Raw genomic sequence first — 114,205 nt, 5'->3', positions numbered from 1 at the left:
CTCGATCAAACTGCCGGGCAGCCACTACCGCACCGACATCGGCCTCGCGGCAGTAGAAGATCGCATCGCGGTGCTTACCCGCCTCTCCGCGAATTCAGGCCAGACTCAGGAGCCGTGACAGTGGCGTCGGCGGCCGACGGCGATGTTGTGGGTTGAATCAGCCCGTGCCCGGCGAGTTACCCATGTGCTCGCGAAATCAGTCGCTGCGCCGAGCTAGCCTTAGCCGATGGTCAGGCCGTGTAACGCCAACCACGGTTGTGGGTCGACGTGCTGCCCGCCGATGATGACCTCGAAGTGCAGGTGTGGGCCGGTGGAGTCGCCGCGGTTGCCGACGCGGGCGATCTGCATCCCGGCCGGGACGCGTTCGCCGCGGGAGACGAAGAAGTCGTACATGTGGCCGTACACGGTGATGGTGCCGTCGTCGTGCCGGATGCGCACCCACAGTCCGAAGCCCTCGGCCGGGCCCGCGTCGATGACGGTGCCATTGGCGACCGCGTAGATCAGGGTGCCGATCGGGGCCGCGATGTCGATGCCCGCGTGGAAAGTGCCCCAGCGGGAACCGAATCCGGAGGTGAAGGTGCCGTGCGCGGGCAGGAAGAAGCCGCCGATACCGGGCAGCGTCACGCCGGGCAGCGTCGTCGCACCGCCGCCGCCCATCCACGGCTGCCATTCGCCCGCCGCCGCGGCGGCGGCCTCGGCCTTGGCGCGTTCCAGGGTGGCTCGCGCGGCCGCCGCGACGACGGCTTGTTCGCGTAGGCGTTCACCGTTGTCGATGGCGTTCAGGTACCGGCGCACCGACGGCGGGGTGGACTGCACCTGCAGGGGATAGGCCACCGCGACGCGCTGCACGTGGTCCTGGTCCGGGGTGCGGTCGCTGATCGCCCCGGCGAAGGAGGCATCGCCCGCGGCGAAGACAGCGGTCACGGCGAGCCCGGCCAGCAGCACACGATGCTTGCGCAGTAGTGCGAGGATCTGGTCGCGATCGGGTCGTTTGTCCCACTTGTCGCGCAGCTCGGAGCGCCGCCGCCACAGTTCCCGCGGATCGGGCCGCCGTCGCAGGATCTCCTGAACGTTGCGCCGATCGAGCAGGGCCCGCAGGCCGCGTGCCGGTCGTTCCCGCAGCCGAGCCCGCCAGTCCGGCGGAATGATCCCGATGCCACCCACTCCGCGCACCCGGTCGAGCCCAGCTCGTCGAGCATTCTCGAACATCAAGCCGACCATAACCCTGGTAAGAGGGGAGCGCACGACCGGCGCTGGGTCGGGCGTGCCGAGCCGGAGGCTGCCGGGCACGACGAAAGACGACCGTCAGCGAGGTGTCGTCGCGCGACACCGTCTACCGTCACACGGGTGTCCAGAGAATCTCGCCGGTCGACCATTCCACCTTTCTACGTGATGGATGTCTGGAAAGCTGCGGCGCAACGGGCCAGGACGCACGCAGATGTGCTCGTGCTCGCCGCCGGACAACCGTCGACGCCCGCACCCGCGCCGGTGCTGCGCGCGACCAAGGCCGCGATCGAATCCGAATTGCTCGGCTACACCGAAACTTTCGGCATCCTGCCGTTGCGCGAGGCGATCGCCCAGCATCACACCGAGACCTACGGCTACGCCGTAGACCCGGACGACGTGGTGGTGACGACCGGATCGTCGGGCGCGTTCTCGCTGATCTTCCTGGCCGCCTTCGATCCCGGCGACACCGTGGTGGTGGCCCGTCCCGGCTATCCCGCCTACCGCAACACACTCACCGCGCTCGGCTGCCGGGTGGTGGAACTGGATTGTGGCGCCGAAACCAGGTTCCAGCCGACGGTCGCCATGCTGGACGCGCTGCCCGAACCACCGGCCGGACTGGTGGTCGCGAGCCCGGCCAACCCGACCGGCACCATGATCGCTCCAGCCGAACTCGCCGCGCTGGCCCGCTGGTGCGATGCGCACGGCACCCTGCTCATCTCCGACGAGATCTACCACGGCATCACCTACGACAGCTCCGACACCGGAACCTCCTCGTCCTGGGAGACCTCCCGCGAATCGGTGGTGATCGGCTCGGTGTCCAAGTACTTCTCGATGACCGGCTGGCGACTCGGTTGGATGTTGGCGCCCAGTGGGTTACGCCCCGCCCTGCAGCGGCTGGCCTCCAATCTGACCGTGTGCCCGCCCGCGATCTCGCAGTACGCGGCGCTGCACGCATTCGGTGCCGAGGCCAAGGCCGAACTCGACGGGCATGTGCGCCGCTATGCGATCAACCGCCAACTGCTGCTGGACGGACTGCCGAAAATCGGCATCACCGACCTGGCGCCGGCCGACGGCGCCTTCTACGCCTACGCGGATATCGGCCATCTCACCCACGATGCGCGCGCGTGGTGTGCGGACGTGCTGGACAACACCGGGGTCGCGCTCGCACCCGGCATCGACTTCGACACCGTGCACGGAAATCGGACAGTTCGCTTCTCCTTCGCGGGCGCCACCGCGGACATCGAGGCGGCGCTGGTTCGTCTAGGGCACTATCTGGGTGTTTGATCGTCGTGTCCGGCAACAACTTTCCGCAGTTCGGCACCGTGGCCGCGCGGATACGGTAGAACATCGATGGTTGCTTTTCCTCGCTGATTTCCCCTGGAAGAACTGATGACGACTGGCACGATGGCACGGTGATCACCGCGACGACCCCGAAAGGCGAACGGCGTCGCCAGGCTTTGGTAGCCGCCGCCGCCGAGTTGTTGCTCGAAGGCGGGTTCGAGGCGGTGCGGCATCGGTCGGTGGCGACCCGTGCTGATCTGCCGCTGGCGTCGACCACCTACTACTTCGAATCGCTGGAAGACTTGATCGCGCGCGCGGTCGAATTCAGCGGCAATGTGGAGCTCGACGCGATGCGCCGCCGAGTCGGCGAGGTGAGCCACCGCCGCCGCGGCGCCGAGGCGACCGTCGATCTGGTGCTCGATCTGCTGGTCGGCGTCGACGGGCACTGGCACGACGAGGGTGCGCGCGGGCAATTGATCGCGCGCTATGAGCGGTCGGTGGCCTCCGCGCGGCACCCCGAGTTACGCGAGGTGCAGCTACGCCTGCGGGCTCAGCTCGACGAGTTGCTCGCCGATGTGCTGCGCCGCTCCGACCGACTGGTGCGGCCCGAGCAACTGCGCAGGTTGGTTGCGGTGGTGGACGGTGCGGTGGTCGCGGCACTGACCGAAATGGAGCCGGAACCGCGCAGAATGGCCCGCGGTGCGCTGCTCGAGGTGATCGACATCGTCGCACCGGCGACGCCCCAGCAGGTGGACCGTTTCCGCGCACTAGACTGACCAGTCGTGAGCGAGCGCAGCGAGGGAACCCTAGACACAGTGCCCAGGGGCACGACGGAGCCGAGTGTCAGCGAGGCGCAGTCGTGAGCGAGCGCAGCGAGGGAACCCTAGACACAGTGCCCAGGGGCACGACGGAGCCGAGCGTCAGCGAGGCGCAGTCGTGAGCCTCGTTCCGAACGTCCTTGCCACCCGTTACGCCAGTCCTGAACTGGTGCGGCTGTGGTCGCCCGAGAACAAAATCGTGCTCGAGCGGCGACTCTGGCTGGAGGTGCTGCGAGCCCAGTCGGAACTCGGAATCGAGCTGCCCGCAGGCGTTCTCGACGACTACGAGCGGGTGATCGATCAGGTCGATCTCGCCTCCATCGCCGAGCGGGAGCGGGTCACCCGGCACGACGTGAAGGCGCGCATCGAGGAGTTCAACGCACTCGCCGGGCACGAGCACGTGCACAAGGGCATGACCAGCCGCGACCTCACCGAGAACGTGGAGCAGCTGCAGATCCGGCTCTCGCTCGAGCACGTGCACGCACACGGCATCGCGATCGCGGCCCGGCTCACCGAGCGGGCCGCCGAGTATCAGACGCTGGTGATGGCGGGCCGCTCGCACAATGTCGCGGCGCAGGCCACCACCCTCGGCAAGCGGTTCGCCTCGGCCGCCGACGAGCTGCTCATCGCACTGACCAGGGTGCGTGAACTGATCGACCGGTACCCGTTGCGCGGCATCAAGGGCCCGATGGGCACCGCCCAGGACATGCTCGACCTGCTCGGCGGCGATCCGGCCAAGCTGTCCACGCTGGAGCAGCAGGTGGCCAGGCATCTCGGCTTCGCGACCGTGCTCACCAGCGTCGGGCAGGTGTATCCGCGCTCGCTCGACCACGACGTGCTCTCCGCGCTGGTCCAGGTGGGTGCCGGCCCGTCGTCGTTCGCGCACACCATCCGGCTGATGGCCGGAAACGAGCTGGTCACCGAGGGCTTCCAGCCCGGCCAGGTGGGCAGCTCGGCGATGCCGCACAAGATGAACACCCGCTCGTGCGAGCGCGTCAACGGCCTGCAGGTGGTATTGCGCGGCTACGCCTCGATGGCCGCCGAACTCGCTGGCGCGCAATGGAATGAAGGCGACGTCTTCTGCTCGGTGGTGCGCCGGGTCGCGCTGCCGGACGCCTTCTTCGCCATCGACGGCATGATGGAAACCTTCCTCACCGTGCTCGCCGAATTCGGCGCCTACCCCGCCGTCATCGCCCGCGAACTGGACCGCTACCTCCCGTTCCTCGCCACCACCCGCATTCTGATGGCCGCCGTGCGCGCCGGCGTCGGCCGCGAAACCGCGCACGAGGTCATCAAGGAACACGCGGTCGCGGCAGCCCTCGCGATGCGCGAACAGGGCCGCGAACCCGACCTGCTCGACCGCCTCGCGGCCGACCCCCGCCTCCCGCTGGACCGCGCCGCCCTCGACGCCGCCCTGGCCGACAAGTCCGCCTTCATCGGCGCCGCCGAAGCCCAGGTAGCCGACGTCATCGCCGCCGTCCAAAAACTGGTCGACCAAAACCCCACCGCCGCCAACTACACCCCCTCCCCAATCCTGTAGCGCCAGCGGACGTTTCGCTGCGAATTCGCTAGCCGGTGTCATAGCGAGTCGGTATTGTCCGACGGTGCCCTTTCATGCGTTCGTGGACGAGTCATTCGACGAGATCGCTACATCTTGTGCGCCGTGCTGATTCCGGTGGCGGAACTTGCCGCTGCTCGGGCGTTAGCCCGGAGTTTCTGCCTTCCTGGGCATCGTCGATGGCACTTCTGGCATGAGTCCGTGCAGCGGCAGCGAAAGATTCTCGCCGCGCTGCGTCGTCTGCAAGGCATGCAGCTCGGAGTCTTCGAGGGACGCGGGCGTGAGGTGGTGGTACGGCATGAGTGCTTGACGGCGCTGGTTACCGATTTGCTCGAGCTCAGGGCCGGTCGCCTCGTCATCGAATCGCGCGAAAGCCAGGACGGCAGGGATCGCAGCACGATCGCGGGCGTTCTGACAAAGATGTCGGGAGACTTGCCCTATGTCCACCTACCGCCACACAACGAGCCCGCTCTGTGGTGGCCTGACGCGGTTGCCTGGTCATTTGGTGCCGGAGGGACATGGCGGCTGTCGGTGACGCCGTTCGTTCACGCAATCACCGACGTGGGAGCCTGCTAAAAGCGCGAAACCCGACTGCTGGACGTCCATCCAGGAGCCGGGTTCACTCCTTCCAGCTAGTGCCGGGAGCTGCTGTCAGTATGAGGCTGGCGAGTTGGTGGGGGTAGCGAATTTATCGCTGGCGGGGGACGTCGTGCGCGTTAGGGTTTCGGCGTGAATCCGTACACGGTTTTTGAGGAGATCATTGCTGGGCGGGCGGCGGCCAGTCGGGTGTATGAGGACGCGGATGTGTTGGCGTTCATGGATATTCGGCCGATGACGCCGGGGCATGTGCTGGTGGTGCCGAAGGTGGTTGCGCGCAGTCTTGCCGAGTTGGATCCGGTGGTCGGGGGGAAGTTGTTTCAGGTGGGACAGCGGGTGGCGGCGGCGTTGCGGGCGAGTGAGGTGGGGTGTGATGGGGTGAATTTCTTTCTCGCCGATGGGGTAACGGCGGGGCAGGAGGTGTTCCATGTGCATCTGCATGTGATTCCGCGGACGCCGGGGGATGGGTTCGGGTTGCGCGGGCGGCCGACGAGTCCGCCGCGGGCCGACCTGGATTATCTGGCCGGGTCTATTCGAGGGGCGCTCGGTCGTTCGATCTCGTGAGTTCGGCGGGAAGTGTATGCCGTATCGGCTGATTTGCTGACTGAACGCCGAGAGCTAGATCACTTCCGCAACAACCCGCGGTGAGTTACCTTTAAAAGCCGTTGTGATGCGGCGATGGAGGTGTGACCGTGCGTCGAACACCAGTTGCTGTAGCAGTGCTGACCGTCGCGCTCGGCTTGCTCGGGCCCGCGGTCATCGGACCTGCGCCGGCCTCGGCCGCGCAGGTCGAGCGGATCGACAACCTGAGCCCGACGCGCACCGCGATGTTCATCGATTCACCCGCGATGGGGGGCACGATCCAGGTTCAGGTGCTGCATCCGGCGGGCGGCGGCCCGCGACCCGTGTACTACCTGCTGGACGGCCTCGATCCCGGCACCAGCCAGAGCACCTGGACCAACGCCACCGATGCGGAACGGTTCTTCGCGGGCTCGAACGTCAACGTCGTGCTCCCGGTCGGCGGCGAGGCCAGCTACTACACCGACTGGCAGCAGGACGATCCGCAACTCGGCCACTACCAGTGGGAGACATTCCTGACCGAGGAACTGCCACCGCTGATCAACGCTCGATTCAACGGCAACGGCGTCAACGCGATCGGCGGACTCTCGATGGGCGGCAACGCGGCCTTCATCCTGGCCGCCCGCAACCCGTGGCTGTACCGCGCCGTCGCGGGCTACAGCGCCTGCCCCGACACCGGCTTGGCGATGGGCGCGGTGATGTTCTCCATCGCCAACCGCGGTGGCAACCCGCTCAATATGTGGGGCCCTCCAGGCAGTCCGGCCTGGGCCGAGCACGATCCGGCGCAGCTGGCAGAACGCCTGCGCGGCAAGACAATCTATCTGTCCAGCGGCACCGGCATCCCCGGCCCGCACGAGACGGAGATCAAACCCCAACTTGCCGAGAACATTTTCCTCGGCGGCCCGGTCGAGGTCGGCGTCAACGCGTGCGTGGTCGCGTTCGAACAGCGGCTGCGCGGGCTCGGTATTCCCGCCCGAGTCGACTACAGCGCCACTGGAACTCACTCCTGGTCCTACTGGCAGGACATGCTGCACGCATCGTGGTCGACCATCGCGCCGTCCATCGGAGCCTGAATTCCGCACGGGCACAGCGGAGTCCCTAGTCGCGTCCCGCGTTGAGCACGACAATCGCGATCTGGACCCGGTTTTCGGCATCGAGTTTGCTGAGCAGCCTGCTGGTATACGACTTCACCGTCGCGATACTCAGGTGCATTTCCTTGGCGATATCGGAATTGGACAGACCACGGCCGATCGCCTCGGCGACATCGCGTTCGCGCTTGGTCAGCGTGGTGAGGGCGGTGCGGGCGCGCTCGCGTGCCGCGAGGTCGGCGCTCGGCCCGGCCGTGGCGACCGAGATCAGTTGCGCGGTAACGCTGGGCGAGAGCATCGGCCGACCCGCCGCCACCTGCTTGACCGCGGCGACGATATCGGCGGGCGGTGTGTCCTTGAGCAGGAAGCCGTGTGCGCCGATCCGCAGTGCCTGCAACACCATGTCGTCGGCGTCGAACGTGGTCAGCACCAGCACCCGGGGCGGATCGGCCCGGCTCAGCAGGTCGCGGGTGGCGTCGAGCCCGTCCCGTACCGGCATCCGGATATCCATCAGCACGATGTCGGGAGATTGCGCGCGGACCACCGCGAGCGCCTGTTCGCCGTCGGCTGCCTCGCCGACCAGTTCCAGCTCCGGATCGCCGCCGAGGATCATCGTCAGTGCCGAGCGAGCCAATGGCTCGTCGTCGACGACGACCACGCGGATGCGTACGTTCATCTGTCGCTCGTCGCGACAACGGCGGGCCACGGCAGCACGGCCCGCAGCCGGAAGCCGCCGGTCGGTTCGGGGCCGTAATCCAGTGTGCCGCCGACCAGTTCGGCACGCTCGGTGAGACCGAGCAGGCCGTAGCCGGAGGACGGCAGTGCAAAGCCGGGCCGGCGCGGCGCGGAGTTGCCGACGTCGACGATCAGATCCTGGCCCGGCCCGCCGTCGATGCGCACCCGGACCGCGGCGCCGGGAGAATGCTTGCGCGCGTTGGTCAGTCCCTCCTGGGCGATGCGATACGCCGTGCGCGCGCTGGTCGCCGGGAGGTCGGCCGTCGTGGCGTCGGTGATCGACACGTCCATGCCCGCCGAGCGCGCCTCGTCGACCAGGCGCGCGAGGTCGGCGAGGGTCGGTTGCGGCGGTTCCGGGGTGTCGGTGAGCGCGTCGTCGCCGGTGCGTAAGACACCGAGCACCTCACGCAATTCCTGCAACGCGAGATGCGCGTTCTCAGCAATGGTTTTCGCGGTCGCGGCGGTCTGCTCCCTGGTCAGATCGGTGCGGAAACCGAGCGCACCGGCATGCATCGCCACCACCGAAATCCGATGCGCCAGCACGTCATGCATCTCCCGGGCGATGCGATTGCGTTCCAGCAGCCGCGCCTCGGCCGCCCGCGCGTGCTGCTCCCGCTCGGCCGTCTCGGCGCGAGAGCGCAACGACCACACCAGATCTCGCCGCGCCCCGACCGCGAAGCCGATCGCGACAATGGTGGCGATAGCCGCCGTGATCACCGCCGGTCCGACCCAATACGGCTCCAGGTCGGCTTCGGTCGGGTAGATCACGCTGTCGGTGAGTAGGCCGGTCCCGATGCTGACGACCGCCAGCGCGATGGTCTCGGGATAGCGCCGCCGGGTGGCCAGCGAACACAGCACCAGGGCCGCCGCGCCGTTGGCGGTGACCGACGCGGTGGACATCACCGTCACGATCGCCGCGATGGCCACCGGATACCGGCGCCGCAGCAGCGTCAGCAGCATGCATGCCACACCGAGCAGTGGATCGCCGATCTGGAACCAGGTGAGCAGCGCCCCGTCGATCGGCGCCATCTGGTCCTTGGTGGTCGACCAGGCCAGGAGGCCGATGCCCGCGACCGCTGCGAGTCGCCAGGCGTGTGACCACGGCCCAAGCGGTGGCGCCGACGACAGGGGAGCGGGGGACATGACGCGACTGTAGGTGGCGCGCGTTCGCTCGCGCATCGGTCTCCAGGGCGAATTCGGGTCGACCAAAGGATGAACCCGCCGTCGACCGATGGCCGATGTGCGATGACCTGCCTCGGGGCAATTATGAGTGACGGCGCGGCCAGTCAACGCAGGAAACGGAGTATGTGATGGGGAAGAACGTGTGGGTCGGATTGCAGATCGTCGGCATGGTCTTGCTGGTCGCGTCGGCCCAGGCCGTCATCCGCCTGGTCATCGATCACCGCAAATCCCAGGTGTGGGGCCTGCTCGACTGGGTGCCCGGCGGCTGGGGCGGGCAACTCGTTGTGCTCGTCGTGCTCGCCACGGGCGGCGGGATCCTCGCCGAACGCGCGAACAACAGGGTGAAGTTGCTCGAAGCCTGAGGTTCTGCTGCCCAGCTCCGGGAAAACCCTGACACCGCTGCCGAACCTTCCTGCCGTGCACACAGCTGCGGGCAATTTCTTTGCACAGCAGGATGATTCGCCCGCGTCGGAATCAGTGGGCCGATACTTCGGCGGGTTGCCAGTGCGGGTAGTCGCTGTAGCCCGCGGCGGTGCGGCCGTAGAGCAGGTGCTCGCGGATCGGGGCGAGCGGCAGGTCGTGGGTGATGCGATGGACGAGGTCGGGGTTCGAGATGAAGTGGCGACCGAACGACACCAGGTCGGCCAGGCCCGCGCGCAGCACCTCCTCGGCGGCCTCGGCCGTTGTCGGCGCGCGGTTTTCGCCGACATTGGCGATGAGGGTGCCGCGCCAGCGTGGCCGCAGGTCGGCCAGCGCCCGGTAGTTGTCGTTGTCGGTGAGGTGCAGGTATGCCAGGTCTCGGCGGTCGAGTTCGGTGACCAGCGTGCGGTAGAGCGGGGCCGGATCGGCTTCGACCATGTTGAACTGCGGGTTGCCGGGGGACAGGCGGATTCCGGTGCGGTGCGCGCCGATCTCGGCGGCCACGGAATCGACGACGGCCAGTGGCAGGCGCATCCGATTCTCGATCGACCCGCCGAATTCGTCGGTGCGCAGGTTGGTGTTGTCCGCCAGGAACTGATGCACGAAATAGCTGTTGGCGCCGTGGATTTCGACACCGTCGAAGCCGGCGGCGATGGCGTTGCGGGCCGCGATGGCATGCTGCTCGACCGCTGCCTCGATATCGGTGCGGCTGAGCACGGCCGGTGTGATCGGCTCACCCTTGCCGCCGTCGATCAGGTGCACCCGATCCTCGTCCAGCACTGCGGACGGACCGGCGGGCCAGGAGCCGTCGATCCGGGCGAGCGGGTGGCCTTTGCGTCCGCCGTGCATGAGCTGCGCGAAGATTCGGCCGCCGTTCGCATGGACGGCCGCGGTGACCCGTCGCCACGCCTCGACGTGGCGTTCGGTTTGCAGCCCGGGCACCCAGGCCTCGCTCTGCCCGGTCGAATGCGGCCAGATGCCCTCGGTCACGATGAGCCCGGCCGCCGCGCGCTGGGCGTAGTAGTCGGCGACATCGCTGGTCGGCGAGCCGTCGGGCAGCGAACGCAGCCGGGTCATCGGCGACATGACGATCCGATTGGGCAGTGCCCGTGCGGGATTGCGGTATTCGGTCAGTAGCAGCATTCCTGTACCGTAAAACCTGACATCAATGTCAGGTCAAGGAGCGATTGTGCGCATCGGTGAACTGGCCGAGCGGACCGGCGTCAGCGTCCGGTCGCTGCGGTATTACGAGACCAAGGGACTGCTCGCGTCGGAGCGAACCTCCGGCGGGCAGCGCGAGTACCCGGCGGCGGCCGTCGACCGGGTCCGGCGCATCCAGGAGATGTTCGCCGCCGGCCTGCACAGCGACACCGTCGGGGAACTACTGCCCTGCATCCACGACGTGGACGGCAGCCCGACCGCGGCCGCCACTCCGTTCCTGGTGCAGAAGCTCACCGGGGAGCGGGAGCGGATCGAACAGGCCATGCGCGACCTGGACCGCACCCGCGAGGTACTCGACAGTGTCATCGAGGCCGCCTCGGGCTCCAAGCCGCGTGCCGAGGGACAGGGATAGATCAGCAATTCCGCAGTGCGACAGCTCGAGCAGCGCGGTTGCCGGGTCCTGGCGGGACGGGCGGGGTCCGCGCCGCTACGGTGGAACCCATGGCTCTCGACAGCGGTACCGGAACGATCTCAGACCTCGACGGGGTGACGGCACCGATCGCCAAGACGGTGCCCACCGAACGCGTGCATCACGGCGACGTGTTCGTCGACGAGTACGAGTGGCTGCGGGACAAGGAGAACCCCGAGGTCATCTCGCACCTCGAGGCGGAGAACGCGTACACCGAGGCACAGACCGCGCATCTGGCCGAGCTGCGCGACTCGATCTTCGACGAGATCAAGGGCCGCACCCAGGAGACGGACCTGTCCGTGCCCACCAGGATGGGCGAGTACTGGTATTACTCGCGCAGCTTCGAGGGCAAGCAGTACGGCGTGCACTGCCGGTGTCCGATCGCGGCCGACGCCGAGGGCATCGATGCCTGGACCCCGCCGCAACTGGAGGCGGGCACCGAGGTGCCCGGCGAACAGATCCTGCTGGACAGCAACGTGGTCGCCGAGGGACACGACTTCTTCGCGCTGGGCGCGTTCTCGCTCAGCCATGACGGCAACCTGCTCGCCTACTCCGTGGACACCGTCGGTGACGAGCGGTACGTGCTGCGCTTCAAGGATCTGCGCACCGGGGAGATGCTGTCCGACGCGATCGCCGAGACGGCGCCGGGCGCGACCTGGTCGCTGGACGGCACGCACGTCTTCTATCAAACGGTCGACGAGTCCTGGCGGCCCGACACCGTGTGGCGGCACCGCCTCGGCGCCCCGACCGCCACCGATGTGAAGGTGTTCCACGAGCCCGACGAGCGCTACTGGGTGAGCATCACCTCGACCCGCTCGGAGAAGTACCTGATGATCTGGGTCGGCTCCAAGATCACCACCGAGGGCTGGGTGCTCGAATCCGACGATCCCGAGGGCGAATTCCGGGTCATCCTGCCGCGCCGCGAGGGCGTCGAGTACTCCGCCGAGCACGCGGTGGTCGGCGGCGAGGACCGATTCCTGATCCTGCACAACGACGTGGTCGACGGCGTGAAGGCGGAGAACTTCGTGCTCGCCGACGCACCGGTCGCCGATCCGTCGGACCTGACGCTGCTGATCGAGCACCGCGACGACGTGCGGCTCGAGGACGTCGACGCCTATGCCGATCACCTGGTGCTGAGCTACCGGCGCGAGGCGCTGACCCGGGTCGCGGTCTGGCCGCTGACCGACAGCGGGTACGGCGAGCGGCGCGAGCTCGACTTCGATCTGGAACTCTTCGCCGTCGGCGCGGGCGCGAACCCGGAGTGGGCGCAGCCGACCCTGCGCATCGGGCTGACCTCGTTCATCACGCCGGTGCAGGTGTTCGACTACGTGCCAGCCACCGGCGATCTGCTGCTGCGCAAGGAACAGCCGGTGCTCGGCGGCTACGACGCGAACGATTATGAGCAGCACCGGGATTGGGCGATCGCCGAGGACGGCACCCGGATCCCGATCTCGCTGGTGTGGAAGAAGGGGCTCGCGGTGGATTCGCCGAAGCCCCTACTGCTCTACGGATACGGCTCCTACGAGGCGAGCATGGATCCGTCCTTCTCGGTTTCGCGGCTGTCGCTGCTGGATCGCGGCATGGTGTTCGCGGTCGCGCACGTGCGTGGCGGCGGCGAGATGGGCCGGCTCTGGTACGAGAACGGCAAGACGCTCACCAAGAAGAACACCTTCACCGACTTCGTTTCGTGCGCAAGGCATTTGATCGATACCGGCAAGACCGCGGCGGACCGGATGATCGCCGACGGTGGCAGCGCGGGTGGCCTGCTGATGGGTGCGGTGGCGAACCTGGCGCCGGAGCTGTTCGCGGGCATCCTGGCGAATGTTCCGTTCGTCGATCCGCTCACCTCGATCCTGGATCCGTCGCTGCCGCTGACCGTCATCGAATGGGACGAGTGGGGTAACCCATTGGCGGACAAGGACGTCTACGACTACATGAAGTCCTACGCCCCGTACGAGAACATCGAGGCCAAGGACTACCCGGCCATTCTGGCCATCACCAGCCTCAACGACACCCGGGTGCTCTACGTCGAACCCGCCAAGTGGGTCGCGAAACTCCGCGCCACCAAGACCGGCGACGCGCAACTGCTGCTGAAGACCGAGATGAGCGCGGGCCACGGCGGTGTCAGCGGCCGATACGAGAAGTGGAAGGAAGTCGCCTTCGAGTACGCCTGGGTGCTGGACCGGGTCGGTCTGGCCGACGCGTAGTCCCTGGCGTGCGACCGGCCCGCAGGTCGGTCGCACGCCAGGAACTGTCTCGAAGGTAGAGCGGATCCAGAATTCGTGCGTCAGTCGATCCCCGGCATCGCGATCGGCAAGCCATGTTGCCGTGCGACCGTTGCCATCGTTTTGTCGTAAGTAACCAGCGCGACCAACTCGGATCCCAACTGCGTAGCACTGGCCACATGAATGGCGTCCAACGACTTCAGCCCGCCAGGAAGATAGGCAGCAAGGTCGCGGATGCGGTCGTTCACCGGGATGCTCGCATACTCATTTATCATCTCGCGCATCAGCATCGGATAGCTGCCGAGTCGATCGCATTCGCGCACCGACTCGACGAATCCGATAGTGCTGGTTGCCGGTGTAGCCGTCGGGTACTGGTTCAGGAAACGATCGAGATCAGCAGCGTGTTTACGACCGACAACCTTGGTGATGATTGCGGACGTGTCCAGATAGAGGATCACTTCTAGACATCCTCCTCGTCGGCCAGATCGGGAAAGGCGTCTTCGAGGGTGGATAGATCTTCACCTGCGACTATCCGGCGGAAAAGTTCTTCTTTCCGCTCGTCGAGCCTGGCGCTGCGCCGCTCCCATGCATCGACTTTGGCCTGATCGACCTCGACGTTCTTGTACTTGTCGAAGGTCTCGAGCATCTGCCCGACAGTCCGGGCACCGCCCGGCGGTTCGATGATCACTCCTTGCGCCACCAGCCGGTCATACGTGCTCATCTCATCGAACGGTGGCGAGAGAACAGCAATGGTCTTACCGTGTTTGGTCACTTGGATTTTTTCCCCCTGCTCGACTGCCGCGAGTATCGCGCTTGGGTTGTAAGAGAATTCCCTGACAGAAACTGTCCGCATCCGAGCGTCTCCCCTCGATCGAGGGTCCCACGGGCTGAATCGGCGAGCGCCGAGCCCGACAAAGTGCTTACCTGAGGGTACAACGTGTAGGCACAACAGGAAAAGGGATTTCGGCGAGAACGTGTGTCACGGTGTTCTTCGCCCGGTCATCCCGCCTGCACGCCCAGTACATCTGCCCCTGGCACCGTAAATTCATGAACGCTGAGCTGGTCGTATCCATTTCCGGGATCAGGGACACCACTCGGGACGCGGCGATCGAGTTCGCCGCCGAGATGGACCAGCGCGGTGTGCCACTGTCGCTGCTCGTGGCGCCCCGGTTGAAGGGCAAATACAAGCTGGTCGATGATCCGGCGACGCAGGCGTGGCTGCGCGGCCGCCGGGCCCGCGGCGACGCGATCGTGCTGCACGGCTACGACCAGGCCGCGACCAAGCGTCGCCGGGCCGAATTCGCCACGCTGCCAAGGCATGAGGCGCGGCTGCGGCTCACCGCGGCGGATCGGGTGATGGAGCGAGTGGAGTTGCGCACCCGCCTGTTCGCCGCACCACGCTGGGACGCCTCCGCGGGCGCCATCGAGGCGCTGCCCGAGGTCGGCTTCCGGGTCGCGCTCGGCCTGACGTCCATCCTCGACCTGGAACACAATGTGGCACAGAAGGTTCGGGTGTACGGCATCGGCGAGGGCTTCCGTGCCGAACCGTGGTGGTGTCGCGCGCTGGTGATGGGCGCGGCGCGCACCGCGCGCCGCGGCGGCATGCTGCGCCTCGCGGTGTCGGCCGCGCAACTGGAACGTTCCGGCCCGCGTCAGGCCATGCTCGACGCCGTCGACCTGGCGCTGTTCCACGGCGCGACCGGCGCCGTCTACCGCTGGGAACCGCCCGCCATCGCGCGCGCGGCCTGAAAGACGCCGCGGCGTGGTGTGGTCGGGCACCGCGGCTCGTGGTTATCGGCACCGCCGGGCGTGTGGCCGATCGGCGCCGCCGCTCGTGAAATGGCGTAAATCGAGCGGCGGCGCTCCAGCGTCGAACCGGTCAGGCAGGCTCGATCTTCTTGTCCGGCACCGCCGCTCGCGCACTGTGGGTGAACCCGCCGGCTTCCTGCCGGGTGAGCGAGGTCGAAAACGGATGCTGCACCAGCTGTTTCATGCACCGCTCGAAGTCGGCCAGCAGCAGATCGGCCATGTCGACGGTGAAGCCGTGCCGGATCACCGCGCGCATGATCGTCTCGTCTTCCCGGTCGGCCGGTAGCGGATACGCGGCGATCAGCCAGCCCCTGCTGCGCAGCCGGTCCGACAGGTCGTACAGGTTGAACCCGGGATCGCCGATCAGTCGCCACGCCACCGCGGTGATGCCCCGGTGCGGATCGCCGTCGTGGATCATCTCGAACACCCCGAGCTCGCGCAGCCCCGTCGCCAGATGCTGCGCCGCGCGGTAGATGGCGGACTGCACGCGGGTATATCCGGTGCGGCCGAGCCGGATGAACTCGTAGTACTGGGTGATCGCCTGTCCGCCGGGCCGCGAGAAATTCAGGTTGAAGGTGCCGATGCTCCCGCCGAGGTAGTCCACGTCGAAGATCAGCTCGGCGGGCAGGTCGGCTGTCTCGCGCCAGATCGCCCAGCCGACGCCGAGCGGCGCGAGCCCGGTCTTGTGGCCGGAGGCGTTGATCGACTTCACCCGCGGCAGCCGGAAATCCCACTCCAGGTCCGACGCGGTGAACGGGGCGAGGAAGCCGCCGCTGGCCGCGTCGACGTGGATCGGGATATCCAACCCGGTCGACTCTTGCAGCTGATCGAGGGCGCGGCTGATCCCGGCGACATCCTCGAACAACCCGGTGAATGTCTGCCCGAAGGTGGGCACCACCATGATGGTTCGCTCGTCGCAGTAGTCGGCCAGGTCGTCCGGGTGCATGGTCAGGCGGTCGCCGCGCAGTGGGATCTGGCGGATCTCGACGTCGAAGTACCTCGCGAATTTTTCCCAGCAGACCTGCACCGGCCCGCACACGAAATTGGGTGTGCCGGTGCCGCCGCGTTGCCGCCAGCGGAACTTGGCGGCCAGCCCGCCGAGCATCGCGGCCTCGCTGGACCCGGTGGTCGAGGTGCCGTGCGTGCCCGCCGGATCGGGGGAGTGCCACAGGTCGGCGATCATCCGGACGCAGCGTCGCTCGAGCTCGGCGGTCTGCGGGTATTCGTCCTTGTCGACGATGTTCTTGTCCAGCGCTTCGACCATTACCCGGCGGGCCTGTTCGTCCACCCAGGTGGTGCAGAAGGTGGCCAGATTCATCCGGGAGACGCCGTCGAGCATGAGTTCGTCGTGCACGATCTCGTAGGCGACCTCGGCGAAGAGTTCGTGGTCCGGGAAACCCGCCTTGGGCGCGACCCGGCTCATGCCGGGCAGGGCGAACAGGTCGTCGGAGTCTGCGCTGTGGGACATCGGGTGGCCTCCGGAGTATCGGCTCGCGTAGTGGTACCGAACTGCAGTCACCCAACACAATCACACCGAGGCCGATCGAGCAGCCGATGCCGTCGCCGGAAGTCGGGCGACACGGACTGCTCGGTCGACTAGATTTCCAGCTTTGTATCGGTTGGTTTGTGCGAGAGTGAGACAGCGGCGCTGTCGGCCGCTCTCGCCCGGACCGTCCCGGCATTCTGGTGCGCGACATGGAGCGCGACGACACGAAGAAGTGAGGCGCTGGCAATGACCGACGATTCCCGCACTGCTGAGTTACGCGCGAAGGTAGCCGCGCTCATGCCGCAGGCGAAAACCGATCTGACGCAGCTTGTTTCGTTCAAGTCGGTGGCCGACGCCCGCCAGTTCCCGCCGGAGGAATGCGAGCGGGCCGCGCAGTGGGTCGCGGACGCGTTCGTCGCGGCGGGCCTGACCAGGGCCGGGCTGCACGAGACGCCGGACGGCAGCAAGGCCGTCATCGCCGCCCGCCCCGCGCCGCCCGGCGCGCCGACGGTGCTGCTGTACTGCCACTACGACGTGCAGCCGCCGCTGGACAGCGCGGCCTGGCGCACGCCGGTCTGGGAGCTGACCGAGAAGAACGGCCGCTGGTACGGTCGCGGCGCCGCCGACTGCAAGGGCAACATCGTCATGCACCTGACCGCGCTGCGCGCGCTGGGGCCCGACCTGCCGCTGGGTGTGATGGTGGTCGCCGAGGGGTCCGAGGAGCAGGGCACCGGCGGGCTGGAGCGTTTCGTCGAGGCCAACCCGGATCTGTTGCGGGCCAATGCGATCCTGATCGGCGACTGCGGCAACTTCGCCGCCGGCGTGCCGACGCTGACCGAAACGTTGCGTGGCAGCGTAGGTCTCGTTGTCACCATTCAAACCCTCACGGGGCCTTTGCATTCCGGTATGTTCGGCGGACCGTCGCCGGACGCGCTCGCCGCGCTGATCCACCTGCTCGCCACGCTGCGCGACGAGCACGGCAACACCACGGTGGCCGGGCTGCCGAACGATCAGCGTTGGTCCGGCGTGCAGTATCCGGAGGACCAATACCGTACCGACGCAGGCGTATTGCGCGGCGTCGAGCTGGTCGGTGACGGCACCGTCGCCGACATGCTCTGGGCGCGACCGGCTTTGACGGTGCTCGGGATCGATGTCCCGCCGGTGATCGGCTCGGCCGCCGCCATCCAGCCGTCGGCCCGCGCCCGGCTCAGCCTGCGTATCCCGCCGGGCACCGATCCGGAGCAGGCGCACAAGGCGCTCGTCGCGCACCTCGAGGCGAACACCCCGTGGAATGCCCAGCTCACCATCGAACTGGAGGGCATCGGCGCGCCGTTCCGTTCCGGCGCGGGCGGTCCCGCGCGCGAGGCGATGGAGACCGCGCTGGCCGCCTCGTACGGCCGCGCGGCCACCACACAGGGGCAGGGCGGATCGATTCCGCTGTGCAACGTCTTCGCCGATATCTACCCGGACGCCGAGATCATGTTGCTCGGCGTCGAGGAACCGACGTGCTTGATCCACGCCCCCAACGAGAGCGTGGACCCGGCCGAAATCGAGCGCATGGCACTGGCCGAGGCGCTGTTCCTGCTGAACTACGCCGAGCAGCCCGGATAGCTCCGTGCCGAGCCGGCAGCGCTAGAACTCGCGCTGGTCTTCCGGCTCGACCACGGTGAATTCCGTGCCGGCCGGCCCCATTTCGGACAACCGGCCGAAGTAGATGCCCTGCGCCGCCTGCTCGATGATGCCGTAGTGAATGGGCAGCGCGGTGCGCGGCGCGACCGCACGCAGGTAGTCCACCGCCTCGCTGAGCTTCATCCACGGCGCGGCCGCCGGGATGGCGAGCACGCCGACCTGGACCGGCGGCACCCACAGTGAGTCGCCGGGATGCACGAGCTGCGCCGGATCGTCCGGGGTGCCGAGCTGGAACACGGTGTTGTCGACCACCGGGATTTCCGGGTGGATCACCGCGTGCCTGCCGCCGCCTCCGGTGATCTGCAGATCGCCCAGCGTGAGCACGTTGCCCGCGTGCACCGCCTCCCACTTTTCGCCGCGCTGCTGCGCGGTCTGCGGATCGGCGAGCAGCCGGGCGCCGGGGTTGGCGTCGACCAGTGCCTCGATTCGGTTCGGATCGATGTGGTCCGGATGCTGATGGGTGATCGCGATGGCGTCCAGATCGGTGAGCCCCTCGAAGCCGTGCGAGAAGGTGCCCGGGTCGAACAGCACCTTCTTGCCGTGTAGCTCGACGAGGAGGCAGGAGTGGCCGAAGTGAGCTATGCGCATTCCGCCATGTTATTGCGCGACCAGAATTCGGGCACGCGGTGCGGATTTTGGCCGACCCCGAGGACGGCGCGGGCAACAAGCACAACTACGCTGCTCAGGTAACCCCCCACCACCACATGAGGAGCAACGCGTGGCACGAGTCGTGGTCGAGGTGATGCCGAAGGCCGAGATCCTGGACCCCCAGGGACAGGCCATCGTCGGTGCGCTCCCGCGCCTGGGATTCGAGGGCATCTCGGATGTACGGCAGGGCAAGCGATTCGAACTCGACGTCGACGACAGTGTCGGTGACGCCGAGCTCGAGCAGATCGCGGAGGCACTGCTGTGCAACACCGTGATCGAGGAGTGGAAAGTCACCCGGCTGTCATGACTGCCCGCATCGGAGTCATTACTTTTCCGGGCACGCTCGACGATGTCGACGCGGCCCGGGCGGTGCGCCTGGCCGGTGCCGAGGCGGTCAGCCTGTGGCATGCCGACGCCGACCTGAAGAATGTCGACGCGGTGATCGTGCCCGGCGGCTTCTCCTACGGTGACTACCTGCGCGCAGGCGCTATCGCCCGGTTCGCGCCGGTGATGGGTGAGGTCGTGCGTGCCGCGAAGACCGGTCTGCCGGTGCTCGGCATCTGCAACGGTTTCCAGGTGCTGTGTGAGGCCGGTCTGCTGCCCGGCGCGTTGACCCGCAACGAGGGACTGCACTTCATCTGCCGCGACGAGTGGCTGCGGGTGGAATCGGCGTCGACCGTGTGGACTTCGCGCTATGAGGCCGGTGCCCAGATCCTGATCCCGTTGAAGTCCGGCGAGGGTCGCTTCCAGGCTTCTGCCGCTGTGCTCGACGAGCTCGAGGGCGAGGGCCGGGTGGTGTTCCGCTACGCGGGCGACAACCCGAACGGTTCGCAGCGCGGCATCGCGGGCATCGCCTCGGCCGACGGCCGCATCGTCGGCTTGATGCCGCACCCCGAACACGCCACCGAGGCACTGACCGGCCCGAGCGACGACGGCCTCGGCCTGTTCCTCTCGGTGCTGGACACCCTGGTCTCGGCCTGATCGATCGGGCGATTCGCAACCACGACAGCGCGAGTTCTGCGAGCGCTGTTCGCGGCCCGTCTCGCGTTTGAGCTGTCGAAGCGCATGGGCCGCAGGCGCGAGTCTCGACAGCTCAAACGCGAGACACCCAGGGGCCGCGAACACGCGGCGCCGCAGGGGCCGCAAATAGACAGAGCTCAGGTGATTCGGGCGACGATATCGAAGCGGACGCCGTTGGCACGGGCGATGTAGCCGTGCTGGATGGCCTGGTTGCCTTGGAAGGCGCGCTGCCCGCCCGGCGTCTCCAGCAGCACGCCGTGGTCGATCGCGCCGAGCACATCGGGCACCCGCAGCGAGCCCACCGCGTGCGCGAGCCCGGCCAGCGTGTGAATGGCCTCGTAGGTCATGTTGCTGAAGCTGGTCAGCGCAGGCGCGAATTCGCCGTGCAGTTTGCGATAGCGGTTGACCCGGTCCCGACCGTCCGAGGTGTGTTCGTCGATGAAGAAGCTCGACGCGACATAGAAGTTGTGGTTGGCGCTCGCACCGCCCGCCAGTAACACGTTCTCGTCGGCGGCGGGGCTGATCCGCAGCTGCTCGGCGGCCCGTCCGGTCGCGGCGAACTGCCGGTTGAACCGGGACACATCCGCGCCGACCATCAGGATCACCACGCCGTCGGCCTGGTCGAGCGCCGGATGGTTCAGGAAGTCGCCGAAATCGGGTGCACCGAGCGGGACGAATCGCTCCAGCACGACGTCGGCGGGGTTGCTGAGGCTGTTGCGGATGGCTTTGGCCGACTCCCGAGGCCAGATGTAATCGTTGCCGATGATGGCCCAGCGGCGCACGCCGTGCTCGCGTGCGAGCCAGCGCAGGGCGGGCAGTGTCTGCCCCGCCGGGTGCTCGCCGAGCATCAGCACACCGGGTAGTTCGTCCGGTAGCCCCTCGTGCCCGGTGGCGAATAAATAGGGCACCCGGCTGTCGGTCGCCCGGGCCACCACCCGCCGCACCGCGGAGGTGTGCCAGCCGGTGATCGCATCGACCATGCCGGTGGCCAGCAGCGCGGAAACCTCGCTGGCCACCTCGTGCGGCGGGCGGCCGCCATCAATATTCGTAGTACGAATTTCGCGCCCGAGAATTCCTGTGCCCCGGTTGATTTCGTCGACTGCAAGGGAAATCGCCGCGTCGCAGGAGGGGGCCACGATACCGCCTGGTCCCTGCATCGGGACTATGTTCAGGATCTCGATTGTGCCCTCTGGGCTCTCGCCGAACGCCGGCATTCGGTACTCTTCTTCTCGTTAGAGCGAAATTCATGGCAGGCAGGAATAACAATGACGACCATTGTAAGCGGATATTCGACGCTGCATGGTGCGCTGCGTGCCGCGGAACGCGGTTGGCTGCGTCACTTGGACGCCGCACTGTGTGCCAGGCAGCTCACACCCGACCAGTGGTCGATGTTGTCGAATCTCTCCAGTGAGACCGGCATCACCATGAGCGAGCTGGCGGCCAGGTCGCAGCTTGCCCCGTCCTCGGCGACCAGGCACGCGGACTACCTGGCCGAGCGCGGTCTGATCTTCCGGCTGGCGGCGCAGGACGACCGCCGGCGGATCCTGATCGGGCTGAGCCGGCTCGGCGCGGAGTTGGTCGCGTCGGTGCGGGCCGAGGAGGCGCGGGCGGAGCAGGAACTGCGGTCCCGGATCGGTGCGCGCCGCTACACCGAACTGATGCGTTTGCTAGAACTCGTTTCAGCGAACCCCGAGTAGCGCTAATTCAGCGGACGAATGTCCCGAAAGTCCGATCCGTGGTGATTTGCGGCTATCGGCCGCCCACTCGTCAATTCTGTGTGGAATTGATTGACCGCGAACGATTCGGTAGATCCGAAGCGTAAACCTTTCTGATTCGCGTCGTTGACGCGACGGCAACCGTGTGATTGCGATCTGCGCATCGCGATCGTGCTGGCGGTTCCGTCCTCTTGTTGCGTCCTGTGGCGACCTTTGTCGGCCTGTGGGCCGAGTTTCCAATCCTGCGCTTTTGCATAAATCGCGGGACGGATGGTATGGGGATTGTCCGATGGGCCGCGTTCGATGGATTTGCTTGCGCCGGTTGAGCATTCGGCTGGTCGGTCGATCGTCCAATTCGATTAACGAGCATTGGTGTCCAATTAAATTCGCCGCCCAGAACGGGGGTGTGTCGTTGAATTTGCCGACACGCCGAGTCGGTTCGAGGTTTGTTCCTCGACAGTTGGCATGATCACCAACGCTAAGTCATCCATGGATCGACCTACTATCAGGAGGAACAATGCTGCTGCCCGTGGTTGGAAGTATGGCCGGAGCCGCTGTTGCCGCACTGACCGTCATTCTCGGCATCATCATCGCGGTCGTCTAACTTTCCAACCGACCGAGTTCGTCAAACGCCTCCGATGTGAGGCAACGTCGGCTACTTTCTGATATGTCGAGGAAGTCGACAGTCTGAAATCGGCGGTGGCGTCCGCCACCGATCGATCAAATGGTTCGACCTACTATCAGGAGGAACAATGCTGCTCCCCGTCGTTGGAAGTATGGCCGGTGCCGCTGTTGCCGCTCTGACCGTGATTCTCGGCATCATCATCGCGGTCGTCTAGCTCGCTGAGCTGATCGAGATCACGAAGCCGCCTCCGCGTGAGGCGGCCTCGGCCGATTTTATTATCGGCCGCCAATGTTCTACAGTCTCCAATCGGCAGTCGGCGTCATCGCTACTGCTCGATCATTGATCCACCGACAAACAGGAGAAAAAATGCTGCTCCCCGGTGTTGGTAGTTTCCTCGGTGCTGCTGTCGCGGCCCTCGGCGTGATTCTGGCGATCATCATCGCCGTCGTCTAGTCAGCAGCCTTTCAGCTAGCTGAGTTCGTGAAATGCCTCCTCGGTGAGGCGAACCTCGGCTGATTCGCTGTGGTCGAGGCAGCTCGACATCTGATCAGGCTCGACCGACAAACAGGAGGAACTGTGCTTCTGCCCGGTGTTGGTAGTTTTCTGGGTGCTGCCGTTGCGGCCCTCGGCGTGATTCTCGCAATCATCATCGCCGTCGTCTAGCTAGAAACCGTCCGGCCGGCTGAGGTCGAGATCGTGCCGGATGCTCCGCATCATCGAGCGTCCGACTGGAAGTCTCCGAGCAGGCCGAATTCATGAACGCCTCCCGAGTGAGGCTGTTCGACATTCACAAGCCACAAACTGGCAATGATGACCACTGCGCATCGCAGTGGATCAATCCATAAACAGGAGGAAGAATGCTGCTCCCCGGTGTTGGTAGTTTTCTCGGTGCTGCCGTTGCGGCCCTCGGTGTGATTCTGGCGATCATCATCGCGGTCGTCTAGTTTGCACCCGCCCGGCTGGGCCCCTGCCTAGCCGGACAGATATCGAGATCGTGCCGGACGCACTGCAGGCGTCCGGCACGATCTCGTTTCCGGATATAGGTATGTACGAGAAAACCGCACTGCATTCCTGACGCGCCTGCGTGGGTAACTCTCGATGTCGAAGCTCAGAGCACCCCGGCGGCGCTTTTCCCCGAGACTGGCCGCTGATCTGTCGCGCCGCTCGATTCCCAATGCGTATCGCTGGCCTTCATGGCCCCACGCTGTCGGACAACTTCCATACGGCCGCACCCTGTGCGTCCCCACGATCTACCTTGTCCCGCGGGGTGACTCGCGCCCGCCAACGCAAGGAGGACCGGGCGGCCGATGCAACAGGCCGTACCCGGTCCTCCAGGACCCGTCTAGCAGCTGGTCGGTAGCGGTTTAGGCAGGCAAGCCCATGCCGTGCGCGAGCACCGGCCAGGACGCCTTCAGCTCGTCCTGCCAGTAGCCCCACGAATGCGTACCCGAGTCGCGCAGCGCGTAGGTCGCCGGGATGCCGAGTTCGTTCAGCCTGGTCCGCAGGTTCTGCGCGCAGTTGTTGGTGGCCGCCTCGATCATGCCGCCGATCAGGATCTGATTGGCAAGGCCGCTCACGCCCGGCTGGGTGTGCGGGCCGTCCAGGGTGTCATAACGGCCGGGCAGGCCGTTGCCCGACGAAATGTACAGTTCCGTGCCGCGCAGCCCCTCGGCGTTGACGTACGGATCGTTGGCGACCCAATCGGGTGATCCTGTCGGCCCCCACATGTTCTCGTGGTTGGCATTGCCGTATCCGTCGACCACGAATTTCACGAACCGGGATCCGAGCGGGTCGCTGGTCTGGGCGCAACCGCTATAGGCGGCAGCCGCTTTGAAGAGACCCGGCTTGGCGATGGGCAGGGCCAGCACCGTGGTGGCCGAGGTGGAGATGCCCGCGATGGAATTCACGCCATTGGTGCCGAGGGCCGCGTCGATGATCGGCGGCAGTTCCTCGGTCAGGTAGGTCTTCCACTTGTTGCGCCCGAGTACCGGGTCATCCTTGATCCAGTCGGTGTAATAACTGAACATGCCGCCGATCGGCAGCACCAGGTTGACGTTTTTGTCCGCCATGAACTCGCGCGCGTCGCTTTGCGCCTGCCAGGAGGCGATGTCGATCCCGCCGCCCGCGCCGCTCAGCAGATACAGGGCCGGCCGTGGCGCCGAAGTATCCGCGGGGCGCTGGATCTCGACCGGAAAAGTCTTGTCCATTGCCGCGGAATAAACCTGAAGTCGGATATTGCGATTGTCGATGGACTCGGTGTCGGTTATCCGCGAGCCATCCGGTGAAGTAACCGAGGTGGTTACCAGTTTCGCGTCGGCGGCCGGATCGGCCGTGGCCGCCGATACCCCCAATGTTGTCATAGCGCAGGCGATCAGTCCGGACGCCGCGATGGTGGCTACGGAACGTGATCTGCGGGAGTTGTGCGCTTCTGCGTTTACGCTCCAATTCATAGGACAAGCTTTTAGCACGTCGCTCGTACTGTTCGTGCGGCGACACGATGTAATGTCCGAATTACGTAGAACGGCTTACGAACTGGTCAGTTGACATGCGGCGCTATCCGTTGCCGCCATGCGGCGCAACGATGTTCGACGCGCCAACACCTCCGGAAGGGTCCGTTCGGAAATATTCACGGCGATTCGCCCATGTCCGGCAGGCAAAGCACGCTCGGCAAATGCGGCATAAACGTGCACTGACCGGACTCGGTAGGTGGTCTGCATAATTCCTTGGGTACGATCACCGCCGGGGTATTCAGCCCCGAACATCCGATCGAGCTCTCCGAAGGGTGAATTCATGAAGATGCTCAACCCGCGTTACGCCTTCGCCACTCTCGCCATCAGCGGGATCGCCGCAGGTGCATCGTTGTTCGGAACGGGAATTGCGTCCGCGGACATGATCGGCGATCTGTCGCCGCTGCTCACCTCGCAGTGCTCCTTCACGCAAATTGACGGCGCGATCCACACGGAACTGCCGGAGATGGCCGCGCGCCTGGATGCCTCGCCGATGCAGAAGGGCATGCTGAAGATGGCCTACGAGGTCGCGCCGGAAATGCGGGCGAACACGCTGCAGCAGCTGGTCGGCCAGAAGGTGACCAACGGCCTGGACCAGGCGCTGGGCGAGAGCCCGGACCTCGGCGCCAAGATGAGCCGCGTCGGCGCGACCTGCGACACGTACGCCAAGTAGTTCAGCTCCCCCCAGCAGTACCGAGCAGCAGCGCGATGACTTAGCGGATGACTTAGCAGATAGTAGGTGGGCAGGTCGGCGTTCGCGCCCGGCGGGAACGCCACCGGCCCTGCCCTGATCAGCACTTCCGGTGTACAAGATCACCGGCCCCTAGGATCGCAGGCATGCCCGTATCCACCACCGCAGCCACGGCCACCGGGTTGTGCGCGTTCATCGATGAGTCGCCCTCGCCCTTCCACGTCTGCCGGACGCTGGCAGCCGAACTGGACGCGAACGGTTTCACCCGGCTCGACGAATCGGCACCGTGGCCATCGGACGGCCCGAGCAAGCACTACGTGGTGCGCGGCGCCTCACTGATCGCCTGGGCCACGGCGGACGCCGCGGGGGTGACACCGTTCCGAGTGGTCGGAGCGCACACCGACAGCCCGAACCTGCGCGTCAAACAGCATCCCGATCTGGCGTCGGCGGGCTGGCAGCTGGTCGCCCTGGAGCCTTACGGCGGCGCGTGGCTCAATTCCTGGCTCGACCGCGAGCTCGGCATCTCGGGGCGGCTCACCGCCCGTGACGGAGATGCGGTGCGCGAGCGGCTGGTTCGCATCGACGAGCCGATCCTGCGGGTGCCGCAGCTGGCCATTCACCTGTCCGACGACCGCAAGGGCGTCACGCTGGATCCGCAGCGGCACGTCAACGCGGTGTGGGGCGTCGGCGGTGAGCCGCGTTCGTTCCTGGCCTTCGTCGCCGAGCACGCGGACCTCGACCCGGCCTCGGTGCTCGGCTGGGAACTGATGACGCACGACCTGGCGCCGAGCCGCATCGTCGGGCGCGACCAGGATCTGGTCAGCGCGCCCAGACTGGACAACCAGGTCACCTGCTACGCGGGCCTGCAGGCCTTCCTCGCCGCGGCCGAAGAGCCGGGCGCGGCCATTCCCGTGTTCGCCACGTTCGACCACGAGGAGGTCGGCAGCCAGTCCGATCGCGGCGCCCAGTCCGATCTGCTGCCGACGGTGCTGGAACGGATCGTGTTGTCGCGCGGCGGCGATCGCTCCGAATTCTTTGCCGCCCTGGCCGCTTCGGTCTGCGCCTCCGGCGACATGGCGCACGCGACGCACCCCAACTATCCCGAGCGGCACGAGCCCGCACACCGGATCCAGGTGAACGGCGGCCCGGTGCTCAAGGTCAACCAGAACCTGCGTTACGCCACCGACGCCGTCGGGGCCGGCGCGTTCGCGCTGGCGTGCGCGCAGGCCGGAGTTCCGTTGCAGCGCTACGTGCATCGCGCCGATCTGCCGTGCGGCTCCACCATCGGTCCGATGACGGCCGCGGGCACCGGCATGACGACGGTCGACGTGGGCGCGGCCCAGCTGGCCATGCATTCGGCGCGCGAAATCATGGGCGCGGCCGACATTCCGGCCTACGCCGCGGCGCTGGCCGCCTTCCTGACGCCTGCCGTTACCGGGTGATAGGTCGCCACCGCGACAACGAACACCGCGAGGGTGGCGAGCACATAACTGCTGCCGATGAGCTGCTGCCACCAGGCCCAGCCGAGCTCCTTGTCCTCGGAGTGCGGCAGCAGCCACTGCGGTCCGATGATGAACATGACGGTCAGCACGCCGACGGAGCCCAGGAACAGCGGGCTGCGTCGGCCGCGCACGATCGCGTCCGCCGTCACCACCAGCGCGGGCGCGATCCACACCCAGTGGTGTGACCAGGAGATCGGCGAAACCAGCAGCACCACCGCGGCATTCACCAGCAGCGCGGCCACGTTCGCACCCGCGTCGATCAGCCGGTGCATCCAGACGGCGGCCAAGGCGACCGCCACCAGCGACAACGCGATCCAGAGCAGAGTGGCCACCGAGTCCGCGACGCCGAGCCGGAACACCATGCCCTTGATCGACTGATTGCCCGCGAAGTACGGCGGCCCGATCCGGCCGGTGTCGGCGAGCGTGTGGAACCAGTACTCGGCCGAATCACTCGGGAACAGCAGGAAACCCAGGCCGATCGCCCCGATCGCGGAGACGACCAGCGTGCCCGCCGCCTTCCAATCCTTGCGCAGCAGGAAGTACAGCAGGTACCCGCCGGGAATCAGCTTCACTGACACCGCGATGCCGATCAGCATGCCGCGCGGCCAGAATGGCTTGCGCACCAGGCAGTCCAGCGTGATCGCGGCCATCAGGACCAGGTTGATCTGGCCGAAGCCGAAGGTCTGGCGCAACGGTTCGAAGGTCTGCAGCAGCGCGACCGCGCCGATGACGATCGTCGCCGTGGTGACCCGGGGCAGCTCGGGCCGGATCCGCGCGAGCACCACCCACAGGGTGGCGCCGAGGCTGGCCAGCGAGGTGACCACGACCAGCACCTCGGCCACCGGCAACGGGATCAGCGCGAGCGGCGCGAAGAACAGCGCGGCGAGCGGGGGATAGGTGAACGGCAACCCGATTCCGGCGACCGGCGGCATCGGCCCGTAGAGCTCGCCGTCGTCGAGCCAGACCCGGGCGCCGTTGCGGTACACCTGCAGATCGATGTAGCCGGACCACCAGTGGACCAGTAGCGACAGCGCCGCGGACGCGGCGAACAGGCCGATCGCGGCCAGCAGCCAGCGCCGCTGCTCGCGCGACAATGGCACGCGCGCAGAGCTGGTCGGCTCGGCGGGCGCACTGCCATTCAGGTTCTTCGAGGCAACCGGCTCAGCGGAATCCGCAACCCCCGATCGTTCGTTCACGGGCTCAGAGTATCTGTGACCGGTGGTGTGACCCCCGTCGGCGCGCGCGGTCCCGGTTGCGGCCTGTGACCTGGCGCACGCTGAATGCGGCGAACCGGGCGGACGGGAGATGCGGCCCGCTGCCCACCAAAGGTCACGGCTAAACTTCCAGGCGAATCCCCAGCTTCGCGCTCCCGGCCCGAAAGGACCCCTGACATGGTCGGGTCAAGCGCGGAGGCGGTAGCGCAGCGTAACCACGCAGCGCGCCCGATCATGTCGAAAGGACGCTGTATCCCGTGACTTCGCAGGTCGACACCGTCAGCGCAGCCGCAGCAACTCCCGACGTGCCGCAACCCTATAAAGAGCTGGGTCTGAAGGACGACGAGTACGCCCGCATCAAGGAAATTCTCGGCCGTCGGCCGACCGACGCCGAACTGGCGATGTACTCGGTGATGTGGAGCGAGCACTGCTCCTACAAGTCGTCGAAGGTGCACCTGCGCTACTTCGGCCAGACGACCACCGATGAGATGCGGGCCTCGATGCTCGCGGGCATCGGTGAGAACGCGGGCGTCGTCGATATCGGCGACGGCTGGGCGGTCACCTTCAAGGTGGAAAGCCACAACCACCCGTCCTACGTCGAGCCGTATCAGGGCGCGGCGACCGGCGTCGGCGGCATCGTGCGCGACATCATGGCGATGGGCGCCCGGCCGATCGCGGTGATGGACCAGCTGCGCTTCGGCGCGGCGGACGCGGCCGACACCCGGCGCGTGGTCGACGGTGTGGTGCGCGGCGTCGGCGGTTACGGCAACTCGCTCGGCCTGCCGAATATCGGCGGCGAGACCGTGTTCGACCCGTCCTACCAGGGCAATCCGCTGGTGAACGCGCTGTGCGCGGGCGTGATGCGGGTCGAGGACCTGCACCTGGCCTTTGCCTCCGGCACCGGCAACAAGATCATTCTGTTCGGCGCGCGCACCGGCCTCGACGGCATCGGCGGCGTCTCCGTGCTGGCCTCGGACACCTTCTCCGGTGACGAGTCGGGCACCGGCCGTAAGAAGCTGCCCAGCGTGCAGGTCGGCGACCCGTTCACCGAGAAAGTGCTCATCGAGTGCTGTCTCGAGCTGTACGCGGCCAAGCTGGTGGTCGGCATCCAGGACCTCGGCGGCGCCGGGTTGTCCTGTGCCACTTCCGAACTCGCGGCGGCCGGCGACGGTGGCATGCACATCGACCTGGACCAGGTGCCGATGCGCGCGACCGGCATGTCCCCGGCCGAGGTGCTTTCCAGCGAATCGCAGGAACGCATGTGCGCGGTGGTCACCCCGGAGAACGTGGACGCGTTCATGGCGGTGTGCCGCAAGTGGGACACTCTCGCCACGGTGATCGGCGAGGTCACCGACGGTGACCGGCTGGTCATCACCTGGCACGGCGAGACCGTGGTCGACGTGCCGCCGCGCACCGTCGCGCACGAGGGCCCGGTGTACGAGCGCCCGGTGCAGCGTCCCGACGAGCAGGACGCGCTGATCGCCGACAGCACCGACAAGCTGACCCGCCCGAAGACCGGCGACGAACTCCGGGCGACGCTGCTGCGGATGCTGGCCAGCCCACAACTGTGCAGCCGCAAGTGGATCACCGAGCAGTACGACCGCTACGTGCGCGGCAACACCGTGCTCGCCGAACACGCCGACGCGGGCGTCATCCGGATCGACGAGGAGACCGGCCTCGGCATCGCGCTGGCCACCGACGCGTCCGGCCGCTACACCAAGCTCGATCCGTACACCGGCGCGCAGCTCGCGCTGGCCGAGGCCTACCGCAATGTCGCCACCACCGGCGCCACCCCGAAGGCCGTCACCAACTGCCTCAACTTCGGCTCGCCCGAAGATCCCGGCGTGATGTGGCAGTTCCAGCAGGCGGTCCGCGGTCTCGCCGACGGCTGTGTGGCCCTTGGCATTCCGGTCACCGGCGGCAACGTCAGCTTCTACAACCAGACCGGGCAGACCGCGATCCTGCCGACCCCGGTGGTCGGCGTGCTCGGCGTGATCGACGACGTGCACCGGCGCATCCCGACCGGGCTCGGCCTGGAGCCGGGCGAGACGCTGATCCTGCTCGGCGACACCCGCGACGAGTTCGGCGGCTCCATCTGGTCCCAGGTCGTGCACGACCATCTCGGTGGCGTGCCGCCCGTGGTCGACTTCGCGCGTGAGCAGCTGCTCGCCGAGGTGCTCACCGCGGGTTCGCGCGACGGCATGATCAGTGCCGCGCACGATCTTTCGGAGGGCGGGCTGATCCAGACCGTCGTCGAGGCCGCGCTGGCCGGCGAAACCGGTTGCCGCGTGCTGCTGCCCGAGGATGCCGACCCGTTCGTCACGTTGTTCTCCGAGTCCGCCGGTCGCGTGCTCGTCGCCGTGCCGCGCTCGGAGGAGACCCGGTTCACCAAGATGTGCACCGCCCGTGGCCTGCCGTGGACACGCATCGGCGTGGTCGATCAGGGCACGGATTCCATTGAGGTGCAAGGACAGTTCTCCGTCCCCATGGACGAGTTGCGTGCCGCGCACGAGGGCACGCTGCCGAAGTTGTTCGGGGCAAGCGCAGTCTGATGACGCCTGAGGCTGAAGCGGTCTCACTGCTCCCCCGCCTCTCCGCGTATTTAGGCCAGACCTAGGTGCGGGGAGACGGACAGGGGCGTCCGGCGGCTGGGGGTCGGCTGAGTCAGCTGGTTCCCGGCGAGTTACCCATGTTCGTGCGAAATCAGTTGTCCTTTTCGCCGTTCGGGGTGGCTGTCGCCACGCTGTTCTTCGCCCTCTCGCTGACACCCTCACTGCTGCCGCGGGATTGGCTGTTCGAAGGGCTCATCGGCGGGGTCAACGCGGCCATCGGCTACGGCGTCGGCTGCCTGCTGGAGTGGGCGTTCCGCAGTTGGGTCCGGCCGCGGCTACCCGCCTCCGTGACAAAGGTTTTCGCCGATCTGCCCGGCTGGGTTCCCGGCGTGCTCAGGGCGATCGTGGTGGTCGCCTGCGTGGTCGTCGCGATCGTGATGCTGGTGCAGTCGGCGCGATGGCAGCGCGAGATCACCGAGCTGATGGGCATGACCGACACCACGACGACCGGCTTCCTGCGCACCGGCGCGCTGAGCGCCGCCGTGATCGCGCTGGTGATCGGGGTGTTCCGGGCCGTCCGGTGGCTGGTCCGGTGGGTGGCCGGCGAGCTGACCGAGCGGGTGCATATCCCGCGTAAGTTCGCGCTGCCCATCGGCTTTCTGATCGTCACCATCATCGCCGTCACACTGTTCAACGGGGTGCTCGCCAAAGGCTTTTTCGCGGTGGCGAATTCGGCGTTCAGCGTGCGCAACAGCCACACCTCGGCCAATGCCACCCAGCCGCAGCTGGCGGAGCGCTCCGGCAGCCCGAACTCGCTGGCGAAGTGGGAGACGCTCGGCTCGGAGGGCCGCTGGTTCGTCTCCTACGTGCCGACCGCCGACGACATCGCCAGGGTCACCGGCAAACCCGCGCGCGAGCCCATCCGGGTCTACACCGGTCTGGAATCGGCGGACGGTCCGGAGGCGCAGGCCGAGCTGGCCGCCGCCGAGCTCGAGCGCACCGGCGCCTTCGAACGCAAGGCCCTGGTGGTGGTGACCACGACGGGCACCGGCTGGGTCGACTCGACCAGTGCCGAATCCGTCGAGATGATGTACGGCGGCGACACCGCGATCGTCGCCACCCAGTACTCGTATCTGCCCAGCGTGCTGTCGTTCCTCTCGGACAAGGCGAAGGCGACGCGGATGGGAAAGCTGGTGTTCGACAAGGTGTATGAGCACTGGTCGGCACGTCCGGCACAGTCGCGTCCGAAGCTGCTCGTCTATGGTGAGAGCCTCGGCTCGCAAGGCTCGGAGGGCGCGTTCAACGGCCTGACCGACCTGCGCACCAAGGCCGACGGGGTGCTGTGGGTCGGGCCGCCCAACTCGAACCGGCTGTGGGGCGAATTCGTCGCCCGCCGCGATCCCGGCTCGCCCGAGGTGCTGCCGACCTACGCGGACGGACTGGTGGTGCGGTTTGCCGACGGCCGCGGCGACCTGTGGCAGCCGTCGGGCGCCTGGCTCACCCCGCGCATCGCCTATCTGCAGCACGCGTCCGATCCGGTGGTCTGGTGGTCGCCGGATCTGCTGTTCAACGAACCGGATTGGCTGCGCGAGCCGCGCGGATCGGACGTGTCGCCGACCATGGCGTGGTATCCGATCGTCACGTTCTGGCAGGTCGCGGCGGATCTGCCCAATGCGCAGGGGGTCACCGACGGGCACGGCCACCGCTACGGCACGCTGGTGCTCGATGCCTGGGCCGCGCTCGCCGAGCCACCGGACTGGTCGGCGGACCTGTCGGATCGGATCCGAAATTACTTGGAAGCGTCCGCGGTTCGGGAACGCTCGCTCAAGTGAATGAGTAGGACGCGGACCTGGGCGGGCCAGGACCCCTCGTGTACCAGGCCCGCCCAGGTGCGTCAGGACACGGAATTGAACGGATCGTGCTCGGCGAGCAGCTTTTCCAACCGTGCCTGATCGATGCGACCGTGTACGGTCGCGGCCTCGTGCTGGTCACGCACCACCTTCGCCAGGGTGAAGGTGCTGGTCACCAGGAACAGCAGGGACATCGCGAGGAACCCGCGCTGCCACATGTCCAGTGGGAGATAGCAGATGCCGACGCCGACTCCGCAGAAGCTGATGCCGAACGCGATCGCGGCTTGCGCGATGAAGGCCGAAGTGGTTTTCGACTGGGCGTTGGGTGTGCTCATGGGTAAGAATTTTGCCGACATGTGCACGCGCGCAACCGTGTACAACTACTCGAGCAATCTGCGTAGTTGCCGGTCAAGTCGATGACGCCCCAACTGCGGCACGCGTTTGCAGACTACGGGACAGGCCGCTCCTGCCGGGGACGCCTCTTTCAGAGGACGAAGGAACGAAGGCGACAAGCACCGAGTCGGTCTGCAGTTCGTGCCAGTATTTTCCGGGGGCCATGTGGGGGATAGCGGCGCGGGCTGCGGCCCGCAGGCCCTACCGGCCCGCCATACTGTTCGGGTGCTCGAGTCCGCCTCTACCCTGACGAAGCTGCGTGCGCGCGGTGTCGTCGTCGTGCGGCGCGCGGAGGACATCATCGATCTGAACTATGTCGGGCTGGTCTTCGCGACGGTGTTCTTCGCGTTGTCGGTGACGCCGTCACTGCTACCGCGCGACTGGCTATTCCAGGGCCTGATCAGCGGTATCAACGCCGCGCTCGGTTACGGCGTCGGCTGTGTGCTGGAGTGGTTGTTCCGACTATGGGTGCGGCCGCGGCTGACGAAGATTCCGCCGCCGCCCACCTGGGTGCGCTACGCGGTGAAGTCCGCGATCTTGATCACCGCGGCGCTCGGTGCGGCGCTGATGCTGGTCCAGTCGGCGCGCTGGCAGCGGGAGATCACCGCGTTGATGGGTATGGCGGGCACCACGACGCCCGCGTACTTGCGCACCGGGTTGCTGAGTTTGTCCGTCGGTATGGCGGTCGTCGCGGTGTATCGGACGGCGCGCGAGATCATCCGGTTCTTTGCCCGTCTGCTCAACAAGTGGGTGCGGGTGCCGCGCGAATTGGCGCCCGCCGCTGGGTTCCTCGTGCTGGTCGTGCTGGCCGTGACCATTTTCAACGGCGTCGCCTCGCGCGCCTTCTTCGCCGTCGCGAACTCGGCGTTCAGCGTGCGCAACGACCACACCTCGGCGAACGCGATCCAGCCGGTGCAGCCCGAGCGTTCCGGCAGCCCGGCCTCGCTGGCGAAGTGGGAGACCCTCGGCTACGAGGGGCGCTGGTTCGTTTCGCACGGGCCGACCGCGAGCAAGATCGGCGAGGTGACCGGCAAGCAGGCGCGCGAGCCGATCCGCGCCTACGTGGGGTTGGAATCGGCTGCGGCAGACCAGGATCCGGCGGAACTGGCCGCCGCGGAGCTGGAGCGCACCGGCGCCTTCGACCGGAAGGTGCTGGTGGTGGTGACCACCACCGGGACCGGCTGGGTGAACGGCATGGCGGCCGCGGCGCTCGAGTACATGTATGGCGGCGACAGCGCGATCGTCGCCTCACAGTATTCGTATCTGCCCAGCGTGCTGTCGTTCCTCGCGGACCGTGGCAAGGCGACGACCGCGGGCCGGGCCATGTTCGACGCGGTCTATCGGCACTGGAGCGCGCGGCCGTCCGAGCAGCGGCCGAAGCTGTTGGTGTACGGAGAGAGCCTGGGCTCGCAGGGTTCCGAGGCCGCCTTCGATGGACTGGCCGACCTGCGGACGAAGGTGGACGGCGCGCTGTGGGTCGGGCCGCCGAACTCGAATCGACTATGGGAACAGTTCGTTTCGCGGCGTGATCCCGGCTCGCGGGAGATCGAGCCGGTGTACGCCGACGGTCTGGTCGTGCGATTCGCCTCGGACAGTGCCGATCTCGCGCGCCCGTCCACCGAGTGGCGACCGCCGCGGATCGCCTACCTGCAGCACGCGTCCGACCCGATCGTCTGGTGGTCGACGGATCTCATTTTCTCGCAACCGGATTGGCTGTCCGAGCCGCGCGGCGCGGACGTGTCCTCGCAGATGCGCTGGTGGCCGTTCGTCACCTTCTGGCAGGTCGCCGCGGACCTCACCAATGCCCAGGGCGTCACCGATGGACATGGGCATCGCTACGGGAGTCTCGTGCTCGACGGGTGGGCGGCCATTGCCGCGCCGCCGGAGTGGAGCGCCGGGATGTCGGACCGGATCAGGGCCGAGGTCGAGGCCGCCGAGGATTTCGAGCGGAAGACGAAATGAGTAGAGTCCCGGAAACCGTTGCTGCCATTGGCATTCCATTGGTTTGGGGCAACTCGGTGTTGCCGGGACTCGGGCTCGGTGTGCGCGGCAGGACCGCCGCGAATGCCGCATTCGCAACGGCCTACGCCCTCGCTTTCCATGGCGTGCCGAATTGGCGCTCTGCGAAGGGGTTCTGGTACGGCGCTGTCTCGGCCTCCCTCGTTGCCGCCGGTTATGGTGTGGCCCTGGCGATTCCGTCGGTGCGGAAGAGGTTGCGCGAGTTCGACGATCGCGGGCCGGGGGTATCCACCGCCGAATGGATCGCGGTGCATATCCCGATCGGCACCGTGTACAGCGAAGAGATGATCTTTCGCGCCACCCTGGACCCGTTGCTGGACAACAAGTTCGGCTCTCGCGTCGGGTCGGTGTGCGGCGTACTGACCTTCGGCCTCTGGCACATCCACCCGGCTCGCGCCGCGGGCGACAGCGTCCCGGTCGCGATTGCCGCCACGGCCGCGGGCGGCGTCGCGCTCGGCTGGCTGCGCCGTCGTACCGGAAGCGTCACCGCCCCGGCCCTGCTCCACTCGGCCATCAATGTGGGTGGCGCTCTCGCGCCTCGTCTCGCCAGGCTCATCGGGGCTGCCCGAATCTAGACCGGCTCGGTCCGGCATGGGTGTCCGTGCCGTCCGCACAGACCTGCGGTAGTCCACTTTTCTCGTAGCAACGCATCCAGCGTCGTCGATATCTCGCGCCGAGAACCCCTCCCATCAGGCAAAACAGGTAGGTACGTCATGCGCACTTGCGCACAACGTTCCGTTATGCGTACAGTGTTCGCAACAGGAGAACGGCGTACGCGCCGGAGATCGAGATCAGGAGAAGACCATGTCGAACAACGTGAGCTGGAGCGCCAAGGGTGACTGGAAGGTGCAGGGCGAGTGGGGCAGCGCCGACTCGGCCGGCCGGAAATTCTCGCCCGCGCACTGGCAGCAGCGGCTCGACGAACTTCGCGCCGCCCACCACGTGCCGGGCGCGTCGCTGGCGATCCTGGTCGACGGCAAGGTCTACGAGATCGCCAGCGGCGTACTGCATCGCGGCACCGGCGTTCCGGTCACCACCGACTCGGTGTTCCTGTGCGGCTCGATCGCCAAGACCTACACCGCCACGATGATCATGCGGCTGGTCGACCAGGGCAAGCTCGATCTCGACGCGCCCGTTGTCGACGTGCTGCCCGAGTTCGCGACGCCGGATGCGGAGGCCACCGAGGCGATCACCGTCCGTCAGCTGCTCAGCCACACCGGCGGCGTGACCAACGACTTCAACTTCGACGGCGGCCGCGGCGACAACTGCCTGGCCGAATACGTCCGGGCCGCACGGGAAGTCGCGCTGGACTGCAAGCCGGGGACGGCGATGTCCTACGGCGGCCTCGGCTACATGGTGCTCGGTCGCATCATCGAGGTGCTGACCGGCCAGACCTGGGACCAGGCCGTGCAAGACCTGCTCGCCACCCCGCTCGGCCTGGACCGGCTGGTGACGCTGCCCGAGCAGGCGCTGCGGTTCCGCACCGCGATGAGCCACCTCGGTGCGCCGGGGCAGGACCCGGATCCGGCGCCGGAGTGGGATCTCATGCCGCGCTCGGTCGCGCCCGCGGGGCGGGTCATCACCTCGGCGGGTGACATGGTTCGGTTCGCCAAGATGCATCTCGACGGTGGTCGCGCCGCCGACGGAACCGCCGTGCTCTCGACCGAAGCTGTTGCGGCGATGCAGAATTGGGAGGTCGACGTGCCCGACCGGTGGAGCGTCAGCGCGGACGGGTGGGGCCTGGGCTGGACCCTCTACGACTGGAACGGCATCAGGGGCTTCGGTCATGACGGCGCCGCGATCGGCCAGTACGCCTACCTGCGGGCCATCCCCGAAGCCGGGGTCGCGGTCGCCCTGCTCACCAATGGTGGTGGCGCGCGCCAGCTTTACGCGGCGCTGTTCCGCGAACTGCTCGCCGAGCTGGCCGGAGTGCAGATGCCCGATCCGTTCGGGCCTACCGATCCGCCGGTTCAGGTCGCCATCGATCCGTTCGTCGGCACCTACCGCCGCGCGGGCGTCGTCATCACGGTAAGCAAGCGTGAGGACGGTTCCGCCCACATGCTGTACGAATTCGTCGACGAGATGAAGGACATGTCGCCGCCGCTGAGCATGGACCTCACCCCGGTCTCGGCAACGGTGTTCGCCGCCTCCGGCGCGGGTCCCTCCTTCAGCGAGGACTACATGCCGGTCGTGTTCGCCACCCTCACCGATGGCACCGAGGCATGCTACGTCGGCATGCGCGCCACTCCGAAGGATGCGGCGACCGCCAACTGATCCACGAACGCCACTGGGCCGGGCCACCACCCGGCCCTTTCGGCATGCGCGCAGCCGCCGTGTCCGCGATCAGGGCAGCGTCGCGTGCCGCCCCACTGTCCGCCGCGTCCGAACTGATCGACCGACAACTCGTCGCCGGCCCGATCGGCATTGTCGGCCGAACGCGCGGCGGCGCGAATCACTGTCGGCCGAGGTCGGTAATCTCGGCGAGGTGGCGCGACAATCGGTGAGTCCGGCCGAGCTCCGGTCTGCGGTGGATGCGGTGCGTGAATGGCTGCGCGACGACTCGGTGGACGCGCCTGCGCGCACCGAGCTCGCGGCGGCCGTTCGCACGACCGCACGCACCCTCGCGGCCTCGGCCCCCGGTCATTCGGTGGAGGTCCGCGTGCCTCCGTTCGTCGCGGTGCAGTGCATCGAGGGCCCGCGACATACGCGAGGCACCCCGCCGAACGTCGTCGAGACCGACCCGCGCACCTGGCTCCTACTGGCCACCGGCCTACTGGATTTCGCCACTGCCCTCGACTCCGGCGCCCTCACCGCGTCCGGTAGCCGCGCATCCGAAGTCGCCTACTGGCTCCCCATCACCCGCTGACCCCAGCGCCGCCTCGGCCGGAAGTTGGGGCGCTGGTTCGGATGTGGATCAGGCGGCGACGGGTTGTTTGTTGCTGGTGCGGTGTAGCCCCTTGCGGTCGTAGAAGCGGGTGATGACGGCGCCGAAGATCAGGCCGATGGCAAGGCCGAGGATGGCCATCCAGACGCCGCGGGACAGGCCCGCTTCGAAGCTGGCGTCGAAGTAGAGGATGGCGCGGATGCCGAGGAAGACCTGGTGCATCGGTTCGAACGAGGCCAGCCAGCCGAAGTACTGCGGAGTCGCCTCGATCGGGACGGTGCCGCCGGAGGACGGCAGGCCGAGAATGATGAACAGGATCAGGTTCACCAGCAGGCCCGCCGACCCGATAGCGGCCAGCGAGGACAGGCCGGTGACGCCGACGGCGATGATCGCCAGCGCGCTGTAGAGGAACAGCGCCAGCGGATGATCGATCGGCATATCCAGGATCTTGCCGACGATGAGGAAGACCGCCGAGACGATGTTCGCGGTCACCACCATCACGCCCCACTTGATCAGCAGGGTGCGGAAGCGGGAGATCGGCGTCGGCGGGTAGTGCACGAACCACGGCCCGTATTCGGTGGGGATGAAACCGAGCTGGGCGTCGATCATCGTGTGGATGACCATGGCGCCGACCACTCCGGCCAGCAGCAACAGCAGTGCGTAGAAGAATGCGCTGAGCCCTTGGCCGGTACCGTCGGGCAACGGGTGATACTGCTGGACAACAACTTTCACCGGATCGGCGAGCGCGACCCGCGCCGCGCCGGACAGTTCGGGCGCGGGCGGCGCGCCGGGTTGCGGTTTCAGCTGCTCGGTCACCTGGTCGGTGAGCTGCTTGCCGACCTGCTTGTTCACCTCGGTCAGCGCCTGATTGCCGACCCGCAGCACGATCTGGGTGCCGAACGCGCCGGTGCGCGGATTGGTCTGCATGGTGATGATCGGGCGTTCCATCTCACCGGGAATCACGCTGCCGACGCCGAGGATGCCGAGGCGCTTGCTGAAGTCGCCAGGGATGACGAGCGCGCCGTAGACCTCGCCGGACTGCATCTGCCGCTCGGCCTCGCTGATGCTGATCACCCGCAGGTCGACCTTGTCCGACGGCACACCCTTGGCCAGTGCGTCGGTGATCTGGTTACCGAAGTTCACCTGCTGCTGGCGGTCCGCCGTTTTGATGACATCGCCCACATCTTGGTTCACCAGCGCGATCGGGAAATCGTGCAGATTCTTCTCCGGATCGACGACGTAATCCAGATACATGATGCCGAGCAGCGCGGTCAGCAGCGTGAGCACCGCGATGGGAAACAGCACCATGCGTGCCCACGGCCTGCGCTGCGGCGGCGTGGCCCCGGTGGTCGATCCCGCCCCGCTGCCTGAATCCGCGCTGTCGGTAGTCGTCACGGCTCGCACCGTAACAGCTGCCGAGTCCGAACTCCCCGGCCCGCGCGCCACGCCGATTGCTGCTCGTACGCGGTGGGGGTGATCGTTATCGAACATTCACCCGTAGACTGGACCGTGCCCCCAGCCCGCCCGAACAGGGAGCAAACGGTGACCAAGGCCGAACTGCCGGTTGACGCTCTTTCCGCCACCCCCGATCAGGTCGAGAACGAGCCACGCGAAGAGTGTGGCGTGTTCGGAGTCTGGGCGCCGAGCGAGGACGTGGCGAAGCTCACGTACTACGGCTTGTACGCGCTGCAACACCGTGGGCAGGAGGCGGCGGGCATCGCGGTATCCGACGGTTCACAGATCCTGGTCTTCAAGGATCTCGGCCTGGTCAGTCAGGTATTCGACGAACAGACCCTCGCGGCCATGCCGGGCCATATCGCCGTCGGCCACTGCCGCTACTCCACCACCGGCGGCGTGACCTGGGAAAACGCCCAGCCCATCTTCCGGACCACCTCGGTCGGCTCCGGACTTGCCTTGGGTCACAACGGCAATCTGGTCAACACCGCCGAATTGGCGGGCCGGGCAAGGGAGTTCGGGCTCATCGGCGCGACGGTGGCCAACGGCCGCCCGCAGCCGATCGCCGCGACCTCCGACTCCGACGTGATCACCGCGCTGCTGGCGCACGCCTCCGCCGACTCCAGCATCGAGCAGGCCGCGATGGAGCTGCTGCCCACCTTGCGTGGCGCGTTCTGCCTGACCTTCATGGACGAGCACACCCTCTACGCCGCGCGCGATCCGCACGGTGTCCGCCCGCTGTGCCTCGGCAGGCTGGACCGCGGCTGGGTTGTTGCCAGCGAAACCGCTGCACTGGACATCGTCGGCGCCGCGTTCGTCCGCGAGATCGAGCCCGGCGAACTGCTGGCGATCGATGCCGACGGCGTGCGCTCGATGCGCTTCGCCAACCCCGAGCCCAAGGGCTGCGTCTTCGAATTCGTCTATCTGGCCAGGCCGGACAGCACCATCTCCGGCCGCTCGGTGCATGCCACCCGGGTGGAAATCGGTCGCCTGCTGGCCAACGAACATCCGGTCGACGCGGATCTGGTGATCCCGGTCCCGGAATCCGGCACCCCGGCCGCCGTTGGCTACGCGCAAGGCTCGGGCGTGCCCTACGGCCAGGGCTTGATGAAGAACGCCTACGTCGGGCGCACCTTCATCCAGCCGAGCCAGACCATTCGTCAGCTCGGCATCCGGCTCAAGCTCAACCCGCTGCGCGAGGTCATCCGCGGCAAGCGGCTCATCGTGGTGGACGACTCGATCGTGCGCGGCAACACCCAGCGCGCGCTCATCCGGATGCTGCGCGAGGCGGGTGCGCTGGAGATCCATGTCCGGATCGCCTCGCCGCCGGTGAAGTGGCCTTGCTTCTACGGCATCGACTTCGCCTCGCCCGCCGAACTGATCGCCAACGGATCCGGAGCGGAAGGCAGCTTCGAGGAGATGGTGGAGGGCGTGCGCCGCTCGATCGGCGCCGACACCCTCGGCTACATCTCCACCGAGGGCATGATCGCCGCCACCGAACAGCCGCGCTCGCGGCTGTGCTGTGCCTGCTTCGACGGCACCTATCCGATCGAGCTGCCCTCCGAGGCGGCCATCGGCAAGAACCTGCTCGAGGGCATGCTCACCGGGCAGTCGGAGGCCTTGCTGTTGGGCGACAACGCGAATGCGAGCGCGCTGAGTCGTCCGTGATCCAGGGGCGGCCGTGCTGCCGCCCGTCTTATGTCGGTAATCCCGACACATAGCTGTCTCGTTTCCCAGCACATCGCCGTCGCGTTTTCGAGCACATCGCTGTCTCGATTTCGACCGCCTTTTCTCTCCTCGGTGACCACCGGTCAGCGCCCTGAGCCATGCCCAAAACATGGCGTGCGCACGGCGGGTCGATCACGCGCGTCGCGGGCAGCCGAGGTGTTTTGTCCATGGACATGCCGTGGCGTATTCGAGACACCAGAATCGCAGATGAAGCACGTTCCTGGACATTCGTCCGGTGATCTGGCCCCTGCGGTGCGCTATGCGCAACGCGCGCTAACACCCTGGCAATTTTTTCTGTGAAAACGCAACGTGCCGGAAATGGTTCGTGGGTACGGTGCCCGTCAGATCGGAAGTTCATTGCGTCCGTACCTGTCCTGCGATCCAGGACAACGCGGTGCGACGCTCGAGAAGTGGGGCCCTGATGTTGGTTTCTAGAACACCTGGGGGCCGGACCCGGACGCGAACAATCGCGGCCGTCGGCCTGGCGACGCTGGTTGCGTCTGCCTTGGCCGGCTGCGGTTCCGGCCGGACCGGTGATGCTGGTGGCGGTGGTGGCTTGGTAGCCGGCACCACAGACAAAATCTTCTCGCTCGACCCGGCGGCCGCCTACGACAACGGCTCCCTGGTCGCGGAAACGCAGTTTTACCAGTACGTGCTGAACACCGCGCCCGGCGACACCACGCCGAAGCCGGACGCCGCGGAGAAGTGCGACTTCACCTCCCCCACGGTGTACAGCTGCACCATGAAGGCGGGCCTGAAGTTCGCCAACGGCAACCCGTTGACCGCCAAGAGCGTCAAGTTCTCGTTCGACCGGATGCTCAAGATCAACGACCCGAACGGTCCCGCGTCGCTGCTCGGCAACCTGGAGAAGACCGACGCGCCGGACGACCGCACGGTCAATTTCACCCTGAAGGTCGCCAACGACCAGACCTTCCCGGCGATCCTGCCGACCCAGGCCGGTCCGATCGTCGACGAGAAGGTTTACTCGCCGGACAAGGTGATGGCCGACGAGGACGTGGTGAAGAACAAGGGCTACTCCGGCCCGTACACCATCGCCAGCTACGACAAGAACAAGCTGGTCGAGTACACCGCGTTCCCGGACTACAACGGGGTCCTCGGCACGCCGAAGACCAAGACGGTGTCGACCAAGTACTACGCGACCACCGACAACATGAAGCTCGACCTGCAGAACGGGTCGCTCGACGTCGGCTACCGGTCCTTCACGCCGACCGACATCGGCTCGCTGCGCGGCGACAGCAAGGTCGCGGTGCACGAGGGCCCCGGTGGTGAACTGCGCTACATCGTGTTCAACATGAACACCATGCCGGGCGGCACGCCGGAGCAGAAGCTGGCCGTGCGCAAGGCGCTGGCGTCCACCGTCGACCGCGCCGCACTGGCCGAGGGCGTCTACAAGGGCACCTACACGCCCGCGTATTCGTCGATCCCGCAAGGCGTGCTGAGCGCGACGGAACCGTACAAGGACATCTACGGCGCGGGCCCGAGCAAGGAAAAGGCGACGAAGTTCCTCGCCGACGCCGGCGTCGCGACCCCGGTCGAGCTGAACCTGCAGTACAACCCCGACCACTACGGTTCGAGCAGCTCCGAGGAATACGCGGCGATCAAGTCGCAGCTCGAGGCCAGCGGCCTGTTCCGGGTGAACCTGCAGTCCACCGAATGGGTGAGCTACCAGCGTGAGCGCGCCCGCGACTCGTACCCGCTCTACCAATTCGGCTGGTTCCCGGACTTTCCGGACCCGGACAACTACCTGACCCCGTTCTTCGCGCCGAACAACTTCCTGCAGTCGCACTTCGAGAACCCGGGCGTCACCGCCCAGCTGCTCGCGGAGACCACGACGACCGACAAGGACAAGCGGCTCCAGATCCTCAAGGGACTGCAGACGGACCTGGCGCAGAACTTCGTGCCGATCCTTCCGCTGTTGTCCGGCAAGCAGATCGCCGTCTCCGGTAAGAACGTGCAGGGCGTTGAGCAGACTCTCGACGCGTCCTTCAAGTTCCGTTACACGGTGCTGAGCAAGTGACATCCGGCGAAGCCGGGCCCGGGACGATAGCTGCTCCAGAAACGAAGCCAGCGCCGGCCCGGGCCCGGCGCTTCGGCGTGCCAGGACTACGGAAGGGCGGCGGCGATTCGCGCCAGCTCGCACTGCTGCGCTATCTGGGCGTGCGGCTGCTGCTGATCCCGGTGACCGCCTGGATCCTGGCCACCGTCGTGTTCTTCCTGATGCGCGTGGCGGGCGACCCGATCAGTGCGGCCATGGGTGGGCGAATGACCCAGGAGCAGATCGAGATTCGTAAAACGGCGGCGGGACTGAACCGGCCGATCCTGTCCCAGTACTGGGACTACATCTCCGGTCTGTTGCAAGGCGATTTCGGTAAATCACAGGACAATCGGCAGATCAGCGACGTGATCACCACCTACGGTGCCGCGTCGGCGGAGCTGATGTTCTGGGCGCTCATCGTGGCCTTCGCGATCGGCATCCCGTTGGGCAGATATGCGGCGACACACCGTGATTCACTGTCCGATACCGGTCTGCGGCTGTTCGCCATCCTGGCCTACGCGGCGCCGGTGTTCTTCGTGGGTCTGCTGCTCAAGCTGGTCTTCGCGGTGAAGCTGGGCTGGCTGCCGGTGGCGGGCCGGGCCAGCACCAATGTCGAGCTGCAGCTGCAGCACGTCTCGCCGAAGACCAACGTCATGTTGATCGACGGCTTCCTCTATGGCGACACCGGTTATATCATCGATGTGCTGAAACACGCTGTGCTGCCCGCGATCGCGCTCGGGCTGCTCACCGCGGGCATCTTCCTGCGGCTGGTGCGGATCAACCTGATCCAGACGCTGCGTTCGGATTACGTGGACGCCGCGCGGGCGCGTGGTCTGTCCCAGCGGGTGGTTACCGGACGACACGCGTTCCGCAACGCGATGATTCCGATCGTCACCGTGATGGGCATGCAGATCGCGATGATGCTCGGCGGCGCGGTGCTCACCGAGACCACTTTCGAGTGGAAGGGCCTCGGTTATCAACTCGCGCAGTACCTCTCGGCCCGTGACTTCGTCGCGGTGCAGGGCATCGTCGCGTTCATCGCGATCTTCGTCGCGCTGATGAGCTTCCTGGTGGATGCCCTGGTGGCACTGATTGATCCGAGGGTGAGGTTCTGATGACCGCACCGGAATTGTTGAACGATCCCGTGATCACGCCTGCGGTGCCGCCGTCGGCAAAGCGCGGCATACCCGGCCTTCGGCTGTTCTCGATGACCGCCGGATTGCAGCGTGCGACGCTGATCCTGGGTTTGAGCCTGGTCGCGCTCTTCGCCCTCGCGGCGATCTTCGCGCCACTGCTCGCGCCCTACGGTTTCGCGCAAAGCGCCGCCGACGGCGTCGATTTCGTGCGCCAGCAGGCACCGTCGGCCGACCACTGGTTCGGTACCTCGGTGCGCGGCGAGGACGTGTTCTCCCGGGTGATCTGGGGCGCGCGCACCGCGCTGTTCGTCATCGTGATCTCGCTGGTGCTCTCGCTGTTCGTCGGCGTGCCGCTCGGCCTGCTGTCCGGCTACCTCGGTCGCTGGTTCGACCGGGTGCTGGTGCTGTTCATGGACGCGATGTATGCCTTCCCGACGCTGCTGCTGGCGATCGTGGTGTCCATCGTGGTCGCGGGCGGCCGGTCGACCAGTCTGGGCGGCGTGCTCTCCGCGGCGGTGGCCATCACGGCCGTCTTTGTGCCGCAATATTTTCGGGTGGTGCGCAACGCGACCGTCTCGGTGAAGAACGAGCCGTACGTGGATGCCGCCCGGGTCACCGGCGCGTCCACCGCGCGAATCCTGTTCCGGCACATCTTCGCCAACGTCACCCAGTCGCTGCCGGTGATCGTGACCCTCAACGGGTCCGAAGCCATCCTTACCCTCGCCGGGCTGGGCTTCCTCGGGTTCGGTATCGAGCCGACCCAGGCCGCCGAGTGGGGCTACGACCTGAACAAGGCGTTGTCCGATGTCTCCAACGGCATTTGGTGGACCGGCATCTTCCCGGGTGTCGCCATCGTGCTGGTGGTGCTCGGCATGACGCTGGTGGGTGAGAGCCTCAACGAGGTGCTCAACCCGGTGCTGCGTACCCGCCGTGCGGTCGCCTCGGCGCCGGGCGATGCGATCACCGTCGCGGGCGTCGAGGTCGCCGACCCGAACGAGCTCGAAAGTGCGAGCGACACAGGGGAAGTCGAGCCCGACGGCGCGAAAGCCGTTGGCGACGACGTCGATCTGGTCAAGGACCGCACCGCCGGGAAGGAGACACCATGAGTAACGCACCAGTGGTCACCGACCGCAGCAAACCGGCGCTGTCCATCGAATCGCTGTCGGTCACCTTCGCCACCGACGCCGGACCTGTCTACGCGGTCACCGACGTCTCCTACGAGGTGTTCCCCGGCGAGGTGCTCGCCATCGTCGGCGAGTCCGGCTCGGGCAAGTCGGTGAGTTCGCGCACCGCGATGGGCCTGTTGCCGCTGACCGCGCGGGTGCGCGGGCTGGTCACCCTCGGCACCGAGGCCATCACCTCGATGAACGAGCGACAGCTCACCGCACTGCGTGGCGGCGCGATCTCGATGGTGTTCCAGGAGCCGGGCCTCGCGCTCGACCCGCTGTTCACCGTCGGCTTCCAGATCGGCGAGGCGCTGCGCGCGCATTCGAAGATGAGCAAGAAGGACGCGAAAGCGCGCGCGATAGAACTCCTGCGCATGGTGGGCCTGCCCGACCCCGAGCATCGGGTGGACTACTACCCGCACCAGCTCTCCGGCGGGCAGAAGCAGCGCGTGGTGATCGCCATCGCCATCGCCTGCGAGCCGAAGGTGATCATCGCCGACGAGCCGACCACGGCGCTCGACGTAACGGTGCAGGCGGAAATCCTGGAGCTGCTGCGTGATCTGCGCGACCGGATCGGCAGTGCCATCGTGTTGATCACGCACAACATGGGCGTGGTGGCCGACCTGGCCGACCGCGTCGTGGTGATGCGCAACGGCAAGGTGGTCGAGCAGGCTCCGGTGGACGAACTGTTCGCCAGTCCCAAGGAGGACTACACCAGGGCGCTGCTCGCGGCCGTGCCACACCTCGGCACCGAGCAGTTGGCACACGGTCCGGCCGAAGAGATCGCGCCGACCGCCGAGCCGGTGCTCGAGGTGTGCGATCTTGTCGTCGAGTTCCCCGGCTCGTTCGGACGGCCCGCGTTCCGCGCGGTCGACGATGTGAATCTCTGCATCGGGCCCGGTGAAACCCTCGGCCTGGTCGGCGAGTCCGGCTCGGGCAAGTCGACCATCGGTCGCTGCGTCGCCGCGCTGCAACGCCCGACCTCAGGCGTGGTGAAGATCCGCGGGCAGGACATCGCGGGCATGTCCGGGCGCAAGATGAAGCCGATCCGGCGGCGCTTCGGGTTCGTGTTCCAGGACCCGGCCAGTTCGCTGAATCCGCGGCTCACCGTCGGCGAGTGCGTGGCCGAGCCGCTGCTCGTGCACAAGATGGGCAGCGGCGCGGAGATCAAGGCGCGGGTGCGCAAACTGCTCGACGATGTGCAACTGCCCGCAGGCACCGAGCGGCGGTATCCGCACGAGCTGTCCGGTGGTCAGCGTCAGCGCGCGAGCCTGGCCAGGGCCCTGGTCCTGGACCCGGATCTGCTGGTCGCCGACGAGCCGACCAGCGCGCTCGATGTCTCCGTGCAGGCGGCGGTGCTCGAGCTGTTCGGGCAGCTGCAACGCGAATGTGGTTGGGCCTGCCTGTTCATCAGCCACGATCTCGCGGTGGTCGACCAGCTGGCCGACCGGATCGTGGTGCTGCGCAACGGCGCGGTGGTCGAGCAGGGCGATCGTGATCGCATCTTGCGGGCGCCGACCGAGGAGTACACGCAGCGCTTGGTGGCCGCCGTACCGGTGCCCGATCCGGTGGAGCAGCGCAGACGCCGCGCGGAGACCGCGGCGTTGTTCGCAACGCAGGTCGGATGACGCGACAACTGATTTCGTGAGTACATGGGTAACTCGTCAGGTGCGCCCAGAACCTGGCGGGTTACCTAACCGGTAGCCCGGTTGACAAGTCTCGCGGCTCTGACGTTCGGCAAAAGGCGCGGAGTGGCGGGACAGCTGCAACAGCGTTATCGGGTTCCGGTAGCGTGAGCAGGCATCTATCCGCCGATTCGGTTTGGAGCTCTCCCCGAAAATGACTGAACAGACCCCCAGTGGTGGTGCCTCTTACGCCGCGGCAGGCGTGGATATCGAGGCAGGTGACCGCGCAGTCGAGTTGTTCGGGCCATTGGCGAAGAAGGCGAGCCGACCCGAGGTTCAGGGCGGCCTCGGCGGGTTCGCCGGGTTGTTCGCGCTGAAGGGCGGCTACCGCGAACCACTACTCGCCGCGTCCACCGACGGGGTCGGCACCAAGATCGCGGTCGCACAGGCGATGGACAAGCACGACACCGTCGGCCTCGACCTGGTCGCCATGGTCGTCGACGATCTCGTCGTGTGCGGCGCTGAGCCGCTGTTCCTGCAGGACTACATCGCCATCGGCAAGGTCGTCCCGGAGAAGGTCGCCGAACTGGTCTCCGGCATCGCCGAGGGCTGTGTGCGGGCCGGCTGCGCGCTGCTCGGCGGCGAGACCGCCGAACATCCCGGCCTGATGGACCCCGACGATTACGACCTGTCCGCGACCGGTGTCGGCGTGGTCGAGGCCGACGCGGTGCTCGGCCCGGACCGGGTGCGCCCCGGTGACGTGGTCATCGCGATGGGCTCGTCCGGGCTGCACTCCAACGGCTACAGCCTGGCCCGCAAGGTGCTGCTCGACATCGACCGCATGTCGCTCACCGGGCACATCGAGGAGTTCGGCCGCACGCTCGGCGAGGAACTGCTCGAGCCGACCCGGATCTACGCCAAGGACTGCCTCGCGCTGATCGCCGAGACCGATGTGCGCACCTTCGCGCACGTCACCGGCGGCGGACTGGCCGCCAACCTGGCTCGGGTGCTGCCCGCGGGCATGGTGGCCGAGCTGGATCGCGGCACCTGGAACCCGGCGCCGGTGTTCAAGATGATCGCCCAGCGCGGCCGGGTCGAGCGGGTCGAGATGGAGAAAACGTTCAACATGGGCGTCGGCATGGTCGCCATCGTCGCCCCCGAGGACGTCGACCGGGCACTGGCCGTGCTGACCGCGCGGCACATCGAGTGCTGGACCCTGGGCACCGTGAAGAAGGCCAAGGATTCCGACGCCCTGCGTGCCGTTCTAGTGGGCGAACACCCGCGGTTCTGAGACCACTACACAAACGCAAACCAGCGTCCCGCATCGCTTAGATGCGGGACGCTGGTGTGTTGTAAGACTTTTCGGCGTTATCCGTCAACGCGCGGCAACGCGAGAAAGAGGAGGCACGCTGACCTCCCCTTTCGAACGTTGCTTCGAGTCAGCGGCGCCAGTCGTCGTAGTCGTCCTCTTCAAATTGGGTAGAGGACTTGTCCGCGTCGTGCTCATCGGACAGCACACCACTCCGTTGGGAGTGGGGGCTACCCGAAAGCTCGCGCTGAAGGCTCGCGAAATCGCTCGGCGGGCTGCTGTACTTCAGCTCGCGTGCGACTTTGGTCTGCTTTGCCTTAGCCCGGCCACGGCCCATGGCTGACCCCCTCGCGTCACTGCGGGGCGGCCTGGGGTTTGGTTGGCGGCCCCGTTCGAATTAATACTCTTCCTGACAGACACTTTAGCGTGTGTCCGGCCGTCCCGCTTCCAGGAGTGGGTGAAGAACCTCCGAAGTGGTTCCGTTTGCCCGTTTGTCGCCCTCGGTCCGCGCGGTCAGAGCACCCCGGGGATCGCCCGAATCACGCCGACCCTGGCCCCGCCGCCGAGCACCGCGGGGGCCGCGAGCGCGGTGTGCGCGTCGGTCCAGTCGACGCCGATCCGGCGCAAAATAGCCAGCGTCAGGGGGATTCGAGCACGGTCGCTGCCGTCTTCGATCTTGTATGCGAATGCCGTTCCGTCGGGCAGCGCGCCCGCGTGCACCCCGTCCGCGCCGATCTTGCAGACCAGTCCGGGGGTGGCCTGCATGGTCAGCAGATCGGGTGCGTTGGTGCCGGAAATCACTCGCGGATGGGCGCGGATGGCGTCGGCGACCCGGCGCTCCGGCGCGTCGGAATCCGCGGTCGCCATGGTGGCGAACACTCGGGCCAGGTTCACCAGCGACACCGGAATGATCGGCAGGCCGCAGCCATCGATGCCGAGATCGGTCTCGGGTTCACCGGTCAGGTCGGCGACGGTGGCGATGACCGCCTGCTGCAGCGGATGCGCCTCGTCGAGATAGCCCTCGGTCGGCCAGCCGTTGATCGCACAGGTCGCCAGCATCGCGGCGTGCTTGCCCGAGCAGTTCATGTAGATGCGGCGCGGTTCGTGCGAACCCGAAAGCACGGCCGCGCGCGCCTTGTCGTCGACCGGCAGATCCGGCGGGCACTCGAGCGACTTCTCGTCGAAGCCGAAGCGGTCGAGCAGCCTGCGCACCAGCGCGACATGGTCCGGCTCGCCGTAGTGCGAGGCGGTCGCGATGGCCAGTTCGGCGTCGTCTACCGGCTCGAACCCGTGGCGCAGCAAGGTGATCGCCTGCATCGGCTTGTTGGTCGAGCGAGGGAAGATCGGCAGATGCACCTCGCCGAGGGCGAGCGTCGGCTCGCCGGTCGGGTCGAGGACGACGGCCGAGCCGCGGTGCACGCACTCGCGGAAGCCGGAGCGGACTACTTCGACCAGTTCCACACTCACAGTTGCGCTCCCGTGTCGAGTTCGGCGCCACGTCGCGTGGCCTGATTTGCTGGTTCGTCGGCGCGGCGCGCGGCGGCGCGGTCGGCGTTGGCGTGCCTGCGGGCATGGCGTTCGATCTGCCTGCGCGCGTCGTCGGACAGGGTCGGCTCGGCGGCGAGCAGGATCGCGAGCAGGTCCGGGTCGTCGCCGGTGAACAGGTCGCGGACGGTGATGCCGTGGTCGGGGACGTGCACCACCGACACCGTGTCACCCGCGCCGATCGTGCCCTCGGTGAGCACGCGCAGGTAGGCGCCGGTGTCGCCCTGCCTGGTGAATCGCTTGACCCACTGGGCTTCTCCGCTCCAGTGCTGGAAGGTGGCGCACGGTACCCGCGGTGCGCTCACCTCGAGCAGCGTGTCGCCGATGGCCCAGCGGGCGCCGAGCACCGCGTCGCTGACCGGTAAGCCCGCGATGCGCAGGTTCTCGCCGAACCAGCCGACGGGCAACTCCCGATCGAGCTCGCTGCCCCAGCGCCGGGCGTCCTCGTCGGCGAAGGCGTAGACGGCCTGGTGCACGCCGCCGTGATGCTCGGTGTCGCACACGTGATCGCCGTCGAGGCCGAGCGCGCGCACCGGTACCCGGCCCGGCATCGGGCGCTTGTCGATGGCGGTCTTGCCGACCCGGCCCGGTACATCGAGCTCGGCGTGCACCACACACACGGCCAGCACCTGGCCGGAATCATCAATTCGCATCGGAGTCCCTCCTCTCGTCACGTAGTCGGGCCACGCCGGCCGGGAATTCGGGGAGGGCGGGTGCGTCGCTGAACGCGAGGCCGGTGCCCCTTCGGTATTCGGTGCTCATGGCCGCGGGTCAGCGTCCGCGGAGCCGATCGACGGCGAGCCTGCCCGCCTGGGGTGCGTCGTCCGAGGGCACCGAGTCCGGGTCGATGGCGGCGGCGACCGGCCCGGCGGTCAGCGCGGTATCGGCGGGGACGGTGCGTTTGATCAGCGCGAGTGCGATCGGGCCGAGTTCGTAGTGGTCGATGACGGTGCCGAGGCGGCCGATCGTGCGGCCGCCCGCGGTGATGTCCGCACCGATCTCGGGGCGCTCGTCGGCCGAACCGTCCAGGTGCAGCAGCACCAGGTGCCGCGGTGGCTTGCCGAGGTTGTGCACCCGCGCCACGGTCTCCTGGCCGCGGTAGCAGCCCTTGTCCAGATGCACGGCGCCGAATTCGGCGACCCCGCCGATCCAACGGGCCTCGTGCGGGATGGTGCGGTCGTCGGTGTCCAGACCGATTCGCGGCCGCACGGCGGCGACCCGCAGCGCTTCGAATGTCCACATGCCCGCCGGTTCGGCACCGGCCTCGGTCAGGCGGGTCCACCACTCGGCGAGTTGGGCGCGGGGGATGAGCAGATCGAAGGCGTCGGCGGTCGGCCACGGCATCCGGCGCAGGAATCCGCCGCCGGGCAGTGCGACCGCCTCGTAGGTACCGGGCAGGGTCGCGACGCCGATGGCCGCGATGACCTCGGCGGCCTTCGCGCCGAGCAGGCTCACTACCGCGTACTCGGCCTCGGTCGGTTGGGCGTCGGCCCAGAAGACCATCTTCTTCAGGAAGTCCAGCAGTGCGGGGCCGCGATCGCCCTCGGTGTCGATCCACACCGTGCTGTCCAACTCGGTGAGCACGAAGTGGTTCAGCACCCGGCCGTTGAGGTCGAGGTCGAGGTTCTCCGCCGACTGCCCGTCGCCCAGGGCGGCGATGTGCTGGCTGCTGATGGTGTGCAGCCAGGTCAGCCGCTCGGCGCCGGTGATCTGGATGACGAAACGATGCGAGCGATCGATGATTGCCGCGCGATCTACCGCGGCGCGTTGTTCACCGAGTGGATCGCCGTAGTGCCACGCGACGGCGGCATCGGGGGAACCCGGCGCTCCCGCGACGGCTCCCGAAACAGCGAGGATAGGGCTGGGCGCAACGACCACGGACACGTTTCCACTGTAGGCGGGGTCGGCGCGGGGTGCCGGAACCGGGGCTGTTGGGCGCACTTGCGAACGCGCGGACCCGGGGCCGCTGGGAGCGGTTCGTGAAGCCGTGCTCGAGTCGTGTTAGTGAACCTGAAGCGGCAGGTTGTAAAAGATGCCGCGAAGTCTGCCGTGACCTAGGCGAGACATTGCAACACCGCCTAGTCTCGACGCATGGTAGATCGGGTTCTTGTCTCTCTCGACGGCGCGGTCCGGGATGCGGACGCGCCGTTGTTGTATGCGGACGATATCGGCGTATTGCGTGGCGACGGTATTTTCGAAACGGTGCTGGTGCGCGCGGGCAGCGCGTGCGCGATCGAATTTCATCTAGGCAGGCTGCGCCGCTCCGCGCAGGCGCTCGATCTGCCCGAGCCCGAGATCGGGCGGTGGCGCGAGGCCGTCGAGCGGGCCGCGAAGGAGTGGGGAACCGACCGCGAAGGCGTGATGCGGCTGGTACTCACCCGCGGACGCGACAGCGAGCTATCCGGCGTGGCCGAGAAGGTGACGAGCGGCGATCTGGCCGCCGCCGTGCCGGTGCCCACCGCGTATGTGCTCGTGCTGCCGGTGCCGGATCGGGTGCAGAAGGCGCGCACCGAGGGTGTCTCGGTGGTGACCCTGTCCCGCGGTATCTCGATCGACCTGGCGCAGGCCGCGCCGTGGCAGTTGCTCGGCGCGAAGACGCTGTCCTATGCGTCGAACATGGCGGCGCTGCGGTTCGCGGCGCGGATGGGCGCCGACGATGCGATCTTCACCAGCACCGAGAACCGGGTGCTGGAAGGTCCGCGCTCGTCGGTGGTGATCGCGCGGGACAAGCAGCTGATCACCCCGCCCGCGAAGAACGGTGTGCTGCCGGGCGTCACTCAGCGCGCGTTGTTCGCCGAGGCGGAGAAGGCCGGGTGGGAGTGCGTCTACAAGTCGCTGTTCACCGCCGACCTGCTCACCTGTGACAGCGTGTGGATGATGTCCAGCATCTCGTTGGCGGCGCGGGTGAATTCGTTGGACGGGCTGCGGATGTCGGCGCCGGACAACGCGCAGGAAATCATCGATCTGGTTGATCGCGGTATCGAGCGGGCGGGCGCTATCGGCGATTGGTGACTGTCCCTCAGGCGACCGGTGACTGCCCGCACCGGCGCTGGCGGGGAGTACGCCCGGCGTGATGTGCGTCCTACTCGCATGACCTTTTGTAGGGGGACGAGCTCGGAAAACCGCCGTTTTGAGGCCGAAAGTCCCGGTGTGTCGTGGCCAAGGACTCATTGTTCCTGATCTCCTCCGACGTACTATTACTACGTCATGTCGTAGACGGCGAGGAGGTCGTGTTGGACGCCCTGGACATCTCTCGATGGCAGTTCGGCATCACGACGGTCTACCACTTTTTGTTGGTGCCGCTGACTATTGGACTTGCTCCTTTGGTCGCCGCCATGCAGACCGCCTGGGTGATCACCGGCAAGGATCATTGGCTTCGACTGACCAAGTTCTTCGGCAAGCTTTTTCTCATCAACTTCGCGCTCGGTGTGGCCACCGGCATCGTGCAGGAGTTCCAGTTCGGGATGAACTGGAGCGAGTACTCGCGCTTCGTCGGTGATGTGTTCGGCGCGCCACTCGCGCTGGAAGGTCTGGTCGCCTTCTTCATGGAGTCGACCTTCCTCGGGTTGTGGATCTTCGGCTGGTCCCGATTGCCGAAACTCGCGCACCTGGCGACGATTTGGATGGTCGCGATCGGCGTGAACGCGTCGGCGTACTTCATCGTCGCCGCGAACTCGTTCATGCAGCATCCGGTCGGGGCACGGTTCAACCCGGCGACCGGACGGGCCGAGCTCGACAGCATTGTCGCGGTGCTCACGAACAACACACTGCTGGCGGCCTTTCCGCACGTGGTCGCCGGATCCTTTGTCACGGCAGGCACTTTCGTGGCCGGCATCGCGGGCTGGTGGATGGTGCGCAAGGCACGCAGCGGCGATGCCGCTCAGTTGACGGAGGCGCGCACCATGTGGCGGCCGGTGGCGCTGGTCGGCACCTGGGTGATGCTGGTGTCGCTGGTCGGCTTGTTCTTCACCGGTGACACGCAGGGCAAGCTGATGTTCGAGCAGCAGCCGATGAAGATGGCCTCGGCGGAATCGTTGTGCCACACCGAAACCGATCCCGACTTCTCCATTCTGACCGTTGGCACGCACAACAACTGCGACAGCGTCACGCACGTGCTCGAGGTGCCGGTGGTGCTGCCGTTCCTGGCCAAGGGCCAGTTCAGCAACGTCACCCTGCCCGGCGTGGTCGACCTGCAGAAGGAATACAACGACAAGTACGGCGTCGGCGACTACCGGCCGAACCTGTTCGTCACCTACTGGTCGTTCCGCGCCATGATCGGCCTGGCGGCGGGCTCGGCCCTGCTTGCCCTGGCCGGGCTGTGGCTGACCCGCCGCGGCCGGGTGCCGAACCAGCGCTGGTTCTCCTGGCTCAGCGTGCTGATGATTCCGACGCCGTTCCTGGCCAACAGCGCGGGCTGGGTGTTCACCGAAATGGGCCGCCAACCTTGGGTTGTCGCGCCCAACCCGACGGGCGATCTGAACCTGCGGCTGATGGTGCAGCAGGGCGTCTCGAACCATTCGGCCGGCGTGGTGCTGTTCTCGCTGATCGTCTTCACACTGCTGTACGGCTCACTGGCGGTCGTCTGGTTCTACCTGATGCGGCGCTACGTGATCCACGGCCCTGATCCGGCGGCGGTGGTCGCCGATGGGCCCGGCGACACCGGTGGCCCCGGTAGGCCTCGCACTGAAGAGCCTGCCGTCGAACAACTTTCGTTCGCGTACTAGGGAGCCGACGATGAGTCTGCAAGAGTTCTGGTTCGTGCTGATCGGGGTGCTGTTCACCGGGTACTTCGTGCTGGAGGGCTTCGACTTCGGGGTCGGGATGCTGATGCCGATCCTCGGGCGGGGTTCCGATACCCGAAGGCGGGTGGTGCTCAACACGATCGGTCCGGTGTGGGACGGCAACGAGGTGTGGGTGATCACCGCCGGTGGCGCCATGTTCGCGGCGTTCCCCGAGTGGTACGCGAGCATGTTCTCCGGCTTCTACCTGGCACTGCTGTTGCTGCTCGTCGCGCTGATCTTGCGCATCTGCGCCATCGAATACCGCGGCAAGATCAACGATCCGCGCTGGCGGGCCCGCTGCGACCTCGGCATCGGAATCGGTTCCTGGATACCGGCACTCGCGTGGGGCTGGGTCTTCGCCAATATCGTGCGCGGGGTGCCGTTGAACGAGAAGAAACAGTTCGCCGGTTCGGTGTGGGACCTGCTCGGGCCGTACGCCCTGCTCGGCGGGCTCACCACCGCGCTGCTGTTCGCCCTGCACGGAGCGGTCTTCCTCGGCCTGAAGACCGGTGGCGAGGTGCGCGACGACGCGCAGCGCACGGCGAAGCTGCTGCTGGTGCCGACGGTCGTGGTCGTCGGTGTGTTCGGGTTCTGGACGCAGCTGGCCTACGGCACCGGATGGACGTGGATTCCGTTGGCGCTCGCGGTGATCGGGCTCGTCGCCGCCGCGGTCTCGGTGTTCGCCGACCGAGACGGGTGGGCCTTCCTCGGCACCACCGTCACGGTGGCGGCGGCGACCACGCTGCTGTTCGGGTCGTTGTTCCCGAATGTGTTGCCTTCCACCATCGATGCGGCGTTCAACCTGACCATCCACAACGCGTCGTCCACCCCGTACACGCTGAGGGTGATGAGCTGGGCGGCGGTGCTCGTCACGCCGGTTGTGCTGGTCTACCAGGGCTGGACGTACTGGGTGTTCCGCAAGCGGATCACCGTCGACCAGATTCCCGCGCCGGTCGGCTTGCCGCTAGGACCCGTGAAGGACTGAGCTATGGCCCGCCCGCCGATCGATCCGCGCCTGTGGCGATATGCCCGCTCGGCCCGCCGCTACCTCGCGCTGAGTGTCGCACTGTCCGCGCTGATCACGGGATCGATCGTGGTCGCGGCGATCATGCTGGCTCGAGTGCTGGCCGGGGTCGTCACTGATCCCAGCCGGCGCACGCTGGCCGCGTGGACGACGGAACTGCTCGTGCTCGCGCTGGCCATCGTCTGCCGGGTGCTTGCCACTTGGCTGCAATCGCGGCTGGCGCATCGGGCGGGGGCCGGCGTGGTGGCGGAGCTCGAAACCGCCGTGCTCACCGCGGGTGCTCGGCTGCCACCGCGGGAACTCGAAAGCCGCAGAACCGAACTCGCGGTGGTGGTGGGCACCGGATTGTCCGGGCTGCGCGGGTATCTGATCGGATACGTTCCCGCCCTGCTGCTTGCGGTTCTGGTGCCGCCGATCGTGCTGGCGGTCATCGCGATTCATGATCCGATCTCAGGTCTGATCGTGGTGGTCACGTTGCCACTGATTCCGGTCTTCATGATCCTGATCGGGCTGCTGACCCAGGGGCGGGCCGAGGCGACATTGGCCGCCACCACTCGGCTGTCGGATCAACTGCTCGATCTGTTCGCCGGTATGCCGACGCTACGGGCCCTCGGGCGAGAGCGCGGCGAATCGGTGTTGCACGAGCGGGATTCGAGACCGGACAGTGGCACCGACGGGAGTTCGGCACCGGGCGATGATGATTCGTCGGCGATGCGGGCCGGCACGATGGCGCATCGCGTGCGCGAGCTCGGCGATGCGTTGCGGCAGCGGACCATGCGGGCGCTGCGGATCGCGTTTCTGTCCTCGATGGTGCTGGAGCTGCTCGCGACGCTGAGCGTGGCGCTGATCGCGGTGTCCATCGGCCTGCGGCTGGTGTACGGCGAGATGAGCCTGTACGCGGGCCTGGTTGCCCTTGTGCTGGCTCCGGAGGTGTATCTGCCACTGCGGATGGTGGGGGAGCGGTTCCATGCCGCACAGGACGGAATGGCGGCCGCCGACAAGGCCTTCGCCGTTCTCGAATCCGTGCCGGAATCAACAGATTCCCGCGCCCGAACCGGCGATGCCACCGAGCCGTGGCGCTGTGCCGGAGTCGTCCGGCTGCGCGACCTTGCCATTGCGGCGCGCAACGGCTTTGCACCTGTTGGGTTGTCGGCGGAACTGCGTCCTGGTGCGGTGACGGTGCTCGCCGGACCGAACGGCAGCGGGAAGTCGACGGCGGCACAAGCGATCCTCGGCCTGATCGTGCCGGACCGCGGGTCGGTGACCGTCGACGGCGTCGACCTGCGTGACCTGGATCAGGACGACTGGTGGGCACACGTGGCGTGGCTGCCACAGCGACCGGTCCTGGTGCCCGGCACATTGCGCGAAAACCTGGAACTGTTCGGCGCACAGGCCGAGTCGCCGGCCGCCCACGGCCCCACCCGGGTCGTCGACGACCTCGAAGCCGCCTGCGCGGCTACCGGATTCGACACGGTGCTGGACGAGTTGCCCGACCGCTGGGACACCGTCGTCGGCTCCGGTGGTGTCGGCCTGTCCCTCGGCCAACGCCAGCGACTCGCACTCACCAGAGTCTTGGCCGCCGACCGCCCCATCCTGCTCCTCGACGAGCCGACCGCCCACCTCGACGCCGACAGCGAAACCGCGGTCCTCGCGGCCCTCCGACAGCGCGCCCGAGACGGCGCCACCGTGATCGTGATCGGCCACCGCCCAACGGTTCTCGCCGCGGGCGACCATGTGGTTCAGGTGCGCGCGGCCGCCGACGAGCTGGCGGAGGCGGGTCGATGAGCACGACATATGGCATTCGTGCGACAAGCGGTGCGCAGGATCGTGGCACGCCGCCGATCAGCGGCGACCGCCCATCACTGTTCGGCGATCTGCGGCGAATGTGGGGGCTGCTGGAGCTGTCCCGGTTGCGGGTTGCGGTGGCGATCGCGTGGGGAGTACTGGCCCTCGGCAGTGGGCTCGGGCTGGCTGCGCTCGCCGCGTGGCTGATTGCCCGGGCGTGGCAGATGCCGCCGGTGCTGGATCTGAGCATTGCCGTGGTGACCGTGCGGGCGCTGGGGATTTCGCGTGGCCTGGCCCGGTATCTGGAACGGCTGGCCACCCACGATGTCGCGCTGCGGGCGATGGCGACGGCGCGCACCACGGTGTATCGGACACTGGCCGGATCCGACTTCTGGCTGCGCAGGCCATCCGGTCCGCGGTCGGCTGCGCGGCGGTCCGGCGATACCGGGCCGCTGCGGCGCGGCGACCTGCTTGTCCGAATCGGCAGCGACATAGACGATCTCGGCGCTGTCGTGGTTCGCGTATTCGTTCCGGTCGCGGTCGCCGTCGTGTTGTCCGCGATCGCGACCGGCCTGCTCGCGACGATCTCGGTGGCCGCGGCCGCGATTCTGGCGGGGGCACTGGCGCTTTCCGGGATGCTCGCCCCTTGGCTGTCGGCACAGGCCGCGCGCGAGGCGGAGCGGGCCGTGCGCGCGGACCGGGCGGAATTCACCGCGCAGGCCCTCACCGTGCTCGATCATGCGGCCGAATTGCGGGTCGCGGGTCGGCTGGACGCGGCACTCGCCGCGGCTACCAAGGCATCTCGACAGGCGGTCGAGGCGGAGGACAGCGCGGCTGCCCGCAGCGCGTGGTCGGCGGCGGCCACCCCGCTCTCGATCGGCGCCAGCGTGCTGGGAGCCTTGCTGATCGGCATCACCCTGTACGGCCCGTCCGGCGGTGCGCCGGGGGCGATGACACCGATGGCGCTCACCGTGCTTGTGCTGCTGCCACTTTCGGCCTTCGAGGCGGTCGCCCCGCTTCCCGCCGCGGCGCAGTCGCTGACCACCGCTCGGGCCGCTCTGCATCGGCTGGTCCGGCTCGACGGCGGCACTCGGGTGGACGGCGATGGGACCGTCGGCGGTCGAGCAGGTGACGATGCCCTCGAAGTGCAACTGTCCCAACAGCTTCCGGAGATTCCGCCGGGCCGTCGGATCGCGGTCGTCGGCCCGAGCGGCGCCGGGAAGACCACCCTGCTGATGATGTGGGCGGGCCTGTTCGATACCCCCCGAACCGGCGCCACCTTCTTTGCCGAAGACGCCCACCTGTTCGGCACCTCGGTGCTGGAGAATCTGCGCGTCGCGCGCGGCGACGTCACCGCGGAAGAGGCCGAAACTGCCCTGCGCACAGTAGGTCTCGGCGACTGGCTGGACTCGCTGCCGAAGGGTGTACACACCGACCTGGTCGGTGGCGCCGCCGCTGTTTCCGGCGGGCAACGCCGCCGCATCCTGCTCGCCCGAGCGCTCGTCTCACCGGCTCGGGTGTTGCTGCTCGACGAACCGACCGAACATCTCGAGGCCGAGGCGGGCGCACAGCTACTGTGCGACTTGCTCGATCTCGACAGCGGCTTGGTCGCACCCGATCGAACTGTGGTCGTCGTCACACATCAACTGCCGCCGGACAATCGCGCCGACGTGATCGTCCGAGTCGACGCATCAGCGCAGGTGAAGGCCGATTTCGTGGATCACTCGGTCCCCACTTCCGCCCACCGCGAAATTCCGTTGCCGACCCGCTGACTCCTCGCTAAATTCGTCAGTACACAAGGAAGGAGGTGGTTCGACGAATGTATGTTCAAAGGACTCGTGAGGTGGCTGCGCGCTAGCGCCACCGCTGCAGGTGATTCGCCGCGCGAGCGTTAGCGAATTCCACGCAGTCACCCGGCCCCCGAGCCCCCGTTTGAGTCCGAACGGGACCCGTGCACTAACCCCGCACCGGTAAGGCTCGGGGGCCGTTCTTGTTCCGCCTCTCCGCGTATTCAGGCCAGACTCGTGTGCCGCGATAGTTGCGTTGGCGACCGGCGGTGAGGTGCTGGGGGAGCTAGCCCGTACCCGGTGAGTTACCCATGTTCTCGCGAGATCAGCGGGCGGGTTCGATTTAGCCGATGTAGCGCTGGAGGCGGGCCGAGAGGCGGGGTTCGAGGGGGCCGTCGGCCACCACACGCTCCTCGACGTAGGCCAGGTCGCCGCCCTCGACGATGCCGTAGAGACGTTTCGCGCCGCCGACGACGATGCCGGACTGGCTGCGGATGACCACGTCGGTGGCGAGCTCCCAGGAGGACTGAGTGAGGGCCTGGCCGTAGAACAGCTCGACGATGCCGGTGCTGTGCGTGAGCAGCAGCTCGATGACCTCGTCGTTGCCGTCGATGCCGACCCGCCAGAAGCCGCTCTCGCGCAGATCGGGGCCGTTGTAGGCGCCCTCGCTGTCGAGCACCCAGGAGCGGGACTCCCAGGACAGGTAGTCGCCGCCGTCGTGCGCCACGATGATCTGCTGACCGAACCGGTAGTCGCCGGTCTCGGGGTGATTGCCCTCGCCCTCGCCGCGCCACACGCCGACCATGGGCAGCAGCGCGAGCATGGAGGAACTCAGATCCGGCCCGAGTCGCAGGTTCGCGGTGTCCTCGGGCAGCGGCAGATCGGGCAGCACCGGAATGTTGCGGGCACCGGTCGACTTCGCCCGCTCGACGGCCTCGGACACGGCCTGATCGCCGCTTCGGCGACCAGCCGATTCGGCGGAGCCGTTCCCGTTCAGTTGTTCACTCGCTTGCTCGGCCGGATTGGAACCTTCGCTCGCGAGATCACTCATGATTCGGTGAACAGCCGGTAGAAGACGTACAGGCCGAACCAGCCGATGAGGATGGCGACGGCCACCAGCAGAATCTCGAAGAAGAGGACCACATTTGGAGTCTAACGACAACCACCGCCGGATATGCAGACGACCCCGGTGCTTCCCGTCATACTGGGGAAGCCCGGGGCCGTTAGCTGCGTACGGTTGTCTTACTTGGCGACCGCGACATCCACGGGATGAATACCCGCGCCTTCCGGACGAACCTCCGCCGAGCCGTTACCGGCCGAGGAGAGCGCCCGCAGCGTCCACGCACCCGGCGCGGCGAAGAAGCGGAAGTCACCGGTGCCGGAGGCGACGACCTCGGCGGTGAAGTCACCGTTGCCGTCGAGCAGGCGCACGAACGCGCCGCCGACCGGCTGACCGTCGGTGCTCAGGACGCGGCCGGTGATGACCGTCTCCTTCTCCACATCGACGCCGGCGGGAATGGCCTGACCCTGGGTAGGTGCTGCGCACATGTTGTTTACGCTCCCAACTCGATCGGTGCACCGACGAGGGAGCCGTATTCGGTCCAGCTCCCGTCGTAGTTCTTGACATTGCTGTGGCCGAGCAGTTCCTGCAGCACGAACCAGGTGTGCGAGGAACGCTCACCGATGCGGCAGTAGGCGATGGTCTCCTTCTTGCCGTCCAAGCCCGCTTCTTTGTAGATCTCGGTGAGCTCGGCGTCGGACTTGAAGGTGCCGTCCTCGTTCGCGGCCTTGCTCCACGGCACGTTGATGGCGGTGGGGATGTGGCCGGGACGCTGGCTCTGCTCCTGCGGCAGGTGCGCGGGCGCCAGGATCTTGCCGGAGAACTCGTCGGGCGAACGGACGTCGACCAGGTTCTTGGTACCGATGGCGGCGATGACCTCGTCGCGGAACGCGCGGATGGTCACGTCGGGGGCGGCGGCCTTGTACTGGGTGGCCGGGCGGCTGACGCCGTCGGTGGACAGCGGACGGCCGTCGAGCTCCCACTTCTTGCGGCCACCGTCGAGCAGCTTGACGTTGTTGTGGCCGTACAGCTTGAAGTACCAGTAGGCGTACGCGGCGAACCAGTTGTTGTTGCCGCCGTACAGGACTACCTCGTCGTCGTTCGCGATGCCGCGCGCCGAGAGCAGGTCGGAGAACTGCTCCTGGTTCACGAAGTCACGACGAACTTGATCCTGCAGGTCCTTCTTCCAGTCGAGCCGGACGGCACCTTCGATGTGGCCACCGTCATAGGCGGAGGTGTCCTCGTCGACCTCGACGAAGACGATGCCGGGGGCGTTGAGGTTCTCTTCGGCCCAGTCCACGGAGACCAGGACATCGGAGCGAGCCATGTTGTTCCTTTCAGAGATGACTTGCGGATCAGTTCGGCGCCGGGGACCCGGCGGTGTGAACGTCAGCCCCGGAGGCGGTAGCTTGCGTAACCACGGAGGGGCCGTGAACACCGCCAGTAGGAGCAGCAGTCCGGCGGAAACGGGCGACCAGGGGATAGATCTGGCAACCCAGGCAGATCCCGAACGCCGCGTTCAAGAACGCGGCGAACAGGGCAAAGCCGGCGAAGACCGCGCCGACAACTGTGGAGCCGAGCGCGAAGCCCAGCAGGCTGACCACGGCGAAGACCAGGCCGAGCAGCTGCGCGAACTTCAGCGGCGGCACGGGTTCGGTCTCGGTGGTCGGGGCCACCCGCGGCGCGACGAATTTCGCGTAGAGGCGGCCGTACGGGTGCTTGCGCGGACCGTAGGCGGCGCCGACCGCGAAGACGACGGCCTGGACGGCGATGAGCACCGCGGCGGCGACGGGGGAGAAGATGGCGGCGATCAGTACCAGCACGAGGACGGCGGTGGTGACCCACGCGGCGAAGCGGGGTCCACGAACATCGACCTGCCCGTTGACAATTGGCTGATTCTGCGAAGTATTACGGATTTCAGTGGACATTGTGCGTACTCCTGCGCTGGATGCGACTGGTGGCTGGAAAATTGCCAGTTCGCCGGGGGATCAACGAGATCACTCGCACGGCGGACACAGGTCGGCGTCAGGAAATCTGAGAAAGCCGACCGCTCAGCGGCACAGGCAGCAACAACCACCGAGGCGGCACAGGTCAACTGTGCGGCGTCGGGTGAGCATCAGCTCGTGGTTGTAAAGCACGAATGCAGTTTACCTAATCGGGCGGGAGAAAAGGACCCCGGGTCGATCACAGCTTTCCGGGGAACCTGTCAAGGCCGCTAAGCGGCGATGGTCAGCGGCTCGAGCGCGGAACGCAGATCGGTCACCTTCGGCACGCCGGAGATCCGAAAGCGTTCGCGGCCTTCACTATCGAAGACGAACGTGGTCGGCAACGAGAGCACGTTCAGTTCCTTGGCGAGCACCGGCTCGGCGTCGATGTCCACCTCGATGTCCAGCGGTGGCTGCGGCGACTCGGCCAGCTGTCCGGTGACATCGGCGACGACGCGGCGCACCGCGGCGCAGGGGCCGCACCAGTCGGCGGAGAAATGCAGCACGGCCGGACCGGATCCGGTCACCCCGACCGACGCGAGCAGATCGGCCCGCACGGACTGGGTTTCGACGACATCGGCGACGCGGACCTTGCCGTCGCGGCCGCGCAGCACCAGGCCGACCGCCAGCGCGGCCAGCAACATCACTGCGAGGATTGTGATTTCGATCATGGTTGCTGCAATCGGTCGAGGTCGATCGTCACGTTCACACCCTTGCCCTCCGCCACGATCCACCCGCCGTCGGCGCGCACCTTGGTGGGATGGACACCGAACGGCAATTCCTTGATGTCGATAGTACGGGTGAATCGCGCGAGCACCGCGGGACGAATGGCCTCGGGGATGGCGTCCTCCGGGATCGTCTTCTCGTTGCCCGGCTGTGCGCAGAAGCCCGTCGCGACGACCTTCACCTGGTCCCCGTCGACCGACAGGTCGGCCTGCACGAAGACCTTGCTACTGCCGTACTGGGTGGCCGGCAATTCCGGCAGGCTCCCGAGCAGGCACAGCGGCTCGTCGCCGGTCGAGGTCATCCCGGATCCGCCCGAACCGCCGGTGCCGTCGGACTTGTCCTGCTGTGGGCCGCGTACCTGCAGGTCGGGGATGCTGAACAGCCTGCCGAGCTCGGTCGGTCCGATCCGCAGCGAGCTCGCCACCTGCTCCGCGGGCACGTTGCGCAGGCTGCCGTCGACCAGATCGTGCAGGGGTATCCGCACACCGGTCAGATTCGCCTCGAATTCGTATTCCCCGGGCGTATGCGGGAAGTTGCCACTCGCTCTGATCCAGACGTCGTCGTAGCGTCCGCCGACCGCCTGGCCGAGGAACGAAACCCCGCGGATGGCCACCGACGGATCGGCGGGTAGATCGGCGCCCTGGCGCAGCGCGCGCGAGACCCGATATTCCGAATAGGCCGCGACGCTGAAATCAATGACTACTGCCAGTCCCGCGAGAATCAGCAGCCCGATGATGAGCTTGCGCATTGCTGAACCTTACAGAGCGCTCGCGAGTCGCGAATGCGCGAGGTTGCATCGGGACGGGGCGCTACGGTGCATTTCTGGTATCAGACATATCACTCGGCCGGACTCGGCTACCCGGATGGCGAGGTCATCGGGGTTGACGCGCTAATCTTGCATCCGAATTACCTGTGATCAGCGACGTGGCCCCCGGCAGTGCGGCTGTTGTCCTCGGAGCTACGAGATGGGAGGAGAGCTTGTGGAGCTGCTCCTGCTGACCTCCGACCCCAATCCCGACGCGGTGTTGCCCTCGCTGTCGTTGCTGGCGCACAACGTGCGTCCGGCGCCGACCGAGGTCTCTTCGCTGCTGGAAGCGGGTACCGCGGACGTCGCACTGGTCGACGCGCGCACCGACCTGGCCGCCGCGCGCGGCCTGTGCCGCCTGCTCGGCAGCACCGGGTCATCGGTGCCGGTGGTCGCCGTGCTCACCGAGGGTGGCCTGGTCGCGGTGAACGCCGACTGGGGACTCGACGACATCCTGCTGCCCGGCACCGGTCCGGCCGAACTCGACGCCAGGCTGCGACTGCTCGTCGGCCGCAACGGCGGCGTGGCCAGCCCGGAGAACTCCGGCAAGATCACCCTCGGCGAGTTGGTGATCGACGAGGGCACCTACACCGCCCGCCTGCGCGGGCGCCCGCTCGACCTGACCTACAAGGAATTCGAGCTGCTCAAATACCTCGCGCAGCATGCGGGCCGGGTGTTCACCAGGGCCCAGCTGCTGCAAGAGGTGTGGGGCTACGACTTCTTCGGTGGCACCCGCACCGTCGATGTGCACGTTCGTCGACTGCGCGCCAAGCTCGGCACTGAGTACGAATCGCTCATCGGCACCGTGCGCAACGTCGGCTACAAGGCGGTGCGGCCGTCCAGAACGGCGGCCAAGGGTGACTCGGTCCAGGCATCGGAGGACGAGCCGGAGGGCACGGACGACGCGCCGCTCGCTCCGGTCAACGGCTCCCTGCAGTGAGCTCGGTGGCCCTGCCGCCCAATCCGAAACACCAGCACGTCATTATGTGTTCGCGTCGCGTTCAGCGCGACCGGCACGGTGTTCGAAGCGCAGCGACGGGGCCGCATCTCGGCCTGCCGCTGTCGCGAAATGCAGGGCTACGCAATGACGTTGTCCGGGTAGGTATCCCGCTCGGGATGCCGCGCAGCGCGAGGAATGGAGCCCGATGAACGGCGTGGCAACACAGTGGACCGAGCGGCTGGATTCGGCTGCGGCCGCTGATGTTCGGCAACTGCTCGAACGCGCGATCGGCGCCGACGGTGTCGCCCCCATCTCCGAACAGGCGGTTCTGTCGCTGAGCGCGGGCGATGACCCCGCGGTGCGGCACCTGATCGCCATGCGCGACGACGTGATCGCGGGCTACGCGAACCTGGTTCCGGCGCACGGCGAACATCCGGCGATGGCCGAGGTCGTGGTCGATCCGCCCGAGCGTGGGCAGGGTATCGGCACCGGCTTGGTCGCCGCGGCACTCGCCGAGGGCGGCGCGGGCACCCGGGTGTGGGCGCACGGAAATCTTCCTGCCGCCAAGGCGGTTTCCGAGCGGCTCGGCCTGAGCACCGCGCGCGAGCTCTGGCAGATGCGCCGCGCTCTGGCAACGCCTGAGCTACCGGAAATTGCCGCGCGTGGCCGAGTGACAATCCGCACCTACGCCGGGCCCTCCGACGACGCCGAATTGCTGCGGGTGAACAACGCCGCTTTCGCCTGGCACCCGGAGCAGGGTGGCTGGACCGAACGCGACATCGAGGCGCGCCGGGCCGAGTCGTGGTTCGACCCGAAGGGTCTGTTCCTCGCGACCGACACCGCCGAGCCCGGCCGCGTCCTCGGATTCCATTGGACCAAGGTGCATTACGACGAGAACCCGGCCGTCGGCGAGGTCTACGTAGTAGGCATCGACCCGGCCGCGCAGGGGCGCGGACTCGGCCGCCTGCTGACCCTGGTCGGCCTGCATCATCTGCGCGATCGCGGCCTCGCCGAAGTACTGCTCTACACCGAGGCCGACAACACCGCCGCCGTGCACACTTACACCCGGCTCGGGTTCACTCCCGCGCACATCGACGTCGCCTATTCGGCGGCCTCAGCTGAATAGCGGGTGCCCCTTCGGGGGTGTCTGAGTAAAACTGCGGCAAATGTCACACATAACGGGCTCAATCGCGCTTGCCTGTTCACCTGTAGTTCACTCAGTTCGGTCCAACTGTCAACCCCGTGACTTTACGTTGATTGGTGGGCAGCCCACGGCTGCCTGGTGCGCAAGTTCCCCGCGAACAGCACCACATCACCCGTCCGGGCCGGTGAGGGACCGGGCGAGTTGGACGCCTTTCCGGAGGAATAGTGAATCTCAAGCGCAGCAGCGCCCTCGTTGGTGTGCTGGCCGTTGGTGCCATGACGCTCGCCGCCTGTGGCAGCGACGACAACACCAGCACCGGCAACAACGGCGGCACCACTGCCAAGTCGGACATCGCCTGCGGTGGCAAGAAGGCGCTCAAGTCGAGCGGCTCCTCCGCGCAGAAGAACGCGATGGACCGCTTCGTCGCGGCCTACGAGGCCAACTGCGACGGCAGCACGCTGAACTACACCTCGAGCGGCTCCGGCGCCGGCGTCAACGAGTTCATCGGCAGCCAGACCGATTTCGGTGGCTCCGACTCGCCGCTGAGCGCGTCGAAGGGTGAGACCACCAAGGCCCAGGACCGCTGCGGCGCCCCGGCCTGGAACCTGCCGACCGTGTTCGGTCCGATCGCGATCACCTACAACATCGACGGCGTCTCCGACCTCGTGCTGGACGGCCCGACCGCCGCCAAGGTGTTCAACGGCACCATCGCCACCTGGGACGCCCCCGAGATCAAGGCACTGAACCCGAGCGCCAAGCTGCCCTCGGACAAGATCGCGGTGATCTTCCGCAGCGACGAGTCGGGCACCACCGACAACTTCCAGCTCTACCTGGACGCGGCGTCGGACGGCGCCTGGGGCAAGGGTGCGGGCAAGGCGTTCGCCGGCGGTGTCGGTGAGGGTGCGAAGGGCAACGAGGGCACCTCGGCCGCCATCAAGAGCACCAAGAACGCGATCACCTACAACGAGTGGTCGTTCGCGAAGTCGCAGAACCTGGCCATCGCGCAGATCGTCACCTCGGCGAGCAAGGACCCGGTCAAGCTGACCGCGGCCTCGGCGGGCAAGGCCATCGACGGCGTGAAGGTCAAGGGCGAGGGCAACGACCTGGTGCTCGACACCAGCTCGTTCTACAAGCCCACCGAGGCCGGTGCGTACCCGATCATGCTGGCCACCTACGAGATCGTCTGCTCGAAGTACAGCGACGCGGACACCGCCAAGGCGGTCAAGGCGTTCCTGACCTCGGCGACCACCAACGGCCAGAAGGGTCTCGACGAGGCCGGGTACGTCCCGATCCCGGACAAGTTCAAGACCCGCCTGACCACCGCAATCAACGCCATCTCCTGATCGCACAGTAGTAATGACCGTGCACCCCGAGGTGACCGCCGCGGGCTCGTCGGATTCGACGGGCCCGCGGGCGGCCGGAGACATTGCCCCCATGTCGAGTGATCCGAGCACCGAGCCTGCCAAAAAGGTTCGCCCCGCCCACAGCAATCGAGCCGAGATCATCTTCCGGTCTCTGGCCACCGCTTCGGGCGCGACCATCGTCGCCGCCATCGCGCTCATCGCGCTATTCCTGTTGATCCGCGCGGTGCCGTCGGTCATGGCGAACGACGCGAACTTCTTCACCAGTACCGAGTTCAACACCACCAACGCCGATCACCTGCGGTTCGGCATCCGCGACCTGTTCATGGTGACGGTGCTGAGCGCGATCTTCGCGCTGGTGATCGCGGTGCCGATCGGCGTCGGTATCGCGCTGTTCCTGACCCACTACGCGCCGAAGGTGCTGGCGCGCCCGTTCGCGATGCTCGTCGACCTGCTCGCCGCAGTGCCGTCGATCGTGTTCGGCCTGTGGGGCTTCCTGGTGCTCGCGCCGAAGATCGAACCGGTGCAGACGTTCTTGAACGACAAGCTCGGCTGGTTCTTCCTTTTCTCCGACGGCAATGTCTCGATCGCCGGTGGCGGCACCATCTTCACCGCGGGCGTGGTGCTCGCGGTGATGATCCTGCCGATCATCACCTCGGTTTCCCGTGAGGTCTTCAATCTCACCCCGCCCGCGCACATCGAGGCCGCCCACGCGCTGGGTGCCACGAAGTGGGAGATGGTGCGGATGACGGTGCTGCCCTACGGTCGCAGCGGTGTGATCGCCGGCTCCATGCTCGGCCTCGGCCGCGCGCTCGGCGAGACCATCGCGGTGCTGGTCGTGCTGCGGACCTCGGCGCAGGCCGGACACTGGTCGGTATTCGACGGTGGTTACACGTTCGCGTCCAAGATCGCTTCCGCGGCTTCGGAATTCAGTTCGCCGCTGCCGACCGGCGCCTACATCGCGGCAGGCTTCGTGCTGTTCGCGCTGACCTTCGTCGTCAACGCGCTGGCGCGGCTCGCCGCGGGCGGAAGGGTGAACGGGTGATGACAACGACAACGCTCGACAAGCCGATCAAGGCGCCGACGTTCCGTGACGTCAGCACCAGCCGCAAGATCCGCAACAACCTCGCGACCGGCGTGGTCTGGTTGTGCTTCGCGATCGCGCTGGTTCCGCTGGCCTGGGTGCTCATCATGGTGGTGAGTAAGGGCTTCGAATCGGTTGTCTCCCTTGACTGGTGGCAGAAGTCGCAGAAGGGCATCCTGCCCGATCAGTCCGGTGGCGGTGTGTACCACGCCATCTACGGCACCATCGTGCAGTCCGCGGTCGCCGCGGTGATCGCGGTGCCGCTGGGCATCATGGCCGCCGTCTACCTGGTCGAATACGGCCGCGGCTGGCTGGCCAAAACCACTACGTTCATGGTCGACATCCTCGCGGGTGTGCCGTCCATCGTCGCGGCGCTGTTCATCTTCGCGCTGTGGATCGCCACCCTCGGCGCACCGCAGAGCGCGTTCGCGGTGTCGCTGGCGCTGGTGCTGCTGATGCTGCCGGTGGTGGTGCGCAGCTCCGAGGAAATGCTGAAGCTGGTACCGGACGAACTGCGTGAGGCGTCCTACGCGCTCGGCATCCCGAAGTGGAAGACCATCGCGCGGATCGTGGTACCGACCGCGCTGCCCGGCATGATCAGCGGCATCCTGCTCGCGCTCGCCCGTGTCATGGGCGAGACCGCGCCGGTGCTGGTGCTCGTCGGTTACAGCAAGTCGATCAACAGCAATCTCTTCGACGGCAACATGGCCTCGCTGCCGCTGCTGATCTACCAGGAGCTGTCGAACCCGGAGCCCGCGGGCCGGGCCAGGGTGTGGGGTGCGGCGCTGACGCTGATCCTGCTCATCGCGCTGCTGTACGCGGCGGCCGCGGTCGTCAACAAGCTGCTCACGCGGAATCGATAGGAAGTTCAGATGGCCAAGCGGATCGACGTCAAAGACCTCAATATCTTCTACGGGAAATTCCACGCGGTCGCCGATGTGGACCTGACCGTGCTGCCGCGCAGTGTCACCGCCTTCATCGGCCCGTCGGGTTGCGGTAAGTCCACCGTGCTGCGGTCGCTCAACCGCATGCACGAGGTGACCCCGAACGCCCGCGTCGAGGGCGCGGTGCTGCTCGACGGCGAGGACATCTACGGCTCGCAGGTCGACCCGGTGGGCGTGCGCCGCACCATCGGCATGGTGTTCCAGCGTCCGAACCCGTTCCCCACCATGTCGATTCGCGACAACGTGGTGGCCGGGCTGAAGCTGCAGGGCGTGCGCAGCAAGAAGGAACTCGACGAGGTCGCCGAGCGCTCGCTGCGCGGCGCCAACCTCTGGAACGAGGTGAAGGACCGCCTGGACAAGCCGGGCGGCGGCCTGTCCGGCGGTCAGCAGCAGCGGCTGTGCATCGCCCGCGCGATCGCGGTGTCGCCCGATGTGCTGCTGATGGACGAGCCCTGTTCGGCCCTGGACCCGATCTCCACGCTGGCGATCGAGGACCTGATCACCGAGCTGAAGAAGGAATTCACCATCGTCATCGTCACCCACAACATGCAGCAGGCTGCCCGCGTGAGTGACCAGACCGGCTTCTTCAACCTGGAGGCCCAGGGCAAGCCGGGTCGGCTGATCGAGATCGACGACACCGAGAAGATCTTCTCCAACCCCGGCCAGAAGGCGACGGAAGACTACATCTCCGGTCGGTTCGGTTAAGCAACGCGCGAAAAGGCCCGCACCTCATGGTGCGGGCCTTTTCGTGTATTCGAAGATGTTGTGTCGCAGCTGATCTCGGGAGTGGCAGGGACGAGTGGTCCGTGCCCTCGCGAAATCAGCTGCGGCCCGGAGTAACTCAGGCCTCGACGTCCGGGTCCGGCGGGAGAACGCCGGTGACGAGGAAGATGACGCGGCGGCCGATCTCGACGGCGTGGTCGGCGAAGCGCTCGTAGTAGCGGCCGAGCAGGGTGACGTCGACGGCGGCGGCGACACCGTACTTCCAGTCCCGGTCCATCAGCAGCGTGAACAGGTGACGGTGCAGGTCGTCCATCGCCTCGTCGTCCTCGTTGAGCTGCGCGGCGCGCTCCGGATCACGCGTCTCGAGCACCTCTTTGGCGCCGGCGCCCATGTTGACGGCGATGCGGCCCATCTCGGCGAAGTAGCCGTTGACCGCCTCGGGCAGCGCGTGATTGGGGTGGCGCCGCCGGGCCACCTTGGCCACGTGCAGCGCGAGCGCGCCCATCCGGTTGACGTCGGCCACGATCTGGATCGCGCTCACCACCTGTCGCAGGTCACCCGCGACCGGCGCCTGCAGCGCGAGCAGCGCGAACGCCCGCTCCTCGGCATCCTGGATCAGCTCGGCGATTCGGTCGGACTCGGTGATCACCTGCTCTGCCAGAGCGAGGTCGGCCTGGAGCAGTGACTGGGTGGCCCGGTCCATGGCCGAACCCGCCAGACCGGCCATCTCGCCCAACAGGTGGGCGAGGTCGGCCATTTGCTCGTTGTAGATGACACGCATAAAACCAGACATTAGTTCCCGGCGCTGACCATGTCACGAACGGAGGGTGAATGCCCGGTGCCGACCGTTAGCGGCGGTGTTGCCGCAGGTCGCGCCTCACCTATTTACAGGTCTCGTCCGCCGCGTTCACATGCTCCAGGTCGGACGGCAGGGTGACCGGCGTCGCAGGCGCCATCGCGGGCATGTTCGAGATGGGATCGCCGACCGGTGTCGGCGCTTTCACCGTGCCGTTGAAATCGCCGCCGATGACCACCTCGACGATGCCGCCGAGATCGTTCGCCGATTCCATCAGCGCGCCGGGGATCGAGCTGGCCACCGTGGCCGCGGCGGCCTCCTGCCCGGCCCCGTAGCGGACCTTGGAGGTGACCTCGCTACCGCCGGAGTAGTTGCCGATATTGAAGATCCCGAAGCCCTGGTTGCCGAGCTTGGTCGCCGCCCGCTGCGCCAGCCCCGAGGTGCCCGAGCCATTGGAGACCAGCAGCGACACCGTGCTCGGATCGACCGCGGTCAGCTTCGGCGGGGTGGGTGGCGCCGACGGGATGGAGCCGGGCGCCGGGGTGATCTTCTTCTCGCCGGGCAGCGGCTGGTCGTCGCGGATCGCCTTGAAGATCGCCTTGATGTCCTGCTCGCGTGGGATCTCGTTGCCGTAGGAGGTGGTGCCCGCGGTCGGGATGGTCAGGAAGGTGACGGTGCCCGCGTCCAGCTTCTGCAGCGAACGGCCGAGCGTGAGCAGGTCCTGGGGCGTGACCCGGTCGACCGAGGTGTGGGTGGTGAACGCGTTGATGAAGCCGTTCAGCTTGCCGGGATCGAAGAGCACCCGGCCGGAGAGCGCTCCGCGCAACAGCGAGGCCATGAAGCGTTGCTGCCGGTTGATCCGGTCGTAGTCGCTGCGCTCCTCGCCGTAGACGTGCCTGGCGCGCACGTAGTTCAGTGCGGTCGCGCCGTTGACCTTCTGCTTGCCCGGGTTCTCCAGCACGGTGCCGAGGACCTCGTCGTTGATCGGCTTCGGCGCGCATACCTCGACGCCGCCGATCTGATCGACCATGGCCTCGAAGCCCGCGAAGTCGACCGCGATGAAGTGATTGATCGCGCTACCGGTCATCCGCTGAATCGTGGTGAACAGGCACTTGGGTCCGCCGAGCGCGTAGACGGCGTTGAGCTTGTCGCCGATCGCGGACGGGAAGGTCTCACTGGTGTATTGGGCCTTGTCGTTGTCCCAGCCGTTGCACTGCGGCCTGGTGACGTCGAGGTCGCGCGGGAACGAGACGACCACGACGCGCGAACGGTTCTTCGGGATGTTCACCAGCATCACGGTGTCCGCGCGGGAACCCTCGGCGTCGTCGAGCGTGCCCGCACCGACCTGACTGTTCACCCCTGCCCGGGTGTCGGTGCCGACGAGCAGATAGTTCTCGTCACCCAGCTGCGCGTCGGAGTCGACGACGTCGTCGTTGTTGTCGACGATCGCCGAGATCTGGGTGAAGTTGTTGCCGGTGGTCCGCAGGTAGCTCCAGCCGCCGCCGGTGGTGAGCAGACAGAGCACCGCGAACATCGTCAGGGCGGTGCGCCCGGCCAGGCGCAGCCGCTTGTTGCGGCGCTGCTTGCTGGCGGCCAGCCGGGACAGCGGCGCGGCGCCGACGGACTTGGGTTGTGCGGCACCGGTTTCGTCGTTGGTCGGCCACTCGGTCTTCTTGCGCTTGGCGCGAGTTGTCTCCTCGAGCGGCGGCAGGATGTCGGTGACCTCTTCGGCCGTTTCCTTCGCCCGGGCCGGTGCGGCGGCTTTCCTGCTGTCCTCGGCCGGGCCGCGCCGGTTGGGGGTCCGGGCGGCGGGCGTGCCCGCGATGTCCTGGACGACCGGTGAACCGGCCGTGCGCGGTGGCGGGCCGTCGGCGGTGCGCCGGGGGGTTTGCTCGGTCGGGCGAGCCGGTGCTTGGCGCCGTGCGGCCGGATCGCCTTGACGGCGAGCGGCCTGGTCGGGTGGGCGCGATGCGTCACCTTGGCGGCGGGCGGCGGGATCCGGTTGGCGCGGCGCGTCGCCCTGGCGGCGCGGCGGCTCGGCCTGGCGCCGCTGGGTCGGCTCGGCCGGGCGTGGTTCCGGTCCCGGTTGGCGCGCGCCTCGAGGGGGCGCGGCGCCGGTCTCGGGGGCCGCTGCGGCGCGGCGGCCGCGGCGGCCGGAGCGTTCGTTGTCGACCTTCTGGACCAGGTCCTGCACGGTCAGCGGTGCGTTGCCCGCGTCGGCATCGGTGTGGCGGGATCGCCGGGCCGATCGAGAGTCGTCTCGATCGGTGTTGTCCTCCGTGGGATAGCGCTCCCACGGGGCGCGATCTCCGGGCCGAGGCGAACGCCCGTGCCGATCGTCACCCACCAACGAACCTCGCTTTTCGTCTACGTCGCCGCCTCGGGCCGTACTCGACCGGCATGACCGATTCCGCAATGATAACGATTCCGCCACGGCGAGCCACCTGAGTGCGAAATCGAATTGGCCACAGTCTGGTTTGGATACCCGATTCGCGATCGCTTCGCTCGGGTATCAGCCGTCCGTGATCGCCCGGATTTCAGCCGCCGCTGTGCATTACGTCGGCGCCGTGCGGGACCGAGGGGTCCTGCGGGTCGTCCAGCCAGCCGTGCGGCAGCGCGACTTTGCCTGGGGAGCCTTGTCTTCCGCGCGGACCCTCGGCGTCCCTGGGGAACGGAACCGTCGGATCAAGCTGTCCGACAAGGTCTTCCAGCTCGGTGAGGCGGGACACCATGGCGAACGAACGCCGCAGGTCGGCGCCGACCGGGAAGCCCATCAGGTACCAGGCCATGTGCTTGCGTAGATCGCGCATGGCCTTGTCCTCGCCGAGCAGGTCGGACAGCAGCGCCGCGTGCCGGTACAGCACCTCGCCGACCCGGCCGAGGTTCGGCGGCTCGGGCAGCTCCTCGCCGCGCAGCGCCGCCTGGAGTTCGGCGAACAGCCACGGTCGGCCGAGGCAGCCGCGGCCGACCACGACGCCGTCGCAGCCGGTTTCGGCCATCATCCGGACCGCGTCGGCGGCCGAGAAGATATCGCCGTTGCCGAGCACCGGAATCGTGCTGACGGCTTCCTTGAGCCGTGCGATGGCCGACCAGTCGGCCTGCCCGGAGTAGCGCTGCGCGGCGGTCCTGGCGTGCAGCGCAACCGCTTGCGCGCCTTCGGCTTCCGCGATGCGGCCCGCGTCGAGATGAGTCTGGTGTTCGTCGTCGATGCCGATCCGGAACTTCACCGTGATCGGGACGCCCGCCGGTTCGGCGGCGCGCACCATCGCGCGCACGATCTGGCTGAACAGCGCCCGCTTGTACGGCAGCGCGGCGCCGCCGCCGAGCCGGGTGACCTTGGGCACCGGGCAGCCGAAGTTCATGTCGATGTGATCGGCCCAGCCCTCGCCGACGATGATCCGCACCGCCTCGCCGAGGGTGGCCGGGTCGACACCGTAGAGCTGCATCGACCGCGGCGACTCGTCCGCGTCGAACGACATCATTTCGAGGGTCTTCTCGTTGCGCTCGACCACCGCCCGCGCGGTGATCATCTCGCAGACATAGATAGAGGTAGGGCTACCGAACTCGCGGCACAGCTTGCGAAACGCCAGATTCGTGATGCCCGCCATCGGCGCGAGCACCACCGCCGGATCGACCGGATACGGCCCGATCCGCAGCGCACTCTTCGCCCCGGTAGTCATCGTCACGCCGTCCAGTGTCTCATTTCCGCACGTTAGGGGCCTGTGCGGGCCCAGAGCGGCCGGTTGCGCCACCACGGCCGCCGCGTGGAACAGGCGCGACGGCCGTCGGGTGTGCCTTATCTCACTAGGCGATGTCCGGCAGTCGGTCTGCCAGATCGGCGAGCTGCCACGGGCCGTCGGTTTCGATGGTTTGGGTGGCGGTCCAGCCGTTGAGTGCGGAGATCGCGCCGCCCTGGACCGCGAAGACCTTGCCGGTGATGGGGCACTTCTCCTGGGCCAGGTAGGCGACGATGGGGGAGATGTTCTCCGGGGCGAAGGCGTCGAACTCGCCTTCGGGGACTTCCTCGGCGAACATCGCGCCCATGCCGGGGGTGGCCAGGGTGAGGCGGGTGCGGGCGACGGGGGCGATGGCGTTGGCGCGCACGCCGTATCGCTCCAGTTCGAGCGCGGCGACCTGGGTGAGGGCGGCGATGCCCGCCTTGGCGGCGCCGTAGTTGGCTTGGCCGGGGTTGGGCATGAAGGTGCCCGAGGCGGAGGCGGTGTTGATCACCGAGGCGGCGACCTGCTGGCCGGCCTTCGACTGTGCCTTCCAGTACGCGGCGGCGTGGTGCAGGACCGCGAAGTGGCCCTTGAGGTGTACCGCGATCACCGCGTCCCACTGCGCCTCGTCCATCGCGGCGATGAACGCGTCGCGCAGGATGCCCGCGTTGTTGACCAGGATGTCCAGCCCACCGAAGGCGGTGATCGCCTGCTCGACAAGGGCTTTCGCGCCCGACCAGTCGGCGATGTTCGCGGTGTCGGCCACCGCGCGCCCGCCGGCCGCGACGATCTCGTCGACCACCTGCTGGGCGGGTCCGGCGTCGGCGCCGACGCCCTCGTTGTTGCCGCCGAGGTCGTTGACCACGACGGCGGCTCCTTCGGCGGCGAGCAGTAGCGCGTGTGCCCGGCCGATGCCGCGGCCTGCGCCGGTGACAATGGCGACGCGTCCGTCCAGCGAACCCATGGTGTTCCTTTCGATTGCGGAGTGTTCGAAGCGCTTGCGAGCGCGGATGTGCGAGGCCGCGCGGTCAGGCGAGCAGACCGGCGAGGTTGACGAGGGAGGCTTCGAGTTCCTTGGTGGACGCGCGTTCGATCGCGCCGCCGATCGCGCCGACCATCATCTGACTGATGAACTCCGCGTCGATGGTGACCAGAGAAGCGTTGTCGCCCTTGGCCTGTACGGTGAGCGTGAAGCTGATCTGTGCCCCGGCCAGGCCGATGCCGGAGAACTTCGTCGAGTTCGGGGCGTCGTAGTCGTCCACGGTGAAGGTGATGGTGTTCGCCATCCCCATGATGGTGAGCACCTCGGTCATGGTGGCCCCGGCGGACAGCTGCGCGGGCGGCAGCTCCTTCCACTTGGTGTGCACGGTCAGCCACTCCTCGAAACGGTTCGGGTCGGACAGCACCGCCCACACCTTCTCCTGCCCGGCGGCAAACTCCTTGGAAACCTTGGCCTGTGCCATGGCGGTTCTCCTCTACTTCGATAAAACGATTGGCGTACTGCCGAATCAGCGATTCGCGGGTCGGTAAGCGGTGACGATGGCGGCGCCACCGAGGCCGATGTTGTGGGCGAGCGCGACTTTCGCGTCGCCGACCTGGCGGGCGTCGGCCTCGCCGCGCAGCTGCCAGGTCAGCTCGGCGCACTGGGCCAGGCCGGTGGCGCCGAGCGGATGTCCCTTGGAGATCAGGCCGCCGGACGGGTTGACCACCCAGCGCCCGCCGTAGGTGGTGTCCTCGGCGTCGATCAGCTTGTGTCCCTCGCCCACGCCGCACAGGCCGAGCGCCTCATAGGTGAGCAGCTCGTTGGGGGAGAAGCAGTCGTGCAGCTCGATCACGTCGAGGTCGTCGGGGCCGATGTCGGCCTGCTCGTACACCTTTCGCGCCGCGGCGGCGGTCATGTCGACGCCGACCAGTGAGCGCGCCGTCTTACTGGCGAAGGTGGATTCGAGGTCGGTCACCATGGCCTGGCCGACGATCTCCACGGCCCGCTCGCTCAGGCCGTGCTCGTCGACGAAGCGCTCACTGGCCAGCACCGCCGCGCCCGAACCGTCGGAGGTGGGCGAGCATTGCAGCCGGGTCAGCCCGAGCGGCTCGTAAACCATTTTGGCGCTGGTGATCTCGTCGAGGGTGTAGACATCCTGGAACTGGGCGTACGGGTTGTTCGCCGAGTGCCGGTGGTTCTTCTCCGCGATCTTGGCGAAATGCGCACGGGTGGAGCCGTATTGCTCCATGTGCTCGACCCCGGCCGCGCCGAACATCCAGGGCGCCACCGGCATTGCGAACTCGCGCAGCTGGGCCAGCGCCTCGATGTGGCGCAGCAGCGGCTGCTCGCGGTCGGTGTAGCCCGCCTCCAGCGATCCGGACTGCATCTTCTCGAAGCCGAGCGCCAGCGCGCAGTCGGCGAGCCCGCCGCGAATCGCTCTGGCCGCCAGGTACAGCGCCGTGGAGCCGGTGGAGCAGTTGTTGTTCACGTTGACCACCGGCAGCCCGGTCAGCCCGAGCTCGTAGATGGCGCGCTGCCCGCTGGTCGAATCGCCGTAGACGTAGCCGACATACCCCTCCTGCACCTGGTCGTAGCGGATGCCCGCGTCGGTGAGTGCCTTGCTGGCGGACTCCTTTGCCATGGCCGGGTAGTCCCAGCCTGCGCGGCGGCCCGGCTTCTCGAACTTGGTCATGCCGACACCGATGACAAAAACCCTGTTACTCATAGTGTTTCCTTGCCGATTGCGGGCTCGAACTCCGCGAGCCCGTCCTGGATGACGAATTGGTCGCTGTCGGAACAGGTTTCGAACGCGTAGCGGTCGCGCCCGTCCTGGCGGCCGGTCGCCCACGCCGCGGTGGTGATGGTCTGCGCCGGGAACGCGGGCGAACTCAACCGCACAGCAAGCCTTTTCAGGCGCGTCGGGTCGCCCGGGCTGATCCGGGTGATCAGCGCGTGCGAGATGAACGCGATGGTGCACAAGCCGTGGATGATGATGCCGGGCAGCCCCATCGCCTTGGCGAACTCGTCCACCAGGTGGATCGGCATCGGATCGCCCGCGGCTTCGGCATAGCGGAAGGTCTGGTCCGCGTCGAAGGTCTGCGGCGCGAGGAAATCCGGCTCGCGGGCCCGCAGGTTCTCGTCGAAGGCGTGCGCCGGGCTCGGCTCGCCGCGGACGCCGTCGAAGTGGCCACCGCGGAAGAAGCCGACGAAGTACTGCTCGTTGACGAGGTCGCCGCCGCCGACGCTGTAGGTCTCGATGTGCGAGGTGACAACCACCCCCGACGATTTGCCCTCGATCCCGATCGGCCTGGCGCGCACCTCCAGCGTCTCGCCGGGCTCGATCGGTCGATGGAACCGGAAGTCGTGCTCGCCGTGCAGGATCCGCAGCATCAGATCGTCGGGCACCACCGACATCGCCGCGTCGGCCATCATCACCGTGATCGGCACCACCGCGAAAACCGGTGGCGCGTATATCCCGGTGCGATGGTGTTCGAGCGGATCGTTCGTCGCGGCGGCGTAGGCGATGGTGCGCTCCCGATCCACCTCGAAGGTGTCGCGCGCACCCCAGTTGCCCAACCGCTCCAGGTTGAAGGTCGTCCCGTCCGTCACTGCCGCCTCACCGGTCGACGCGTCGTTACCCATACCGCAACGCTAGGAATCGGCGGCCGCGGCCGGGATGACCGCGCGGCGCACGTTCGGTGACCGCCGCGCTCAGCGCATCCGGGCTGGTAGGTTCGCGTCGGTGAGGAGGTTCCGGTGACGGCGAGGACGGTGCCGATCGACTTTGTGCGCTCCGCCGTCGCCACCGCCCAGCGGCAAGGCGTCGATATCGAGCAGTTGCTCGGCAGCGTGGGGGTCGCGCCCGAACTGCTCGCCCAGGACCGGGCCCGGGTGACCGTCGATCAGGTGGCCGCGACCATGCGTCAGCTGTGGCGGATCACCGACGACGAACTGTTCGGGCTGGGTCCGGCGCCGGTGCCGCGCGGGTCGACCCGGCTGGTCGGCTTCGGCCTGGTCGCCTGCCGCGATCTGGGTTCGGCGATCGAACGGTTCGGCGAATACCAGCGACTACTGCCCGGCCTGCCGCCGATGGCGGTGACCACCGACGGCGAGCGCACCCGATACACCCTCGACACCAGCGTGCTCGCCGCGGGCGAGGAGCTGCTCACCGTCTTCCTGCTCGCGGCGGTGCACCGGATGATCTCCTGGGGCATCGGCCGCCGAGTTCCCTTGCGCCAGGTCGAGTTTCCGTATCCGCGGCCTGGCAATATCGCCGACTACGACCTCGTCTTCGGCGCCCCGCTCGTCTTCGACGCCGCCACCGCGGCCATCACCTTCGACAGCGAGCTACTGAGCGCCCCGCTCACCCGGACCGAGGAAGACCTCATCGACTGGGCCCGCAACGCGCCCGTCGACGTGCTGTCCCGGCGCGACTACGGCACCTCGCTCGCCGAACAGGTGCGCAAGATCCTTACCCGCGGACTGCGTGGTGACAGGGGGACGGCAGCCGGCGGAGCCGGCGGGGTGGGTGAGCGCAGGGGGACGGCAGCCGGCGGAGCCGGCGGGGTGGGTGAGCGCAGGGGGACGGCAGCCGGCGGAGCCGGCGGGGCGGGCGAGCACTGGCCCACTGCGGACGAGGTGGCCAAGCGGCTGGCCATGAGCCCACAGACCGTGCGCCGCAAGCTCGGTGAGGAGGGCACCTCGATCACCCAGATCCGCGAGGACATCCTGCGCGACGCGGCGGTGGCCAGCCTGGTGCGCGGCGACGAGACGGTCGAGGCGCTCTCGGCCCGGCTCGGCTTCTCCGAACCGAGCGCGTTCCGGCGCGCGTTCCGCCGCTGGACCGGCAGCCCGCCAGGCTCCTATCGTGGTTCCCCGCCGGTCGCGGGCTGAATCTCCTTCAGGCTCTTACTGATCGCGCAGGCGACGGTGATACTTCTCCCTGATCTCCGCGTCGGGTTGTGCGTAAGCCGTTGTCGCCCCGGTGAATCGCGCGACAACCAGCTGCGCCCGATACGGCAGCAGCTGCGCGGTCTTGATGATCGCGGCCAGTCTGCGCGGTACCGTCACCAGCGGCTTCCCCTTGACCACCGTCCGCACGATCGCCTGCGCGACATCCTCGGGATCCACCGTCGTCATCGGCTCGATCCAGCTCGGCATGTTCGCGCCGGCCGACAGCTCGGTGCGCACGATGCCCGGCAGCACCGCCGAGACCTGCACGCCGTGCTCCTTCATCTCCAGGTGCAGCGCCGAGGTGAAGCCGACCACCGCGTGCTTGGTGGCGCAGTAGGTGGCCAGACCCGGAAAGCCTTGCGTCCCAGCGAGGGACGCGATATTGATCAGATGTCCGCTGCCGCGCGCCAGGAAGCGCTTGGTGGCCAGCCTCGACCCGTGGATCACCCCGCGCAGGTTGATGTCGACGATCCGATCGGTCATCGCCTCGTCCTCGTCGGCGAACAGCCCGGTCGGCATGATGCCCGCATTGTTGACGAGCACGTCCAGCGGACCGAGCTCCTGCTCGAGCTGATCGAGGAACGTGGCGAACGACGCTCGGTCGGTGACGTTCAGCGGCAAGCCGATGATCTTGGTGGCCGGGTCCGCGCCGAGCTCCACCGCCGTCTTGGCGACCAGCTCCACATCGATGTCGCCGATCGCGACCGTGGCGCCCGCCCCGAGAAACGCTTCCGCCGTGGCTCGGCCGATGCCGCGGGCCCCGCCGGTGATCGCGACGACCTTGCCGGTGAGCGGGCCATCGCCGTTCGGTGCACTGGTCATGTTGTCGGCCTTCCTGATTGGTGATCCGATCGACTACGCACCGGTCGGCGGTCACCCGGTCGACCGGTGCGGCGCGATATCCCCAGTGTCGGCGTTCGGGGACGGATAGTCGGCGGATTCGGCAATCACGAAGTGGCGCAGCGGGACCGACGCGCTCAGAGCCCGCGCGCGATGATTTCCTTCATGATCTCGTTGGTGCCGCCGTAGATTTTCTGGATCCGTGAGTCGGTGAAGATCCGCGCGATCGGATACTCGGCCATGTAGCCATAACCGCCGAACAGTTGCAGACAGCGGTCGGCCAGCACGTTCTGCTGCTCGGACAGCCACAGCTTGGCCTTCGCCGCCGTCGGGATGTCCAGATCGCCGGTGACGTGCTTCTCGACGCAGTCGTCGAGGAAGCTCCAGCCCACGGTGACCGCCGTATCGCATTCGGCCAGGGTGAATTTGGTGTTCTGGAACGCGAAAAGCGGCTTGCCGAAGGCGGATCGCTCCTTGGTGTAGGCCAGGGTCAGCTCGACGGTCTTCTCCATCGTCGCCATCGCGGTGACGGCGATGATCAACCGTTCCTGCGCGAGCTGCTGCATCAGCTGGATGAAGCCCATGTTCTCGGCCTCGCCGATCAGGTTCGCGCGTGGTACCCGCACCTCGTCGAAGAACAGCTCGCAGGTGTCCTGTCCGTGCTGGCCGATCTTGTGCAGATTGCGCCCGCGCCGGAAGCCCTCGCGGCTCGTCTCGACCGCGACGAGCGAGAGCCCGCCCGCGCCGCCCTGCTCGTTGGTCTTGGCGACCACCAGCACCAGGTCGGCCAGAAAGCCGTTGGAAATGAACGTCTTCGCGCCGTTGACCACATACTCGTCGCCCTGCACGGTCGCGGTGGTGCGGATCGCCTGCAGGTCCGATCCGGTGCCCGGCTCGGTCATCGCGATCGCCGCGACGATCTCCCCGGAGGCCAGCTTGGGCAGCCAGGTCTTCTTCTGCTCGTCCGTTCCGTAGCCGGCGATGTAGTGCGCGACGATCGTGCTGTGCACCGGCCCGCCGAAGCTGGGCGCCAGCGCGCGCACCTGCTCGATGGTGATCACCGCGTCGTGCCGGAAGTCGCCGCCCCCGCCGCCGAATTCCTCCGGGATGCTGGGGCACAGCAGGCCGAGCTCGCCCGCGCGCAACCAGACCTCGCGGTCGATGTGCTGCTGCTGTCCCCACCGCTCCTCGTTCGGTGCGCACTCCTTGCCGAAGAAGTCGCGCGACAGCTCGGCCAGCGCGTCCATCTCCGCATCCATCCACCGTGAGCGGTGCCTTGCCATGTTCGCCCGTCCCTTCGCCCAGCCGACTCCATCGTCGTGCCCTCACCGTAGAAACGACCAGGTCCGGTGGGTAGGACCGAGCCGCCCGAATCCGATGACCGCAGCGCTCTCGCCTAGCCTCGAACCGACACCGGCACCATCGAAAGAGGTCGAATGGCAGAACGGATCGAAGACGCCGAAACGGGCACCGACGACAACAGCACCGGCGCCCCGCCGGAGCCGAGCGACCGCACGGAAACGAAATCCCGGAAAGCGCCCGACGAGCCGCCGGTCGAACGCCCGGGAACCGTATCGATCCGGGTATCCACGGTGCTGCAAACCGCCGTGATCGCCGCGCTGGTGCTGGCCGTCTGCGTGCTCGCCGGGTTTCTCTGGTCGGCCCGCAGCGATATCGCCGACCGAAACGCACGGGCGGCCGACGAGCAGCAGGCCGAGCGGATATCGACCGATTACGCGGTCGGCGCCGCGACACTGAACTACCAGGACATCAATGGTTGGGTGAACCGGCTGAAGACGAATACCACCCCGCAGTTGGCGAACAAGTACGACGCGGTGGGCGCCAAGCTCGAACAGATTCTGGTTCCGTTGAAGTGGACCTCGACCGCGACACCGGTCAGCGCGAAGGTTGTTTCCGAACAGGGCGACATCTACAAGGTGAATGTGTTCGTGAACGTGAGCAGTACGACCGCGCAGAATCCGGACGGCATGCAGACCGTCGCGACCTACAACGTCACGCTGGACAAGAACGCCGATTGGAAGATCTCCGATGTCGGTGGAATCGACGGCGCACTTCCGGTGAAGTAATCGCGCCTATTGCGGTAAGCGCAACGTTTTGAAGGTTTATTGCGTCGAAGCGATCTTCGACGCAATAAACCTTCGAAAGTCTGTAATAGCTGGACTCGGTGTTAGCCGGACATACGCGAGCCGCCGCCCGGTAATCCGGGCGGCGGCTCGATGTCGATCGGGGTGCGAGCTCAGCTCGCGTTGCTGCTCGCCATCTGGCGTTCGGCCTTGGCGGCCTCGCGGGCGAGCATGCGGTCGCGCTGCTCTTCGAACTTCACGACGTCCTTGCCGAGCTTGTCGAGGTAGGCGGCGAGCCGCTCGCGGCAGGCTTCGCCGCGGCCGGTGAAGTCCTCGCGCTCGAAGATGCTCCACTTCTTGAGCACCGGCTGCACCACCTCTTCCATGTGCTGGCGCAGGTCGTAGATGCCGTGCTTGGCCATCAGCACGCCGTTGCGGCGGAAGTTGGGCATACCGGCGCCGGGCATCTGGAAGTTCTCCAGGATCAGCGTGATGGCCTCGATCGCCTGGTCCGGGGACAGGTCGAGCGCGGCGGCGCACATGTTGCGGTAGAAGATCATGTGCAGGTTCTCGTCCGCGGCGACGCGCTGGAGCATGCGGTCGGCGATCGGGTCGTCACAGACCTTGCCGGTGTTGCGGTGGCTGACGCGAGTGGCCAGCTCCTGGAAGGTCACGTACGCGACGGAGTGCAGGAAGCCTGCGTCGGCCTCGGTCGGCGACGCGAAGCCGTTGGTCATGTGGATCATCCGCGCCTCTTCGAGGGCGACCGGGTCGACGCCGCGGGTGACCACCAGGTAGTCCCGCATCACGATGCCGTGCCGGTTTTCCTCGGCGGTCCAGCGGCCGACCCAGGTGCCCCACGCGCCGTCCTGGGAGAAGTTCTCGGCGATCTCGCGGTGGTAAGAGGGGAGATTGTCCTCGGTGAGCAGGTTGGTGACCATGGCGGCTTTCGCGACCTCGCTCAGCCGGGACTGCTCAGGATCCCAGTCGATGCCCCCGAGTGCGGCGAAATTGCGGCCTTCATCCCACGGGACGTAGTCGTGCGGATGCCATTCCTTTGCCAAAGAGAAGTGCCGGTTGACGTTTTCTGCGGCAACCGGCTCCAACTCCGTAAGAAGCTCGAGTTGAGTCAGATCCCTTGCCATGTATGAACCCTTCAGTCTGTGCGTCCGGTCGTGCAGGTCATCCCCCCAAGGTAGACCGATGCCGTGCGGCCATACCTTACGGCACCGTAGGTGTGATGCGAAACGCATCCGAATGCCTGTTGATGCCCCGTGATGCACGTCATACGCCGTCGTTGGCGTTCGGCGACCACTGTCGAGTGTATTGCCTCGGCCCGCAGCTAGGGGTCTATCGCTACGGGCCGAGGAGTGTTAGCCCGGCGTGCTGTACTGCACACGCCGAGGCGAATTGCATAGGCCGCCCCGCTCAGCGCTTCCCGCCGAACAGGCCACCGAGAACGTTCCCCAGCGCGCCACCGGCGTTCTTGGCCAGCGCCTCGCCGATCGCGCCACCGATGCCACCGCTCTTGCTGCTGCCGCCGAGCAGTCCGCCGAGCACATCGCCGATGCCGCCGTTGCCCGCCTGCGGCTGGGTCTGCGGCGCGGCGTTGCCGCCGCCACCGGTCAGCTGCTTGGCCAGGTAGGCGAGCACGATCGGCGCGAGGATGGGCATCAGCTTGGCGATCAGGTCGTTGCCGCCGGTGCCTTCGGTCGCGCCGAGGGTGCTGATCACTGTGTTCTTCTCTGCGCCGAAAACGTTCTGCACGATCTTCGAGCCGTCGGCCACGTCGACCTTGTCGATGTCGACCTGACCGTCGCCCTCGACCAGGTCGCCGTGGTTGTCCAGCGCGCCGACCAGGGAGGCCGCGCCTTCCGGCTCGGTCGCGTTGGCCTGCAGGCCGCCGAGGAGCGTGGGCAGTGCCGCCTTGACCGCGTTCGTCGCGGTGCTTTCGTCGACGCCGAGCTTCGCGGCGATCTGGGCGATGGGTACCTGGGAGAGCAAATCATCGAAGGAAGTCATCAGCTCCGCCTTGTCGAGGGATGACCCGGGATCGCCCGTGTCGCGCTCACAGTAGGGGAATGCCCGGATGGAGTGTGGTCTTTCGAACCCGCGCGCCGAGGCGCGTTGTCAGTGTGGCCTCGCGCATCCGCGCTCGCAAGCACTCCTTGTGGCCCTGACGACAGGCCTTGTGAAACGAGAGCGGGCGCCCGGTAGGAACCGGGCGCCCGACGAGTGCCCCCAGTAGGGCTCGAACCTACGACCTGCGGATTAAAAGTCCGTAGCTCTACCAACTGAGCTATAGGGGCGCGGTGGGCCAGTGTAGTGGGCGCGGCGCGATGGCCCAAATGGGGGAGTGGGACGTGTCGAGGGCGCGCGGCGGCTCGGAGCGCGGGCGTCGGCGGATAGTGGCAATCTGACGCCGAGACTTGTTGTGCGCCTAGTAACGCGGGATGTGTGGCACACGATCTTGCCGGTAAACATTTGGTACCCAACTTTGTTCATTGTGCCGAGAATTGGCTACCATCCAATCATGTTGGCTAGCAATGTCTTTGGATTTGCGGGGGGTGAGGGTCCTGAGCTCGGGTGTACCGGCGAGCGGGGTGAGCGGGCAGGCATGCTGCCGCCGTCGGGTGTTCCGGGCGTCCGGTCTTCTCGGGTGAACGTTGCTGGGACGCTGTCGAATTGGGGGAACAGGTACGCAGGCAAGCTTGGTTGCGCAATGTTTGCTGTAACAGTAAACGGAGCCGGTCAGTTACCTGACTCGTCGGTTTGCCGCGTGTCGGATGGGGTTTCCGGGTACGGTGACGACTTGATGAATTCCGGAAGAATCGCCTACTCGTCCGGCGATTCGGAATTCGGCTTATCGTTGATGTGCCCGAACGTGTCGCGAGCGGTCCGGCCGATCGTGGCTTCCCTGAACACAACGCCGCAGGAGGCAGATCCGAGACGAAGAAATACCCGGGTGCGCACCCCCTGCGGCGCACCCGGGCAGGAAAACTATACCAGCTGGTGTGTTTCAGGTTTTTCGCAAGTTTTCGTACCGAAAGTTTGAAACTGGGCGAAAACCCGGTTTGAAGTATTGATAAAACTCATAACTTCGCGCCAAGGGCCCGTTCCTTTGGGGGTGGCTGTTTGGCGGCGAGTAGGCTTCGGAGGCGTTTCGAGCATGGCACGGCAGCAAGAGCGGGCCCGCCGGACACGTGCGGCGATTATCAGGTCCGCCGCCGTTGAGTTCGGGAAGAGCGGCTATGCCGCTGCATCGCTCAACCGCATATTGGAAGGGTCGCGTGCCACCAAGGGCGCCATGTACTTCCATTTCGATTCCAAGGAAGATCTGGCGCGCGCCGTACTGGAGACGGCGGTCGAACGCTATCGCGCATCGGCCGAGCGTTGGCTCGGCCGAACGGATCTCGGACCACTGGACATCATGCACGGCATGATCGACGAGATGGCATTGCGGCTCGAACACGACATCATCGTGCAGGCCGAATACCGGTTGATCATCGAACCCGACTTCTACCGGGACGTGCAAACCGGCGGTGGGCGAATACTCGGGCGCGCCATCCGTGCGCTCGCGGTCCGCGCCATCGACCAGGGGCAGTTGCGCGCCGACGCGGACGCCGACCGGTTCACCCGCACATTGACCGCCGCGCTGGCCGGCCAGCGCTACATGGTCGACGCGCACAGCACCGGCACCGGCATCGATCTGCGCGCCCGCTTCCAGGAAGCACTCGAGGTGGTCGTCGAATCCATGTCCACTTCCGAGTGGGTCGAGAAGTTCCGTAACGACGGCTGGCGCACCCACGCGCGCCTCGAAGAGCTCAGTTTGGGACTCTGAACAGCCGATTTGGGAATCGAGTCCGGTCTGTCATAAGCTAACCGGGCTCCCAACGGACAGCCGTTGAAGCCGGTTCCGGAGAAATCCGGAGGCGAGCCCCCTTCGTCTAGCGGCCTAGGACGCCGCCCTTTCAAGGCGGTAGCGCGGGTTCGAATCCCGTAGGGGGTACGGTCTTCGGACTGTTGGAAGCACGCAAGGCCCTGTGGCGCAGTTGGTTAGCGCGCCGCCCTGTCACGGCGGAGGTCGCGGGTTCGAGTCCCGTCAGGGTCGCAAGAGGAGGCGCCGGAGCAATCCGGCGTTTCGCGTAGGGCATTCAACACGGGTGCCTGCGGCCAGGTAGCTCAGTTGGTACGAGCGTCCGCCTGAAAAGCGGAAGGTCGCCGGTTCGATCCCGGCCCTGGCCACGAAACTCGTAGGCGAGCCCTGCACGCAGAATGCGCGTGCAGGGCTCGTTTCGTTCGTTTCTTGTGGGGGTGCAACCCCCACACCCCGCCCGGCGGGCTTCGCCCCCGGGCCCCCTCCGCGGTACGCCTGCGGCTGTGGTCATTTCGGGTGGGTTGGCTGCGGACTCGGTCTGGCCCTTTGGTTGCCTCCTTGCCTCCTTGCCTCCTTGCCTCCTTGCCTCCTTGCCTCCTTGCCTCCTTGCCGACGTCGGCGCTTCTCGGTCCTTAATATGTCTTGACGGTTATATAACTGAGGTGGAATTATTGGGTGAGTGACCACGGCTAGCGTTTTTCAGGTGTTGGGGGAGCCGAGCAGGTTGGCGATTCTCGAGGTTTTGCGGGAGGGGGAGCGGCCTGTTGGGGAGTTGGTGGGGCGATTGGGGATTAGTCAGCCTGCGGTTTCCAAGCATCTGCGGGTGTTGAAGGAGGCTGGGCTGGTTGCGGTTCGGGTTGACGCGCAGCGGCGGCTGTATCGGATTCGGACGGAACCGCTTGTGGAGGTTGATGATTGGTTGGCGCCGTATCGCGAGCTGTGGAACACCCATCTCGATCTATTGGCAGCACATCTCGAGCGACGGAGGCAGGAATGACTCAGGCAGAACTTCGTACCGATGGGGCGCGGCCCGCCGTGCGGCTGGAACGGAAGTTGGCGGATCCGCCGGCGGTGGTGTGGCAGGCGATCACCGAGCGGGAACAGCTGCGGGCGTGGTTCCCGTGCGACGTGTCGGTGGCCGGCGGTGTATGGGAGGTCGGGGCGACAATCGCGTTCGACTTCGGCGCCGAGATGGGCGGAATGACGCTCACCGGTGAGGTATTCGCCGTCGACGAGCCAAAGCTCCTGGCGTTCAGCTGGGGCGAAGAACGGTTGCGGTTCGAACTGGCGCCACACGGAAGCGGAACCCACCTCGTCTTGACCGACGAGCTGCCCGCCGATGCCGCGGCTCGCAACGCCGCCGGCTGGGACGGGTGCCTCGACCGCCTCGCCGGCCTCGAGCCCGGCGACTGGAACACCCGCTTCGCCACCTACACCGCAACCTTCGAACCCCTCGTCGGCCCCCAAACAGGCCCACCCACTCCCTGACCCACCCCGGCCGGGATACAGCGGCGACAAACGCGAATCAGCGCCGCCACCATGACCCGCTCGTCGCTGGGTGGCCGTTGAAGGGTTGGTGTGGGAGGGCCGTTCACCGATCTGGGCCGGGACAACGCTCCCGTAGGCTGGCCGGGTCATGATGGCCCTTCTGCTAGCGCTCGCGGGTTTCGCGTTTCTGGATTCGTTGGATGTGCTGTTGGTGGGGGTTACCACGGCGGTGGTGGCGGACAGTCGGGTCGGGCGGCGGTCGCCGGTGGCGGGTGGGGTGAGTTTTATCGCGGGGGTTTTCGCGGTTACCACTGCGTTCGGCATCTGTACGGTGCTCGGGCTGAACTTTCTTACCGGGCTGGTGGAGTTCGAACTCACGCCCGCGGTGCGGTATTGGGGTGAGTTGGGGTTGGGCGTGGTGTTGATCGCGCTCAGTCGAATTCCGGTGGCCAGGAAGACCGAGCCGCCGGCGTGGGCTGCGGCGGTGCGGCGGCGGCCGTGGTTGTTCGGATTCGTCGGGATGGCGATCGGGCTCGTGCAGGCGCCGACGGCGGTTCCGTATCTGGCGGGGCTGGCGATGATCTCCGCGCAGGATCCGCTGCCGACGCTGTGGCCGCTGATCGTGGTCGCCTATTGCGCGCTCGCGCTGTTGCCGCCATTGCTGGTGCTGCTCCTCTCACTGCGTCGGACCGCGCGGGCGCGGCGCGTCTATCGCACGGTCGTGCGGATCCTCACTCGATACGTCCCGCGCGCATTACGGGTCCTCTTCGTGCTCTTCGGCACAGTCCTGGTGGTCGATGCCGTCATCCACTTCCGCCACCTCTGGTAATCCCTGCGTGTGTGGCGCATGGCTGCGGCGAATCGTGTGCCGCACGCCCGGCCGATGATCTTGGAAATGGCGTTATAAGGGCGACGGCGGTGGAATGCTGAGGGCATGGCTGAGCGCTGGTACTACTGCTTGAAGCACAAGCGGGCCGAGAAAGGCCGGCAGTGCTGGTTCCAGGACCGGATGGGCCCGTATCCGGATCAGGCGACCGCGGAACGGGCATTGGAGATCGTCAAGGCGCGCAATGCCCAGGCCGACGCGGGAGACGCGGATTGACGCTCGCCGGTAGTCCGGTGTGCGACAAGTGATCTGACCGCGACGGCGTGCGCGGGACGGAAAACGCGCGGCAAAACTGATCTTGTGACGTGCGACGATGCGCGCCCGAAATCGGCGGCCAGGTAGATCCACTCAGGCCCTCTTCAGTTCGATCAAGTACGGTTTCTCCGAACTCAAACGAATGCTCTGTGGCCCTGACGTGGGCTGCGAGCTGGACCAGGATCAGCAGGGAGGGCGACCCTTGAGGGTTACCGTTGTTGTGCCGACCTACAACGAGCGGGAGAATCTGCCGGTTGCGGTGGAGCGGCTGACCGCGCTGCCGGTGCCCGACCTGCACGTGCTGGTGGTCGACGACAGTTCGCCGGACGGCACCGGTGACGTCGCCGACAAACTGGCCGCGGAGCTGCCGAACGTGGTCGGCGTGCTGCACCGCACCGAGAAGGACGGCCTCGGCCGGGCCTACATCGCGGGCATCACCCGGGCGCTGGACGAAGGCGCCGACGTGGTGATCCAGATGGATGCCGACCTGTCGCACCCGGCCGAGGTGATTCCGGCCATGCTGGAGAAGCTGACGACCACCGACGCCGGTGTCGTGCTCGGCTCCCGCTACGTGCCTGGCGGCTCCACCGCCGACGAGTGGAAGTGGCACCGCAAGGCGCTGTCCGCGTGGGCCAACTTCTACGTGAACCTGATCCTGCGGCTCGGCGTGAAAGATGCCACGGCCGGGTTCAAGGCGTGGAAGGCGGACACGCTGCGCGCGATCGACGTCGCCTCGATCCGCAGCAACGGCTACTCGTTCCAGGTCGAGATGAACTACCGGACGGTCAAGAAGGGCATCGCGATCGCCGAGGTGCCGATCCGTTTCGAGGAGCGCACCCTGGGCGCGTCCAAGATGAGCCTGAAGGTGCAGCTGGAGTCGGCGCTGATGCCGTGGAAGCTCCTCTTCGGCTCGTCCGCCTCTCCGCGACGCTAGGCCGGACTGAGGTGCGCTTCAGCGCCGTTGGCGGCTGACGGTGCGGAGCGGGGTGCGTCGCGGTACCGGTGAGTTACCCGTGTGTTCGCGAAATGAGTCGTACCGTCGAGCACCGGTGCCGGCACCAGGTGCATTTAGGTCAAGCCGAGGCGCTGTGGGCTGTTTCACCGGGCAGACAACTGCCGCAATGGAATTCGGTGCGGCACGCGGAGGTTCGCGTGAATCAGTCGGGCTTCGGCCAGTTCAGCAACGTGTCCAGATACAGCTGACGGACCGCCGCCACCTTGTCGTCCATGTCGTTCGGATCCCAGGCGCTGACGTCGATGGGGTCGAGGATCGCGACATCCACGGTGCCCGGGCGCGCGACCATCGAGTTGCGCCAACAGATTTCGCCCGCATTGCGGATCACGATGGGGATGATCGGTACGCCCGCCTGGATGGCGATGTGGAACGCGCCCTTCTTGAACGGCCCGACCTCCGGAGTGTAGGAGCGGGTGCCCTCGGGGGCGACGGCGATCGACAGGCCGCCGCGCAGCGTGTCGGCCACCGGTGCGAGCGCGGCCTTGGCCTTGTCCGTGCTCGACCGATCGATGAAGGTCACGCCGACGAACCGCATCAACGGGCCGAAGATCGGGTTGTGGGTCAGCTCCTTTTTCCCGATGCCGGTCACCCCGCCGTGCAGCACCTCGGGGACGATGATGATGTCGAACTGGCTCTGATGGTTGAACAGGAACACCGCGGGCCGCGGTGCGCGCGCGTTCGCGGCGCCGGTCACCCGAAGGTGCACGCCCGCGATGCTCAACGTGTTCCCCGCCGCATGCTTCAGCAGGCCATCGGCCATCTGCCGGTGGTCTCTGGTCGGTGACTTGGCCGCGACACCGTAGAACGCCCCGCCGAGCAGTCCGGCGAATCCCGCTGTTGTGCGGACATAGTCGACTGGACGTGCGGCCCGGCGCGGCCGGAACCGCAGCGTCGGCCAATCATGTTCGGCGGCGACGGCGGTGAGCTGTTCGTCGGGATTCACCGCCACCGGATGGCCGACCAGCGACAGCAGCGGCAGATCGGCGGTGCTGTCGGCATAGGCGTAACTGCGCGTGAGATCGACGCCGTCGGCGGCGAATTCACGGACTGCCTCGGCTTTGCCGTTGCGCCACAACGTCTTCCCGTCCGGGTAGCCGGTGAGGATGCCGTCCTGGGCCGCCATCGGGGTGGTCAGCACGTGCTCGATGCCGAGCTCGGCCGCCGCGGGCGCCACCTGGAAGCGGGTCAGCGAGCTGGTCAGCACCACCGTGTGCCCGGCGGCCTGATGTGTCCGGATCAGTTGCCACGCTTCGGGATACAGGTGCCCATAGACCTTGCTCCGGAACAGCCGTTCGCCGAGTGCGTTCAGCTCGTCCTCGGTTTTGCCCGCGAGCACCTCGGTGAGCTGGTTCAGCAACCGCCCGTACTCACCGTCGGTCGTACCGTTACGGATGCCGCGGAGCAGCACGTCCTCGGTGCTGGGCCGCCGGAACAAGCGCCGAAACGGGCCTTTCCGTGGGAATCCGTCGACGACGGTACCGCCGAAGTCGAAGACCGCGGCCACCTGCGCCCCCTGTGGCCCGGACCGGATCGCGGCGAGCACCCCGTCGAGCTCGGCACTCACCGTGTCTCCCGGTTGGACGGATCGAGCGCGGCCGCCTGCGAGATGCGGGCACCGATGGTGCGCAGCCGATCCGCGAATTCCACGCGACGCTCGGTCAAGTCCGCCCTGCGCTTGGCCGAATCATGCGACACCCCTTCGAGCAGTCCATAGTTGTCGGCGAGTTTCAGTGCGCTGGTGAACAATTCGGTGGAGACCGATTCCGGGCTGTGCAGCCGCTGCTGCAGCATCATCTGCTTGCCGACCGCGACGCACTCGGCGATGAACTGCTTGCGGTCGAGCTCGGTCGCGGGATCACGGGCGGCCAGCCGCTCGGCCACCACCAGCTGCGCGTCGAAGAACGAGCGAAGCACGCGGTGCGCCATCATGAATCCGGAGCCGGTGAGCTCGGCCATCACCGCGGAGCCGAGCGTGTTGTCCCTGGTGTGGCTGTGCCAGTCGGGATCGAGCAGTAGCATCTCGGCCGTCATCTGTTCGGCGAACTCGGCCCGCTCGGGGAAGAAGAACTCGAACTTCAACAAATCGCGCAGCTGGAACGCCTCGTCCCACCCGGTGGTCAGCTGGTCGGCGCCGTCGCTGTCCAGCGCGGCCAGGATGGACAGTTCGAGGATGGCGCGGTTGACGAACCAGTGCACCGCGCTGTTGCGGTAGAACGCGGCCTCGAGGTGTGCGCCCGCCTCGATCGAGTACACCGGCTCCAGCCCGCCACGGTAGACCGTGACGACCTTGGCCAGCGAGAGTTGTTCCAGCACAACGGCAAGACCCTGATCGTCTCGCAGCGCGGCCAGCTCACCGTGCGGCAGATCGCGCTTCTCGATGTAGCCGAGCACCGGGCCGAGCACCGTGCGCACCTCACCCAGCGTGAGGGCGCGCTCGTGCACGCCGAGCAGCGCGAGGGTGACCAGCGCGTTGACCGTCACCGGCGTGACCGCGTTGATGCCGACGGCGATCTCGAACGCCAACCGCTGCACGGCTTTACGCTCCAGCTCGGCGATCTCTGGTGTGTCGGGCGCACCCTGCCCGGTCTCGGTGAGTCCGGCGGGCGCCGGTTCGGTGCGGTGCAGCGGGATGGTCAGCGGCGGCGTGGTGAGCGGATCGCCGTGCGCCGTGAGCCGGTCGCGCGCCGAAAGCGGCGCGCCGAACCGCACATACACGTGCCCGGCCGAATGCTGTTGGCTCCGAACATAACGCGCCAGCCAGGCCAGCCCCTCCGGCTTCTTCTTGCCGCCGACCTGCTCGGTCGAGATCGCGCCGAGCTCGTTGAGCCGCTCGTAGGTGATCGACACCGGCACCAGCATGACGTCCTCGACCCGGTCCGCACGTACCGCCGCGGCAAGGTAATTCAGCAGTCCGTAGCGCGGCGGGCGCAGCTTGCCGGTGCGCGAACGACCGCCCTCGAAGTACCACTCCAGGTTGAATCGCTTGGCCAGCAGGTAGGCGAAGTACTCCTCGACGACCGCCTTGTACACCTCGTCGTCGCCGAAACTGCGCCGGATGAACACGGTTCCGGTGCGCCGGGCGATCGGGCCCATCGGCCAGAAGCTGAGGTTCGCGCCGCCGATCACATGGTTCGGCGGGAAGTCGTTGCGGGCCAGCACATCACCGAGCACGAACGCGTCGACATAGGAGCGATGCGAGGGCAGGAAGACCAGCGGGTAGCGCCGGTTGAGGTCGCGCAGCGCGGCCAGTCCGGAGTCGTCGGAGTCCACCTTCCAGGTCGACGCGTGGATCGGCCGCATCGCCTGGGTGAACAGATCGGAGACCAATCTGCTTTGCGCGGCGACGAGTTCGTTCAGTGCCTTCTCCGCGCGGCGGTACACCTCGTGCGGGCCTGCGCCGATCTGGTCGGCGATGAGCTCGAGCCTGCGCACGAAGTCGGGGGAGTCGAGGATCTCCTCGGCCACCAGCCTGGGCACCTTGTAGCGGTCGCCGATGATGGTGCGCTCGGCCCGCTCCAGCGCCACCACCGCGGCGCGCACGATGGCGCGGGCGAACGGCTCGGCCGTGCCCTTGGTGGCCAGCGCGGCGGCCTCCGGGTTGTTCGTGCGCAATTCGCTGAGCAGCGCGGGCTGGCCGGCCAGCACCACGTGCCGGTTCGGCTGGTCGGCCAGCTTGCGCTGCGCCAGCCGATTCGGTTTGCGCGGGTTGGTCAGCAACGCCATGTCCGCGAACGTGATCCGGCGGACGCCGTCGCGCTCCGGCGGTCGCCAGAGCACCCGGACCGGCACCACGAGCGGATCGTCGTGCCTGCCGACCAGCCGGCCGGCCACCGCGCCCGCGTCCAGATCCAACTGGGTGATCGGCGTGTCGGTGCCGAATTCCTTGGCGATCCCGCCCTCGGTCAGCCAGGCGCCGATGAGTTCGCGCTCCACCGGCGAGGCCGCGTCGACCAGCGCCACCACCGACCCCGGTGCCGCCGCTCGCTCAATATCCGCGGGCGATCCGCCACGGTGCTCGATCATGCCCTGTCCCTCCGACTGACGATCTCCCCATTGAATCCCCTCGGGCCGTTTCTGCGCAGGCTGTTGCGCCTCTCCGTGAATTCGGGCCAGACCAGGGTGCCACGGCAGCCGCGTTGGCGGCCGGAGGTAAGTGCCGGATTTCGTTGGCCCGTCCCCGGCGAGTTACCTATGTCCTTGGGTAATCAGTTGTTGCGTCGCGGCAGAGATCCGGCGCTGTGCCCGTCTGTCGAATTACGCTGCGCATATGGATTGGGCCCTACGCGCGTGTGGCTGGCACGGCCACTACACCTACGCACCGGACGAGGCGGACCTGGCGGACCGGCTGCATGTCGACACCGTGGCCGGGGTGGCCTGGCGCTGCCTGCGCTGCGGGACATTCGTGCCGGGCGACCCGGTCGGGACCGGTCCGGCCGATCACGCGCCCGAGGTGCCGCGCGGACGGCTGCTGCGCGATCGATGGTTGATGCGGGCTCTGGCGATCGAGCGGTTGTTGCGCGGGTTGGTGTTGATCGGCGCGGCGTTCGGCGTGTTGAAGTTCCGGACGTCGCGGGAGACGATGCGGGCCGCGTTCGACCGGGATCTGCCGCTGCTGCGCCCGCTGGCCGACCAACTCGGCTGGGATGTCGACCGATCGAAGATCGTGCATCTGGTGGAACAGGCGTTCTCGCTGTCGAATACGACGCTGCTGTGGGTCGCGGTGGGCATCTTCGGGTACGCGGGGCTGCAGGGGATCGAGGCGCTCGGGCTGTGGCTGATGAAGCGCTGGGGCGAGTACTTCGCGGTCGTCGCGACGAGTCTGTTTCTGCCGCTGGAGATCTACGAGTTGACCGAGAAGGTGACCGTGCTGCGGATCGGCGCGCTGCTGGTCAACATCGCGGCGGTGGTCTGGCTGCTCTACTCGAAGCGGCTGTTCGGGCTGCGCGGTGGCGCCGCCGCGTACCACGCCGAACACAGCGCGGAGAGTTTGCTGAGCGTCGAGCGTTCGGCGCTGGCGGTCCCGCCGAAGTGATCGTTCGATGGTCGTCCGGTGTGTTTGCAGGCACAGTCTCAATCTAGTCAGGTAATGCTAACCTTACCTTCAAAGTTGGGCCAGATTTGAGCTTTGGAGGATCGTTGTCGACCACGGACGAACGCTTGCGGGTGCAGTATGTGACCGATCCGGCGGCAGCGATGTCCCGGCTGGCGGGGGCCGATCGGTTCGGTGAGTACGTGATGTACGAGCGGCCGGGCGAGTGGGTATTCGCGGCCGATCCGATCGGCGGCATCGAGCTGGATGTCGAGGAGCTGCGGGTCAGCTGGGACGGCCGGACCACCGCCACCCGATGGCAGGGTCGCCCGGCGAGCGTGGTCGATCAGGCGCTGCGCGCGTTGCCGCTCGACGGCCGGAATGCCTACGGCTGGCTCGGTTTCGAGTTCTGCGCGTGGGCGTACGAGGCGACCGAGCACCTGGACCCGCGGACCACCTTGGCGCAGTTGATGATTCCGCGCATCGAGGTGCGGATCGGCGCGTACGGGATCCGGGTGTCCGGCGCCACTCCCACGGAGACCGGTGACATCCACGACCTCATCACCGCATCGCAGGAATCCGAACTGCCGCAGCCGCATCCGGCGGATGTACGGCTCGATCCGACCGGCTACACGTCCCGGGTGGCCGAAGCGGTGGGCGAGATCCAGGCGAACCGGTATCAGAAGGTCATCCTGTCCCGGAAGGTCGATCTGCCCTTCGTGGTGGACATTCCGGCTACCTATCGGCTCGGGCGCGCGCACAACACCCCGGCGCGGTCGTTCCTGCTGCGGCTCGGCGGGCTCGAAGCGGCCGGGTTCAGCCCGGAGCTGGTTGCCTCGATCGACGAGAACCGGATCGTGACCACCGAACCGGTCGCGGGCACCCGGGCCTTCGGGCGCGGCGCGGACATCGATGCGGCGGCTCGATCCGACCTGCTCGCCGACCCCAAAGAGATCGTGGAGCACGCGATCTCGGTGCAGACCTCGTTCGCCGAGATCGCCTCGGTGGCCGATGCGGGCACCGTCGCGGTCACCGACTTCATGGCCGTGCGCGAGCGCGGCAGCGTGCAGCACATCGCCTCCACTGTGCGCGGCACGCTGGCCGCGGGCCGGTCCAGCTGGGACGCGCTCGAGGTGCTGTTCCCCTCGGTCACGGCGTCCGGCATCCCCAAGCGGGCCGGCATCGATTCGGTCTTCCGGCTCGATCTCGACCCGCGCGGCTTGTACTCCGGTGCGGTGGTGACGGTTTCGCCGACCGGCGCGCTGGAGGCGACGCTGGTGCTGCGCGCGATCTATCAGACGACCGAGGGTGCCTGGCTGCGCGCCGGTGCCGGCATCGTCGGGCAGTCCCGTCCGGAGCGGGAATTCGAGGAGACCTGCGAAAAGCTCGGTAGCATCGCGCCTTACGTGGTGCAGGCGCAGTAGCGGCTTGCCGGAAACAATGGGCAGCGCATCGAAAGATGCGCTGCCCCTTGTTATTCCCACGATCAGCCGCTAGCTTGCTACGGCGCGCAGTGCCTTCTTGTCGATCTTTCCGACGGCCGTGATCGGTAGCCGGTCCGCGCGGCGCAGCACGTCGGGGAGCTTGTACGTCGCGAGACCGCGAGCTGTGAGGAAGGTCTTGATCTCGGCCAGCGTCGGCATCTCACCATCGACAACCAGTACGGCGCAGACCCTTTCGCCGAGCGTCGCGTCGAGCAACCCGACGGCGGCCGCGTGCCGGACGGACGGGTGGGCGAGCAGGTGCTCCTCCAACTCGTCGCACGAGATGTTCTCGCCGCCGCGGTTGATGACGTCCTTGATCCGGCCGGACACCACCAGATGTCCGCTCGGCAGCCTGCGCACCAGATCGCCACTGCGGTAATAGCCGTCGGGGGTGAAGGCGCGGGCGTTGTGTTCGGGGGCGCGGTAGTAGCCGCGAATGGTGTACGGGCCCTTGGTGAGCAGCTCGCCCTCCGCACCCGGCGCGACGTCGTTGCCGTCCGCGTCTACCACCCGGATCTCGTCGGCCGGGGACAGTGCCCGGCCCTGCGTGGTGTGCAGCAGTTCGGCGGCATCGTCGAGCCGGGTGTAGTTGAGCAACCCCTCGGCCATGCCGAACACCTGCTGCAGGGTGGCGCCGAGCGCGGGTGTCACCTCGCGGGCGTTGACCTCGGCCAACCGGGCGCCGCCGACCTGGAGCAGCCGCAACGAGCTCAGTTCGGCTTCCTCCCATTCGGTTGCGGCACACCACAGCTGGGCCAGCGGCGGCACGACGGCGGTGACCGTGACCTGATGCCGCTCGATGGCGGCGAAGGCGTTCTCCGGGCTGGGATCGGTGACGAAGGCGACCGCGCCGCCGACGCTCACGGTGCCGAGGATGCCCGGGCAGGCCAGCGGAAAGTTGTGTGCCGCAGGCAAGGTCGCGAGGTAGACGTCGTCCTCGGTGAGCGCGCAGACCTCGGCGCTGGCGGTGGCGTTGTAGACGTAGTCGTCGTGCGTGCGGGCGATCAGCTTCGGCAGACCCGTGGTGCCGCCGGAGACCAGCATCAGCGCGATATCGTTCGGGTCGATCGCCGGCAGCGAATCACCCTCGCGCGGTATCGAACTCAAGTCGGTGCCGACGGTGGCCTCGCCGAGGACCAGCACGTGCCGCAGCGACGGCACCGCCGCCTGCACGGTGGCGGCCAGTTCCCGATAGTCGAAATCGCCGAGCCGGTCGACGACGATGTAGCCGACGGCCTCGGAAAGCGCCGCCAGATGCTCGATTTCGGCCCGCCGGTGCGCGGGCAGCGTCAGCACCGGAATGATCCCCGCCCGCAGTAACCCGAACAGCACGGTCAGGAACTCCGGCACATTCGGCAGCTGCACCACCACCCGATCGCCCGGCGCGATCCCGAGTGCAAGCAGCCCGTGCGCCATCCGATCTGACTCCGAGTCCAACCAGGCATAACTGCGCGCACCCTCGGTCGCGAGCAGCGCGGTCCGGTGCGGATGCCGCCGCGCCGTCTCCCGTAGCAGATTGCCCAGGTCACGCCCGGCCCAATACCCGGCCGCCCGATACTCCGCACCGACCTCGGTGGGGAAGGGCACATAACCATCGCGATGCGGAGTGGATGTCGAAGTCACGGTCTACCTCACGGCTAACCCGAGCACTGCTCGGCGAACATAGGTAAGGCAACCCTATCTCAATGGGTTAGTCTGGATCGAGCAGTCTCGATCCGCCGGACACGGCGGCGACCAAGGAGTGACAGGGCCAGATGGAGCCAGTACAGCGACCGGGGACCGGGGCGGACAGTAAGGAAAGCGCGGCACGGGGACCGGGGATTACCCGCGCGGATATTCGCGCCGCCATCGCCGGCCACCTCGACGTGCCCGCCGACTCGATCGACGACGGCGCTGACCTCATCCAGCTGGGCTTGGACTCCATCCGAACTATGAAGCTGGCCGGTGGTTGGCGTAAGCGGGGCGTCGATGTGAACTTCGCCAAGCTCGCCGCGCACCCGACGGTGGACAGCTGGCATCAATTGCTCGGCGGTGCAACGGAACCCGCGGAAACGCCGGTCGCCGAAGATGCGTCGACGACGAACGCCCAGCCGTCGTCGGACGACGATGCCCCCTTCCCGCTCGCTCCGATGCAGCACGCGTATTGGATCGGTCGTTCGGCGGCACAGGAACTCGGCGATGTCGCGGCCCACCTGTACGTAGAATTCGACGGCAGCGGCGTGGATCCCGTCCGCTTGGCGGCCGCGGTAGAGGCACTTGTGCAACGGCATCCCATGCTGCGCACTCGTTTCTTGCCCGACGGCACCCAGCAGACCTTGGCCAGCCCGGGTAGGCCGGTGTGGTCGCTGACCGATCTACGCGAGTTGTCCGCCGATGCGGCCGATGCGGCATTGGAATCGTTACGCGACAAAAAGACTCATCAGCGCATGGCGGTCGAGGACGGGCAGGTCATCGATATCGCGCTGACCATGCTCGCCGATGGGCGAACCCGGCTGCACCTCGATGTCGACATGCTCGCCGCCGACGCGATGAGCTACCGCATCCTGATCGGCGACCTAGCAAGGCTGTACCGCGGTGAGACGCTGCCGCCGCAGACCTACACATTCCGGCGCTACCTCGCCGAGCAGTCGAACGCGAGCACCGCGGAACACGAGCGGGATCGTCAATGGTGGCAACAGCGGCTCCCGGAACTGGCCGGCGCACCCGAACTACCGCAGGCGCAAGGCATCTCCGGTGTCAGCAGGACCGTGCGTTATCACCGATGGTTGACGCCCGAGGCCAAGGCGCGCGTGTTCGATGCCGCGCATGCCCGCGGTGTCACCCCGGCCATGGCGCTGGCCTCGGTATTCGCCGAGACCGTCGGCGGGTGGTCGGCGCAGCGGCGGTTCCTGCTGAATCTGCCGCTCTTCCACCGGGAACCGGTGCATCCGGAGGTGGACGGGGTGGTCGGCGATTTCACCTCGTCGGTGCTGCTCGAGGTCGATGTGACCGAGCCGGCTACCGTCACCGAGCGCGCGCGTGCGCTGCAGGCGAGTCTGCATGCCGTCGGCGCGCATGCCGCGTATTCGGGGCTGGAGGTGCTGCGCGATCTCGGTCGCCACCGCGGTGAGCCGGTGCTCGCGCCGATCGTCTACACCAGCGCGCTCAACCTGGGCGAACTGTTCGCCGACGCCGTCACCGACACCTTTGGCGACGCGGTCTGGATCATCTCGCAGGGCCCACAGGTTCTCCTGGACGCGCAGATCACCGAGGTTCGTGGCGGGTTGCTGCTGAACTGGGATGTGCGCGAATCCGCCTTCCCCGAGGGTGTGATCGATGCGATGTTCGCTCGCTATATCGACGCCATCGCCCGTCTCGCCGGGGATGGCGCGGCGAAGGAGAGTGGACGCGGGTCGGACGCGGGCTGGAATGCCGAGGCCACCTTGCGGATTCCGGTGGCGCAGGCGGCAACTCGCGCCCGGGTCAACGCGACATCGGGACCGGCGAGCGAAAGACTGCTGCACACCGGGTTCTTCGCGAACGCGATAGCGAATCCGGATGCGCCCGCGCTGATCTGGGAGCCCGGCGGGACGATGTCCTACTGTCGTCTTGCCGAGGAAGCGCTCGCCGTCGCCGCAGCGCTACGCGATGCCGGTGTGTTGCCCGGTGATTCGGTCGCCGTGCAGCTGCCGAAAGGCCCGGATCAGATAGTGGCGACACTCGGAGTGCTCGCCGCAGCCGCGGCGTACGTGCCGATCGGATTCGATCAGCCCGCCGCGCGGCGAGCCCAGATCCTTCGTACCGGTGAGGTTGTCGCGGCACTCACTGTCGACGGCGTGGACATACCGGAGGTACGGACGCTCGGACTGACACAGGCCCGTACGTATACGAAACCATTGGCACGTCCACTCTTCGGTGAGCCGGAAACCATCGCCTACGTGCTGTTCACCTCCGGCTCGACCGGCGAGCCCAAGGGCGTGCAGGTACCGCATCGGGCCGCCATGAACACTGTCGAAGACCTGAACGAGCGCTTCGGCATCGGACCGGCGGATCGGGCGCTCGCGCTGTCCGCGCTCGAATTCGATCTGTCGGTCTATGACATCTTCGGACTGCTCAGCGCGGGCGGCGCGGTGGTGGTCATCGATGACGAGCAGCGTGGCGAGCCCGCCCGCTGGGTGGAACTCGTTCGACGCCATCAAGTCTCGCTCGTCAACTGTGTGCCGAGCCTGCTCGACATGTTGATCACCGCCGCCGCGGGGGAGCTGCTCACCTGGTTGCGCACCGTGCTGCTCGGCGGCGATTGGGTCGACGTCGGCCTGCCCGCCCGCCTGGCCGGTGTCGCGCCGGAATGCCGGTTCGTCGCGCTGGGCGGTGCCACCGAGACCGCCATCCACTCGACGATCTGCGAGGTGGTCGATGCCGACGTGCCTGCGGCCTGGTCCGCCGTCCCGTACGGCACCCCGCTGCGCAACGTGCGGTGCCGGGTGGTCGGCCCCACCGGCCAGGACTGCCCCGACTGGGTGACCGGTGAATTGTGGATCGGCGGTGACGGTGTCGCCGCCGGCTATCGCGGCGACCCGGAGCGCACCGCCGAGCGTTTCGTGATCCACGAAGGCATGCGCTGGTACCGCACCGGTGACCTGGCCCGCTATCTCCCGGACGGTTGCCTGGAGTTCCTCGGTCGCGCCGACCATCAGGTCAAGATCCGCGGCTACCGGGTGGAGTTGGGTGAGGTGGAGAGCGCGTTGCGTGCGGTGCCCGGTGTCCGGCACGCCATCGCCACCGTGGTCGGCGTCGCCGCGCCGAAACTGGCCGCCGCCATCGTCGTCGATCCCGTGGCGGCACCGAGCGCCGACACCGTGCTGGCCACCGTCGCGGATCAGTTGCCCGCCTACATGATTCCCGCTCAGCTGGAAGTCCTCGCGGACCTGCCGCTCACCTCGAACGCGAAGCCGGACCGCAAGGTTATCCACGGCCTGCTGGCACAGGTCGGCGATACTGCTGAATTCGTCGCTCCGCGAACGAATCCGGAGCGCGCGCTGGCCGCTATCGTCAGCACCGTTCTCGGGGCCGAGCGCGTCGGCGCGACCGCCGACTTCTTCGCCCTCGGCGGCGACTCCGTGCTGGCCACCGCTGTGATCGCTCAGGTCCGCGAATGGCTCGACGCGCCGGATGTCATCGTCGCGGACCTCTTCACCGCCCGCACCGTCGCGGGTCTGGCCGCCAGGATGCTCGAACGTGAATCCCAGCAGGGAATCTCCGGTCGGCTCGACACGGTGGCCGGGCTCTACCTGGAGGTCGCGGCGATGAGTGACGACGAGGTGCTGGCCCAGGTGTGACACCGAGTCCCGGTTTAAACTCCCCGATATGAGCAGGTGGGATACCTCGGATTTGCCCGATCAGACCGGCCGCACCTTCATTGTGACCGGCGCGAACAGCGGGTTGGGGGCGGCCACCGTGCGGGCGCTGGCCGGGGCCGGGGCGAACGTCGTGCTCGCCTGCCGGAACGTGGCCAAGGCGGAGCAGGTGGCCGCGCCGCTGGGAGATCGCGCGGTGGTGCGGCAGCTGGATCTCGCGGATCTGGCATCGGTGCGGGCGTTCGCCGAGGCGACCGATCGGGCCGATGTGCTGATCAACAATGCCGGGGTGATGGCGCTGCCGGAGCTGCGGACCGCCGACGGATTCGAAATGCAGGTCGGCACAAACCATCTCGGCCACTTCGCGCTCACCGGGCTGCTGCTGGACAAGATTTCGGAGCGGATCGTCACGGTCGGCAGCGGGGCGCACATCATCGGGAAGATCGATCTGGACGACCTGAACTGGGAACACCGTAAGTACCAGCGGTGGCCGGCCTACGGACAGGCCAAGCTGGCCAATCTGATGTTCGCCCGCGAACTGCACCGCAGGCTCACCGCGGCGGGCTCGTCGAAGATATCGGTCGCCGCGCACCCCGGTTACGCCGCGACCGAGCTGATGTCACATACCGAGTCGATCCAGGACGCGGTGATGTGGCTCGGCAACCTGCTGCTCGCGCAGAGCGCCGAGATGGGCGCGCTGCCAACGCTTTACGCCGCGACGACGGACGTAAAGCCCGGCGGCTACTACGGGCCGACCGGCTTCCGCGGCCTACGCGGCTACCCCGGCCGCTCCGGTTCGTCCAAGGCGTCGCACGACGAGGCCGTCGCCCGCGGCCTGTGGGAGCTGTCGGAGAAATTGACCGGCGTAACTTACGATTTCGCGCAGTGATCCAGCACCGGTAGCTGTCGCACATTACTGGCGCCCGGGGGATGTCACCCGTGGACACGCCGCGCTCTGAGCTGCGACGATGAATCGAAATGAGGAGTGACTCAGGTCACCCTCCTTATTGATGTCACACAGCGCCGACCCGTGTCGTCCTCTCTGTGAAGACGCAGCACAACCACGAAGGAAGGCAACATCATGGACGCCCGCATCAATCTCTTCGGCAACCAGGTCGCCGGCAGCTTCATCAAGCGACTCACCAACGCCGCCCGGATCATCAGCGACTCCGCCCTGCCCGCCGCCACCCACGAGCTGGTCAAGATCCGGGCCAGCCAGATCAACGGTTGCGGTTACTGCACCGACATGCACACCAAGGACGCCGCGCACAACGGTGAGACCTCGGTGCGGCTGAACCTGGTCGCCGCCTGGCGCGAGGCCACCGTGTTCACCGAGGCCGAGCGGGCCGCGCTCGCGCTGACCGAGGAGGCCACCCGGATCGCCGACAGCCGCGGCGTCAGCGACGAGGTGTGGCAGGACGTGCGCAAGCACTACGACGACGACCAGATCGCCGCGCTGATCTCCGCCATCGCGATGATCAACGCCTGGAACCGGTTGAACGTCATCGCGCGCACGCCGGCCGGCGATTACCAGCCCGGCCAGTGGGGCTGAGCTCGAGCTGCCGTCAGCGGCGCGCCGAACGCCACGCCGGGTGACCGACGTGGCGTTCTCGTTGCGCGAGATGTCGGACGAACTACTCCTGTGGCATGCGGCACGGTCGATTCATCCATCGATCTGTGCCTGGTACAGTCCCTGACGTGCAGCGCGTGTATTTCTGGTTTAGCAAGCCGGCCCCGGGTGGGCTGGTCTGCGGCAACCACTTGCGCTGACGACATTCCACCCCGAGCCGGAAGACCGGCTCGACGGGGGTTTCGCGTCCGTGGGTCGGCCGAAGAAAAGGAACCCACATGACTACCGCTGTTGACGTCGATCCACGGCATTCCGACCTGGACGACCAACGCACGCTGAGCGTCAGTCCATTGCGCTCGCCCGCCGAAGTTCGCCAGGTACACCGGATCACCGACGACCTCGCGGACACGGTTCGCAAGGGACGTACCGCGACCGTCGACGTGCTGAACGGCGTGGACGACCGACTGATGGTGATCGTCGGCCCGTGCTCGGTGCACGATCCCGCCGCCGCCCTCGACTACGCGCGCCGCCTGTCCGCCAAGGCCGCCGAGCTGGACGACCGGCTGCACGTGGTGATGCGGGTGTACTTCGAGAAGCCGCGCACCACCCTCGGCTGGAAGGGGCTGATCAACGATCCGCACCTGGACGGCACCTTCGACGTGAACACCGGCCTCGGCTTCGGCCGCAAGCTGCTGGTCGACATCTCCGGGCTCGGCCTGCCGGTGGCGTGCGAGTTCCTCGACCCGATCACCCCGCAGTACATCGCCGACCTGGTCTCCTACGGCGCGATCGGCGCCCGCACCGCGGCCAGCCAGGTGCACCGCCAGCTGAGCAGCGCGCTGTCCATGCCGGTCGGCATCAAGAACGGCACCGACGGCGACGTGCAGGTGGCCGTCGACGGCGTCCGCGCCGCCGGAGCCAGCCATGTGTTCCCCGGTACCGACCTGGACGGGCGCGCCGCGCTGATCCGCACCACCGGCAATCCCGACTGCCACGTCATCCTGCGCGGCGGCACCTCCGGCACGAACTACGACGCGGCATCGGTCGCCGAGGCCTGCGTGCGGCTGGAAAAGGCCGGGCTGCCACAGCGTTTGGTGGTCGACGCCAGCCACGGCAACAGCAACAAGGACCACAACAAGCAGGTCGACGTGGTCACCGACATCGCGGGCCGACTGGCCGCCGGCGAACCCGGCGTGGTCGGCGTGATGCTGGAGAGCTTCCTCGTCGCCGGTCGGCAGGATCTCACCCTCGGCCACGCCGACGAGCTCACCTACGGCCAGTCCATCACCGACGCCTGCCTCGATTGGGACACCACCGCCGTGCAGCTCGATCGGCTGGCCGACGCGGTCGCGCGGCGCCGTAATCCCTGACTGCCGAGCGGGTTTCAGCTTCCTGCGCGATGTCCCGGGCGGGAAGCTGACCGCCGGTTCGTCGGAACGGCACCGGACCAGCGACTTTCAAGTGGACCGAGACGCGCGCCCGCCCGTCGGCGAGGATCGACAGCGTGATCGAAATGGCGGCAGTTCTCGGAGTTGCGGCCGTGGCGTTGGGATTGGTGCTGACGCCGGGGCCGAACATGATGTATTTGGTTTCCCGGACGGTGTCGCAGGGGCGACGCGCCGGGTTGGTGTCGCTGGGCGGTGTCGCGGCCGGGTTCGGGGTGTATCTGATCGCGGCCACCGTGGGGATCACCGCGGTGTTCGCGGTGGTGCCCGGGTTGTATCTGGCGGTGAAGCTGGCCGGTGCGGCCTACCTGCTGTGGCTGGCCTGGCAGGCGCTGCGGCCCGGCGGCACTTCGGTTTTCGAGCCGACGACCTTGCCGGAGGATCCGTCGCGAAAGCTGTTCATGATGGGGTTTCTGACGAACCTGCTGAATCCCAAGATCGCGATCCTGTACATGGCGCTGATCCCGCAGTTCGTAGCGCCCGAGCACGGACAGGTCTGGTTGCAGAGCCTGGTGCTCGGCTCGGTGCAGATCGCGGTGGGGCTGAGCATCGACGCGATGATCGTGCTCGGCGCGGCAGGCATCTCGACGTTCCTCACCGGCCGGCCGCTCTGGCTGCGTGCCCAGCGCTACTTCATGGGCACCATGCTCGGCGCCATCGCGGTCCTCGTCGCCACCGACCGCGCCCGCCCCATGCCGGCCTGACACCACGCCTGGGGCCTGTCGGCGGTGTGCGCGCGGCGGGGTGTGACACGGTGAGCGGCATGGTGGATTTCGGTGCGGCCGTGTCGGCCGCGCACTTCGGCTCGGCGGTCGAGGCGGCGCAGCACGTCGGGGAGTTGTTCGGGGTGTTCGCGTTCGCGAGTTCGGGGGCGCTGCTGGCCGTGCGGCGCGATTTCGACATCTTCGGCATCGTGGTGCTCGCCTGCGCCACCGCGCTCGGTGGCGGCATCATCCGGGATCTGCTGATCGGCCGCACGCCACCCGCGGCGTTCGTCGACCTCAGCTATCTGTGGACCGCCGTGCTCGCCGCCGCGGTGATCTTCTTCTGGCATCCGTCCCGGCGGCTGACCCGGGGACCGCTCGAGGTCGCCGACGCTTTCGGGCTCGGATTGTTCTGCGTGACCGGGACGGTCATCGCCTACTCGCGCGGGCTCGGCGCGCCGTCGGCGGCGCTGCTCGGCCTGGTCACCGCGATCGGTGGTGGCGTGATCCGGGACCTGCTCGGCGGGCAGACGCCGAATGTGCTTCGGCCCGACCAGATCTACGCGGTGCCCGCTCTGGTCGGCGCCGTCGCCACGGCGACGCTGCTGCACTTCGGCGTCTATCAGGCCTGGACCGGCGCGCTGGCCGCCCTCGGCGCGATCGCCTTCCGCCTGCTCGCGCTCCGCTTCGGCTGGCATGCGCCGCAAGCCCGTCGGTACCCACGGATCAAGCCGCCGACCGATCCGACGCTCCCACGCCGGTCCTGACCCGCCGCGGCAGCAGTGTTATCGCGCGCCCGAGCGGAGCCTGCGCACGCCTTCGTCGAGCGTCTCGTCGCGCTTGCAGAAGGTGAAGCGCACCAGGTGATTCCAGGCCGCAGCGTCGTCGGCGAAGACGCTGACCGGGACGGCGGCGACACCGAGTCGCTTCGGCAGTTCCCGGCAGAACGCGAGGCCGTCGGACGCGCCGAGCGGAGTGATGTCGCCACACACGAAGTAGCCGCCCGGACTGGACTTCACCCCGAATCCGGTGTCGGCCAGTGCGGCGGCGAGTCGAAGCCGCCTGTCGGACAACGTATCCCGCAGTCCGGCCACCCATTCGAGCTCGTGGTTCAACGCGTGCGCGACCGCGGGCTGGAACGGGCCACCGGCGACGAAGGTCAGGAACTGCTTGGCGGCGAGCACGCCGTCGATCAACTCCGCCGGGCCGCACGCCCAGCCGGTCTTCCAGCCGGTGACGCTGAATGTCTTTGCCGCACTGGACACCACGACGGTGCGCTCGGCCATGCCGGGCAGCGTGGCGAGGCTGATGTGCTCGGTGCCGTCGTAGACGAGGTGTTCGTAGACCTCGTCGGTGAGCACCAGAATGTCGTGCTCGCAGGCGATCTCGGCGATGGCCTGCAGATCGGCGCGGCCCAGCACGGTGCCGGTCGGGTTGTGCGGGGAGTTGACGACCAGCATCCTGGTCGCCGGGGTGATCGCGGCGCGCAGGCTGTCCAGGTCGAGCACGAAGCGATCGCCGTCGGCGACCAGTCGCGCGGTACGCCGCTGCGCCCCGGCCAAAGCGACTGCGGCGGAATAGGAGTCGTAGTACGGCTCGATCAGCACGACCTCGGAGCCCGGCTCGACCAGGCCGAGGATGGCGGCGGCGATCGCCTCGGTCGCCCCGACGGTCACCAGCACCTGGGTGTCGGGATCGTAGTGGGTGCCGTAGCGGCGGGCCCGGTCGTCGGCGATGGCGCGGCGCAGCACCGGCATGCCGCGCCCGGGCGGGTACTGGTTGAGGCCGTCGGCGATGGCCTGCCTGGCGACCTCGAGCATGCCGGCGGGGCCGTCGGTGTCGGGAAATCCCTGGCCTAAATTGACCGCGTCGAACCGGACGGCGAGTTCGGTCATCTCCGCGAAGATCGTGGAGGCAAAGGGCCGTAGGCGAGCAACGGTGGCGGGTTGCGAAGGCATAGTCGGAGACTAGCCCAGCATTCCTGTTGTGAATCCGGCCACGTCGGAGCTCGCCGGATCCGCACTCGGCCTGTTCGACACGTCATGGACGGATTGATATCGGGCTTCGGCTCGGCTACCCCTTGATGACCGGCCCGCCGGGCCGAGCGATGGGGCCCGGCGAGCTCAGCCCAGTCGGATGCCGGTCAGCTTGGCCGGATTCGCGAGATCGTATGTGCCCCAAACCAGTCCGTCGCGGATGGTGAAACCCATGACCCTGGGCGGATGTCCGTAGCCCGCGGTGACCACGAGGCCCAGTTGTCCGTTGACCGAAGCGAATTCGTAGTTGTAGGCCGGGTCCACGTCGGTGCCGTCCAGCCCGTACTTGCGCACGAGACCCACGTAGAAGCGCGCGATCCGGTCGGCCCCGCGCAGCACGTTCACCGTGGTGGACGTGGTCCCATCGGCATCGCCGATCACCACCGAATCCGGGTGCAGCGCAGCGGTAACCGCCTGCACGTCACCGGACCGCAGTGCGGCCAGGAAGCGCTGCACCGCGACCTCGTGCTCGGCGTCCGGCACCGGCGGCGGGGTGTCCGCCACGGCCTTGCGCGCCCGCACCGCGAGCTGCCGCGCGGCCTCGACCGACACGTCGAGGATCTCGGCGATCTCGTCGAACGGCACCGAAAGCCCGTCGTGCAGTACGAAAGCCACCCGCTGCGGCGGGGTCAGGCTGTCCAGCACCACCATCGCCGCGAGCCGGTACTCCTGCTTGCGGACCACCACCGCCAACGGATCCGGCGTGCTCGACGGCGTGCGATCGGTCACCACCGGCTCCGGTAGCCATTGCCCCACATAGGTTTCCCGGCGTACCGCGGCACTGCGCAAGCGGTCCAGGCAGATTCGGCTCACCACCGTCGTCAGCCAGGCGCGCGGGTCGTCGATCTCGGATTGGTGGGCGCCGGCCAGCCGCAGCCAGCTCTCCTGCACCGCGTCCTCGGCGTCGCCGACGCTGCCCGTCAGCCGATACGCGACCGAGAGCAGATGCGCTCGATGTGATTCGAACAATCCGGCAAGCAGAGCGGCAACCATCAGGGACATTCTACGATCTCCCGGCCGGTCGGTTTACCGCGGTGCCGCCGTGGCGACGCGCGGGAAACCCGATGCTCGGGCCGGGTGATTCGTGACAACATGACTCGATGGACGCACATGCGCTGTCGAACGGAACGGTCTGGCTGTCGATCCCCACCGCCTCGGACATCGACGCGATCACCCAGTGTTGCCAGGACCCGTCCATCGGCGAGTGGGTGACCATCCCGGTGCCCTACACCCGCGACAACGCCCAGACCTTCGTCGACGACATCGTCGGCCCCGGCTGGGCGGGGCACAGCCCGACCTGGGCGCTGCGGCTGCACGAGGGCGGCCCGGTGGTCGGCATGGTCAGCCTCGGCGAACGCGACGAATCCTCGGCCGAGATCGGCTTCTGGCTCGCCCCGAGCGAGCGCTCCCGCGGCCTGATGACCCAGGCGGTAAACCTGGTCTGCGACTACGGCTTCCGGCCCGATGGCTTGGCGCTGCGGCGCATCAGCTGGCGCGCCTTCGTCGGTAACTACCCCTCCGCCGCGGTGGCCCGCCGGGCCGGCTTCTACTACGAGGGCCTGGCCCGCCAGGGCAGCCTGCAGCGCGGCCGGCGCCGTGACCACTGGCTGGCCGCCCGCCTCCCCACCGACCCGCCCGGCCCCGCCGCGGGCTGGCCCGCCGAGTTCGACCGCGCGCTGCAACGAGCACCCGAACGCCGCTGAGTCCGCCCCGACCGCGCGGCAATTGTCGTGGTCAGGGGACCGGCCGTGCCGGGCTGTCGGGGGTCTCAGGGAGAATGGTCCGGAATCGATGCGAGGAGGGGCTGTGACGGACGGTCCGCTGATTGTGCAGAGCGACAAGACGCTGCTGTTGGAGGTCGACCACGAGTTGGCCGATGCGGCGCGGCAGGCCATCGCGCCGTTCGCCGAGTTGGAGCGCGCGCCCGAGCATGTGCACACCTATCGAGTGACGCCGTTGGCGCTGTGGAACGCGCGGGCGGCGGGGCACGACGCCGAGCAGGTGGTCGACGCGCTGGTCAGCTTCTCCCGCTACGCGGTGCCGCAGCCGTTGCTGGTGGACATCGTCGACACGATGGCGCGGTACGGGCGGTTGCAGCTGGTCAAGCACCCGGCGCACGGTCTGGTGCTGGTCAGCCTGGACCGCGCGGTGCTCGAGGAAGTGCTGCGGCACAAGAAGCTGGCGCCGATGTTCGGGGCCAGGCTCGACGACGACACGGTGATCGTGCACGGCTCCGAGCGCGGCCGGATCAAGCAGATGCTGTTGAAGATCGGCTGGCCCGCCGAGGACCTGGCCGGGTACGTCGACGGCGAGGCGCATCCGATCGAACTGGACTACACCGACGACAAGTGGCACCTGCGCGACTATCAGGAGATGGCCGCCGACTCGTTCTGGGCGGGCGGCTCCGGTGTGGTGGTGCTGCCGTGTGGCGCGGGCAAGACGATGGTCGGTGCCGCCGCGATGGCCAAGGCCAAGGCGACCACGTTGATCCTGGTCACCAACACCGTCGCGGGTCGGCAGTGGCGGCGCGAACTGCTGGCGCGCACCTCGCTGACCGAGGAGGAGATCGGCGAATATTCTGGCGAACGCAAGGAGATCCGCCCGGTCACCATCGCGACCTACCAGGTGATCACCCGCCGCACCAAGGGCGAATACAAGCATCTCGAGCTGTTCGACAGCCGCGACTGGGGCCTGGTCATCTACGACGAGGTGCACCTACTGCCCGCGCCGGTCTTCCGGATGACCGCCGACCTGCAGTCGCGCCGCCGCCTCGGCCTCACCGCGACGCTGGTCCGCGAGGACGGCCGCGAGGGCGACGTGTTCTCGCTGATCGGCCCGAAGCGCTACGACGCGCCGTGGAAGGACATCGAGGCGCAGGGCTGGATCGCGCCCGCCGAGTGCATCGAGGTGCGGGTCACGCTCACCGATGCCGAGCGGATGGCCTACGCGACGGCCGAGCCCGAGGAGCGCTACAAGCTGTGCTCCACCGCGCGCACGAAAATCCCCGTGGTGCAGTCGATCCTGGCCAAGCACACCGACGCGCCGACCCTGGTGATCGGCGCCTACCTCGACCAGTTGGACGAGCTGGGCGCCGCGCTGAACGCCCCGATCATCCAGGGTTCGACGAAAACCAAAGAGCGCGAAGAACTCTTCGAGGCGTTCCGGCAGGGCGAGATCCCGGTGCTGGTGGTGAGCAAGGTGGCGAACTTCTCCATCGACCTGCCGGAAGCATCGGTCGCGGTGCAGGTTTCGGGGACCTTCGGCTCCCGTCAGGAGGAGGCGCAGCGCCTCGGCAGGCTGCTGCGGCCGAAACACGATGGCGGCCAAGCCCATTTCTACTCGGTGGTGGCCCGGGACACCCTCGACGCGGAATACGCCGCGCACCGTCAGCGTTTTTTGGCCGAACAGGGGTATGCCTACCGCATCATGGACGCCGACGACCTGCTCGGTCCGCCCATCGGATAAGTGGAGGCATCTTCTCCGCAAACTGTGCTAGGAATAGGGACGTGCGACGCTTCGAATTCCCGGTCGACCGCAAGCATGCCCGCGCGGTCAACGAAGTCTTCGCCGACCAGCGTCGACTACGCATCATGGCTATCGCGGCCGCGATCATCGCGGCCGCGGGTGCGGCGTTTTTGATCTATCTCGACCACCCGTGGGCCTACCTGCTGACCATCGCCTTCATCCTCGGCGCTGTGGTGGCGCTGTGGGTGGCGTTCTGGACCGCGCGGCATGCCAGCATCGACAAGCTGTACACCAACGGCGAGCTCGTGCCCGCGGTGGTCTCGGAGACCTATCCGTCGAGCGTGGTGCTGCTCGCCCTGGTCGACGTGGCCAAGCCGGGTGCCACCGATTCGCGCTACGCGCTGGTGATTCGGCGGGTTCGCGCCCTGCCCGGCCACGCGATGGCGGCGGGGGAGCGGGTGCCCTCGGTCGCGGTGCGCACCGACCGGGCGCCGCGGCAGGTCGGCGAGCGCTGGCAGTCGGTCAGTGCCATGCCGATCGCGTGGGGCACCACGGACGCGTCGGTCATCGACCGAGCCAGGAACACCATCAGCGATGCCGAATGGCGTTTGCTCACCGACAATCTCGCGCTCACCGACAAGGTCCGGCGCGCGCCCGCCAAGCGACTACTGCTCGACCCGCACCAGCTGCCCGGCGATCTCGGCTCCTGAGATCGGCAGCGATCTTGCCTTATTGGAGTTGCGCCGCCGCATAGACTCCGAAGATGGTTCCGACGTCAAACCTGCTGGCGTTTCTCGCCGCGGCGACCGTGCTCATCATCGTGCCCGGACCCGGTGTCTTGTTCACCATCGGTCGCGCGCTCACGCTCGGTAGGCGGGCCGCATTGCTGTCGGTGGCCGGGCACTGTGTGGGCGTGTTCGTCGCGCTGCTGCTCGTCGCGGTGGGGCTCGGCACGTTGCTGATGGCCTCGTCGCTCGCGCTGACCGTGATCAAGTTCGCCGGCGCGCTGTATCTGATGTACATCGGGGTCCAGGCTTTTCGCGAACGCAAATCGCTGCTCGACGCGCTCGGCGCCGACATCGCGCCCGCACCGGATGCCAAGGTGCTGCGCCAGAGCGTGCTCGTCGGGCTGACCAACCCGAAGGCGATCATTTTCTTCGCCGCGATCCTGCCGCATTTCGCCGATCCCGCCGCCGGGTCACTGCCGCTGCAATTCCTGATCCTCGGCTCGATCTTCCTGGCCGTCGCGATGGTCTCGGACAGTGCTTGGGCGCTGGTCGCGTCCTCGGCGCGCACCTGGTTCGCCCGCTCGCCGCGCAGGCTGGCGGCGGTCGGCGGGGCAGGCGGGATGATGATCTTCGGGCTCGGCGCCTCGGTGGCGCTGACCGGAAGCACCGACTGAACCGACTAGCATCTATCGAAGTCGGTACGGCCGTACCGAAAAGTGGGGGGCGAAAAGGGGTGGTTGTCGAATGAGGCTGTCCGGCTGGATGTGTGCCGCGGTGGTCGGCGCGCTGGTCACCGCGACGGGGCTCGCGGCGGCCGACCCGCCGCCCGATCCGTTCACCGGATCGTCCGGACTCGGCGACCCGTATTACCCGGAGGACGGTAACGGCGGCTACGACGCCCGCCACTACGACGTCACCATCGACTATGACCCGGCGAGCCACCAGCTCACCGGGACCACCCGCATCGACGCCGTCTCGACCCAGGCGCTGCGCGCGTTCAACCTGGACTTCGCCGGGCCCGCGGTGCGCACGGTATCGGTGAACAACATGCCCGCCGGGTTCAACCGCAACGGCGAGCACGAACTCACCGTGACGCCGACGCTGCCGTTGCTGCCCGGACTTCCGTTCACGGTCACCGTGGACTACGCGGGCATCGCCGAGAACACCGAGGGCAACGGCTGGACGTACGCGCCGAGCGGCGGCGCCTTCGCCGCGGGCGAGCCGCACTCCGCGACCAGTTGGTACCCGCTCAACGACACCCCGTTGGACAAGGCGACTTTCGCGTTGCACGCGACCGTTCCCGCGGAATGGGAGGTCGTCTCGAACGGCCTGCGCACCCAGGACGAGGTACAGGGCGAGCGGCGGACCGTCAGCTGGGCGGCCAATCAGCCGGTGATCGGCTACCTGACCACCATCGCGATCGACAAGTTCAGCTTCCTGGAACAGCGGCGCGCCAATGGCACCCCGCTGATCAGTGCCTTCGCCCCGCAGGCGGAACGCAACCGGGAGACCGAGCAGCGCCTGCCGGAGATCCTGGACTTCATCGAAAGCCTCTACGGCCCTTACCCGTTCGAGTCGTCCGGCGGCATCTACGTGGACGCCGACATCATGTTCTCGCTGGAAACCCAGACCCGCCCGATCTACGCGCCATGGACCGACCTGCCGACCGCGGTGCACGAGATCACCCACCAGTGGTGGGGCGATTCGGTGTCGGTGCGGCAGTGGTCCGACGTCTGCCTCAACGAATGCTTCGCCAGCTACACCGCCGACTATCTGTGGCCGGAGCACAAGGAAGGCAAGGACGTCGACCAGCAGTACCGGCAGACCATCCAGAAGTACCAGGGCAACAGTGAGTTCTGGGAGATCCCGCTGGCAAACCCCGGCGCCGGAAAGGAATTCACGTCGGTCTACTACCGTGGTCCGCTGTTCCTGCACGCGCTGCGCAGGCAGCTCGGCGACGACGTATTCTTCGCGGCGGTAAAAGAATTCAACGCAGGCCACGCATACAGCAACGCGTCCATGCCCGAGTTCCGCACCTTCATCCAGTCCAAGTCCCCGACAAACCTGACCCCCTTCTTCGACGCCTGGCTCGACCAAAACACCCCACCACCGGACGAGTACCTCTACCCCGGCAGCCTGCGCGGATGACCTCATCGAGTCGAGTCGTATGGTCGTTAAACGATCTTCAACAGCGACCAAATGACTCGACTCGATAGCACCGACGACCTTTTGACTCGACTCAACGGCACCAATGATCGTTCGACTCCGCTTGTTTTCCCCAGCTTCTTTCAACCGGGCCACAGTCAGTCCTCACGCTGGAACTCGAGCGTTGCCCATCACAGGCTGCGGAAGAGAAAGCCGGGGACCCCACCTGACGTGCTCAGCACTATCGGGTCATT

General features: G+C 67.3%; 100 protein-coding genes, 4 tRNA genes and 1 pseudogene (1 of these 105 cut by a window edge). 65 read left to right on the top strand and 40 right to left on the bottom strand.

Features of this window, described 5'->3' with window-relative positions; translation table 11 throughout:
- Positions 1-118: the final stretch of a phosphoribosylamine--glycine ligase gene (gene purD, locus ABZ942_RS05995; protein ID WP_357379597.1), read on the top strand. 1,196 nt of this gene lie to the left of the window's left edge; only the last 118 of its 1,314 coding nucleotides appear in the window; the start codon falls outside the window, past its left edge; the stop codon is at positions 116-118.
- 101 nt (positions 119-219) lie between these two features.
- Here the strand turns inward: purD and ABZ942_RS05990 are convergent, their stop codons facing one another.
- The gene (locus ABZ942_RS05990; RefSeq protein ID WP_357379595.1) at positions 220-1,209 is read right to left on the bottom strand and encodes a M23 family metallopeptidase; all 990 of its coding nucleotides are present in this window, start codon (positions 1,207-1,209) and stop codon (positions 220-222) included.
- 138 nt (positions 1,210-1,347) lie between these two features.
- Here ABZ942_RS05990 and ABZ942_RS05985 point away from each other — a divergent pair, with 138 nt between their 5' ends.
- The 6 genes from ABZ942_RS05985 (at position 1,348) to ABZ942_RS05960 (ending at position 7,133) form a co-directional block, all read left to right on the top strand.
- Positions 1,348-2,511, top strand: coding sequence for a pyridoxal phosphate-dependent aminotransferase (locus tag ABZ942_RS05985; RefSeq protein WP_357379593.1), 1,164 nt, complete (start codon positions 1,348-1,350; stop codon positions 2,509-2,511).
- A gap of 128 nt (positions 2,512-2,639) precedes the next feature.
- The gene (locus ABZ942_RS05980) at positions 2,640-3,284 is read left to right on the top strand and encodes a TetR family transcriptional regulator (RefSeq protein WP_357379591.1); all 645 of its coding nucleotides are present in this window, start codon (positions 2,640-2,642) and stop codon (positions 3,282-3,284) included.
- Positions 3,285-3,444: 160 nt separating this feature from the next.
- Positions 3,445-4,866 carry an adenylosuccinate lyase gene (gene purB, locus ABZ942_RS05975; protein ID WP_357379589.1) on the top strand — a complete coding sequence of 474 codons (1,422 nt, stop codon included), beginning with the start codon at positions 3,445-3,447 and terminating at the stop codon, positions 4,864-4,866.
- A gap of 123 nt (positions 4,867-4,989) precedes the next feature.
- Positions 4,990-5,460 (top strand): hypothetical protein, encoded by a 471-nt coding sequence (locus ABZ942_RS05970; protein ID WP_357379587.1) that lies wholly within the window; start codon positions 4,990-4,992, stop codon positions 5,458-5,460.
- A 153-nt stretch (positions 5,461-5,613) separates the two neighbouring features.
- On the top strand, positions 5,614-6,045 hold the full coding sequence (locus tag ABZ942_RS05965; protein WP_357379585.1) for an HIT family protein: 432 nt from the start codon (positions 5,614-5,616) through the stop codon (positions 6,043-6,045).
- 128 nt (positions 6,046-6,173) lie between these two features.
- Positions 6,174-7,133: an alpha/beta hydrolase family protein gene (locus ABZ942_RS05960; RefSeq protein ID WP_357379583.1), complete on the top strand. Its 960-nt coding sequence runs from the start codon at positions 6,174-6,176 to the stop codon at positions 7,131-7,133.
- A 25-nt stretch (positions 7,134-7,158) separates the two neighbouring features.
- Here the strand turns inward: ABZ942_RS05960 and ABZ942_RS05955 are convergent, their stop codons facing one another.
- Positions 7,159-7,824 carry a response regulator transcription factor gene (locus ABZ942_RS05955; protein ID WP_357379581.1) on the bottom strand — a complete coding sequence of 222 codons (666 nt, stop codon included), beginning with the start codon at positions 7,822-7,824 and terminating at the stop codon, positions 7,159-7,161.
- Entirely contained in the window at positions 7,821-9,026 is a 1,206-nt protein-coding gene (locus ABZ942_RS05950; RefSeq protein ID WP_357379579.1) for a histidine kinase, read from the bottom strand. Before ABZ942_RS05950 ends, ABZ942_RS05955 begins: the two co-directional genes overlap by 4 nt.
- A gap of 167 nt (positions 9,027-9,193) precedes the next feature.
- On the opposite strand from ABZ942_RS05950, the gene ABZ942_RS05945 reads away from it, so the two are divergent.
- Positions 9,194-9,427 carry a hypothetical protein gene (locus ABZ942_RS05945; RefSeq protein ID WP_357379577.1) on the top strand — a complete coding sequence of 78 codons (234 nt, stop codon included), beginning with the start codon at positions 9,194-9,196 and terminating at the stop codon, positions 9,425-9,427.
- 112 nt (positions 9,428-9,539) lie between these two features.
- Here ABZ942_RS05945 and ABZ942_RS05940 read toward each other — a convergent pair whose 3' ends face one another.
- Complete coding sequence (locus tag ABZ942_RS05940; RefSeq protein ID WP_357379575.1) at positions 9,540-10,628, bottom strand: alkene reductase; 1,089 nt, start codon at positions 10,626-10,628, stop codon at positions 9,540-9,542.
- A gap of 46 nt (positions 10,629-10,674) precedes the next feature.
- Here ABZ942_RS05940 and ABZ942_RS05935 point away from each other — a divergent pair, with 46 nt between their 5' ends.
- Positions 10,675-11,058, top strand: coding sequence for a MerR family transcriptional regulator (locus tag ABZ942_RS05935; RefSeq protein WP_357379573.1), 384 nt, complete (start codon positions 10,675-10,677; stop codon positions 11,056-11,058).
- An 89-nt stretch (positions 11,059-11,147) separates the two neighbouring features.
- Complete coding sequence (locus tag ABZ942_RS05930) at positions 11,148-13,322, top strand: S9 family peptidase (RefSeq protein WP_357379571.1); 2,175 nt, start codon at positions 11,148-11,150, stop codon at positions 13,320-13,322.
- A gap of 80 nt (positions 13,323-13,402) precedes the next feature.
- Here the strand turns inward: ABZ942_RS05930 and ABZ942_RS05925 are convergent, their stop codons facing one another.
- Together ABZ942_RS05925 and ABZ942_RS05920 are read right to left on the bottom strand one after the other, a co-directional pair.
- Positions 13,403-13,798, bottom strand: coding sequence for a type II toxin-antitoxin system VapC family toxin (locus tag ABZ942_RS05925; protein WP_357379569.1), 396 nt, complete (start codon positions 13,796-13,798; stop codon positions 13,403-13,405).
- 2 nt (positions 13,799-13,800) lie between these two features.
- On the bottom strand, positions 13,801-14,193 hold the full coding sequence (locus tag ABZ942_RS05920) for a type II toxin-antitoxin system prevent-host-death family antitoxin (RefSeq protein ID WP_357379567.1): 393 nt from the start codon (positions 14,191-14,193) through the stop codon (positions 13,801-13,803).
- A gap of 194 nt (positions 14,194-14,387) precedes the next feature.
- Here ABZ942_RS05920 and ABZ942_RS05915 point away from each other — a divergent pair, with 194 nt between their 5' ends.
- A complete protein-coding gene (locus ABZ942_RS05915; protein ID WP_357379565.1) occupies positions 14,388-15,089 on the top strand; it encodes a DUF2334 domain-containing protein in 702 nt (233 codons plus the stop codon).
- A gap of 130 nt (positions 15,090-15,219) precedes the next feature.
- Here ABZ942_RS05915 and ABZ942_RS05910 read toward each other — a convergent pair whose 3' ends face one another.
- Positions 15,220-16,617: a glutamate decarboxylase gene (locus ABZ942_RS05910; protein ID WP_357379563.1), complete on the bottom strand. Its 1,398-nt coding sequence runs from the start codon at positions 16,615-16,617 to the stop codon at positions 15,220-15,222.
- 264 nt (positions 16,618-16,881) lie between these two features.
- Here ABZ942_RS05910 and ABZ942_RS05905 point away from each other — a divergent pair, with 264 nt between their 5' ends.
- On the top strand, positions 16,882-18,246 hold the full coding sequence (locus ABZ942_RS05905) for a dipeptidase (protein ID WP_357379561.1): 1,365 nt from the start codon (positions 16,882-16,884) through the stop codon (positions 18,244-18,246).
- 21 nt (positions 18,247-18,267) lie between these two features.
- Here the strand turns inward: ABZ942_RS05905 and ABZ942_RS05900 are convergent, their stop codons facing one another.
- A complete protein-coding gene (locus ABZ942_RS05900) occupies positions 18,268-18,912 on the bottom strand; it encodes an MBL fold metallo-hydrolase (RefSeq protein ID WP_357379559.1) in 645 nt (214 codons plus the stop codon).
- A 130-nt stretch (positions 18,913-19,042) separates the two neighbouring features.
- Here ABZ942_RS05900 and purS point away from each other — a divergent pair, with 130 nt between their 5' ends.
- Both purS and purQ read left to right on the top strand, forming a co-directional pair.
- Positions 19,043-19,279, top strand: a complete 237-nt coding sequence (gene purS, locus ABZ942_RS05895; protein ID WP_150403849.1) for a phosphoribosylformylglycinamidine synthase subunit PurS — start codon at positions 19,043-19,045, stop codon at positions 19,277-19,279.
- Positions 19,276-19,953 carry a phosphoribosylformylglycinamidine synthase subunit PurQ gene (gene purQ / locus ABZ942_RS05890; RefSeq protein ID WP_357379557.1) on the top strand — a complete coding sequence of 226 codons (678 nt, stop codon included), beginning with the start codon at positions 19,276-19,278 and terminating at the stop codon, positions 19,951-19,953. The genes purS and purQ overlap by 4 nt, the downstream gene beginning before the upstream one ends.
- A gap of 176 nt (positions 19,954-20,129) precedes the next feature.
- On the opposite strand, the gene ABZ942_RS05885 is transcribed toward purQ, so the two are convergent.
- A complete protein-coding gene (locus ABZ942_RS05885; protein ID WP_357379555.1) occupies positions 20,130-21,206 on the bottom strand; it encodes a substrate-binding domain-containing protein in 1,077 nt (358 codons plus the stop codon).
- Positions 21,207-21,257: 51 nt separating this feature from the next.
- Here ABZ942_RS05885 and ABZ942_RS05880 point away from each other — a divergent pair, with 51 nt between their 5' ends.
- Complete coding sequence (locus tag ABZ942_RS05880) at positions 21,258-21,689, top strand: MarR family transcriptional regulator (RefSeq protein ID WP_357379553.1); 432 nt, start codon at positions 21,258-21,260, stop codon at positions 21,687-21,689.
- Positions 21,690-22,620: 931 nt separating this feature from the next.
- Positions 22,621-22,785, top strand: a complete 165-nt coding sequence (locus ABZ942_RS05875; protein ID WP_357379551.1) for a hypothetical protein — start codon at positions 22,621-22,623, stop codon at positions 22,783-22,785.
- 911 nt (positions 22,786-23,696) lie between these two features.
- Here the strand turns inward: ABZ942_RS05875 and ABZ942_RS05870 are convergent.
- Positions 23,697-24,692 carry an alpha/beta hydrolase family protein gene (locus ABZ942_RS05870; protein ID WP_357380329.1) on the bottom strand — a complete coding sequence of 332 codons (996 nt, stop codon included), beginning with the start codon at positions 24,690-24,692 and terminating at the stop codon, positions 23,697-23,699.
- 430 nt (positions 24,693-25,122) lie between these two features.
- Here ABZ942_RS05870 and ABZ942_RS05865 point away from each other — a divergent pair, with 430 nt between their 5' ends.
- Together ABZ942_RS05865 and ABZ942_RS05860 are read left to right on the top strand one after the other, a co-directional pair.
- Positions 25,123-25,512, top strand: coding sequence for a hemophore-related protein (locus ABZ942_RS05865; RefSeq protein WP_357379549.1), 390 nt, complete (start codon positions 25,123-25,125; stop codon positions 25,510-25,512).
- Between the two features lie 164 nt (positions 25,513-25,676).
- Positions 25,677-26,972, top strand: coding sequence for a M18 family aminopeptidase (locus tag ABZ942_RS05860; RefSeq protein ID WP_357379547.1), 1,296 nt, complete (start codon positions 25,677-25,679; stop codon positions 26,970-26,972).
- Here the strand turns inward: ABZ942_RS05860 and ABZ942_RS05855 are convergent.
- The gene (locus ABZ942_RS05855; protein ID WP_357379545.1) at positions 26,924-28,228 is read right to left on the bottom strand and encodes a glycosyltransferase 87 family protein; all 1,305 of its coding nucleotides are present in this window, start codon (positions 28,226-28,228) and stop codon (positions 26,924-26,926) included. The two genes, ABZ942_RS05860 and ABZ942_RS05855, sit on opposite strands and share 49 nt — an antisense overlap.
- A gap of 275 nt (positions 28,229-28,503) precedes the next feature.
- On the opposite strand from ABZ942_RS05855, the gene purL reads away from it, so the two are divergent.
- Both purL and ABZ942_RS05845 read left to right on the top strand, forming a co-directional pair.
- Positions 28,504-30,798 carry a phosphoribosylformylglycinamidine synthase subunit PurL gene (gene purL / locus ABZ942_RS05850; RefSeq protein WP_357379543.1) on the top strand — a complete coding sequence of 765 codons (2,295 nt, stop codon included), beginning with the start codon at positions 28,504-28,506 and terminating at the stop codon, positions 30,796-30,798.
- Between the two features lie 137 nt (positions 30,799-30,935).
- Positions 30,936-32,630, top strand: coding sequence for an alpha/beta hydrolase (locus tag ABZ942_RS05845; RefSeq protein WP_357379541.1), 1,695 nt, complete (start codon positions 30,936-30,938; stop codon positions 32,628-32,630).
- 62 nt (positions 32,631-32,692) lie between these two features.
- Here the strand turns inward: ABZ942_RS05845 and ABZ942_RS05840 are convergent, their stop codons facing one another.
- The gene (locus tag ABZ942_RS05840) at positions 32,693-32,983 is read right to left on the bottom strand and encodes a YiaA/YiaB family inner membrane protein (RefSeq protein WP_357379539.1); all 291 of its coding nucleotides are present in this window, start codon (positions 32,981-32,983) and stop codon (positions 32,693-32,695) included.
- Positions 32,984-33,266: 283 nt separating this feature from the next.
- On the opposite strand from ABZ942_RS05840, the gene ABZ942_RS05835 reads away from it, so the two are divergent.
- The 4 genes from ABZ942_RS05835 to ABZ942_RS05820 all read left to right on the top strand — a co-directional run bounded on the left by ABZ942_RS05835 (position 33,267) and on the right by ABZ942_RS05820 (position 37,926).
- A complete protein-coding gene (locus ABZ942_RS05835; RefSeq protein WP_357379537.1) occupies positions 33,267-35,003 on the top strand; it encodes an alpha/beta-hydrolase family protein in 1,737 nt (578 codons plus the stop codon).
- Complete coding sequence (locus ABZ942_RS05830) at positions 35,000-35,635, top strand: CPBP family intramembrane glutamic endopeptidase (RefSeq protein ID WP_357379535.1); 636 nt, start codon at positions 35,000-35,002, stop codon at positions 35,633-35,635. Before ABZ942_RS05835 ends, ABZ942_RS05830 begins: the two co-directional genes overlap by 4 nt.
- A gap of 229 nt (positions 35,636-35,864) precedes the next feature.
- Positions 35,865-37,334 carry a serine hydrolase domain-containing protein gene (locus tag ABZ942_RS05825; RefSeq protein WP_357379533.1) on the top strand — a complete coding sequence of 490 codons (1,470 nt, stop codon included), beginning with the start codon at positions 35,865-35,867 and terminating at the stop codon, positions 37,332-37,334.
- A 211-nt stretch (positions 37,335-37,545) separates the two neighbouring features.
- Positions 37,546-37,926, top strand: coding sequence for a sterol carrier family protein (locus ABZ942_RS05820; protein WP_357379531.1), 381 nt, complete (start codon positions 37,546-37,548; stop codon positions 37,924-37,926).
- A 48-nt stretch (positions 37,927-37,974) separates the two neighbouring features.
- Here the strand turns inward: ABZ942_RS05820 and ABZ942_RS05815 are convergent, their stop codons facing one another.
- Positions 37,975-39,252: an ABC transporter permease gene (locus tag ABZ942_RS05815; protein ID WP_357380328.1), complete on the bottom strand. Its 1,278-nt coding sequence runs from the start codon at positions 39,250-39,252 to the stop codon at positions 37,975-37,977.
- A gap of 234 nt (positions 39,253-39,486) precedes the next feature.
- Between ABZ942_RS05815 and purF the strand changes: the two genes are divergently transcribed.
- The 6 genes and pseudogenes from purF to purM all read left to right on the top strand — a co-directional run bounded on the left by purF (position 39,487) and on the right by purM (position 48,401).
- Positions 39,487-41,067 (top strand): amidophosphoribosyltransferase, encoded by a 1,581-nt coding sequence (purF, locus tag ABZ942_RS05810; protein WP_357379529.1) that lies wholly within the window; start codon positions 39,487-39,489, stop codon positions 41,065-41,067.
- A gap of 481 nt (positions 41,068-41,548) precedes the next feature.
- Positions 41,549-43,165, top strand: coding sequence for an ABC transporter substrate-binding protein (locus ABZ942_RS05805; RefSeq protein WP_357379527.1), 1,617 nt, complete (start codon positions 41,549-41,551; stop codon positions 43,163-43,165).
- Between the two features lie 122 nt (positions 43,166-43,287).
- Positions 43,288-44,298 carry an ABC transporter permease gene (locus ABZ942_RS05800; RefSeq protein ID WP_357380327.1) on the top strand — a complete coding sequence of 337 codons (1,011 nt, stop codon included), beginning with the start codon at positions 43,288-43,290 and terminating at the stop codon, positions 44,296-44,298.
- 92 nt (positions 44,299-44,390) lie between these two features.
- Positions 44,391-45,251, top strand: a pseudogene (locus ABZ942_RS05795) (ABC transporter permease); the annotation flags it as partial.
- A 170-nt stretch (positions 45,252-45,421) separates the two neighbouring features.
- Complete coding sequence (locus tag ABZ942_RS05790; protein ID WP_357379525.1) at positions 45,422-47,113, top strand: ABC transporter ATP-binding protein; 1,692 nt, start codon at positions 45,422-45,424, stop codon at positions 47,111-47,113.
- A gap of 211 nt (positions 47,114-47,324) precedes the next feature.
- Positions 47,325-48,401, top strand: a complete 1,077-nt coding sequence (purM, locus tag ABZ942_RS05785; protein WP_357379523.1) for a phosphoribosylformylglycinamidine cyclo-ligase — start codon at positions 47,325-47,327, stop codon at positions 48,399-48,401.
- Between the two features lie 148 nt (positions 48,402-48,549).
- On the opposite strand, the gene ABZ942_RS05780 is transcribed toward purM, so the two are convergent.
- The 4 genes from ABZ942_RS05780 to ABZ942_RS05765 form a co-directional block, all read right to left on the bottom strand.
- Positions 48,550-48,756, bottom strand: coding sequence for a DUF3073 domain-containing protein (locus ABZ942_RS05780; protein WP_357379521.1), 207 nt, complete (start codon positions 48,754-48,756; stop codon positions 48,550-48,552).
- 176 nt (positions 48,757-48,932) lie between these two features.
- The gene (locus ABZ942_RS05775; protein WP_357379519.1) at positions 48,933-49,886 is read right to left on the bottom strand and encodes an asparaginase; all 954 of its coding nucleotides are present in this window, start codon (positions 49,884-49,886) and stop codon (positions 48,933-48,935) included.
- A complete protein-coding gene (locus ABZ942_RS05770) occupies positions 49,883-50,617 on the bottom strand; it encodes an MOSC domain-containing protein (RefSeq protein ID WP_357379517.1) in 735 nt (244 codons plus the stop codon). Before ABZ942_RS05770 ends, ABZ942_RS05775 begins: the two co-directional genes overlap by 4 nt.
- Positions 50,618-50,735: 118 nt before the next feature.
- Positions 50,736-51,848 (bottom strand): folate-binding protein, encoded by a 1,113-nt coding sequence (locus tag ABZ942_RS05765; protein ID WP_357379515.1) that lies wholly within the window; start codon positions 51,846-51,848, stop codon positions 50,736-50,738.
- Between the two features lie 207 nt (positions 51,849-52,055).
- Between ABZ942_RS05765 and ABZ942_RS05760 the strand changes: the two genes are divergently transcribed.
- The 5 genes from ABZ942_RS05760 (at position 52,056) to cydC (ending at position 59,326) form a co-directional block, all read left to right on the top strand.
- On the top strand, positions 52,056-52,976 hold the full coding sequence (locus ABZ942_RS05760) for an aminodeoxychorismate lyase (protein ID WP_357379513.1): 921 nt from the start codon (positions 52,056-52,058) through the stop codon (positions 52,974-52,976).
- A 221-nt stretch (positions 52,977-53,197) separates the two neighbouring features.
- A complete protein-coding gene (locus ABZ942_RS05755; protein ID WP_357380326.1) occupies positions 53,198-54,688 on the top strand; it encodes a cytochrome ubiquinol oxidase subunit I in 1,491 nt (496 codons plus the stop codon).
- 10 nt (positions 54,689-54,698) lie between these two features.
- Positions 54,699-55,730 (top strand): cytochrome d ubiquinol oxidase subunit II, encoded by a 1,032-nt coding sequence (gene cydB, locus ABZ942_RS05750; protein ID WP_357379511.1) that lies wholly within the window; start codon positions 54,699-54,701, stop codon positions 55,728-55,730.
- A 3-nt stretch (positions 55,731-55,733) separates the two neighbouring features.
- Complete coding sequence (locus ABZ942_RS05745; protein ID WP_357379509.1) at positions 55,734-57,554, top strand: ATP-binding cassette domain-containing protein; 1,821 nt, start codon at positions 55,734-55,736, stop codon at positions 57,552-57,554.
- Positions 57,555-57,652: 98 nt separating this feature from the next.
- Positions 57,653-59,326, top strand: coding sequence for a thiol reductant ABC exporter subunit CydC (cydC, locus tag ABZ942_RS05740; protein WP_357380325.1), 1,674 nt, complete (start codon positions 57,653-57,655; stop codon positions 59,324-59,326).
- A gap of 358 nt (positions 59,327-59,684) precedes the next feature.
- On the opposite strand, the gene ABZ942_RS05735 is transcribed toward cydC, so the two are convergent.
- The 6 genes from ABZ942_RS05735 to ABZ942_RS05710 form a co-directional block, all read right to left on the bottom strand.
- The gene (locus tag ABZ942_RS05735; RefSeq protein WP_357379507.1) at positions 59,685-60,392 is read right to left on the bottom strand and encodes an FABP family protein; all 708 of its coding nucleotides are present in this window, start codon (positions 60,390-60,392) and stop codon (positions 59,685-59,687) included.
- Positions 60,393-60,583: 191 nt separating this feature from the next.
- Entirely contained in the window at positions 60,584-60,889 is a 306-nt protein-coding gene (locus ABZ942_RS05730; protein WP_040730884.1) for a DUF1416 domain-containing protein, read from the bottom strand.
- A 5-nt stretch (positions 60,890-60,894) separates the two neighbouring features.
- Positions 60,895-61,728: a sulfurtransferase gene (locus ABZ942_RS05725; protein WP_357379505.1), complete on the bottom strand. Its 834-nt coding sequence runs from the start codon at positions 61,726-61,728 to the stop codon at positions 60,895-60,897.
- A 28-nt stretch (positions 61,729-61,756) separates the two neighbouring features.
- Positions 61,757-62,329: a DUF4395 domain-containing protein gene (locus ABZ942_RS05720; RefSeq protein WP_357379503.1), complete on the bottom strand. Its 573-nt coding sequence runs from the start codon at positions 62,327-62,329 to the stop codon at positions 61,757-61,759.
- A 287-nt stretch (positions 62,330-62,616) separates the two neighbouring features.
- Positions 62,617-63,057 carry a thioredoxin family protein gene (locus tag ABZ942_RS05715; protein ID WP_357379501.1) on the bottom strand — a complete coding sequence of 147 codons (441 nt, stop codon included), beginning with the start codon at positions 63,055-63,057 and terminating at the stop codon, positions 62,617-62,619.
- On the bottom strand, positions 63,054-63,860 hold the full coding sequence (locus ABZ942_RS05710; protein ID WP_357379499.1) for a DUF2993 domain-containing protein: 807 nt from the start codon (positions 63,858-63,860) through the stop codon (positions 63,054-63,056). The genes ABZ942_RS05715 and ABZ942_RS05710 overlap by 4 nt, the downstream gene beginning before the upstream one ends.
- A gap of 232 nt (positions 63,861-64,092) precedes the next feature.
- Between ABZ942_RS05710 and ABZ942_RS05705 the strand changes: the two genes are divergently transcribed.
- From ABZ942_RS05705 to pstB, 6 genes are all read left to right on the top strand, one after another.
- A complete protein-coding gene (locus ABZ942_RS05705) occupies positions 64,093-64,857 on the top strand; it encodes a response regulator transcription factor (protein ID WP_357379497.1) in 765 nt (254 codons plus the stop codon).
- Between the two features lie 205 nt (positions 64,858-65,062).
- On the top strand, positions 65,063-65,983 hold the full coding sequence (mshD, locus tag ABZ942_RS05700) for a mycothiol synthase (protein WP_357379495.1): 921 nt from the start codon (positions 65,063-65,065) through the stop codon (positions 65,981-65,983).
- 242 nt (positions 65,984-66,225) lie between these two features.
- A complete protein-coding gene (gene pstS / locus ABZ942_RS05695) occupies positions 66,226-67,344 on the top strand; it encodes a phosphate ABC transporter substrate-binding protein PstS (protein ID WP_357379493.1) in 1,119 nt (372 codons plus the stop codon).
- 91 nt (positions 67,345-67,435) lie between these two features.
- The gene (pstC, locus tag ABZ942_RS05690) at positions 67,436-68,407 is read left to right on the top strand and encodes a phosphate ABC transporter permease subunit PstC (RefSeq protein WP_357380324.1); all 972 of its coding nucleotides are present in this window, start codon (positions 67,436-67,438) and stop codon (positions 68,405-68,407) included.
- Positions 68,407-69,309: a phosphate ABC transporter permease PstA gene (gene pstA / locus ABZ942_RS05685; protein WP_357379491.1), complete on the top strand. Its 903-nt coding sequence runs from the start codon at positions 68,407-68,409 to the stop codon at positions 69,307-69,309. The genes pstC and pstA overlap by 1 nt, the downstream gene beginning before the upstream one ends.
- A gap of 9 nt (positions 69,310-69,318) precedes the next feature.
- On the top strand, positions 69,319-70,095 hold the full coding sequence (pstB, locus tag ABZ942_RS05680; RefSeq protein WP_357379488.1) for a phosphate ABC transporter ATP-binding protein PstB: 777 nt from the start codon (positions 69,319-69,321) through the stop codon (positions 70,093-70,095).
- A gap of 136 nt (positions 70,096-70,231) precedes the next feature.
- On the opposite strand, the gene phoU is transcribed toward pstB, so the two are convergent.
- The 7 genes from phoU to ABZ942_RS05645 form a co-directional block, all read right to left on the bottom strand.
- Complete coding sequence (phoU, locus tag ABZ942_RS05675; RefSeq protein ID WP_357379486.1) at positions 70,232-70,894, bottom strand: phosphate signaling complex protein PhoU; 663 nt, start codon at positions 70,892-70,894, stop codon at positions 70,232-70,234.
- Between the two features lie 100 nt (positions 70,895-70,994).
- Positions 70,995-73,256 (bottom strand): LCP family protein, encoded by a 2,262-nt coding sequence (locus tag ABZ942_RS05670; RefSeq protein WP_357379484.1) that lies wholly within the window; start codon positions 73,254-73,256, stop codon positions 70,995-70,997.
- Positions 73,257-73,446: 190 nt separating this feature from the next.
- Entirely contained in the window at positions 73,447-74,589 is a 1,143-nt protein-coding gene (dusB, locus tag ABZ942_RS05665; protein WP_357380323.1) for a tRNA dihydrouridine synthase DusB, read from the bottom strand.
- Positions 74,590-74,713: 124 nt separating this feature from the next.
- Entirely contained in the window at positions 74,714-75,592 is an 879-nt protein-coding gene (locus ABZ942_RS05660) for an SDR family oxidoreductase (protein ID WP_357379482.1), read from the bottom strand.
- Positions 75,593-75,656: 64 nt separating this feature from the next.
- Positions 75,657-76,091: an SRPBCC family protein gene (locus ABZ942_RS05655; RefSeq protein WP_357379480.1), complete on the bottom strand. Its 435-nt coding sequence runs from the start codon at positions 76,089-76,091 to the stop codon at positions 75,657-75,659.
- Positions 76,092-76,136: 45 nt separating this feature from the next.
- Positions 76,137-77,336, bottom strand: a complete 1,200-nt coding sequence (locus tag ABZ942_RS05650) for a lipid-transfer protein (RefSeq protein WP_357379478.1) — start codon at positions 77,334-77,336, stop codon at positions 76,137-76,139.
- The gene (locus tag ABZ942_RS05645; RefSeq protein WP_357379476.1) at positions 77,333-78,253 is read right to left on the bottom strand and encodes a MaoC/PaaZ C-terminal domain-containing protein; all 921 of its coding nucleotides are present in this window, start codon (positions 78,251-78,253) and stop codon (positions 77,333-77,335) included. Before ABZ942_RS05645 ends, ABZ942_RS05650 begins: the two co-directional genes overlap by 4 nt.
- A gap of 114 nt (positions 78,254-78,367) precedes the next feature.
- Here ABZ942_RS05645 and ABZ942_RS05640 point away from each other — a divergent pair, with 114 nt between their 5' ends.
- Positions 78,368-79,504 carry an AraC family transcriptional regulator gene (locus ABZ942_RS05640; protein WP_357379474.1) on the top strand — a complete coding sequence of 379 codons (1,137 nt, stop codon included), beginning with the start codon at positions 78,368-78,370 and terminating at the stop codon, positions 79,502-79,504.
- Positions 79,505-79,519: 15 nt separating this feature from the next.
- Here ABZ942_RS05640 and ABZ942_RS05635 read toward each other — a convergent pair whose 3' ends face one another.
- Positions 79,520-80,386, bottom strand: coding sequence for an SDR family oxidoreductase (locus ABZ942_RS05635; protein WP_357379472.1), 867 nt, complete (start codon positions 80,384-80,386; stop codon positions 79,520-79,522).
- Between the two features lie 155 nt (positions 80,387-80,541).
- Positions 80,542-81,687: an acyl-CoA dehydrogenase family protein gene (locus ABZ942_RS05630; protein ID WP_357379470.1), complete on the bottom strand. Its 1,146-nt coding sequence runs from the start codon at positions 81,685-81,687 to the stop codon at positions 80,542-80,544.
- A 153-nt stretch (positions 81,688-81,840) separates the two neighbouring features.
- Between ABZ942_RS05630 and ABZ942_RS05625 the strand changes: the two genes are divergently transcribed.
- Positions 81,841-82,491, top strand: a complete 651-nt coding sequence (locus ABZ942_RS05625; protein WP_357379468.1) for a hypothetical protein — start codon at positions 81,841-81,843, stop codon at positions 82,489-82,491.
- Positions 82,492-82,661: 170 nt separating this feature from the next.
- On the opposite strand, the gene ABZ942_RS05620 is transcribed toward ABZ942_RS05625, so the two are convergent.
- The 3 genes from ABZ942_RS05620 to ABZ942_RS05610 all read right to left on the bottom strand — a co-directional run bounded on the left by ABZ942_RS05620 (position 82,662) and on the right by ABZ942_RS05610 (position 84,797).
- Positions 82,662-83,633 (bottom strand): acyl-ACP desaturase, encoded by a 972-nt coding sequence (locus tag ABZ942_RS05620; protein WP_357379467.1) that lies wholly within the window; start codon positions 83,631-83,633, stop codon positions 82,662-82,664.
- 283 nt (positions 83,634-83,916) lie between these two features.
- A complete protein-coding gene (locus ABZ942_RS05615) occupies positions 83,917-84,510 on the bottom strand; it encodes a DUF937 domain-containing protein (RefSeq protein WP_357379465.1) in 594 nt (197 codons plus the stop codon).
- A 214-nt stretch (positions 84,511-84,724) separates the two neighbouring features.
- Positions 84,725-84,797, bottom strand: a tRNA-Lys gene (locus tag ABZ942_RS05610).
- A gap of 860 nt (positions 84,798-85,657) precedes the next feature.
- On the opposite strand from ABZ942_RS05610, the gene ABZ942_RS05605 reads away from it, so the two are divergent.
- From ABZ942_RS05605 to ABZ942_RS05565, 9 genes are all read left to right on the top strand, one after another.
- Positions 85,658-86,329, top strand: coding sequence for a TetR family transcriptional regulator (locus ABZ942_RS05605; RefSeq protein WP_357379463.1), 672 nt, complete (start codon positions 85,658-85,660; stop codon positions 86,327-86,329).
- Between the two features lie 95 nt (positions 86,330-86,424).
- Positions 86,425-86,497: transfer RNA gene (locus ABZ942_RS05600), tRNA-Glu, on the top strand.
- A 28-nt stretch (positions 86,498-86,525) separates the two neighbouring features.
- Positions 86,526-86,599, top strand: a tRNA-Asp gene (locus ABZ942_RS05595).
- Positions 86,600-86,659: 60 nt separating this feature from the next.
- Positions 86,660-86,733, top strand: a tRNA-Phe gene (locus tag ABZ942_RS05590).
- Positions 86,734-87,044: 311 nt separating this feature from the next.
- Positions 87,045-87,362, top strand: a complete 318-nt coding sequence (locus tag ABZ942_RS05585; protein ID WP_357379461.1) for a metalloregulator ArsR/SmtB family transcription factor — start codon at positions 87,045-87,047, stop codon at positions 87,360-87,362.
- Entirely contained in the window at positions 87,359-87,853 is a 495-nt protein-coding gene (locus ABZ942_RS05580; protein WP_357379459.1) for an SRPBCC domain-containing protein, read from the top strand. Before ABZ942_RS05585 ends, ABZ942_RS05580 begins: the two co-directional genes overlap by 4 nt.
- A 148-nt stretch (positions 87,854-88,001) precedes the next feature.
- Positions 88,002-88,682 carry a GAP family protein gene (locus ABZ942_RS05575; RefSeq protein ID WP_357379457.1) on the top strand — a complete coding sequence of 227 codons (681 nt, stop codon included), beginning with the start codon at positions 88,002-88,004 and terminating at the stop codon, positions 88,680-88,682.
- A 105-nt stretch (positions 88,683-88,787) separates the two neighbouring features.
- Positions 88,788-88,955 (top strand): hypothetical protein, encoded by a 168-nt coding sequence (locus ABZ942_RS05570; protein WP_357379455.1) that lies wholly within the window; start codon positions 88,788-88,790, stop codon positions 88,953-88,955.
- 181 nt (positions 88,956-89,136) lie between these two features.
- On the top strand, positions 89,137-89,928 hold the full coding sequence (locus ABZ942_RS05565) for a polyprenol monophosphomannose synthase (RefSeq protein WP_357379453.1): 792 nt from the start codon (positions 89,137-89,139) through the stop codon (positions 89,926-89,928).
- A 223-nt stretch (positions 89,929-90,151) separates the two neighbouring features.
- On the opposite strand, the gene ABZ942_RS05560 is transcribed toward ABZ942_RS05565, so the two are convergent.
- Together ABZ942_RS05560 and ABZ942_RS05555 are read right to left on the bottom strand one after the other, a co-directional pair.
- On the bottom strand, positions 90,152-91,573 hold the full coding sequence (locus ABZ942_RS05560) for an HAD-IB family hydrolase (RefSeq protein ID WP_357379451.1): 1,422 nt from the start codon (positions 91,571-91,573) through the stop codon (positions 90,152-90,154).
- Positions 91,570-94,032 carry a glycerol-3-phosphate 1-O-acyltransferase gene (locus tag ABZ942_RS05555; protein ID WP_357379449.1) on the bottom strand — a complete coding sequence of 821 codons (2,463 nt, stop codon included), beginning with the start codon at positions 94,030-94,032 and terminating at the stop codon, positions 91,570-91,572. Before ABZ942_RS05555 ends, ABZ942_RS05560 begins: the two co-directional genes overlap by 4 nt.
- Positions 94,033-94,276: 244 nt before the next feature.
- On the opposite strand from ABZ942_RS05555, the gene ABZ942_RS05550 reads away from it, so the two are divergent.
- The gene (locus ABZ942_RS05550) at positions 94,277-95,041 is read left to right on the top strand and encodes a DUF2127 domain-containing protein (protein ID WP_357379447.1); all 765 of its coding nucleotides are present in this window, start codon (positions 94,277-94,279) and stop codon (positions 95,039-95,041) included.
- A 104-nt stretch (positions 95,042-95,145) separates the two neighbouring features.
- Entirely contained in the window at positions 95,146-96,462 is a 1,317-nt protein-coding gene (locus tag ABZ942_RS05545) for a salicylate synthase (protein ID WP_357379445.1), read from the top strand.
- A gap of 69 nt (positions 96,463-96,531) precedes the next feature.
- On the opposite strand, the gene ABZ942_RS05540 is transcribed toward ABZ942_RS05545, so the two are convergent.
- Positions 96,532-98,145 carry an AMP-binding protein gene (locus ABZ942_RS05540; RefSeq protein WP_357379443.1) on the bottom strand — a complete coding sequence of 538 codons (1,614 nt, stop codon included), beginning with the start codon at positions 98,143-98,145 and terminating at the stop codon, positions 96,532-96,534.
- Positions 98,146-98,276: 131 nt separating this feature from the next.
- On the opposite strand from ABZ942_RS05540, the gene ABZ942_RS05535 reads away from it, so the two are divergent.
- From ABZ942_RS05535 to ABZ942_RS05510, 6 genes are all read left to right on the top strand, one after another.
- Complete coding sequence (locus tag ABZ942_RS05535; RefSeq protein ID WP_357379441.1) at positions 98,277-101,840, top strand: amino acid adenylation domain-containing protein; 3,564 nt, start codon at positions 98,277-98,279, stop codon at positions 101,838-101,840.
- 28 nt (positions 101,841-101,868) lie between these two features.
- Complete coding sequence (locus ABZ942_RS05530) at positions 101,869-102,747, top strand: oxidoreductase (protein ID WP_357379439.1); 879 nt, start codon at positions 101,869-101,871, stop codon at positions 102,745-102,747.
- Between the two features lie 192 nt (positions 102,748-102,939).
- A complete protein-coding gene (locus tag ABZ942_RS05525; protein WP_357379437.1) occupies positions 102,940-103,410 on the top strand; it encodes a carboxymuconolactone decarboxylase family protein in 471 nt (156 codons plus the stop codon).
- 296 nt (positions 103,411-103,706) lie between these two features.
- Complete coding sequence (locus ABZ942_RS05520) at positions 103,707-104,798, top strand: 3-deoxy-7-phosphoheptulonate synthase (protein ID WP_357379435.1); 1,092 nt, start codon at positions 103,707-103,709, stop codon at positions 104,796-104,798.
- Positions 104,799-104,932: 134 nt separating this feature from the next.
- A complete protein-coding gene (locus ABZ942_RS05515; RefSeq protein ID WP_357379433.1) occupies positions 104,933-105,577 on the top strand; it encodes a LysE family translocator in 645 nt (214 codons plus the stop codon).
- A gap of 59 nt (positions 105,578-105,636) precedes the next feature.
- Positions 105,637-106,344, top strand: coding sequence for a trimeric intracellular cation channel family protein (locus tag ABZ942_RS05510; protein WP_357379431.1), 708 nt, complete (start codon positions 105,637-105,639; stop codon positions 106,342-106,344).
- An 18-nt stretch (positions 106,345-106,362) separates the two neighbouring features.
- On the opposite strand, the gene ABZ942_RS05505 is transcribed toward ABZ942_RS05510, so the two are convergent.
- Positions 106,363-107,535 carry a pyridoxal phosphate-dependent aminotransferase gene (locus ABZ942_RS05505; RefSeq protein WP_357379429.1) on the bottom strand — a complete coding sequence of 391 codons (1,173 nt, stop codon included), beginning with the start codon at positions 107,533-107,535 and terminating at the stop codon, positions 106,363-106,365.
- 165 nt (positions 107,536-107,700) lie between these two features.
- Complete coding sequence (locus ABZ942_RS05500) at positions 107,701-108,606, bottom strand: sigma-70 family RNA polymerase sigma factor (protein WP_357379427.1); 906 nt, start codon at positions 108,604-108,606, stop codon at positions 107,701-107,703.
- 107 nt (positions 108,607-108,713) lie between these two features.
- Here ABZ942_RS05500 and ABZ942_RS05495 point away from each other — a divergent pair, with 107 nt between their 5' ends.
- From ABZ942_RS05495 to ABZ942_RS05475, 5 genes are all read left to right on the top strand, one after another.
- Positions 108,714-109,316, top strand: a complete 603-nt coding sequence (locus ABZ942_RS05495; RefSeq protein ID WP_357379425.1) for a GNAT family N-acetyltransferase — start codon at positions 108,714-108,716, stop codon at positions 109,314-109,316.
- A gap of 103 nt (positions 109,317-109,419) precedes the next feature.
- Positions 109,420-111,078, top strand: a complete 1,659-nt coding sequence (locus tag ABZ942_RS05490) for a DNA repair helicase XPB (RefSeq protein ID WP_357379423.1) — start codon at positions 109,420-109,422, stop codon at positions 111,076-111,078.
- Positions 111,079-111,119: 41 nt separating this feature from the next.
- On the top strand, positions 111,120-111,788 hold the full coding sequence (locus ABZ942_RS05485; protein WP_357379420.1) for a DUF3239 domain-containing protein: 669 nt from the start codon (positions 111,120-111,122) through the stop codon (positions 111,786-111,788).
- A gap of 53 nt (positions 111,789-111,841) precedes the next feature.
- On the top strand, positions 111,842-112,480 hold the full coding sequence (locus ABZ942_RS05480; protein ID WP_357379418.1) for a LysE family translocator: 639 nt from the start codon (positions 111,842-111,844) through the stop codon (positions 112,478-112,480).
- Between the two features lie 70 nt (positions 112,481-112,550).
- Positions 112,551-113,954 (top strand): M1 family metallopeptidase, encoded by a 1,404-nt coding sequence (locus ABZ942_RS05475; RefSeq protein WP_357379416.1) that lies wholly within the window; start codon positions 112,551-112,553, stop codon positions 113,952-113,954.
- Positions 113,955-114,205: the final 251 nt, after the last annotated feature.

Source organism: Nocardia sp. NPDC046473 (assembly GCF_040645995.1).
Lineage (GTDB): Bacteria > Actinomycetota > Actinomycetes > Mycobacteriales > Mycobacteriaceae > Nocardia.
Note: the sequence above shows the minus strand (reverse complement) of the source record. Positions and strands in the feature narration are given on the sequence as shown.

Excerpts from the sequence above, each read along its gene's own strand:
- ABZ942_RS05990 (WP_357379595.1), bottom strand. The coding sequence starts at position 1,209 with ATGTTCGAGAATGCTCGACGAGCTGGGCTCGACCGGGTGCGCGGAGTG.
- ABZ942_RS05955 (WP_357379581.1), bottom strand. The coding sequence starts at position 7,824 with ATGAACGTACGCATCCGCGTGGTCGTCGTCGACGACGAGCCATTGGCT.
- ABZ942_RS05950 (WP_357379579.1), bottom strand. The coding sequence starts at position 9,026 with ATGTCCCCCGCTCCCCTGTCGTCGGCGCCACCGCTTGGGCCGTGGTCA.
- ABZ942_RS05945 (WP_357379577.1), top strand. The coding sequence starts at position 9,194 with ATGGGGAAGAACGTGTGGGTCGGATTGCAGATCGTCGGCATGGTCTTG.
- ABZ942_RS05940 (WP_357379575.1), bottom strand. The coding sequence starts at position 10,628 with ATGCTGCTACTGACCGAATACCGCAATCCCGCACGGGCACTGCCCAAT.
- ABZ942_RS05930 (WP_357379571.1), top strand. The coding sequence starts at position 11,148 with ATGGCTCTCGACAGCGGTACCGGAACGATCTCAGACCTCGACGGGGTG.
- ABZ942_RS05920 (WP_357379567.1), bottom strand. The coding sequence starts at position 14,193 with ATGCGGACAGTTTCTGTCAGGGAATTCTCTTACAACCCAAGCGCGATA.
- ABZ942_RS05915 (WP_357379565.1), top strand. The coding sequence starts at position 14,388 with ATGAACGCTGAGCTGGTCGTATCCATTTCCGGGATCAGGGACACCACT.
- ABZ942_RS05910 (WP_357379563.1), bottom strand. The coding sequence starts at position 16,617 with ATGTCCCACAGCGCAGACTCCGACGACCTGTTCGCCCTGCCCGGCATG.
- ABZ942_RS05905 (WP_357379561.1), top strand. The coding sequence starts at position 16,882 with ATGACCGACGATTCCCGCACTGCTGAGTTACGCGCGAAGGTAGCCGCG.
- ABZ942_RS05900 (WP_357379559.1), bottom strand. The coding sequence starts at position 18,912 with ATGCGCATAGCTCACTTCGGCCACTCCTGCCTCCTCGTCGAGCTACAC.
- purQ (WP_357379557.1), top strand. The coding sequence starts at position 19,276 with ATGACTGCCCGCATCGGAGTCATTACTTTTCCGGGCACGCTCGACGAT.
- ABZ942_RS05885 (WP_357379555.1), bottom strand. The coding sequence starts at position 21,206 with ATGCCGGCGTTCGGCGAGAGCCCAGAGGGCACAATCGAGATCCTGAAC.
- ABZ942_RS05880 (WP_357379553.1), top strand. The coding sequence starts at position 21,258 with ATGACGACCATTGTAAGCGGATATTCGACGCTGCATGGTGCGCTGCGT.
- ABZ942_RS05875 (WP_357379551.1), top strand. The coding sequence starts at position 22,621 with ATGTTCTACAGTCTCCAATCGGCAGTCGGCGTCATCGCTACTGCTCGA.
- ABZ942_RS05870 (WP_357380329.1), bottom strand. The coding sequence starts at position 24,692 with ATGACAACATTGGGGGTATCGGCGGCCACGGCCGATCCGGCCGCCGAC.
- ABZ942_RS05865 (WP_357379549.1), top strand. The coding sequence starts at position 25,123 with ATGAAGATGCTCAACCCGCGTTACGCCTTCGCCACTCTCGCCATCAGC.
- ABZ942_RS05860 (WP_357379547.1), top strand. The coding sequence starts at position 25,677 with ATGCCCGTATCCACCACCGCAGCCACGGCCACCGGGTTGTGCGCGTTC.
- ABZ942_RS05845 (WP_357379541.1), top strand. The coding sequence starts at position 30,936 with ATGTTCGTGCGAAATCAGTTGTCCTTTTCGCCGTTCGGGGTGGCTGTC.
- ABZ942_RS05840 (WP_357379539.1), bottom strand. The coding sequence starts at position 32,983 with ATGAGCACACCCAACGCCCAGTCGAAAACCACTTCGGCCTTCATCGCG.
- ABZ942_RS05830 (WP_357379535.1), top strand. The coding sequence starts at position 35,000 with ATGAGTAGAGTCCCGGAAACCGTTGCTGCCATTGGCATTCCATTGGTT.
- ABZ942_RS05825 (WP_357379533.1), top strand. The coding sequence starts at position 35,865 with ATGTCGAACAACGTGAGCTGGAGCGCCAAGGGTGACTGGAAGGTGCAG.
- ABZ942_RS05815 (WP_357380328.1), bottom strand. The coding sequence starts at position 39,252 with ATGGTGCTGTTTCCCATCGCGGTGCTCACGCTGCTGACCGCGCTGCTC.
- ABZ942_RS05805 (WP_357379527.1), top strand. The coding sequence starts at position 41,549 with ATGTTGGTTTCTAGAACACCTGGGGGCCGGACCCGGACGCGAACAATC.
- ABZ942_RS05790 (WP_357379525.1), top strand. The coding sequence starts at position 45,422 with ATGAGTAACGCACCAGTGGTCACCGACCGCAGCAAACCGGCGCTGTCC.
- purM (WP_357379523.1), top strand. The coding sequence starts at position 47,325 with ATGACTGAACAGACCCCCAGTGGTGGTGCCTCTTACGCCGCGGCAGGC.
- ABZ942_RS05780 (WP_357379521.1), bottom strand. The coding sequence starts at position 48,756 with ATGGGCCGTGGCCGGGCTAAGGCAAAGCAGACCAAAGTCGCACGCGAG.
- ABZ942_RS05770 (WP_357379517.1), bottom strand. The coding sequence starts at position 50,617 with ATGCGAATTGATGATTCCGGCCAGGTGCTGGCCGTGTGTGTGGTGCAC.
- ABZ942_RS05760 (WP_357379513.1), top strand. The coding sequence starts at position 52,056 with ATGGTAGATCGGGTTCTTGTCTCTCTCGACGGCGCGGTCCGGGATGCG.
- cydB (WP_357379511.1), top strand. The coding sequence starts at position 54,699 with ATGAGTCTGCAAGAGTTCTGGTTCGTGCTGATCGGGGTGCTGTTCACC.
- ABZ942_RS05745 (WP_357379509.1), top strand. The coding sequence starts at position 55,734 with ATGGCCCGCCCGCCGATCGATCCGCGCCTGTGGCGATATGCCCGCTCG.
- cydC (WP_357380325.1), top strand. The coding sequence starts at position 57,653 with ATGTGGGGGCTGCTGGAGCTGTCCCGGTTGCGGGTTGCGGTGGCGATC.
- ABZ942_RS05735 (WP_357379507.1), bottom strand. The coding sequence starts at position 60,392 with ATGAGTGATCTCGCGAGCGAAGGTTCCAATCCGGCCGAGCAAGCGAGT.
- ABZ942_RS05730 (WP_040730884.1), bottom strand. The coding sequence starts at position 60,889 with ATGTGCGCAGCACCTACCCAGGGTCAGGCCATTCCCGCCGGCGTCGAT.
- ABZ942_RS05725 (WP_357379505.1), bottom strand. The coding sequence starts at position 61,728 with ATGGCTCGCTCCGATGTCCTGGTCTCCGTGGACTGGGCCGAAGAGAAC.
- ABZ942_RS05720 (WP_357379503.1), bottom strand. The coding sequence starts at position 62,329 with ATGTCCACTGAAATCCGTAATACTTCGCAGAATCAGCCAATTGTCAAC.
- ABZ942_RS05715 (WP_357379501.1), bottom strand. The coding sequence starts at position 63,057 with ATGATCGAAATCACAATCCTCGCAGTGATGTTGCTGGCCGCGCTGGCG.
- ABZ942_RS05710 (WP_357379499.1), bottom strand. The coding sequence starts at position 63,860 with ATGCGCAAGCTCATCATCGGGCTGCTGATTCTCGCGGGACTGGCAGTA.
- mshD (WP_357379495.1), top strand. The coding sequence starts at position 65,063 with ATGAACGGCGTGGCAACACAGTGGACCGAGCGGCTGGATTCGGCTGCG.
- pstC (WP_357380324.1), top strand. The coding sequence starts at position 67,436 with ATGTCGAGTGATCCGAGCACCGAGCCTGCCAAAAAGGTTCGCCCCGCC.
- pstA (WP_357379491.1), top strand. The coding sequence starts at position 68,407 with ATGACAACGACAACGCTCGACAAGCCGATCAAGGCGCCGACGTTCCGT.
- pstB (WP_357379488.1), top strand. The coding sequence starts at position 69,319 with ATGGCCAAGCGGATCGACGTCAAAGACCTCAATATCTTCTACGGGAAA.
- phoU (WP_357379486.1), bottom strand. The coding sequence starts at position 70,894 with ATGCGTGTCATCTACAACGAGCAAATGGCCGACCTCGCCCACCTGTTG.
- dusB (WP_357380323.1), bottom strand. The coding sequence starts at position 74,589 with ATGACTACCGGGGCGAAGAGTGCGCTGCGGATCGGGCCGTATCCGGTC.
- ABZ942_RS05660 (WP_357379482.1), bottom strand. The coding sequence starts at position 75,592 with ATGGGTTCGCTGGACGGACGCGTCGCCATTGTCACCGGCGCAGGCCGC.
- ABZ942_RS05655 (WP_357379480.1), bottom strand. The coding sequence starts at position 76,091 with ATGGCACAGGCCAAGGTTTCCAAGGAGTTTGCCGCCGGGCAGGAGAAG.
- ABZ942_RS05650 (WP_357379478.1), bottom strand. The coding sequence starts at position 77,336 with ATGAGTAACAGGGTTTTTGTCATCGGTGTCGGCATGACCAAGTTCGAG.
- ABZ942_RS05645 (WP_357379476.1), bottom strand. The coding sequence starts at position 78,253 with ATGGGTAACGACGCGTCGACCGGTGAGGCGGCAGTGACGGACGGGACG.
- ABZ942_RS05635 (WP_357379472.1), bottom strand. The coding sequence starts at position 80,386 with ATGACCAGTGCACCGAACGGCGATGGCCCGCTCACCGGCAAGGTCGTC.
- ABZ942_RS05630 (WP_357379470.1), bottom strand. The coding sequence starts at position 81,687 with ATGGCAAGGCACCGCTCACGGTGGATGGATGCGGAGATGGACGCGCTG.
- ABZ942_RS05625 (WP_357379468.1), top strand. The coding sequence starts at position 81,841 with ATGGCAGAACGGATCGAAGACGCCGAAACGGGCACCGACGACAACAGC.
- ABZ942_RS05620 (WP_357379467.1), bottom strand. The coding sequence starts at position 83,633 with ATGGCAAGGGATCTGACTCAACTCGAGCTTCTTACGGAGTTGGAGCCG.
- ABZ942_RS05615 (WP_357379465.1), bottom strand. The coding sequence starts at position 84,510 with ATGACTTCCTTCGATGATTTGCTCTCCCAGGTACCCATCGCCCAGATC.
- ABZ942_RS05605 (WP_357379463.1), top strand. The coding sequence starts at position 85,658 with ATGGCACGGCAGCAAGAGCGGGCCCGCCGGACACGTGCGGCGATTATC.
- ABZ942_RS05580 (WP_357379459.1), top strand. The coding sequence starts at position 87,359 with ATGACTCAGGCAGAACTTCGTACCGATGGGGCGCGGCCCGCCGTGCGG.
- ABZ942_RS05575 (WP_357379457.1), top strand. The coding sequence starts at position 88,002 with ATGATGGCCCTTCTGCTAGCGCTCGCGGGTTTCGCGTTTCTGGATTCG.
- ABZ942_RS05570 (WP_357379455.1), top strand. The coding sequence starts at position 88,788 with ATGGCTGAGCGCTGGTACTACTGCTTGAAGCACAAGCGGGCCGAGAAA.
- ABZ942_RS05565 (WP_357379453.1), top strand. The coding sequence starts at position 89,137 with ATGCTCTGTGGCCCTGACGTGGGCTGCGAGCTGGACCAGGATCAGCAG.
- ABZ942_RS05555 (WP_357379449.1), bottom strand. The coding sequence starts at position 94,032 with ATGATCGAGCACCGTGGCGGATCGCCCGCGGATATTGAGCGAGCGGCG.
- ABZ942_RS05550 (WP_357379447.1), top strand. The coding sequence starts at position 94,277 with ATGGATTGGGCCCTACGCGCGTGTGGCTGGCACGGCCACTACACCTAC.
- ABZ942_RS05535 (WP_357379441.1), top strand. The coding sequence starts at position 98,277 with ATGGAGCCAGTACAGCGACCGGGGACCGGGGCGGACAGTAAGGAAAGC.
- ABZ942_RS05530 (WP_357379439.1), top strand. The coding sequence starts at position 101,869 with ATGAGCAGGTGGGATACCTCGGATTTGCCCGATCAGACCGGCCGCACC.
- ABZ942_RS05525 (WP_357379437.1), top strand. The coding sequence starts at position 102,940 with ATGGACGCCCGCATCAATCTCTTCGGCAACCAGGTCGCCGGCAGCTTC.
- ABZ942_RS05520 (WP_357379435.1), top strand. The coding sequence starts at position 103,707 with ATGACTACCGCTGTTGACGTCGATCCACGGCATTCCGACCTGGACGAC.
- ABZ942_RS05510 (WP_357379431.1), top strand. The coding sequence starts at position 105,637 with ATGGTGGATTTCGGTGCGGCCGTGTCGGCCGCGCACTTCGGCTCGGCG.
- ABZ942_RS05505 (WP_357379429.1), bottom strand. The coding sequence starts at position 107,535 with ATGCCTTCGCAACCCGCCACCGTTGCTCGCCTACGGCCCTTTGCCTCC.
- ABZ942_RS05500 (WP_357379427.1), bottom strand. The coding sequence starts at position 108,606 with ATGGTTGCCGCTCTGCTTGCCGGATTGTTCGAATCACATCGAGCGCAT.
- ABZ942_RS05495 (WP_357379425.1), top strand. The coding sequence starts at position 108,714 with ATGGACGCACATGCGCTGTCGAACGGAACGGTCTGGCTGTCGATCCCC.
- ABZ942_RS05480 (WP_357379418.1), top strand. The coding sequence starts at position 111,842 with ATGGTTCCGACGTCAAACCTGCTGGCGTTTCTCGCCGCGGCGACCGTG.
- ABZ942_RS05475 (WP_357379416.1), top strand. The coding sequence starts at position 112,551 with ATGAGGCTGTCCGGCTGGATGTGTGCCGCGGTGGTCGGCGCGCTGGTC.